Source organism: Pacificimonas flava (assembly GCF_000342165.1).
Lineage (GTDB): Bacteria > Pseudomonadota > Alphaproteobacteria > Sphingomonadales > Sphingomonadaceae > Pacificimonas > Pacificimonas flava.
In genome coordinates this window covers 515,854-598,343 of the sequence record NZ_AMRV01000001.1, presented here as the reverse complement: position 1 = coordinate 598,343, position 82,490 = coordinate 515,854, and the positions used below count along the sequence as shown (strand labels likewise).

Annotated in this window: 72 protein-coding genes, 2 tRNA genes and 2 pseudogenes (1 of these 76 running past the window's edge); 46 read left to right on the top strand and 30 right to left on the bottom strand. The window is 63.2% G+C overall.

What is annotated here, in order from left to right:
* Window positions 1-346, top strand: a 346-nt coding sequence (locus C725_RS02765) for a transposase (protein WP_078056106.1), incomplete at its 5' end; no start/stop codon positions are given.
* A gap of 90 nt (window positions 347-436) precedes the next feature.
* On the opposite strand, the gene C725_RS02760 is transcribed toward C725_RS02765, so the two are convergent.
* The 4 genes from C725_RS02760 to gorA all read right to left on the bottom strand — a co-directional run bounded on the left by C725_RS02760 (window position 437) and on the right by gorA (window position 5,395).
* A complete protein-coding gene (locus tag C725_RS02760) occupies window positions 437-2,365 on the bottom strand; it encodes a DUF6538 domain-containing protein (RefSeq protein WP_008600009.1) in 1,929 nt (642 codons plus the stop codon).
* Window positions 2,366-2,451: 86 nt separating this feature from the next.
* Window positions 2,452-2,527, bottom strand: a tRNA-Glu gene (locus tag C725_RS02755).
* 83 nt (window positions 2,528-2,610) lie between these two features.
* On the bottom strand, window positions 2,611-3,990 hold the full coding sequence (locus tag C725_RS02750) for a class II 3-deoxy-7-phosphoheptulonate synthase (protein WP_008600008.1): 1,380 nt from the start codon (window positions 3,988-3,990) through the stop codon (window positions 2,611-2,613).
* Between the two features lie 61 nt (window positions 3,991-4,051).
* Window positions 4,052-5,395 (bottom strand): glutathione-disulfide reductase, encoded by a 1,344-nt coding sequence (gene gorA / locus C725_RS02745; protein ID WP_008600007.1) that lies wholly within the window; start codon window positions 5,393-5,395, stop codon window positions 4,052-4,054.
* Window positions 5,396-5,553: 158 nt separating this feature from the next.
* Here gorA and C725_RS02740 point away from each other — a divergent pair, with 158 nt between their 5' ends.
* Both C725_RS02740 and C725_RS02735 read left to right on the top strand, forming a co-directional pair.
* Window positions 5,554-5,913: a response regulator gene (locus tag C725_RS02740; protein WP_038281080.1), complete on the top strand. Its 360-nt coding sequence runs from the start codon at window positions 5,554-5,556 to the stop codon at window positions 5,911-5,913.
* 25 nt (window positions 5,914-5,938) lie between these two features.
* Complete coding sequence (locus C725_RS02735) at window positions 5,939-6,589, top strand: FMN-binding negative transcriptional regulator (RefSeq protein WP_008600005.1); 651 nt, start codon at window positions 5,939-5,941, stop codon at window positions 6,587-6,589.
* Between the two features lie 20 nt (window positions 6,590-6,609).
* Here the strand turns inward: C725_RS02735 and C725_RS02730 are convergent, their stop codons facing one another.
* Both C725_RS02730 and C725_RS02725 read right to left on the bottom strand, forming a co-directional pair.
* Window positions 6,610-7,374 carry an AraC family transcriptional regulator gene (locus tag C725_RS02730; protein WP_008600004.1) on the bottom strand — a complete coding sequence of 255 codons (765 nt, stop codon included), beginning with the start codon at window positions 7,372-7,374 and terminating at the stop codon, window positions 6,610-6,612.
* Between the two features lie 111 nt (window positions 7,375-7,485).
* Window positions 7,486-8,457 (bottom strand): alpha/beta hydrolase, encoded by a 972-nt coding sequence (locus tag C725_RS02725; protein ID WP_008600003.1) that lies wholly within the window; start codon window positions 8,455-8,457, stop codon window positions 7,486-7,488.
* Between the two features lie 137 nt (window positions 8,458-8,594).
* Between C725_RS02725 and C725_RS02720 the strand changes: the two genes are divergently transcribed.
* Entirely contained in the window at window positions 8,595-9,608 is a 1,014-nt protein-coding gene (locus C725_RS02720; RefSeq protein ID WP_008600001.1) for a histone deacetylase family protein, read from the top strand.
* Between the two features lie 35 nt (window positions 9,609-9,643).
* Here C725_RS02720 and C725_RS02715 read toward each other — a convergent pair whose 3' ends face one another.
* Complete coding sequence (locus C725_RS02715) at window positions 9,644-11,842, bottom strand: TonB-dependent receptor (RefSeq protein WP_008600000.1); 2,199 nt, start codon at window positions 11,840-11,842, stop codon at window positions 9,644-9,646.
* 298 nt (window positions 11,843-12,140) lie between these two features.
* Here C725_RS02715 and C725_RS02710 point away from each other — a divergent pair, with 298 nt between their 5' ends.
* A complete protein-coding gene (locus C725_RS02710) occupies window positions 12,141-14,180 on the top strand; it encodes a prolyl oligopeptidase family serine peptidase (protein WP_008599999.1) in 2,040 nt (679 codons plus the stop codon).
* Window positions 14,181-14,628: 448 nt separating this feature from the next.
* Window positions 14,629-15,480, top strand: a complete 852-nt coding sequence (locus C725_RS02705; RefSeq protein ID WP_008599998.1) for a ferredoxin--NADP reductase — start codon at window positions 14,629-14,631, stop codon at window positions 15,478-15,480.
* Between the two features lie 12 nt (window positions 15,481-15,492).
* Here C725_RS02705 and C725_RS15160 read toward each other — a convergent pair whose 3' ends face one another.
* The 3 genes and pseudogenes from C725_RS15160 to bufA2 all read right to left on the bottom strand — a co-directional run bounded on the left by C725_RS15160 (window position 15,493) and on the right by bufA2 (window position 17,523).
* Window positions 15,493-16,287, bottom strand: a complete 795-nt coding sequence (locus tag C725_RS15160) for an HvfC/BufC N-terminal domain-containing protein (RefSeq protein WP_008599997.1) — start codon at window positions 16,285-16,287, stop codon at window positions 15,493-15,495.
* A pseudogene (gene bufB, locus C725_RS02695) lies at window positions 16,284-17,110 on the bottom strand (MNIO family bufferin maturase). Before bufB ends, C725_RS15160 begins: the two are co-directional and overlap by 4 nt.
* A gap of 119 nt (window positions 17,111-17,229) precedes the next feature.
* A complete protein-coding gene (bufA2, locus tag C725_RS02690) occupies window positions 17,230-17,523 on the bottom strand; it encodes a BufA2 family periplasmic bufferin-type metallophore (RefSeq protein WP_008599994.1) in 294 nt (97 codons plus the stop codon).
* 189 nt (window positions 17,524-17,712) lie between these two features.
* Between bufA2 and C725_RS02685 the strand changes: the two genes are divergently transcribed.
* The 8 genes and pseudogenes from C725_RS02685 to C725_RS02650 all read left to right on the top strand — a co-directional run bounded on the left by C725_RS02685 (window position 17,713) and on the right by C725_RS02650 (window position 24,073).
* Entirely contained in the window at window positions 17,713-17,997 is a 285-nt protein-coding gene (locus tag C725_RS02685; protein WP_008599993.1) for a BufA1 family periplasmic bufferin-type metallophore, read from the top strand.
* Between the two features lie 12 nt (window positions 17,998-18,009).
* Entirely contained in the window at window positions 18,010-18,492 is a 483-nt protein-coding gene (locus tag C725_RS02680) for a DoxX family protein (protein ID WP_008599992.1), read from the top strand.
* A 39-nt stretch (window positions 18,493-18,531) separates the two neighbouring features.
* Window positions 18,532-19,062: pseudogene (locus C725_RS16920) on the top strand (sigma-70 family RNA polymerase sigma factor).
* Complete coding sequence (locus C725_RS02670) at window positions 19,063-19,704, top strand: DUF1109 domain-containing protein (protein WP_008599989.1); 642 nt, start codon at window positions 19,063-19,065, stop codon at window positions 19,702-19,704. It abuts the pseudogene before it with no gap.
* Between the two features lie 43 nt (window positions 19,705-19,747).
* Complete coding sequence (locus tag C725_RS02665; RefSeq protein ID WP_008599988.1) at window positions 19,748-20,194, top strand: MarR family winged helix-turn-helix transcriptional regulator; 447 nt, start codon at window positions 19,748-19,750, stop codon at window positions 20,192-20,194.
* A gap of 77 nt (window positions 20,195-20,271) precedes the next feature.
* Complete coding sequence (locus tag C725_RS02660; protein WP_008599987.1) at window positions 20,272-20,784, top strand: (2Fe-2S)-binding protein; 513 nt, start codon at window positions 20,272-20,274, stop codon at window positions 20,782-20,784.
* A complete protein-coding gene (locus C725_RS02655) occupies window positions 20,781-21,767 on the top strand; it encodes an FAD binding domain-containing protein (protein WP_008599986.1) in 987 nt (328 codons plus the stop codon). Before C725_RS02660 ends, C725_RS02655 begins: the two co-directional genes overlap by 4 nt.
* Complete coding sequence (locus tag C725_RS02650) at window positions 21,764-24,073, top strand: xanthine dehydrogenase family protein molybdopterin-binding subunit (protein ID WP_008599985.1); 2,310 nt, start codon at window positions 21,764-21,766, stop codon at window positions 24,071-24,073. Before C725_RS02655 ends, C725_RS02650 begins: the two co-directional genes overlap by 4 nt.
* A gap of 41 nt (window positions 24,074-24,114) precedes the next feature.
* On the opposite strand, the gene C725_RS15155 is transcribed toward C725_RS02650, so the two are convergent.
* Window positions 24,115-25,464 carry a methyl-accepting chemotaxis protein gene (locus C725_RS15155; RefSeq protein ID WP_008599984.1) on the bottom strand — a complete coding sequence of 450 codons (1,350 nt, stop codon included), beginning with the start codon at window positions 25,462-25,464 and terminating at the stop codon, window positions 24,115-24,117.
* A 79-nt stretch (window positions 25,465-25,543) separates the two neighbouring features.
* Between C725_RS15155 and C725_RS02640 the strand changes: the two genes are divergently transcribed.
* The 5 genes from C725_RS02640 (at window position 25,544) to sdhA (ending at window position 29,654) form a co-directional block, all read left to right on the top strand.
* On the top strand, window positions 25,544-26,548 hold the full coding sequence (locus C725_RS02640; RefSeq protein ID WP_078056104.1) for a phosphotransferase: 1,005 nt from the start codon (window positions 25,544-25,546) through the stop codon (window positions 26,546-26,548).
* On the top strand, window positions 26,545-26,910 hold the full coding sequence (locus C725_RS02635; protein WP_008599982.1) for a DUF6285 domain-containing protein: 366 nt from the start codon (window positions 26,545-26,547) through the stop codon (window positions 26,908-26,910). The genes C725_RS02640 and C725_RS02635 overlap by 4 nt, the downstream gene beginning before the upstream one ends.
* A 152-nt stretch (window positions 26,911-27,062) precedes the next feature.
* Window positions 27,063-27,455 (top strand): succinate dehydrogenase, cytochrome b556 subunit, encoded by a 393-nt coding sequence (gene sdhC / locus C725_RS02630; protein ID WP_008599981.1) that lies wholly within the window; start codon window positions 27,063-27,065, stop codon window positions 27,453-27,455.
* Between the two features lie 14 nt (window positions 27,456-27,469).
* A complete protein-coding gene (gene sdhD / locus C725_RS02625; RefSeq protein WP_008599980.1) occupies window positions 27,470-27,853 on the top strand; it encodes a succinate dehydrogenase, hydrophobic membrane anchor protein in 384 nt (127 codons plus the stop codon).
* A 10-nt stretch (window positions 27,854-27,863) separates the two neighbouring features.
* Entirely contained in the window at window positions 27,864-29,654 is a 1,791-nt protein-coding gene (gene sdhA, locus C725_RS02620; protein ID WP_008599979.1) for a succinate dehydrogenase flavoprotein subunit, read from the top strand.
* A 463-nt stretch (window positions 29,655-30,117) separates the two neighbouring features.
* Here the strand turns inward: sdhA and gltA are convergent, their stop codons facing one another.
* The gene (gene gltA / locus C725_RS02615; RefSeq protein ID WP_008599978.1) at window positions 30,118-31,404 is read right to left on the bottom strand and encodes a citrate synthase; all 1,287 of its coding nucleotides are present in this window, start codon (window positions 31,402-31,404) and stop codon (window positions 30,118-30,120) included.
* 30 nt (window positions 31,405-31,434) lie between these two features.
* On the bottom strand, window positions 31,435-32,862 hold the full coding sequence (gltX, locus tag C725_RS02610; protein WP_420804913.1) for a glutamate--tRNA ligase: 1,428 nt from the start codon (window positions 32,860-32,862) through the stop codon (window positions 31,435-31,437).
* Between gltX and C725_RS02605 the strand changes: the two genes are divergently transcribed.
* Entirely contained in the window at window positions 32,825-35,056 is a 2,232-nt protein-coding gene (locus tag C725_RS02605) for a ComEC/Rec2 family competence protein (protein WP_078056103.1), read from the top strand. The genes gltX and C725_RS02605 overlap by 38 nt on opposite strands.
* 64 nt (window positions 35,057-35,120) lie before the next feature.
* Window positions 35,121-35,516 carry a cupin domain-containing protein gene (locus tag C725_RS02600; RefSeq protein ID WP_008599975.1) on the top strand — a complete coding sequence of 132 codons (396 nt, stop codon included), beginning with the start codon at window positions 35,121-35,123 and terminating at the stop codon, window positions 35,514-35,516.
* Between the two features lie 64 nt (window positions 35,517-35,580).
* Here C725_RS02600 and lexA read toward each other — a convergent pair whose 3' ends face one another.
* From lexA to C725_RS02560, 8 genes are all read right to left on the bottom strand, one after another.
* Window positions 35,581-36,237 carry a transcriptional repressor LexA gene (gene lexA, locus C725_RS02595; RefSeq protein WP_008599974.1) on the bottom strand — a complete coding sequence of 219 codons (657 nt, stop codon included), beginning with the start codon at window positions 36,235-36,237 and terminating at the stop codon, window positions 35,581-35,583.
* A gap of 50 nt (window positions 36,238-36,287) precedes the next feature.
* Window positions 36,288-37,472: a molybdopterin molybdotransferase MoeA gene (locus tag C725_RS02590; RefSeq protein ID WP_008599973.1), complete on the bottom strand. Its 1,185-nt coding sequence runs from the start codon at window positions 37,470-37,472 to the stop codon at window positions 36,288-36,290.
* Window positions 37,466-37,942, bottom strand: a complete 477-nt coding sequence (gene moaC, locus C725_RS02585) for a cyclic pyranopterin monophosphate synthase MoaC (protein ID WP_008599972.1) — start codon at window positions 37,940-37,942, stop codon at window positions 37,466-37,468. Before moaC ends, C725_RS02590 begins: the two co-directional genes overlap by 7 nt.
* A gap of 8 nt (window positions 37,943-37,950) precedes the next feature.
* A complete protein-coding gene (gene trpC, locus C725_RS02580) occupies window positions 37,951-38,733 on the bottom strand; it encodes an indole-3-glycerol phosphate synthase TrpC (RefSeq protein WP_008599971.1) in 783 nt (260 codons plus the stop codon).
* A complete protein-coding gene (trpD, locus tag C725_RS02575) occupies window positions 38,730-39,710 on the bottom strand; it encodes an anthranilate phosphoribosyltransferase (RefSeq protein ID WP_008599970.1) in 981 nt (326 codons plus the stop codon). Before trpD ends, trpC begins: the two co-directional genes overlap by 4 nt.
* Window positions 39,707-40,276: an anthranilate synthase component II gene (locus C725_RS02570; protein WP_008599969.1), complete on the bottom strand. Its 570-nt coding sequence runs from the start codon at window positions 40,274-40,276 to the stop codon at window positions 39,707-39,709. Before C725_RS02570 ends, trpD begins: the two co-directional genes overlap by 4 nt.
* Window positions 40,273-41,778 (bottom strand): anthranilate synthase component I, encoded by a 1,506-nt coding sequence (locus C725_RS02565; RefSeq protein WP_008599968.1) that lies wholly within the window; start codon window positions 41,776-41,778, stop codon window positions 40,273-40,275. Before C725_RS02565 ends, C725_RS02570 begins: the two co-directional genes overlap by 4 nt.
* 64 nt (window positions 41,779-41,842) lie before the next feature.
* A complete protein-coding gene (locus tag C725_RS02560; RefSeq protein WP_008599967.1) occupies window positions 41,843-43,774 on the bottom strand; it encodes a SurA N-terminal domain-containing protein in 1,932 nt (643 codons plus the stop codon).
* Between the two features lie 112 nt (window positions 43,775-43,886).
* Between C725_RS02560 and tpiA the strand changes: the two genes are divergently transcribed.
* The 3 genes from tpiA to C725_RS02545 all read left to right on the top strand — a co-directional run bounded on the left by tpiA (window position 43,887) and on the right by C725_RS02545 (window position 46,926).
* Window positions 43,887-44,675 (top strand): triose-phosphate isomerase, encoded by a 789-nt coding sequence (gene tpiA, locus C725_RS02555; RefSeq protein ID WP_008599966.1) that lies wholly within the window; start codon window positions 43,887-43,889, stop codon window positions 44,673-44,675.
* A gap of 86 nt (window positions 44,676-44,761) precedes the next feature.
* Window positions 44,762-45,208: a preprotein translocase subunit SecG gene (gene secG, locus C725_RS15625; RefSeq protein ID WP_149864500.1), complete on the top strand. Its 447-nt coding sequence runs from the start codon at window positions 44,762-44,764 to the stop codon at window positions 45,206-45,208.
* 83 nt (window positions 45,209-45,291) lie between these two features.
* Window positions 45,292-46,926 (top strand): CTP synthase, encoded by a 1,635-nt coding sequence (locus tag C725_RS02545; protein WP_008599964.1) that lies wholly within the window; start codon window positions 45,292-45,294, stop codon window positions 46,924-46,926.
* An 18-nt stretch (window positions 46,927-46,944) separates the two neighbouring features.
* Here the strand turns inward: C725_RS02545 and C725_RS02540 are convergent, their stop codons facing one another.
* Entirely contained in the window at window positions 46,945-47,991 is a 1,047-nt protein-coding gene (locus C725_RS02540; RefSeq protein WP_038281332.1) for a S66 peptidase family protein, read from the bottom strand.
* 145 nt (window positions 47,992-48,136) lie between these two features.
* Between C725_RS02540 and proS the strand changes: the two genes are divergently transcribed.
* The 3 genes from proS (at window position 48,137) to C725_RS02525 (ending at window position 51,432) form a co-directional block, all read left to right on the top strand.
* Window positions 48,137-49,426 (top strand): proline--tRNA ligase, encoded by a 1,290-nt coding sequence (proS, locus tag C725_RS02535; RefSeq protein ID WP_008599962.1) that lies wholly within the window; start codon window positions 48,137-48,139, stop codon window positions 49,424-49,426.
* 76 nt (window positions 49,427-49,502) lie between these two features.
* Window positions 49,503-50,750, top strand: coding sequence for a lipoprotein-releasing ABC transporter permease subunit (locus C725_RS02530; protein WP_008599961.1), 1,248 nt, complete (start codon window positions 49,503-49,505; stop codon window positions 50,748-50,750).
* The gene (locus C725_RS02525) at window positions 50,743-51,432 is read left to right on the top strand and encodes an ABC transporter ATP-binding protein (protein WP_008599960.1); all 690 of its coding nucleotides are present in this window, start codon (window positions 50,743-50,745) and stop codon (window positions 51,430-51,432) included. Before C725_RS02530 ends, C725_RS02525 begins: the two co-directional genes overlap by 8 nt.
* 136 nt (window positions 51,433-51,568) lie before the next feature.
* Here C725_RS02525 and C725_RS02520 read toward each other — a convergent pair whose 3' ends face one another.
* The gene (locus C725_RS02520; RefSeq protein ID WP_038281074.1) at window positions 51,569-51,859 is read right to left on the bottom strand and encodes a hypothetical protein; all 291 of its coding nucleotides are present in this window, start codon (window positions 51,857-51,859) and stop codon (window positions 51,569-51,571) included.
* Window positions 51,860-52,144: 285 nt separating this feature from the next.
* Between C725_RS02520 and dnaE the strand changes: the two genes are divergently transcribed.
* The 16 genes from dnaE to fabZ all read left to right on the top strand — a co-directional run bounded on the left by dnaE (window position 52,145) and on the right by fabZ (window position 70,687).
* Window positions 52,145-55,600: a DNA polymerase III subunit alpha gene (gene dnaE / locus C725_RS02510; protein WP_008599957.1), complete on the top strand. Its 3,456-nt coding sequence runs from the start codon at window positions 52,145-52,147 to the stop codon at window positions 55,598-55,600.
* Between the two features lie 161 nt (window positions 55,601-55,761).
* Window positions 55,762-56,049 (top strand): hypothetical protein, encoded by a 288-nt coding sequence (locus tag C725_RS02505; protein WP_038281070.1) that lies wholly within the window; start codon window positions 55,762-55,764, stop codon window positions 56,047-56,049.
* A gap of 206 nt (window positions 56,050-56,255) precedes the next feature.
* Window positions 56,256-56,936: an N-formylglutamate amidohydrolase gene (locus tag C725_RS02500; protein WP_008599955.1), complete on the top strand. Its 681-nt coding sequence runs from the start codon at window positions 56,256-56,258 to the stop codon at window positions 56,934-56,936.
* Window positions 56,933-58,285 carry an NAD(P)H-hydrate dehydratase gene (locus tag C725_RS02495; protein WP_008599954.1) on the top strand — a complete coding sequence of 451 codons (1,353 nt, stop codon included), beginning with the start codon at window positions 56,933-56,935 and terminating at the stop codon, window positions 58,283-58,285. Before C725_RS02500 ends, C725_RS02495 begins: the two co-directional genes overlap by 4 nt.
* A complete protein-coding gene (locus C725_RS02490) occupies window positions 58,282-59,496 on the top strand; it encodes a class I SAM-dependent RNA methyltransferase (RefSeq protein ID WP_008599953.1) in 1,215 nt (404 codons plus the stop codon). Before C725_RS02495 ends, C725_RS02490 begins: the two co-directional genes overlap by 4 nt.
* Before the next feature lie 138 nt (window positions 59,497-59,634).
* Window positions 59,635-60,417, top strand: a complete 783-nt coding sequence (gene rpsB, locus C725_RS02485) for a 30S ribosomal protein S2 (protein ID WP_008599952.1) — start codon at window positions 59,635-59,637, stop codon at window positions 60,415-60,417.
* Window positions 60,418-60,533: 116 nt separating this feature from the next.
* Complete coding sequence (gene tsf, locus C725_RS02480) at window positions 60,534-61,460, top strand: translation elongation factor Ts (RefSeq protein WP_038281064.1); 927 nt, start codon at window positions 60,534-60,536, stop codon at window positions 61,458-61,460.
* A 140-nt stretch (window positions 61,461-61,600) separates the two neighbouring features.
* Complete coding sequence (pyrH, locus tag C725_RS02475) at window positions 61,601-62,320, top strand: UMP kinase (protein WP_008599950.1); 720 nt, start codon at window positions 61,601-61,603, stop codon at window positions 62,318-62,320.
* A gap of 17 nt (window positions 62,321-62,337) precedes the next feature.
* Window positions 62,338-62,898, top strand: coding sequence for a ribosome recycling factor (frr, locus tag C725_RS02470; RefSeq protein ID WP_008599949.1), 561 nt, complete (start codon window positions 62,338-62,340; stop codon window positions 62,896-62,898).
* Window positions 62,895-63,644, top strand: coding sequence for an isoprenyl transferase (locus tag C725_RS02465; RefSeq protein ID WP_008599948.1), 750 nt, complete (start codon window positions 62,895-62,897; stop codon window positions 63,642-63,644). The genes frr and C725_RS02465 overlap by 4 nt, the downstream gene beginning before the upstream one ends.
* A complete protein-coding gene (locus C725_RS02460; RefSeq protein ID WP_038281061.1) occupies window positions 63,631-64,425 on the top strand; it encodes a phosphatidate cytidylyltransferase in 795 nt (264 codons plus the stop codon). The genes C725_RS02465 and C725_RS02460 overlap by 14 nt, the downstream gene beginning before the upstream one ends.
* Window positions 64,425-65,588 (top strand): 1-deoxy-D-xylulose-5-phosphate reductoisomerase, encoded by a 1,164-nt coding sequence (gene dxr / locus C725_RS02455; RefSeq protein WP_008599946.1) that lies wholly within the window; start codon window positions 64,425-64,427, stop codon window positions 65,586-65,588. The genes C725_RS02460 and dxr overlap by 1 nt, the downstream gene beginning before the upstream one ends.
* Window positions 65,585-66,730 carry an RIP metalloprotease RseP gene (rseP, locus tag C725_RS02450; protein WP_008599945.1) on the top strand — a complete coding sequence of 382 codons (1,146 nt, stop codon included), beginning with the start codon at window positions 65,585-65,587 and terminating at the stop codon, window positions 66,728-66,730. Before dxr ends, rseP begins: the two co-directional genes overlap by 4 nt.
* 43 nt (window positions 66,731-66,773) lie before the next feature.
* Window positions 66,774-69,587, top strand: coding sequence for an outer membrane protein assembly factor BamA (bamA, locus tag C725_RS02445; protein ID WP_008599944.1), 2,814 nt, complete (start codon window positions 66,774-66,776; stop codon window positions 69,585-69,587).
* A complete protein-coding gene (locus tag C725_RS02440; protein ID WP_008599942.1) occupies window positions 69,587-70,225 on the top strand; it encodes an OmpH family outer membrane protein in 639 nt (212 codons plus the stop codon). The genes bamA and C725_RS02440 overlap by 1 nt, the downstream gene beginning before the upstream one ends.
* A gap of 6 nt (window positions 70,226-70,231) precedes the next feature.
* On the top strand, window positions 70,232-70,687 hold the full coding sequence (fabZ, locus tag C725_RS02435) for a 3-hydroxyacyl-ACP dehydratase FabZ (protein ID WP_008599941.1): 456 nt from the start codon (window positions 70,232-70,234) through the stop codon (window positions 70,685-70,687).
* 97 nt (window positions 70,688-70,784) lie between these two features.
* On the opposite strand, the gene C725_RS02430 is transcribed toward fabZ, so the two are convergent.
* The 4 genes from C725_RS02430 to C725_RS02415 are packed head-to-tail and all read right to left on the bottom strand — an operon-like array spanning window position 70,785 to window position 76,389.
* Entirely contained in the window at window positions 70,785-71,957 is a 1,173-nt protein-coding gene (locus C725_RS02430; protein WP_008599940.1) for an isovaleryl-CoA dehydrogenase, read from the bottom strand.
* Between the two features lie 47 nt (window positions 71,958-72,004).
* Window positions 72,005-73,990 carry an acetyl/propionyl/methylcrotonyl-CoA carboxylase subunit alpha gene (locus C725_RS02425; RefSeq protein ID WP_008599939.1) on the bottom strand — a complete coding sequence of 662 codons (1,986 nt, stop codon included), beginning with the start codon at window positions 73,988-73,990 and terminating at the stop codon, window positions 72,005-72,007.
* Window positions 73,983-74,792: an enoyl-CoA hydratase-related protein gene (locus C725_RS02420; protein WP_008599938.1), complete on the bottom strand. Its 810-nt coding sequence runs from the start codon at window positions 74,790-74,792 to the stop codon at window positions 73,983-73,985. The genes C725_RS02425 and C725_RS02420 overlap by 8 nt, the downstream gene beginning before the upstream one ends.
* Before the next feature lie 4 nt (window positions 74,793-74,796).
* The gene (locus tag C725_RS02415) at window positions 74,797-76,389 is read right to left on the bottom strand and encodes a carboxyl transferase domain-containing protein (RefSeq protein WP_008599936.1); all 1,593 of its coding nucleotides are present in this window, start codon (window positions 76,387-76,389) and stop codon (window positions 74,797-74,799) included.
* 204 nt (window positions 76,390-76,593) lie between these two features.
* Between C725_RS02415 and rpmE the strand changes: the two genes are divergently transcribed.
* The gene (gene rpmE, locus C725_RS02410) at window positions 76,594-76,821 is read left to right on the top strand and encodes a 50S ribosomal protein L31 (RefSeq protein WP_008599934.1); all 228 of its coding nucleotides are present in this window, start codon (window positions 76,594-76,596) and stop codon (window positions 76,819-76,821) included.
* Between the two features lie 80 nt (window positions 76,822-76,901).
* Here rpmE and C725_RS02405 read toward each other — a convergent pair whose 3' ends face one another.
* The 3 genes from C725_RS02405 to C725_RS02395 all read right to left on the bottom strand — a co-directional run bounded on the left by C725_RS02405 (window position 76,902) and on the right by C725_RS02395 (window position 81,182).
* Entirely contained in the window at window positions 76,902-78,494 is a 1,593-nt protein-coding gene (locus C725_RS02405) for an AMP-binding protein (protein WP_008599933.1), read from the bottom strand.
* A 128-nt stretch (window positions 78,495-78,622) separates the two neighbouring features.
* Window positions 78,623-80,914 carry a CDC48 family AAA ATPase gene (locus C725_RS02400; protein WP_038281058.1) on the bottom strand — a complete coding sequence of 764 codons (2,292 nt, stop codon included), beginning with the start codon at window positions 80,912-80,914 and terminating at the stop codon, window positions 78,623-78,625.
* Window positions 80,915-81,092: 178 nt separating this feature from the next.
* Window positions 81,093-81,182: transfer RNA gene (locus tag C725_RS02395), tRNA-Ser, on the bottom strand.
* A 79-nt stretch (window positions 81,183-81,261) separates the two neighbouring features.
* Here C725_RS02395 and C725_RS02390 point away from each other — a divergent pair.
* Together C725_RS02390 and C725_RS02385 are read left to right on the top strand one after the other, a co-directional pair.
* Complete coding sequence (locus C725_RS02390) at window positions 81,262-82,323, top strand: lytic murein transglycosylase (RefSeq protein ID WP_008599930.1); 1,062 nt, start codon at window positions 81,262-81,264, stop codon at window positions 82,321-82,323.
* A gap of 113 nt (window positions 82,324-82,436) precedes the next feature.
* Window positions 82,437-82,490, top strand: partial view of a septal ring lytic transglycosylase RlpA family protein gene (locus C725_RS02385; RefSeq protein WP_008599929.1) — the 5' end (the start) only. The gene runs 702 nt beyond the window's last position; 54 of the gene's 756 nt are visible here — the first part of the coding sequence; it begins with the start codon at window positions 82,437-82,439; its stop codon lies off the right edge, out of view.

Here is an 82,490-nt window from a genome sequence, read left to right as displayed (position 1 = left end):
GCTCGACCAGGCGCACGACGTTCAAAGTTTTACACTGCTGTTCCGGATGATCGGTGATCGCATCGAAGCGTTCCTCGCCGACCGCGGCTATGATGCCGATGCCATCTGCGAGGAGATCACCGCTGCCGGCGTCGAAGCGGTCATCCCTGCCAAGGCGAACCGCCGAACGCCTGCTCCGCACGACCGCGCGAAATACCGCTGGCGCAACCTGATCGAACGGCTGTTCAACACGCTGAAGAACTGGCGCCGGGTCGCCACCCGCTACGACAAGACCAGAGAGTCCTACCTCGGATTCGTCGCGCTCGCCTCAGTCAAACTCTGGATACCCTTTGTCAACGAGGCCTAGTTCATGCGTCAAAATCAATCTCATTCTCTCGTCGGCTGCATTTTGACAGATGCTGTGAAAGTTAGATGATTATATCTTTTCGTATTGGTATCATGCCATACGCTTTCGAGCAGCTTTGATAACTGGGTCCCACTCAATCAATTCGTAATCGATCATATTAACTGCCTCTTTGAGGACTGTCAGTTCTGCACCCGCACCATATTTGCGTCCGACGCTGTCCGGCGCATGCCCGGCAAGCAGATCCGCGATCTCCTCCTTCATTCCGGTCCCCCGAGCCGCTCGTTTCATATCATGGCGAAAGGAATGAAAATCTTTCTCACTGTCCGTAATCCCAAGGGCGCGCAGACGACGGATAATACGCTGGGAGGCGGCCTTGGTCCGATCGCCATGCTTGTTGGCGGTAAGGTCGTCGAATAGCCATTCGGACCCAGCCGCACGCTTTCGTTCAACGTATTCCAGGAAGCCGGCCTCAATAAGTATCCAGTGCACCGGAATGTCGCGATAACCGGCCTTGGTTTTGGCTCGCTTAGCGACTTCGCCCTTCGCATGATTTTCACGTCGTTTCCTAAGTGTATCACGCTCAATGCTAATGTAGGTAATTCCGCGATCGATTTTGACGTTCCCAGGTCTTAGCTTGCCGGCTTCTTCAATCCGGATTCCCATAAGCGGAGCCATCATCACCAGCCAAAAGTCTGTCGTTCGAAGCCGATCGGTAGAATCGGTCATCATGGGGCTGGAGAAGATGACGCGCAGATCTTCCGGCGTATGGGCGAGGCGAGCATCTATAGCACTCTTCGAGCCCGTGACCTTGACGTCCTTGGCTACGTTGCGGTCCATGAGCCCCAAAGTTTCAACTGCATGGTCCAGCACCGAACGAAGCCCACTCATATGCTTTGCGATGGTGGGACCGGACAGGGTTGGTAGTTCGTCGCGGCGAGCGATCTCAATTTGATCGCGCAACGGTAGACAGCGCACCGCTGCCTTGGGACGTGAAGGGAGGCCCTTCATCGCCTCACGAAAGAGAGTGACATGGTCTTTCGATATCTGGGTCACTTCGAGGTCATCATGGAGCTCGACGAACCGGTTTATCGTGGTGTTCCATTCATCAACAAGCTTGGAGTCCTCTGGCTGTCGCGATGCTGCCCATGCGGAAAAAACCTGCAAAAGAGTTCGCGCCTCGGCGTGCTCGCCCATGACCACGCGTCGTAGATCTTTATCACCTCTATCCAGTGATGCGGCTTTGGCGCCCTGAGCGGCATGTGAGATTTCTGGGTCGGGCATATGCACGTTGCCCTTAGATGCAGTGCACGGCGCTGGTCTCAACTCAGTCGGTATTGGATGGGCTATAGCCGCCATGTCCAATTGTGGCAGTCTATAAGAGAGTAGACGGGACAAGAAGTGGTCGGCGGCAACATAAACCCTGGGGTCGGCTTCATCTAGTGGTAATCCCGCCGCCTCGAACGCGTCCTGTAGGAATGTAGAAGTGACCTGCCAGAAGCCTGCCGTATGGGCGCGCGATGCCGCTTCGGTCCCGGCAAGCGAAGCCGACATGACATCTCGATGAAGCACACGCTGCCGCGCGCTAATCACGCCACTCACCTGCGGGTCTGCATAGGTCGCATAAGCGCGGCAAAGGTTGATCGCTGCCTGACCAGGTTTAATCAATTCTGCAGCGTCAAGATGAGCGCACTCCGCCTGAGCGATAAGCTCAAGCTCGTAGGCGACTGCATGAAAGATCCCGTGCTCCGCGATCCGGGCATCCAAAAGCCTGTCGACGATCTGCACACCTTCGGCGGCGGCCGTCACGGCATTCTGTTCCCGCAGTTTTGCGAAGCGTTCATTCCACTCTAACTGCTTGGTCGAGCAGAGCAGACGCGCTTCGGACATCTTTGGCGTGTGGAGAGATTCTCGGATTTCGCGCTTACCAACCGCCTGCCGCAGGTCTGGCGGGACGATCATCCGGAACCATAGGTTCTCGGAATTAGGACGCTTCATGGGAGAAATGGGGCGACTGCTCATATGGACCACCTAAATGGACCACCCCACCTCGCGTAACTGGTTCGCCTGCCCGGGTTTCCAGCATTTTCGCGATGTATGCCACCGAATGGTGACCCCTACGGGACTCGAACCCGTGTTTTCGCCGTGAGAGGGCGACGTCCTAGACCGCTAGACGAAGGGGCCACGGGGCGGTGCGCCGCCCTGCGAGACGCGCGACCTATGGGCCGAGGCCAGGCTTGTCAAGCCGCGGCCCACAGGTTCGCACATTATGCGGCGGCCGCCTGATCCTGCTTGGCCATTTCGTCGCGCAGCTTCTCGGCAAGAAGGAAGGCCAGTTCGATGGACTGACTGGCGTTAAGGCGCGGGTCGCAATGCGTATGATAACGATCCGCAAGTGTCTCATCAGTGACAGCTGCTGCGCCGCCGGTGCATTCGGTGACGTTCTGGCCGGTCATCTCGCAGTGGATGCCGCCGGCATGCGTCCCCTCCGCGCGGTGGACGGCGAAGAAACTGGAAACCTCCGATAGGATTCGCTCGAAGGGACGGGTCTTGAAGCCGCTGGCGGACTTGATGGTGTTGCCGTGCATCGGATCGCAGGACCAGACGACATGGCGTCCCTCTGCCGCGACGCGGCGCACCAGTTTCGGCAGCCCGGCTTCGACCTTGTCGTGGCCGAAGCGGCTGATGATCGTCAGGCGGCCGGGATCATTGTCCGGATTCAGCGTGTCAATGAGCCGAATTAGCTCATCAGGCTCCAATGAGGGACCGGCCTTCATGGCAATGGGATTGCCGACGCCGCGCAGAAATTCCACATGCGCCGAGCCCGTGAAGCGCGTGCGGTCGCCGATCCACAGCATGTGGGCAGACGTATCGTACCAGCGCCCCGTAAGTGAATCCTGCCGCGTCATCGCCTGCTCATAGCCGAGCAGCAGGGCTTCGTGACTGGTGTAGAAGTCGGTGCCGTGCAGTTGCGGCACACTGTCCGGGTCGACACCGCAGGCCGCCATGAAGTCGAGAGCTTCGCCGATACGGCCGGCAACTTCTCGATATTTCTCTCCCGTGGGCGAGGCACCAACGAAGTCGAGATTCCACTGATGCACCTGATAAAGGTTTGCATAGCCGCCGGTCGCGAGCGCGCGAAGCAGGTTGAGCGTCGCGGCCGCCTGCATATAGGCGCGCAGCATGCGTTCGGGATTGGGCTGCCGTCCCGCCGCCTCGAACCCGATATCGTTGACGATGTCGCCGCGATAGGAGGGAAGGGAGGCGCCGTCCTGTTCCTCCATATCGGCCGAGCGGGGCTTGGCGAACTGACCGGCCATGCGGCCAACCTTCACGACCGGCATCTTCGATCCGAACGTCAGGACGACGGCCATCTGCAGAAGCACGCGAAACGTGTCGCGAATATTGTTCGGGTGAAATTCCGCGAAGCTTTCCGCGCAGTCGCCGCCCTGCAGCAGGAATCCCTTGCCATGGGCCACGTCGGCCAGATCGGCGCGAAGCTGCCGCGCTTCACCGGCGAAGACGAGTGGCGGATAGGTGCCAAGGAGCTGCTCGGTCTCGGCCAGCGCTGCGCTGTCCGGATAGGCGGGAAGCTGCCGCGCCTCGAAATTGCGCCAGCTCTGCGGGGTCCACTTGCTATTCGTCATGATAGGATCCTGTTCGCACAAGCAGGCGCGGGCAACAAACAGAATGTTTGCGCCGGCCCAGCTATCGCATCAACACCAATTCCTCAGCCATCGTCGGGTGAATGGCAATGGTCGCGTCGACCTGCTTTTTGGTCAGGCCCGCCTTCACCGCGATGGCGAGGGACTGCATGATTTCCGGTGCATCCGGCCCGATCATATGCGCACCCACCAGCTTCCCATTCGCGGAATCCACGATCAGCTTGTAGAGCGACCGCTCGTTCCGGTTCGCAAGAACATTCTTCATTGCGCGGAAATCGCTTGTAAAAACCTCAACGCCGCCAAGTTGATCCCGCGCTTCGCTTTCGGTCATGCCGACCGCGGCAATGGGAGGGTGGCTGAAGACCGCAGAGGGAATACAGTCATATTCGGGGCGCCACGCCTCGTCCCCGAACAGGGTGTCGGCAAGCGCGTGCCCCTCACGGATGGCGACAGGCGTCAATTGAACATTGTCGGTGACATCGCCGACGGCGTAGATATTGTCGACGCTGGTGCGGAAGTCCTCGTCGATGCAAACGGCGCCGCGGTCGTTCAGCTTCACGCCGACCGTTTCCAGGCCCATATTCTCCGTATTGGGCGGGCGGCCGATGGCGGCGAGGAGAATGTCTGCCTCCCGCACGTCGCCATTGCCGAGCGAGACCTTCACGCCGCCGCCCTCAGTCTTCTCGATCTTTTCGAACGGCGCGTTGTAGAGGATCTCGATCCCCTTCACGGTGCTGATGTGCATCAGTCGCTCGACCATGGAGTGATCATAGCCGCGCAGCAGCTTGTCGGACCGCTGGACCAGCGTCACCTTCGCGCCCAGTTCGTTGAAGATACCGGCAAATTCGTTGGCGATATACCCTCCGCCCGCGATGATGATGCTTTTCGGCAGCTTTTCGAGATGGAAGACCTCGTTTGAGGTGATCGCGAGTTCGCTGCCTTCGCAGGGGAAGGTGCCGGGGCGGGCGCCGGTGGCGATCAGGATCTTGTCGGCCGTGATGGTCTTCCCGCCGACGTCCAGAGTATGTGCGTCCTTCAGCACGGCGCGCGCCTTGAAGATTTTTACATCCTGGTTTTCCAGCGTGTTGTGATAGGCGCCCTCTATCCGTTCGACCTCCGCCAGAACGTTTTTCTGCAACGTCTTCCAGTCGAAGTTTTTGTCGCCCACGGTCCAACCGAAGCGTTCGGCGTCCACGAGATCTTCTGCAAAATGCGCGCCGATGACGAGCAGCTTCTTGGGGACGCAGCCGCGAATGACGCAGGTGCCGCCGACACGGTGCTCTTCCGCCAGGCCGACGCGGGCGCCATGGCCCGCTGCAATCCGGGCCGAGCGGACGCCGCCGGAGCCGCCGCCGATGACAAAATAGTCGAAATCATAATCAGCCATGAGCCATGCCTTCGTTCCGCAGAAAGTCTGCTGTGGGCCTTAGGGCGCGCAGACGGCGGCGGCAACGCACCGCGTTGAGCAACGAACCGCGTGCGCTCATCTTGCCATCCGGGCGTGGTCTGACCTAGGGCTGCCATCCAATATCAGGGAGGACCGTTTTGCCGGCGCGCCGAATTTTTGTCGCGGAAGACAACGCACTCGTGATGATGTCCCTCGAAGGACTGATCGAGGACATGGAGTGGGAACTCGTGGGGCCCGCCGAGACGCTGGCGGACGCGGAACGGATCGCGTCCGATTGCGAGGCCGACGTGGCGCTTCTGGACGTGAACCTGAACGGAGAGCGCAGCTTCTCGGCGGCGGAGCTTCTGATGCGCCGGGACATTCCGGTGATCTTCGCCACCGGGTACGATGCCAATTTGGCGCTGCCGGAAACCCTGTCCGACGCGCGACTGGTGACAAAGCCATTCCGCCTGGATGCGCTGGAGGCGGAACTGCGCAGCCTGGTCGGCGAGGCATGACCGAGACCGCGGCTCGGCGCCGATAGTGGGACGCCGCAGCGATAGCTCAGCGGGCAAGGCGGATCGGCTGATCGGATGCGACTGGGCGGACGCGCAGCGGCTGATCGAGGAGCGGCCATTGGCTTGGGTTTCAGCGCCCCTGCACGGTGAGGGCAGCCTGCTTCCCCTCGTCGCTCGCTATGATGCAATCGGCCGGCCGGCAGAATTGATCGGGCATTTCGCGCGCCGAAATCCGCTCGCTGCGATCGTTGAGGAGGACCCGCGCGTCGAAATTCTGTTCAAGGGGCCAGACGCTTACGTTTCGCCGCGCCATGTCGGGCGCCGCGACTGGGGGCCCACGTGGAATTACGCCCAACTTCACATCATCGGCGATCTTTTCATAGAGGAGGCGCTGACGGAGGAGGCACTGCGGCTGCTGATCGAAAAGGTCGAGGCCGGAGCGGAAGCGGCGTGGAGCGCGGAGGAACTGGGCGCGCGCTATGAGACATTGCTGGCCCACATCGTCGGCTTTCGTATCCAGGTCGGCTCAGTGTCCGGCCGTTTCAAACTCGGCCAGGACGAGGCGGCCGAGGATTTGTCGCGCATCATCGCGAATTCACCGGATCGTGAGCTTGCGCACTGGATGCGAACCGCGAACCGCGGACGGCTCGGCGAATTGGACGATATGGGCGACTAGCAGCCCCACCATCCAACCCGTCAGAACCGATATTGGCTTGGCGGCACGCCGAAGAAGCGATGGAACATCGAGGTGAACGCACTGGGGCTTTCATAGCCCACATCGAATGCGACCGTGGTGACGGACTGACCGCACGCGAGCCTTGAGACCGCTTCAAGAAGGCGCACCTGCTGGCACCATATTCCGAGGCTCATCCCGGTTTCCTGACGGAACTGCCGCGTGAAGGTTCGGCGACCCATCCCGGCGAGGCTTGCATAATCGTCAAGCGTGCGGCGTTCGGTCGGTTCGGCAAGAATGGCGTTGCAGACCCGCAGCAGGCGCGGATCGGACGGCATCGGGGCGTGAAAGGGCGCTGTCGGCATTGCGGACAGTTCCGAGATCAATAACGACACGATCTGCTGGTAGCGGACATCGTTTCCGCTTGCGCCGTCGCCGATGTGCGCCAGCTCGACGATGAGCGCCTTCAGGAAATCGCTGACCTCAATAACTCGGCAGGCGCGGGCGGCGCTGCCCGTCCGATCCTCATCGATATAGAGCGTGCGTAAAGAGACCGCGCTGCGGCACGACACTTCATGAAGCGTTCCCGACGGTATCCAAATGGCTCTGAGGGGCGGAATGACGAAGCTGGCCCCGCCCGCGACCACGGACATGACTCCAGAGGATGCATAGAGAAGCTGGGCGCGGCCGTGGCAGTGCTCCGCATCCACGAAGCCGGGCGTATATTCGTCCTGCAACCCGTAAACAGGCAGGTCTGACAGATCGCGCGCTTCATCGAAATGCTTCAACCCGACTCTCCACACCCCCAGACCGGCTGCGCATCGAAGCGTATGCTGCGGCGCAGCACCGTCAAGAGGGCGAGCGCCCGATCGCCGTGCCCCGGCTGCCGTCCGGTTCGATCAGGCGGCCTCTAACGTGTCCCGCATCCACCGGGCCGAGGCATCAAGCGCGGTCGCTGCGAGGGACGAGATACTGACGGCCTCCAGGAAGGAGTGGGTTGCCGCTGCATAGATCTGTAGGTCGATGGCGACACCGGCATCCTTCATCGCTGCGGCGAGTTCCAGATTTTCCTCCGCCAGAATGTCGCCGGCCGGAACGCAGAAGTGCGCGGGGGGCAGGCCGGACAGGTCCGCCGTCAGCGGCACTGCATAGGGAACCTCGTCAAGCGTCCGGTTTCCAATATAATTGCGCCAGAACTCCGCCATTTCATCATCGGCGAGCATGTATTCCGGCCCGTTCAGGCGTTGCCAGCTCTCACGCGGGCGGGGATCGAACGCCCCGTAATTGAGGAGCAACCCCGACAAGCCGCGCCGCCCGGCATCGCGTTCGCGCAGCGCGGTGCCGAGCGCCAGGTTGGCGCCCGCCGAATCGCCGCCGATCACCAATTTTCGGGTATCGAGACCATGCGCCGCGCCGTTCGCCCGGATCCAATCGAGAACATGGCCCATTTCTTCCAGCGCTTGCGGATAAGGCGCCTCCGGCGACAGGCTGTATTCGGGCCCGAGGACAGCGAAGCCGCTGCGCGCCGCATATTCGCGCATCAGCCGGTCATGCGTTTCGATGCTGAAGACGGTCCAACCGCCGCCATGGATGTAGAGGAGGAGGGGGCGGCCTTCACGGGGCGCGATATCGTACCCGCCGACCGGAATATGCAGGCGCATGGGCGGGCACCCGTCACCCGGGGACAAGTCGGTGCTTCTCGCCATTTCCGGACCACCCCGAACCCAGGGCGCGCGCACCTTCTCGGCAGCGGCACGGCGTGCGGCATAATCGTTCGCAGACACGGCATGCTCGGCATAGGCCGCGGCGATCCGGTCGCGAAAGCGGGCAATGTCCGGATCGACGATCGGCAGCTTGTCCTGTTCGTTCAACGCAATCCTCCGGCCTGATACATGCGCGGTCCCGCTTCATCCTTCTGGAGCGTGAGGGCTTTCTGAGGCGGGCAATTCTTCGGTGCGACCGGGCCTGCATCGTTGCGGCGAGAATGGCTTGGCGGCATCACGGCACCATGAAGACCTATTTCGATGAACGCCAGCGTCTCCACCATCCGCAGCGCGAGATGCACAATGGCGACTGGACTGCGCATGTCGAAACGCACGTCAGGGCCGACTCCATATGCGCGGCAATCGGACCGTTGGACAGGCCCGCCGATTACGGCATGGCGCCGCTCCTCGCCGTCCACGATGCCGCCTATCTGGAATTTTTGAAGACGGCGTTCGCCGAGTGGCGCGCCGCCGGCCGTCCCGGGGAGGCGATAGGTTATAGCTGGCCGGTCGTGCGCCGCCGTCCGCTCGACCTGGACAGGATCGAGGCGAAGCTGGGCCGATTCAGCTATGACGCCGGGACGCCGATCGGCGAGGAGACCTGGACGTCCGCCTATTGGGCGGCGCAGTGCGCGGTCGCGGCGGCAGAGGATCTGCATGCCGGCGCACGGCGGGCCTTCGCTCTCTGCCGTCCGCCAGGCCACCACGCCGGACGCGACTATCTTGGTGGATATTGCTATCTGAACAACGCTGCCATCGCCGCTGAACATCTGATCCGCAGCGGCAGCCGGCGCGTCGCCGTCCTGGACGTGGACTATCATCACGGCAACGGCACCCAGGATATTTTCTATGCGCGCGGTGACGTCGGATTCGTATCGCTGCATGGCGATCCGCGAACGGAGTACCCCTTCTTCTGGGGGCACGCGGACGAGCGCGGCGAAGGCGGCGGCACCGGCGCCAATCTCAATCTGCCGCTGCCGCGCGGAACGGACGCGCCGCGCTATCTTGGGGCGTTGGAGCAAGGCTGCGCCGAGATTTCCCGCTGGGAACCGGATCATCTCGTCGTGTCGTTCGGCGCCGACACCTTTGCCGAGGACCCCATCTCGAACTTCGCCATTCGAACGCCGGAGTTCGCCGCCATCGGTGCGCGTATTGCGGCGCTTGATCTGCCGACGGCCGTGGTCATGGAGGGCGGCTATGCCAGCGAGGCGCTCGGAAGGAACGTCGCGACGTTCCTGAACGGCCTCGGAGAAGGGTAGGGCGGGCGGCACGTCGCGCCGCCCGCCGCCGCGTCCTAGCGGAAATTCCAGGTCAGCGAACCGCCGATGGTGCGCGGCCGGGTGATGGTACCGGCGAAGGAGAAGGGTGCATTGACGATGCCGTAGGCGTCGAGCAGGTTCTTCGCGAAGACACCCAATTCCAGCCCCTGTGCTATCTGCGCCGATGCATTGAGGTCAAGGAGGTGGTAATCGCCCCGCTGCAGATCGGCGCCAAAGGCGACCGGGGCCTCTGATAAGAAGCGATGTGCGATGCCGAAGCGCGGCTGCATGGGCAGATCGTCAAATTCGAACGAAAGCTGATTGGCCAGCGTCCACTCGGATGAACCGGGCAGGCGTGTACCCTCCGGATAGCCGCCGCCCGGCGCTCCGGTGTCGGGCAGCAGCGAAGACAGCCGCGCATCCGTATAGGCGAGGCTGCTCGACAGCTGCATGAAGGGCGCGGGCCGCAGCGTCATCGTCATCTCGACACCGTCGATGTCCGCGCCGCCGCCATTGGTCGTATAGGCCTCGAACGTGACGGGCACGAACAGGCGGGCCTGAATATCGTTCCAATCGATGTGGTAGGCGGCGATGTCGAAGCTCAGCTGGTTCGGCACCAGATCGAAGCGGGCGCCGATCTCGTAGTTTTGCGTCGTATCGCTGTCGAACGTCAGCGGCGTTCCCGCTGCGACAGAATAGACATTGACGCCGCCGATGCGGAAACCCTCCGAATAGAGCGCGTAGAGTTTCAGGTCGTCCCTCGGATTGTAGGCGAGGGAGACCTTCGGGATGAAACCGCTCTCCTTCTGCCTTCCCGGCGCATAGTCGAAGGGCGGAATTAGCTCTGCATTCGGCAGGAATTGCAGGCGCGGCTCCGACTTGTATTCAAAGAGCCGCCCGCCAAGCGTGAGTGTCAGGACGTCGGCAAAGGTGTAGGCGGCCTCGCCGAATAGCGCGATTTCCCGGATGTCGTTGTTGCTGACCGTGCGCTGCACCAGATCGCCGGGCGCAATGTCGCTGGACGGACGCCCGCCGAATTCATCGGGATTGGCATCGATATACTCGCCGATCCCCTCGATGGACACGCGGTCCGTGCTTTCCGACCGGGCGTTCGTATAGTTTGCGCCGATCAGCCAGCTGAACGCCGTCTCGGCCGGCGATGTCAGGCGCAGCTCGGCATAGTCCGTTTTCGACGTGCCGGCCGAACCGGACAGCTGCGGCGTGTCGGTGCGCGGGTCGATGCCGACGAAAATGGAATCGTCAAACGCGAGATCGCTTTCCTTTTCCGTGTAGCTGCCGATAGCGGTCAGCCTCGCGAAACCGAGTTCCTGATCCAGCCGTAAGCTATGCAGCATGAAGGACGTATCCTGAAACTCCGCGACGTTGGTCACGCGCTCGAACGTCTCGGGATCGTCGTTGAAGATCACATAGGTCTGATCGTCGAGGTCATATTCCTGATACATGCTGAGGGCGGTCACGCGCGTGTCCGGAGTGGGTGTCCACACGATCGATCCGCGCAGTCCGCGGACGCGCAGGTCGTTGCTGCCGTCCTCGTCGATGCCCGGATTGTCGAGATAACCTGCGTCGTAGCGTTCCAGCGCGACGACGCGGACGGCGAGCTTGTCCTCTACGATCGGTACGTTCACCATCGCCTTGGCCGCATAATTGGCCTCTCCCGCGCGGCGCGTGGAGGCCGCGATGCCCTGCGCGGCGGCGTCGAAGCCCGAGGTCTGCGCCTCCTTCACCACATAGTTCACCGCGCCGCCGAGGGATGAGGATCCGAACAGGGTGCCCTGCGGGCCGCGCAGCACCTCGACACGTTCCAGATCGAAGGCATCCACGTCCGGTATGACGAGCGGAAAGCCCGGCTCGATCAGGGGGATCTCGTTCAAATAATAGCCTGTCGTCGCCTGGTTCGCCTCGTGATAGGTGGTGGAGGCGACGCCGCGCACGACAACTTCCGATACGCCGGGCTGATAATCGTTGAAGACGACGCCAGGAACGCGGTTGATATAGTCGCTGAGGCTCTGGGCGTTGAGTTCTGTCAGATCCTCGTCGGTGAGCGCGCTGACGGCACCGGCGATGTCGCGAATGTCCTCGCCCCGCTTCGATGCGGTGATGACGATGGCATCCTCCTCGCCGGTCCCCTCCTCCAGAGCCTGGCCCCAGACCGGTCCGGCCGCCGTGAGACACAGCGCCGCCGCCGTTCCCGTTAAAATCGATGTTTTCGCCATCCTGTTACCCCCCGTAAATTGCGCCAGACCTTTTCTTCCCGTTCAAATTATGTCGCGGACATGGGTTTGGACTTTGCGTTGCGGGCCAAAGGATATGCTGGAAGGGCCAAACCGGTATCTTCCCGAGCCTGCTCGGTATTCGGGGGTGCTGAGGTCGGCTAGTTCTCATGGCATGATAAATGTCGATCAATCGCTTCCGAACCGCCGCACTCTTCTGATCGGTGCCGGCAGTCTTGCCCTCGCGTCCTGCATGCCAAGGGTTCTCACATCATCCAGACCCGCCTCGTCGAACGACAAGATGCCTCGCGCGCAAAAAATACCGAAGCGGATCGAGCAGCTCGGCCGAACGCGCACCGATCCCTATGCCTGGTTGAAGGACGAGGGGCCGGGCTCTGAACGCACCCTCGAGACTCTGGCATCGCCGATTGCGGAGCAGCTGCGCGCCGAAATGGCTTACGCAAAGCGGATTCTGGCGCCGGGTGCGGACCTGGAAGAGACGCTTTTCAGCGAAATGCAAGCGCGCTCTGCCGGCGACATGGCGGCTCCCCCCATGCCGGCGGGCGACCTTCTGTCCGGAACGCCGCAAGGCCTTGGTCGACCGGTCTACAGACTGGAGTCGGGGACGGGGAGCGAGGTCGTACTCGACGAGAATGCGCGTGCGGAGGACCGCCCTTATTATCGCACCACCGGTCACCAGCGTGGCGGTTCACGCTGGTTCGTATGGGCGGAGGATATCGTTGGCGCAGACGAGTTCAGAATCGTGGCTCGCGATCTCGATAGCGGAGCGGTGCGAACGGTCGTGCCCGGCGGTGTTTTCGGCTATGGCGGCATAGCGGCGACGGGCGATGCGGTTTACTGGCTGCGCCGCAACGACCGGGCCCGTCCCGACGCGCTGATGCGCACGCCGCTTCTCGGCGGCGAAGCCAAGCTCTTATACGAGGAAGACGATCCCGCCTTCTTTCTCGGGCTGAAGAAGACCGCTGCCGGCGGCCTGATTGTGCTCAGCGCGTATAGTCCCGACCGCACGGAGATTTGGACCGTGGATGCGAAAACGCCGCAGGCCGAGCCGCAGCGGGTCGTTTCCCGTTCCGACGGCGAACGCGCGGAGTTGTTCGAGTGGCAGGATGCGCCGTTGCTTCTGACGGATCGGGGCGGCGCCTTTGACCAAAAGATCGTGCCACTGCGTGGCACGTTGGCGTCCGAACCACTCTTGCCGCATCGACCGGGTGTTCCCATCGAAATGGTGATGCCCTTCGCATCTGCGTTGGTCTGGCTGGAACGTCAGGATGCGCTGCCTGTGCTGCGTATCCTTCGTCCGTCCATGCGCGAAGCTATGACGATGCGGTTCGACGGGCCGGCCTACAATCTGTCGGTGCCGGAGGATCAGCCATTCGATGCCGAAACGATACGTGTCAGGTTCGAAACGCCCGCGACACCGCCGATCTGGTACGATGTCAACCTGAGGGACGGCAGCCGGACACTGGTGAAGAGAGCCACCCTGCCGGGTGTCGATCCCGGAGCATACCAGGTGGAACGGATCGACATTCCCTCAACAGATGGGGCCAGCGTTCCCGTTACGATTTTGCGGCGGCGAGGCGCGCGGAGCGGTCGTATGGAGGGCAGGGCGCCGCTGCTGCTGACGGGTTACGGGGCTTACGGCCTTTCCAGCGAGGCGGAGTTCTCCCTGCCCGCGCTCAGCCTGGTCGACAGGGGGTGGACCTATGCCATCGCCCATGTCCGCGGTGGCGGAGAACGGGGGCGCCGCTGGTTTGAGGACGGCCGCCGCTTTCGAAAGCATCATAGCTTCGACGATTTCAATGCCGCCGCACACGCTCTTGCAGCCTCGCACGGAGCCGATCCGCAGCGCATGGTTGCGTTCGGTCTGTCCGCCGGGGGACTGCTGCTTGGCGGCGCGCTCAATCAGGAACCCGGCCTCTTTGCCGGTGCGATTATGAAGGTGCCGTTTGTCGACATGCTCAACACGATGAGCGATGCGGACCATCCTCTCGTGCCGCTGTTCCGCCCGGACTGGGGCGATCCGCTCGCCGATCCAGAGGCCTATGACTATATGGCCTCGATCTCCCCCTACGAGAATGTGAAGCGTGCGCCATATCCACCGATCTTGACGACGGCCGGTTTGAAGGACGATCGGGTGGCGTATTGGGAACCAGCAAAGTTCATCGCAGCCGTTCGTGATCGAAGCACGAGCGGGAAGCCGGCCATTCTTTATCTTGATCCGGAGGCTGGGCATCAGCCGGATGCCGGTAGCGCTTCCGCTTTGCGGGAAGCGGCGCGGTTCTGGACGTTCGCCATTCGGGCGGCTGCACACCAGTTCTAGATCGGAAAAGCCCGATCCTGAATCGCCCCGGCGGCAACAGGGCGCTGCGGAAGAATGAGGTCCTACGCGCCCTGCACGTTTTGCGTCAGGCGGCGGGTAAGCCTTATCAGGCCAAAGAACGCTTAAAAACGATATCGACTCGCATTAGCGTGTATGGCATATGATCGGGATGGCAGACGCGAACAGAACAATATCCCGTTTCGTCCCGGAAAAGCTGTCCTGGCTCCGAAGGACGCAGCGGCGCCGGCGCAACCAGATCCGGATTTGCAGAACATCCCCCAGACAACCCGCATTCTCGTACCGAGAGCGTTCGGCAATCTCGTAACCCCGCCCTGGGCGCCTTCGATTGATGCGCGTCCAGATACGGACCGGCGCCGGAACTCACGTCCTGCGGCGCCGGTCCGTATGCCGCCCTCGATACCTTAGGAACACAGAGGAATTTTCGTTCATGAACATGCATTCTCGTCCCTCGGTCCGGATCCCGGCCCATACGAGTTTCGACACGGTTCAGGTCACCGGCGTGCGTCACTGGAACGAGCATCTATTCAGCTTCACGGCGGCACGGCCGCGGAGCTTTCGCTTCCGATCCGGTGAATTCGTCATGATCGGTTTGCCGGGCGAGGTCGTCCACGGGGCCGATGTGACTACCGATGGCTCCCCGCCGCGACCGGTGATGAGGGCCTATTCCATCGCCAGCCCGTCTTATTCGGACGATTTGTCCTTCCTGTCGATCAAGGTTCCTGACGGTCCACTGACGGCGCGCCTGCAGCGGGTTCGGCCCGGGGACGAAATCTATCTTGCCAAGAAGCCGACAGGTACGCTGGTCGCGGACGCATTGCTTCCGGGAAAACGCCTGTTCCTGCTATCAACCGGCACTGGCCTCGCACCGTTTCTCAGCGTGGCGCGCGATCCGGATATTTACGATATGTTCGACCAGATCGTCCTGGTGCACGGCGTGCGCCGGGTCAGCGATCTGGCGTATCGGGCTGAGCTGGAGGCGAAGCTCAGCGGCGATCCGCTGATCGGCGACGCCGCCCTCATGCAGTTTCATTATTTCCCGACCGTCACGCGCGAACCGTTCCGCAACAACGGACGTATTCAGGACGCTCTGAACTCTGGCCGTGTGTTCGCGCCCCTGATCGGGGGGCGTACGCTGGATCCGGATAGCGACCGGGTGATGATGTGCGGTAGCAGCGCCATGATCCGCGACCTGTCGGAGATGCTGGATTTTCTTGGGTTCGAAGAAGGTGCCAATTCCCGGCCCGGCAGCTACGTACTCGAGCGGGCGTTCGTCGGTTAGCAGCCGCGGACCCTATGGATCGAAAGGATTCGCTCCTGATGCCAAACGGTGCACCACTCCGGTTCTGATCCAGCCAAGGAGGATCCTACCGGCCTCTTGCGCGATCCGATCTTCCCGCACCTCACCAAGGAGGGAGGCGCAGGCCTCGCCGAATGATCCACCCCTCCGCATGAGGCGCAGCATCCGCCCCTCGGCCGACGATACGGATACGAAGACGGGTTGCTCAACCTCGCGCCAAACCAGGACATCGTGTTCGTCCACCACCTGCGGGGTGGACGCTTCGATCCGTTCCTGCTCCAGCGCTGTCCACAGCGCCTTCATATCGTGGCAAACCTTGCGAATCGCGAGGCGGGGCATGAAGGTGAGGCGGAGGTCATCCCAAGCTTCCGCACCGAACCTGTCGGTCGCCACAAGGAACCTGCCCGCATCCATGGGTTCGGCATCTGCGGCGGTAAAGGCGCGGTGCATCGCCCATTCCAGCCAGGCAAGGTCCGCTACGCGCGCATCCTTGGTGAAGAGGCCCGCACACGTCTCCGCGAACCCTTGGCCGACGAAGTCGATGCTCCAGCCTGTCGGCGGCTGAACAATGACGTGATGGATGGCCGCGCGTCGGAACGGTTCCGGGCCGACGAAGCGTTCCGTCCGCGCGAAGATGGATCGCAAGGCATCGATCAGCGCCGAACGGTAATTGCTCCGATAGACTGCGATGCCCGCGGTCTGGCGGCGCGTCCAGCGTTCCGGCATCGGCGTGTCGCCGTCCAAAAGGACGGACATGAACATCTGCTGCTGCTGAGCGAGGCTGGTCATCCCGCGGTGACTCCTCTGGCCGCAATCGCCCGCGCGCGATCCAGTTCGACAAGCAGATCTGCCAATGGGGGAATATCGTCATCGCGTTCGATCATCGTCGCGACAGGACCGATCTTCTCCGTCACCTGCGCATAGAGCGACCAAACGCCCTCGCATATTTCTCGGTCGTGCGTATCGATCAGCATTTCGCCCGGCGTATGGCCGGCCAGGTGGATTTGCCGAACGCGAGAGAGCGGCAATCCATACAGATAGTCCTGCGCATGAACCCGTGATTCTGTGCGCTGACGAAAATATTGTTGATGTCGAGAAGAAGATCGCAGCCCGTGCGGCGCGTCATTTCCGCCAGGAATTCCCATTCGGGCAGCTCGTCTTCGGGAAACGACATGTAGCTGGAGGGGTTTTCGAACAGCATTGTCCGTCCAAGCGCCTCCTGCGCGCGTTCGATGTTGCGACACACTGTATCGAGGGCTTCCCGCGTGAGCGGCAGCGGGAGCAGGTCGTGACTCGTGTGGGCCTGCGTTCGCGTCCAACACAGGTGATCGGAAATCCACAGCGGATCGATGCGGTGGGCCAGCTGCTTCAGTCGCGCCAGATAGGCGTTGTCCAGGCCGGTGGCCGAACCGACGGACATGGAAACACCGTGAAGGGCGACGGGATGGTCCCGGCGTACACGGCTAAGAATCTGAAGCGGCCGACCGCCCGCAACCATGTAGTTTTCCGAGATAACCTCCACGAAGTCGACCGGAACATGGCTTTGCAGGAAGTCGCTGTAATGCGCTCGCCGCAGGCCCAGACCGAACCCGGTGAACGCGGAGTTTGCGATGACGGAAATGACGCTGGCCTCCGATATGACAGGAATGCGGTCCGGCGGGGAAGGGAAATGGGGACGCCCTGCCGGACCGCGAATGCGCGGCCGAGCTTTTGACCAAGCCCGGAACGCGCTTAGCCGAGATCGCCGATCGTGCCCTCGCTATCGAGGCATTCGCCGGCCGCGAGGGCCTTGAATCCGTGGCCCGCACATTCGTTCTGGCCGCGGCATTCATGATTTGCGGTCGCGCAATCTGCCGTGCCCTTGCAACTGTTGATGCCATAGCAGTGGACAGTATCGGCTGCCGCAAGCGCGGCGCCGCGACTGCCGGCGGGGGGTTCGGCGGCGGAAGCGGCAAGAGCGCTTAACGCGAAACTGGCAGCCGCGGCTGCGGTTGTAACGCTCTTTCTGGTACGAATGCTCGTCATCTCATCAAATCCTTTGGCAATCGCATGCGAAGGTGCACACGGCCCTGCTGTTCGTTGCCGATGCGCGATCGGTTACAGGCAGCGAAAGGAATTCAGCGGTGTAACCTTCTCATGACTGGCGACGAATTGCGGAATGGTTCCGTCGGAAATGGCGGGCCGGTCAAAAGCCTTTCATGAGGAGATTTCGATATGAATACGTCCCTGATCGCCGGCGCTGCTGGCCTTGCCTTTGCCGCCATGACGGCCGGGGTGGTCGCAGACCCGGCATCCGCCCAGAAGCGTCCGGAAATGGAGAAATGCTACGGCGTCGCCAAGGCCGGTGAGAATGACTGTTCGGCCGGGCCAGGGACCAGCTGCGCTGGCACGTCGACCACGGACTATCAGGGCAATGCCTGGACGCTCGTGAAGAAGGGAAGCTGCGAGGAAATATCGACACCGAAGGGCAAGGGTTCGCTGACGCCGATCAAGCGGTAGGCGATCCTCGTCATGACACGAATGGTTCCCGTTCTCAGGAAAAAGGCGATCGATGCCAGCGACCGGCTCAAAGAGGTGCTGGCATCGCCTTTGCCCGAGGGATTGGCTCTTCTTCTCGTGCGCATTGCACTGGCGGGCATATTCTGGAGATCCGGCCGTACCAAAGTCGTCGAGGGCAGCGCTCTTTCGATAAGCGACAGCACATATTTCCTCTTCGAATATGAATATGCTGGCGTTCCGGTGCCGCCGGACCTGGCGGCGCGTCTCGCGACTTATGCGGAGCATGCGTTTCCGCTGCTCCTGGTCATTGGCCTGGCGACACGTCTGTCGGCCTTCGCGTTACTTTGCATGACGCTCGTCATACAGGTGTTCGTCTATCCGGAGGCTTGGTGGTCCACGCACATCCTGTGGGTTGCGCTCGCCGCGATCCTGATCAGTCGAGGATCGGGCGTCATTTCCGTCGACGCCGTACTGCGCCGGCGCGGCGGAAATTGACGTGCTGGAGCAATGGCGGAAGCGTGTGGGGAAACGGGCATGATCGCGGACGAAGCGACGCTGGCGCGACTGATGCTCGCGGCCCGAAAGGGCGACAAGGCGGCCTACCGCACCCTTCTGGTCGAAGTGCAGCATTGGCTGGAGCGCTATTTTCGCGGCCGCATCGCCCCCTCCCAGGTCGACGATCTGGTGCAGGATGTGCTTTTGGCCGTGCATGCGAAGCGTGCCAGCTGGGATACCGGCAGGCCGTTCCTCCCCTGGCTCGCGGCAATCGCCCGCTACCGCTGGGTCGATCTCTTGCGCAAAACCTACCGCGCCGGATAGGAGGAGCTGGGAGACCATGACGCGCCTGGCGATAGCTCGGAGGACGTCATTCTTGCGCGCATGAGTCTGGAACGTCTGTTCGTTCATCTGCCGGAAAAACAGGCGGAGGCCATCGAACTCGTCAGAATTTCCGGCCTGTCCGTTGCCGAGGCCTCACGCCGAACGGGACAAAGTCAAAGTCTCGTGAAAGTGAATATCCACCGTGGCCTCAGAAAATTGTCCGCGCTCGTAGAGAAGGCTGAATAGATGAAGCGAGAGGCGAACTCTCTGATCGATGACCTTGCCGAAAATCTGGTTCCCGTGCGTCCGGTGCAACCCGCGCGCGGCATGGCAATCGTCGCATCGGCGGCGGCTGCAACGATGGTGCTCGTGGCAATGTTCATGGGCTTTCGCAGCGACCTGTTCGCAGGGTCGATGTCGGCATTCTTTTTCATCACCAATGGTATGATCGGCCTGTTCGGCATAGCGGCAACGCTGACCGTGGTGCGGATGGCCAATCCGCGCGTCGGGGGCGGGAATATCGGTGTGGCCTGGGCCGCCGGGATGTTGTTCGTTCTTCCGGCAAGCCTTCTTGCGGTTTACGGGCCGACGGCCATGCTGGGCCGGGTCGGCAGCGACCCACACGGCATCGACTGTTTCCTGGTGTCCGCCTGCGCTGGATCGTTGACCTTCGCGGCCCTGGTGTTCTGGTTGCGGCGCGGCGCACCGGTGTCGCTGCGATCCGCAGGACAGTGGACCGGCGCTGCCGCGGGCGCGGTCGGCAGCTTTGCTTACGGATTGGCGTGCCCGTTCGACAGCATTGCTCACCTCGGCGTCTGGCACCTTGCTCCCCTTCTGCTGCTTGCCGTTATCGGCCGGTTCGCCGTACCGCCGCTCATTCGCTGGTGACGGCGGATGGGGCGGATGCTGGAGCTTTGACCGCAGACGTGCTTTGTTCGGCCGCATGGACGAACCAACACAGCAGCAGATTGAAGAGCTAACCAGCGCGTTCGAACGCTTCGCCCGCCGTTTCAAGGTCGCCGAGGCGGCGGCAGCAGCGGACAACGCCTTGAATGCGCTGGATGCGCAAACGCTGCTGTTCGTTCAGGCGAATGCCGGGTGTGGGCTGGGGGATGTCGCACGGTATCTGAACGTCGCGACCACCACCATGTCCTCGGCCGTCGACAGGCTGGTGCGCAAGGCGATGATCGAACGTCGGCGGCCCGAAGGCAATCGGCGTGCCGTTGCCCTCACCATCACCGAGAAGGGAAGGTATGTCGCGGAGGAGCAAAAGGCGGGATATCGCAACGCCTGCCTCGCCATGTTGCGGTTGCTGGAACCTTCGGAGCGAGCGGAAATGATCCGATTGACGGAGAAGATCGCAGATTCCGAATCTTGAACAATACGAAATTCGTATTAATATCGCTGTGACCGCCGGCGCTATGTCTCTGTGCCGGCCTGTCGGGAGAGACGGCGATGAGGATTACGGTCAATGGAACCGATTACCCGGTTCCCGACGATGTGCGAGTGTCGCTGCTCGATATGCTGCGAGAGAGAAGCGGCCTCACCGGCAGCAAGCTCGGCTGTAATCAGGGCGCTTGTGGGGCATGCACGGTTCTTCTCGACGGCGAACGGGTCCTCTCATGCCTGACCCTTGCGGTTCAGGCCGCCGGTCGGGAGGTGCGGACGATCGAGGGAGTGGCGGCAGCGGAGGGTGAGCTTCATCCGTTGCAGCAGGCTTTCATCGATCATGACGGTTTTCAATGCGGCTACTGCACCCCAGGACAGATTTGCTCCGCGCTCGGTATGCTCGAAGAGTTCCGGCGGGGCGATCCAAGCCATGTGACCGCGGACCTTGCCGGCGGACAGGCGCGATTTTCGCATGAGGAAATTCGGGAACGCATGAGCGGCAATCTGTGCCGCTGCGGAGCGCATAACGGCATCGTCGCCGCCATCTTGCAATTCGCGGATGCAGGAGCCGGGGAATGACGCCTTTTTCCTATCGCGTGGCAACAAGCACGACGGAGGCGCTGGCGGCCGCGCCGGACAGCTCCGAACGATTTCTCGGCGGCGGCACGAACCTCGTCGATCTGCTTCGCCAGAATGTCGAACAGGCGGACGCGCTGGTCGACGTGTCCAGGCTGCCGGCCAGTATCGATGAGACGGAGGATGGCGGCTTGTGGGTGGGAGCGGCCGTTCGCAATACCGCACTCGCAGCCGATCCGCGCATTGGCGCGCGCTATCCAATGCTTTCTCGCGCCCTTTTGTCCGGCGCCTCCGCACAGATCCGCAACATGGCGACGGTCGGCGGGAACCTGCTCCAGCGCACCCGCTGCGCCTACTTCTATGACGTGCCAGGCGCACGCTGTAACAAGCGGGTTTCGGGGGCCGGCTGCGATGCGATCGGTGGGTTTACCCGCTACCACGCCATTCTCGGCGCGTCCGAACAGTGCGCGGCCACACACCCTTCGGACATGTGCGTCGCGCTGATGGCTCTCGATACCGTCGTTCACTTGGATGACGGCAATGAAAAGCGCAGGCTTCCGCTCTCTGAATTTTACCGATTGCCGGGGAACACGCCGCATTTCGAAACGGAGCTGCGAACAGGCGAGCTGGTGACCGGCATCCAGATTCCGTCTTGTCGCGCCGCCGTGAACTCGACCTACCGAAAGGTGCGTGACCGTTCGAGCTATGCCTTTGCGCTGGTATCGGTCGCGGCCGCGATGCGCGTCGAAAACGGGGTGATTGCGGATATTCGCCTCGCGCTGGGCGGTGTGGCGCCGAGGCCCTGGCGCGCTGCCAAGGCAGAGGCGGCCTTGGCGGGACGTGCGCCCAGCCAGGAAGCATTCCGCAACGCGGCAGATGCGGAACTGGCGGACGCGCGGGCGCTCGGCGGCAACGCGTTCAAAATCCCCCTGGCGCGCAGCACTATAGCCGCCGTTCTCGGCGAACTTGCGGGCGATGCCGCATGAGCAAGTTGCAGAATGCGATCGTAGGCGGCGTGCGCCGCGTCCTGGGACAAGTGCCTGCCGGATGGCTGCCGGGTGGTACGCCTGATCCGCTCATCCAGCGCCGGGTCAGCCTTGGCACGCAGCAGCCGCGGATCGACGGACCGGACAAGGTGCGAGGCGGAGCCCGCTTTGCCGCAGAAGTGCCCATGGACGGCCTTCTTTATACGGCGCTGGTTCACGCGACGATTGCGAGGGGCCGCATTGCCGAACTTGACACAGGCGCTGCGGAGGCCGCGCCGGGCGTGGCGCTGGTGATGACGCATCGCAACGCCCCGAAACTTGCCGTGCCGCCGCCGATCGGGATGACCAGCATGAAGGCGGCGGGCAACAATATCCTGCCGATCATGCAGGACCCCGAAATTCGCTGGAACGGTCAGACCGTCGCGCTGATCCTGGCGGAATCGCAGGAGGAGGCGGATCATGCCGCTACGCTCGTGCAGGTGCGCTACGAAACCGAGCGGGCGCGGACCCGGTTCGAGGAGGCGAAGGCGGATGCGCGCACGCCGGACTCGATCCTGATCGAGAAGAACCGCCTTCTGAAGGGGAATGCGGAGGCCGCGCTCACAGCGGCGGCGCACCGCACGGATGCCGTCTATCGGACACCCTGGTACAACCACAATCCGATCGAACCCCATGCCGCGACGGTCCTGTGGAAGGACGGCCGGCTCATCGTCCATGACGCAACGCAGATGTTGAACGGGACGGCCGGATCGCTGGCGAAGGTCTTCGGCCTGAAGGACGATCAGGTTCACGTCAGTTCGCCGTTCGTCGGCGGCGGATTTGGCGGCAAGGCGCTGTGGGATCATCAGATCCTCGCCGCCGCAGCTGCGAAGCTGGCGAAGCGGCCTGTGCGGATCGTTCTGCGCCGGTCGAGCATGTATCGGCTGATCGGCGGCCGGGCAGAGACAGAGCAGCGCGTTGCATTGGCGGCCGATGCGAGGGGCAAGCTGACAGCGCTGCTGCATCACGGCTACTCGGTAAAACCCCTGCACAGCGTCTGCGACGAGCAATACGGTCTGACGGGACGCTCGCTATACGCCTGCGAAAGCTTTGATATCGTGCAGCATCATCTCGACCTGGATGTCGTGGCCAACACGTTTATGCGCGGTCCGGGTGAGGCGGTGGGGACGTTCGCAATCGAGAGCGCCATCGACGAGCTTGCCCATGATATCGGCATGGATCCGGTAGCGCTGCGCCTGCGAAACCTACCCGATCGCGATCCGGTCAGCGGCGCGCCGCATTCGCAGAGCGACCCGGCCAAGGCATGGCAGATGGGTGCCGACCAATTCGGCTGGAATCGCTGGGAACGACGCTCCACACGCCGCGAAGGCGAATGGCGCCTCGGGCTGGGCTGCGCCACCGGCACCTTTCCCTATGCCCGCATGCCCGGCATGTCGGTAAGGATCACGGTGGACGACGAAGGGCGGGCGACGGTCGCGAGTGCGGCCCACGAAATGGGCATGGGCACGGCAACGGTCCAGCGCCAGCACGCGGCGGATCGGCTGGGCCTGCCGCTGGAGCGGGTCGACGTTCGCATAGGCGACACGAGTCTGCCCTTTGCCACGATGGCGGGCGGGTCTTCGCAGACTGCCTCTTTGGGCGCGGCCATTACCGCGGCAAGCAGCAAGCTGGCGGGCGAACTCGTTCGCCTGGCGGGTAACGATACGCCGCTCGCGGGTCTTCGCGCGAATGATCTGGAATTCGCTGAAGGCGGCTTGCGCTGCGTTGGCGATCCGTCTCGTCAGGAAAGCTTCGCCTCGATCCTTCGCCGGGCGGGGCGCAGGCAAATCAGCGTCGAGGGCGAAAGCAGCGCGCCGCTCGAGATGCTCAAATTCGCCATGCATAGTACCTCTGCGATTTTCTGCGAGCTTCGGGTAAGCGAGGCGACCGGTGAAGTTCGCGTGACGCGGCTTGTCGGCGCCTTCGATTGCGGCCGAATTCTCAACCCCAAGACGGCGGCAAGTCAGTTTCGCGGCGGCATGATCATGGGCCTCGGCATGGCATTGACGGAGGAGACTTTGCTCGATCCCCGTAATGGCCGTATCATGAGCGCGTCGCTGACGGACTATCACGTGCCGGTCCACCTCGACCTTCCCGAAATCGACGTGCTTTGGACGGATATACCCGATCCCCGGGCCCCTATGGGAGCGCGGGGCATCGGGGAAATCGGCATTACCGGCGTCGCCGCTGCCGTCGCGAACGCGGTCTTCAACGCGACGGGAAAACGGGTACGCGATCTGCCGATCACACTCGACAAGTTGCTTTAGCCGAAGCGGTTACGAGCTCCTGCCAAACCCTTGACGCCGTTTCAGGCTGCAAAGGAACGGAGGAACGTGGCGGCACTTTGCTGCAGTCCGGCGATGCGTTCGTCGACTTCGCTGGATGAGGTCGCGGCGCCGCTGAGGTCCTTTGCCATGGTTTCGGTCGTCAGGCGGATGCTTGCGATCGCCTCCGACATGCTGTCGGCGCTGATCGCCGTTTCGTCGACGGAGCCCGTGATCATGGTGACCGTCGCGGATTGACGGTCCATCGCCTCACGGATGCGTTCAGCGGAGCCGCGAACGCCGTCCACGGTTTCCAGGATGGAGCGGTTCGCCGCCACCGCCTTTGCCGAAGAGTTCTGAATGTCCGCGATCTTGCGGGCGATGTCGTCTGTTGCACGCGCGGTCTGGCCGGCAAGGCTTTTGACTTCGGAGGCGACCACGGCGAACCCCCGGCCGCTTTCTCCGGCTCTTGCGGCCTCGATGGTCGCATTCAGCGCAAGAAGGTTCGTCTGCCCCGCAATGTTGCGGATCAGGCTGACAATCGATTCGACGGCACGGGTATGCTCCGCCAGGATCGAAGCGAGGTCGACTGCATCGTTCGCTTGTGCCGTCGCGCGATCGACCACGTCGGAGGCGTTGTCTACAGCCGAACGTGTTTCCTCGATGGCGCGAATGAGTCCGGTCGACGTTTCCGCAGCCTCGCGCATGGCCATCGCCGACTGTTCGGCGGCGGTCGCGACCTCGGCGGCGCGGGCGAGCAGATTCTGCGTAACAGTTTCGGCATTCGCAGACTGTTCCCGCGCGGCCCGGCTTTTGGCCGAGGCGAGCTCGACCGCCGCTGCGATATCGTCCTGAAAGCGTCGTCCCTGCGATTGCAATTGCGCGGTTGCGAGTTCCGCAATCCGGCGCTGGATCGACGTCATGAACAGTTCGACCTCCAGCGCGAAGATGCGGCGCAGATGGACGAACAGATGCTGCGTCTGCCGAGCGTCGGTGATCTCTTCTCTTAATATCTCGATGGCCTCGGCGTGCGACTGATTCAGTGCGCCGATGGCGGCAAAGGGGGAGCGGCCGCCGCGATGCACCCGCGCGCCAGCTTCCAGCACGGAGATCATCCATTCCCGATCGATGGGCGGTGTGAAGCGGCGCATCGAATAGTTGGTCGCGAAGTCGATCTGCCGGTCCCACTGCGCCTGCGTGATCTCGATACCGTCGATGTCTGCAAAGACGGACCAGTAGGTTTCGGCCAGACGCCGGGAGTGTCGCTGCAGGATCGGCGCGAAGATATCAATCGCCGCGACCGTGTCCTCGTCGATGGCAAAGGCCTTCAGGCGTTTTTCTACGGACAGTCCGTCAAAGTCGAGCGGGCGCTCATGCGCGGTGCCAATTTTCATTTGCTGTTACGACCTTCCCCAAGACTGCCTTTCCTGACGGGTGCCAGCTTGCACTCGCCGCGTTAAAAAACACTCAACTATGAGCGAACCCGATTCCGAGACTGTCCGCGCCCGATTGTCTGCGTTGTTGTCGGCGTCGTGTGGGGCCGATATCGGTGTGCACGCGATGACGCCGCTATCCGGGGGAGCGGCATCAATGAGCTACGCGCTGAAGGCGACACGCGGCGGTGAAGACTATCCGATGGTGTTGCAGCAGTCCTTTGCGGAAGAGGGCGCGCGTTCCATGAGCAGGGCTGTGCAGGCCGCCGTTCAGACACGGGCCGGACGGGGCGGGGTGCCGGTTCCCGATATCCTTCTGGTGCTGACCCCACAGGACGGCCTCGGCGACGGCTTCGTCATGGCGTTCGTCGAAGGCGAGACGCTTGCGCCCCGCTATTTACGGCAGCAGGAATATGCTGGCGCGCGGGCGGCAATGACCGACCAGACCGCGACCGCTCTTGCACGCTTGCACAGCATCGATACGCAGGAATTTGCGGGTCTCGGGCTTCAGACCCTGGACGGCCCGGCTCAGTTGCAGGCCCTCATGGACTCGTATGACGCGCTCCGGGGCGCAGTGCCCGTCTTCGAGTTGGCCTTTGCCCATCTGAAGAGGCGCCTTTCCACCTGTTCACGGCCCGCTTTGGTGCATGGCGATTTCCGTTCCGGCAATTTTATCATCGGCGGGGAGGGACTCCGTTCGGTTCTGGATTGGGAACTGGCGCATTTCGGTGATCCGTTGCTCGATATCGGATGGCTGTGCACGAACACCTGGCGCTTCGGGAATTGGCGAAAGCCGGTCGGTGGTTTCGGGGAGCGGGAGGCGTTCTACCGCGCCTATGAGCGCGCGGGCGGAGAGCCTGTGGATCCGGACGCAGCGGCGGCGTTCGAGATGCTGGGGTCGCTGCGCTGGGGCATCATGTGCATGCAGATGGCGGCAGGCTATCGCAGCGGAGAGACCGTCTCCGTCGAGCGTGCCGCGATCGGCCGAAGGGTGTCGGAGGCCGAGGCGGACATCGTCTACATGTTGCGGGAAGGACGCCTATGATGAACGGCGGGATCGGTATCGCCGACTTGGCGGAGGCCGTCGCCGGCTTCATCGAAGAGGTTTCCGGCGGGCTCGACGGGCGGCAGGCATTTCATGCGCGCGTGGCCTGCAACGCCCTGGCGATCATCGCGCGGGAGGCGCGTCAGGATCCGTTGCCGGACGAGACGGCCTTTTATGCGCGCGAGACCGGCGAGATCGCGGCGGAGGCGTGCCGCGCCTATTGCGCTGCGATCCGCCGCGGCGAGGTCGTCGCGGTGGATCCCGGCATGCTTGCGCAGATGAGCGACTTCGTTGCGGCGCGCCTCGCCGTCGACAATCCCAAATTCTCGACGCTTGCCCGCCTGCGGGCACTGCCGCGCTAGATTTGATCGAGGCGGGACCGGACAAGGCGCTGCGGCCCATGTGGGCTGGAGGACTCCCGTGCCGACGGGACCAACGACGGATTGATGGTTGCAGGCGGCGCGCTGAGGCGTAATTAGACGCCCAGATACATCAAGTAACCAAAGGGTAGTCTATGGCGACGCGTCCGCAGGTCCGTCCGCTCTCTCCGCATCTCAGCATCTGGCGCTGGCGCGTGCATGCGATCACCTCGATCACGCACCGCATTACCGGTAACGGGATGGCGATCGTCGGGGGAGCGCTTTTCACCTGGTGGCTGGTGGCAGCTGCGAGCGGTCCCGATGCCTATATGACGTTTCTGGCGGTCGCGCGCGGGCCCATCGGTGTGATCGTCGGGATCGGGCTGACCTGGGCGATCTTCCAGCATGCGGCCTCCGGCGTCCGTCACCTCGGCATGGATACCGGGGCTGGATTGAGCATAGAACGGTCCAAGCTGTCGGCGACGCTGACGTGGATCTTTTCCATTCCTGCGACGGCGGCCTTCTGGCTGTTCGTCCTCCTGCGTTAAGGGGAGCGCACGCTATGTTCGTCAAGCGAGGAACGCCGCTGGGTCAGGTCCGCGGGCTGGGTTCCGCCAAGGAAGGCGCGCATCACTGGTGGATGCAGCGACTGACGGCTGTCGGAAATCTGTTGCTGTTCACATGGTTCCTGGCGTCGATCCTGACACTGCCGGTGCTTGATCATTTCACCATGATCGAGTGGCTGCGTCAGCCCTTCGTCGCGGTGCCGATGGTGCTCTTGACGCTCAACGTCTTCTGGCACCTGCGCCTTGGCATGCAGGTCATGATCGAGGATTATGCAGCCGGCGGCACGCGCGTCACACTCCTCCTCCTGTCGACCGCTTTCGCGATCATCTGCGCGGCTCTTTCGGTCTTCTCAATTCTCACCATCGCCTTCGGGGCCTGAAAGCATATTCATGAGCGACGCTTACGAGATCATCGATCATACCTATGATGCCGTGGTTGTCGGCGCGGGCGGTTCCGGCCTGCGCGCAACCATGGGGATCGCGGAAACCGGGCTGAAGACGGCCTGCATTACGAAGGTGTTTCCAACGCGTTCGCACACGGTTGCCGCGCAGGGCGGGATCGCCGCCTCCCTCGGCAATATGGGACCGGACCATTGGACTTGGCACATGTTCGATACCGTGAAGGGATCGGACTGGCTGGGCGATCAGGATGCCATCGAATATCTGTGCCGCGAGGCGCCGGCCGCGGTCTACGAGCTGGAACATTTCGGCGTGCCGTTCAGCCGCACGCCCGAGGGCAAGATCTACCAGCGCGCCTTTGGCGGCATGACCCAGAACATGGGTGAGGGGCCGGCTGCACAGCGCACCTGCGCCGCCGCCGACCGGACGGGTCACGCGATGCTGCATGCGCTTTATCAGCAGTCGCTGCGGTTCGACGCCGACTTCTTCATCGAATTCTTTGCCCTCGACCTGATCATGGATGAAGATGGTGCGTGCCGCGGTGTCATCGCCATGGAGATGGAAACGGGCAAGATTCACCGCTTTCGCGCGCACAACACCGTACTGGCGACCGGCGGCTATGGCCGCGCATATTTCTCCGCCACGTCGGCGCACACCTGCACGGGCGATGGCGGCGGCATGGTGCTGCGTGCCGGCCTGCCGATGCAGGATATGGAATTCGTGCAGTTCCACCCCACGGGTATCTATGGTGCAGGTGTCCTGATCACCGAGGGTGCGCGCGGCGAGGGCGGGTATCTGACGAATTCCGAGGGCGAGCGTTTCATGGAGCGCTACGCCCCGAGCGCAAAGGATCTTGCGAGCCGCGATGTGGTCTCGCGCTCGATGGCGATGGAAATGCGCGAAGGGCGCGGCGTCGGCAAGGAGGGGGATCATATCTTCCTTCACCTCGATCATATCGAACCGGACATCCTGCACGAGCGGCTGCCCGGTATTTCCGAAACGGCGAAGATCTTCGCCGGCGTCGACGTGACGAAGGCGCCGATCCCGGTGACCCCCACCGTCCACTACAACATGGGCGGCATTCCGACGAACTATCATGGCGAGGTCGTGACCAAGCGCGATGGAGATCCGGACGCGATCGTTCCCGGCCTCTTCGCCGTGGGAGAGGCAGGCTGCGTCAGCGTGCACGGTGCCAACCGGCTCGGGTCGAACAGCCTGATCGATCTTGTCGTGTTCGGGCGCGGTGCGGCGCACCGGATCCAGGAGATCACGAAGCCCGGCACGAAGCATGGCGATATCGACAAGAGCGCGGACGAGAAGGCGCTGACCCGGCTGGACCGGTTCCGGAACGCCAGCGGCGGCTCGCCGACGGCAGAGGTTCGCACCGCGATGCAGAAGACGATGCAGAACAATTGCGCCGTATTCCGGACCAGCGAAATTCTCGACGAGGGCAAGCAGAAGATCGACGCCGTCTATCAACGCATGGCGGATCTCAACGTAACGGATCGCGGCCTGATCTGGAACACCGACCTGATCGAGACGCTGGAACTCGACAATATGATCGGGCAGGCGGTGATGACCATGGCAATGGCCTCGAACCGCACCGAGAGCCGCGGCGCCCATATGCATGAGGATTATCCAGATCGGAACGACGACGACTGGATGGTGCATTCGCTCGGCTGGTTCCGTGACGGGCAGGTCGAACTCGATACCCGTCCCGTGCACAGCTATACGCTGTCCGACGCGATCGACTACATCAAGCCGAAGAAGCGGGTTTACTGAGCCGAAACGCCCGCCGCAGGCTCTGGGAATTTAGGGCAGCGTACCCATCGGGCGCGCTGCCCTTTTCATAGGTGGCGGGTTCGCGCGCTGAGTGGAGCGGCAAGGCTTTGAGGGAGCGATTTCCGCGTAATCCTTGGGGTGCGCCAACGACTTTAACCTCGCTGCCCGGGGGCAGGTGCGCCTGGCACACTCTCCATGGATGGCATGGCGGCAGGGCTTTCGGGCTCGTTCCGAATGAAAGCGGCGGGACCCGTCGCGCAACTCCCAGCGAAACTTCTTGGCGTTGTCTGAGCCGGTCATATGCCCGCTCAAAGCGCTGCAGCCCTGTTCGCGGTGAGTGGCTGCGGGACGTTTGACATCTAGAGAGAGGCGTTCCACTTGGAGCGCGCCCCAATCCGGATCCTTTCGATGCCTCGCAGCGCGTTGCCGCCCCGCCGCATATCGGCGGAGCGGCACGCTCACATTAGCGCTTGTCCAGCGGGACGTACTGGCGCTCTGTCGGTCCGGTGTAGAGTTGGCGCGGGCGGCCGATGCGCTGGGCCGGATCCTCGATCATCTCGTTCCACTGGCTGACCCAGCCCACCGTGCGGGCGAGGGCGAACAGCGCGGTAAACATGCTGGTCGGGAAGCCGATGGCGCTGAGAATGATGCCGGAATAGAAATCGACATTCGGGAACAGCTTCTTCTCGATGAAATAGTCATCGTTCAGCGCCATTTCCTCAAGCTGCAGCGCCACATCGAAGACCGGGTCGTCGACGCCCAGCGAGTCGAGAACCTCACGCACGGTCTTGCGCATGACGGTCGCGCGCGGATCGTAGTTCTTGTAGACGCGGTGCCCGAAGCCCATCAGGCGGAACGGGTCGTCCTTGTCCTTGGCGCGCTTGATGTATTCCGGAATGCGGCTGGGATGGCCGATTTCCTTCAGCATGTTCAGCGCGGCTTCGTTCGCGCCGCCATGCGCCGGCCCCCACAGGCACGCGATGCCCGCTGCGATACAGGCGAACGGATTGGCCCCCGAGGATCCCGCCAGGCGTACGGTCGAGGTCGATGCGTTCTGCTCATGATCGGCGTGCAGGATGAAAATCCGGTCCAGCGCACGCTCGACGACGGGGTTCACCTCATATTCTTCCGCCGGCACGCCGAAGGTCATGCGCAGGAAGTTGCCGGTGTAGCTGAGGGAATTGTCCGGATAGAGGAACGGCTGTCCGATCGCATATTTATAGGCCATCGCGGCGATCGTGGGCATCTTCGCAATCAGCCGGTGGGAGGCGATCTTTCGCTGCTCGGGATCGTTGATGTCGGTCGAGTCGTGATAAAAGGCGCTGAGCGCGCCGACGACGCCGCACATGATCGCCATGGGATGCGCATCGCGGCGGAAGCCGTTGTACAGCGTTTTAAGCTGCTCGTGCACCATCGTATGAAGTGTGATCGTGCGCGTGAAATCGTCGAACTCGTCCGGTGTCGGCAGTTCGCCGCGAAGCATCAGATAGGCGACTTCCATGAAATTCGAGTCTTCGGAGAGTTGCTCGATATTGTAGCCGCGGTGGAGGAGAATGCCTTTCTCGCCATCGATAAAGGTCAGCTTGGATTCGCAGGAGGCGGTGGACGTGAAGCCCGGATCATAGGTGAAGCGACCGGAGTCCGCATAGAACTTGCGGATATCGACGACCTCGGGACCGACCGAACCCTCCAATACCGGATATTCCAGATTCTCGCCGCCTACCGAAAGTTTCGCCGCATTGTCGGTCATTCGATTTTCCTCTCGCTCTGGCCGCTCCGTTCAGGCGGGCAGCCTGTCGTTGATCCTTGCGAGGCTTTCCTCGCGGCCGAGCAGTTCGAGCATTTCGAACACGCCCGGCGATACTGTGCGTCCCGTGAGCGCGGCCCGCAGAGGCTGCGCCACCTTTCCGAGCCCAACGCCCTCGCGTTCGGCAAGCTCCTTTAGCCGGGCGCCGAGCGCCGTGGCCTCCCACTCCGACGCCTCCGTCAAGACCGCATGAGCCTTGCCGATCAGGTCGCCGCCATCCTTCTCTAGCAGTGCCGAGGCCTTTTCGTCCATGGCGAGCGGGCGTGTGCGAAACAGGAACATCGCGCCGTCGGCCAACTCGTTGATCGTCTTGGCTCTTGGCTTCAATTCCGGGATTGTGCGCAGCAGCAATTCCCGCTCCCCGGCCGTCAGGCTGCGCCCCAGCTCGGTCTCCACCATCGGCACCGCGACCCCGGCGAGCCGGCTGTCGTCCGCGGCGCGAATATAGTGGCCGTTCAGGTTCTCCAGCTTCTTCATGTCGAAACGGGCGGGATTGCGGCCGATTCCTTTGAGGCTGAACAGATCCGTTGCGCGCGTCCGGTCCAGAATATCCTCATCGCCATGACCCCAGCCGAGCCGCAGCAGATAATTCTCCAGCGCCTCTGGCAGGAAACCCATGTCCCGGTAGGCCTCGACGCCAAGGGCACCGTGCCGCTTCGATAGTTTCGCGCCGTCCTGACCGTGGATGAGCGGAATGTGCGCCCATGTCGGCAGCGCCCAGTCCATCGCCTCGATGATGACCTTCTGCCGAAACGCGTTGTTCAAATGATCGTCGCCGCGAATGACATGCGTAACCCCCATATCGTGATCGTCGACGACGACCGCCAGCATGTATGTCGGGGTGCCGTCGGAACGCAGCAGGATGAAATCGTCGAGTTCCTGGTTCGGCACCGTCACTCGGCCCTGAACGGCATCGTCGATGGTCGTCTCGCCCGACCGGGGCGCCTTGATCCGCACTGTGAAGGGCGCACCTGCGGGAGCTTCCGAAGGGTCGCGGTCGCGCCAACGGCCATCGTAGCGGATGGGCCGCTTTTCGGCGCGAGCCTGCTCCCGCATCTCCGCCAGTTCCTCTGCACTTGCATAGCAGCGATATGCGGCGCCGCTTTCCAGAAGGGCCTGCGCAACCTCGGCATGCCGCTGGGCGCGGGCGGACTGATAAACCTCGTCCCCGTCCCAATCGAGGCCGAGCCAGCGCATACCGGATAGAATGGCGTCGATCGCCTCCTCGGTGGAGCGCTTTTGGTCCGTGTCCTCGATGCGCAGCGTGAATGCGCCGCCGTTCGCCTTGGCGAAAAGATAATTGAACAGGGCCGTGCGCGCGCCGCCGATATGCAGGAAGCCAGTGGGCGAGGGCGCAAAACGCGTGACGACGGCGGGGCTGGCGGCGCTTGCAACCATGATGATTCCTCAGCAAGAATTCGCGCGGGGAGAACGGCGCCGCACGAGGGGGAACAGGGAAATTTCGGGTCTCAGTAGCAGCAGGGCGCGGGGCGTCCAACCCATCTCCCTGTTCCGGGCGTGCGCCGACGCCCTTGCCGCTGGTGCCGACGCGCTGGAGGAGCGGCTGGAGCGAGAACGGCATCAGCTTCCGCTGTTTATTCCGGTTTTCCTCGGCATCGGCATCGCGATGTGGTTTTCGCTGCCCGACCTGACCAGTTGGATCGCTGCCATGCTGACGGGCCTGGCCGCTGCGATGGGCGGGGTTGCGATTGGCGGCCGCACGGGTCGATGTCTGACCGTCGGCGGCCTGTTGGTGGCGGCGGGCGTGCTTCTGGCCTGGGTCCATGCTCAGGGTGCCGCCACCCCCGTTCTGAAGGAAGAGCGATTCGGTATCCCGCTTCGCGCCGAAATCGTCACCGTCGAGGATCTGCAGGCACGCGGACGGACGCGCGTGCTGCTGGCCCCGCGAAGCCAGCTTCCGGCGGACATGCGGGTGCGCATCAGCCTGCGCGGCGAGCTTCCGCCGGGCGCCGGTCCGGGTGCTCTTATTGCCATCAGGGCCACAGTCTCCCCGCCGCCGGGTCCGTCCGTTCCCGGCGGGTATCACTTTGCGCGCCGGGCGTGGTTCGAGGGCATAGGCGCCACCGGATATGCGCTTGGCGCGCCCGAGATATTGCGCCCCGCACAGGCACCGCGCGGGTTTCGGGCTCGGCTCGACGCTCTTCGTACTGCGATCACCCGCTATTTACAGCAGAGTGTGAGCGGCCGCGCGGGCGGTGTTGCTGCGGCACTCGTGACCGGCGACCGCGGCGGTATCGCGCCCGAAGTGACGGAATCGATGCGCGACAGCGGCCTTGCGCACCTGATTGCGATCTCCGGCCTTCATATCGCCGTGGTGGTGGGCGGCATATTCTGGATCGTACGCCGCCTGCTGACGCTGTGGCCGTGGTTTGCGCTGCACTATGACGCGCGTCTGGCCGCTTCCTTGGCGGGTGCGGCGGCCGGCGTCGCTTATACCTTGGTCGCGGGGGCAAGCGTCCCAACGGTGCGTGCCTGCATCGCGGTCCTCATCGTTTTGTTCGGACTGGCCGTCGGGCGGGAGGCCCTCTCCCTTCGGCTCGTGGCCGTGGGGGCGACGCTGATCCTGCTCTGGCGTCCCGACTTTCTGCTCAGTCCCAGTTTTCAGCTCAGCTTCGCGGCTGTGACGGGGATCGTCGCCCTTTACCAATCCCGCCCCGGGCGACGCTGGAGTGAGGCGAGACGGCAGGGCGGGCCGCTCGGCCGCGCGGGAAGAGGGGTTGCGGCACTCTTTCTGACCGGCATCGTCGCCGAGCTGACCCTCGGCGGCATCGCCCTTTACCATTTCAATCAGATGGGATTCTACGGTGCCGCCGCGAACCTGCTTGCGATTCCACTGACCAGCTTCGTCATCATTCCGCTCCTGATCCTGGCTTTGCTCTGTGCGCCGCTCGGTTTGGCTGGGCCGGCCCTTGCGGGACTGGGTCTTTCCATCGAAGCTCTTATCGTTATCGCCGAGCGAACGGCTGCACTTCCGGGGGCCGTGGCATTGATGCCTGGTATGCCGGATGCCGCGTTCGCCCTGATCGTTCTGGGCGGATTGTGGCTATGCCTGTGGCAAACCGGCTGGCGCTGGTTCGGCCTTGTCGGACCACTCATAGCTGCCGCGCTTATTCTAACCGCGCCCCGCCCGGATATTTTCGTGGCTCCGGACGGAAGCCATCTCGCCATTGTGACTGATGACCGCATCTACATGCTGCGCCCCCGCGCTGGAGATTATATCACCGAGATGTGGTCGAGCGCGGCAGGTGCGAGGATGGCCGACCCGCTCGATACCATGCCGGGCGCCGATTGCACGGCCGATGCCTGTACGGTGGCGCTTCGGGCTGAAGGACGGGTGTGGAGGATTCTTGCCACTCGCAGCCGAAATCTCATTGAGATGGATGTGATGCGCCCCCTCTGCAGCGCGAGTGACATCGTCGTCAGCGACAGGTATCTGCCCAATTGGTGCCGCGGTCGCTGGTTGACGCTCGATGCCAGAACGCTGTCCACGACCGGCGCTGTTGCTGTCGATCTGGATCATGCCCGTCTGCGCTCGCGAGCAGGAGCGGATGGCGAGCATCCGTGGGCCTTGTAAGCAGGCGCGCCCGCGCGCGATTCCTTCTCTTGTGATAAGCTCTGGCCCAATCGAGGAGGACAATATGGCTAAGAGGCTTGAGGAATATCCGGTCCATCTGGGGCGGGCAGGACGCGCCGAGGTGCAGCCTGCCTTTCTCGGCGGCATGGCGTGGTACGACGCCTATGAAGCAAGATATCGAGAGGAGTGGCACGACGCCCGGTTGGTCAGCATGTTCCGCTTTTCAGAACCGTGGGACAGTTGGGAGATGCATCCGGCCGGTGATGAACTGATCGTCTGCCTGTCGGGTCGGATGACCCTGCATCAGCAGCATGAAAACGGCGAAACCGCGTGTATTGCCCTGCAGGCGGGGGAATATGCCATAAATCCACCGGGCACCTGGCACACGGCGGATATTGACGATACCGTCACGGCCCTCTTCATAACGGGGGGCGCGGGAACCGAGCATCGCCCGCGCTAAATTTTTCAAACTGCCGGAAAGACGACGAAGACGGTTCGCCGTGCCACTAAGCTGTAGAGTTTCGTCAGTAGCGGCGCAGTAGGCCGACGAGACGTCCCTGAATCCGCACCCGGCGGGCGGCATAATTCTGCGGTTCGTAATTCTTATTGGCGGGATCGAGGCGGATCATGTCGCCATGCTTGCGCAGATATTTCAGGGTTGCGTCCTGTCCGTCCACCAGCGCCACAACGATGTCACCGGACTCTGCAGTATCGCAGCGAGCGATGAGTGCGTAATCGCCATCGAAAATACCCGCTTCGATCATCGAATCGCCGGAAACCTCCAGGGCGTAATGATCGCCGCGTCCCAGAAGCGAGGTCGGCAACGTGAGCGTCTCGGTGGTCTCCATCGCCTCAATCGGCTGACCTGCCGCGATCCGGCCATGCAGCGGAATATCCACGATATCCGGTTCGCTGTCATTGGCGGCGGGGCGGGGCGGGGTCTTCGGCACAAGACGGGTTATTTCGGGTTCCGGAGTCTTCAGAACTTCGAGTGCACGCGCCCGATTGGGCAGGCGGCGAACGAACCCTCGTTCTTCCAGCGCGCTGACCAATCGGTGGACCCCGCTCTTCGACTTCAGTTCCAGGGCGTCCTTCATTTCCTCGAATGAGGGAGATACGCCGCCGGCCTTCAGCCGCTCATCGATAAAAAGAAGAAGCTGCTTCTGCTTGGCCGTCAACATAACCGGTCCCTGCGCAAGTAAGAACGAATAGGGAACGAGTAGGGGGCATATCAGGCACTGTCAAGCGGAATGAAGTGGACCGTGTCTCCAGCTTCGGCCGCGTGCGCGTGCGGTTCCCGCACGATGAGCGCGTTCGCCTGGGTCAGCGCGCGCAGCTGCGAACTGTCCTGCATCGATAAGGGCGCGATCCGGTCGTCGCTTTGAACCGCGCGCATGTGATCCCGGCGCCCTCCGTTTGGCGGCAGCGGGACCGTCAGCCGCGCTGTTCGAAGGTGATCGCGGGGTTCGGCGCCGCTCAGCCGAAGAACCAAGGGAACCGCGAACAGGCGCGTGCATATGAATGCGGACACCGGGTTGCCGGGCAAGCCGATAAAATGGGCGCTTCCAAGCCGTCCATGAATGAGGGGTTTGCCGGGGCGGATTGCAATCCGCCAGAAATCGATCTCGGCGCCTGCCGCCGCCAGAGCGTCCTTTACGAGGTCATGGTCCCCGACGGAGGCACCGCCGATCGTGATCACCAAATCGTGGCCCGCAGCTTTGGAAATCGCGGTTGCAATGGCGGTCCTGTCGTCGGGAACGATGCCGAAATCGTCGACCGTCGCTCCGGCGCGGCGAAGCTGCTCGGCGATCATGACGCCGCTGGAACCGACGATTTGTCCCGGTCCCGCAGGCGTGCCGGGCGGGACGAGTTCGTCGCCAGTCGCGATGATGGCTATGCGGGGCGGTCTATGCGTCGCCAGGTGGGCAGCCCCAGCGGCTGCGGCCAGAGCAAGCGCGGGCGGCGTCAGGCGCGTACCCACTTCGAGAAGGGTAGCGCCCGCGTTGAAATCGTTCCCGCGCGGACGAATATGAGCGCCGATTGCGGGCGGCCCGTCCCCATGAAGTTCGACGGCACCGCCCGCGCCCGTTTCCATGTCCTCCTGAATGATGACCGTATCCGCCGCCTCAGGCACCGGCGCGCCGGTAAAGATACGCACGGTCTCGCCCGCTTTGAGAGTGCCTCGAAAAGGTTTGCCGGCCGCGCTTTCCCCGATCTGCCGCCACGGGCCGGGGAGATCGGACCAGCGAACGGCGTATCCGTCCATGGCGGACGCGCGGAAGGGGGGCTGATCGAAGGCCGCCAAGATCGGCTCCGCAAGCGTTCGCCCGCCGGCGTTGGCAAGAGATGTTCGCTCCGCCGGAAGCGGCTGGGCCGCGCCGAGAATGCGCGAGAGGGCGTCCTCGTAGCTTAACATTCGTCAGGCGCGCGCCAGGGGCCGGACTTGCCTCCCGTCTTTGAAAGCAGTCGCAAGCCGTCGATCCGCATCGCCTTGTCGACGGCCTTGGCCATGTCGTAGATCGTCAGCAGCGCGGTCGTGACGGCGGTCATCGCCTCCATCTCGACGCCCGTTCCGAATGTCGTTGCGGCAGAGGCTTCGACGCGGACACCGTCGTCCGTCATCGAAAAGTCCACGGTCACGCTCGTCAGCGGCAGCGGATGACAGAGCGGGATCAGTTCGGATGTTTTCTTCGCGGCCATGATCCCCGCGATCCGGGCGGCGGCCAACACGTCGCCCTTCGGCACCTCGCCAGCGGCAATGGCAGTGCGCGCGCCCGCACTCATGCGAATGAAGCCTTCGCAGACAGCCTGCCGCTTCGTCGCGGATTTGGCCGAAATGTCGACCATGCGCGCCTTGCCGCTATCATCGAGATGAGTAAGGGCCATGGCGGCGGCTATCCGATCAGGGCCTTGGTTGCCGCGCCGACATCCTCCTGGCGCATGATGGTCTCTCCGATCAGGAACGCGCTGGCACCGGCTGCCTTCAAACGGTCCAGATCGCTGCGCGACGAGAGTCCGCTCTCGGCGACGACCATGCGATCGCCAGGAACCTGCCTCGCCAGGCGTTCCGTCGTCTCCAGCTTCACCTCCAGCGTCTTCAGGTCACGGTTGTTAATACCGATCAGCGGCGTCTTCAGTTTCAGCGCCTCCTCAAGCTCCGCTTCGTCATGCACTTCCACCAGAACGTCCATGCCGTGATCGCGGGCCATCATCTCCAGATCGCGCGCTTCGTAGCTGTTCAGGGCTGCCATGATCAAAAGCACGGCGTCCGCACCAAGCGCGCGAGATTCCGTTATCTGATAGGCGTCTACCAGAAAATCCTTACGCAGAATAGGAAGATGCATGGATTGGCGCGCGATCTGCAGATTCTCGTCGGCACCTTGAAACCATTTGTCCTCGGTCAGCACCGACAGGCAGGCCGCTCCGCCATTGACATAGGCTCGGGCAATCTTCGGAACGTCGAAATCCTGGCGGATCAGGCCCTTGGAGGGAGACGCTTTCTTGATCTCTCCAATCAGGGCGTGGCGGCCATGAACAGCCATCAACGCCGCCCGAAACCCGCGCGGCGCCTGCTGGCCGGCAGCCTTCGCCTCCAATATGGGCAGCGGCATCTTGCGCTTCTTCGTTTCCAGCTGTGAGCGCTTGTAGGCGACGATTTCGGACAGGGTGTCGCTCAACGAAATTTCCTCCATTCGGTCAATTTGCGGCTCGCATCTCCGCTGTCGATCGTCTTCTCGGCTAGAGCCGCACCTTCGCGCAGATCCGCAGCCCGCCCGGCTATCATCAGAGCGGCGGCCGTATTCAGAACCACAATATCCCGGTAGCCGCCAGCTTCTCCGTCCAGAAGGCGTACAAGCGCTGCGGCATTTTCCTCTGGCGTGCCGCCTTGGATAGCGGCCAGTTCATGTCGTTTCAGCCCAGCCTTTTCCGGCGCGATGCGGTATTCGCCTTCATGAGGACCGCCCACTTCGCAGGCGACGGTTTCCTTCGTCACCGTCAACTCGTCGAGACCGTCCAGCCCGTGGACGACCATCGCCCGCTGCGTACCAAGGTCATGAAGCGCGGCCGCGAGTGGCGGCACCCAATCGGGAGCGAAGACTCCGACGAGCTGCCGCTTCACGCCGGCGGGATTGGAGAGAGGCCCAAGGACGTTGAAAATCGTCCGCCGCTTCAGCGCGCGGCGCACCGGGGCCACGCGCGCCATGACCGGGTGATGCCGCGCGGCGAAGAGAAATCCGATGCCGATTTCGCGGATCGACGCCTCGACCCGTGCCGGCGGCATGTCGAGGTCGAGGTCGAGACAGGACAGCACGTCCGCCGCACCAGAACGCGAGGAGGCGGCGCGGTTTCCGTGCTTCGCCACGGTGGCGCCCGCTGCGGCGGCCACGATCGCCACTGCGGTGGAAATGTTGCGTGTGTGCTGTCCGTCACCGCCCGTGCCGCAGACATCGATCGCGTCTGCGGGCGCGTCGACCGCAATCATTTGCGCGCGGAGAGCGGAGGCGGCGCCGACGATTTCCGCTACCGTTTCTCCGCGATCGGCGAGACCGGAAAGGAACTGCGCGATTTCGGAATCCTCCACGCGCCCAGACAGGATCCGCGCGAAGACCGCCTCGGGGTCGCCAAGGGGTTCAGAGGGATCGGGTAGCCTCATTTCCTGGCAAGGTTCAGGAAATTCTCGAGAAGCGCATGGCCGTGCTCCGTGGCAATACTTTCCGGATGGAACTGCACGCCGTGGAGCAATCCGTCCTGATGGCGCACGCCCTGCACGACACCGTCGGCGCTCCAGGCGTTCTCGACCAGCGGCGATGTCACCCCGACGCCGATCAGGGAATGATAGCGTGTTGCGGTAAACGGGGAGGGGAGGGCGGAGAACACGCCGGTCCCATCGTGCGTTACGGGCGACGTCTTGCCGTGCATCACCGTCGGTGCCCTGACGACGCGTCCGCCGAAATGCTGGATAATTGCCTGATGGCCCAGGCAAACACCGAGAACCGGAATACGCGCTTCCAGCGCCAGCGGGAGAATATCCAGCGTGATGCCTGCCTCGTTGGGAGAGCAGGGACCGGGGGAGATCAGAATGGCCTGGGGTCGCCGGCCGATCGCGTCTTCCGCCGAAAGCGCGTCGTTGCGGACAACTTCGGTCTCGGCCTGCAATTGCTGCAGATAATGCACCAGATTGTAGGTGAAGCTGTCGTAGTTATCGATGACGAGGATCATTGACCGAAATCCGCTTCGCCGGCGCGTCGCAGAGCCTCCCGCGCGGCTGCGACCAGTGCGCCCGCCTTGGCTTCGCATTCGCGCTGCTCGTAAGCCGCTTCACTGTCCGCGACGATACCAGCACCCGCCTGTACGTGCATCTGGCCATCCTTCACGACGGCTGTACGGAGCACGATGCAGCTATCCATGTCGCCCGCAGGCGAGAAGTAGCCGACCCCGCCGGCATAGGCGCCGCGCCGTTCGGGCTCCAGTTCGGAAATGATCTGCATGGCCCGAACCTTTGGCGCGCCCGAAACGGTGCCGGCCGGAAAGCCCGCCATCAGGGCATCAATGGCGTCATGGCCCGCCGCAAGTCGCCCGCGAACATTGGAGACGATGTGCATGACGTGACTATAGAATTCCACACACTCCCTGTCCGTGACCTCGACGCTGCCGGGTGCCGCCACGCGTCCCACATCGTTCCGGCCGAGATCGAGCAGCATCAGATGCTCCGATCGCTCCTTCGGATCCGCGAGCAAACCGTCCCGGTTGCGCGCATCCTCATCGGCATCGGCGCCGCGCGGGCGCGTACCGGCGATCGGGCGGATGGTGACCGCATCGCCGCGCACCCGCACGAGGATTTCCGGGCTGGAACCGATAAGCGCGAAATCCGGCAGATCGAGCATGTAGAGAAACGGCGAGGGATTGATCCGGCGTAAGGCCCGGTAGAGGGCGAGCGGCGGCAGCGGGAAATCCATGCTGAATCGCTGCGCCAGCACCACCTGAAAGATATCACCCGCCAGAATATAGTCCTTCGCCCGTGCGACCATGTCGGCATAGTCCTGCGGGGCGACGGCCGGACGCAGCGAACCATCGGGAAGCGTTCCGCGGAAGGGTTCGTCCAGGAGAGGGCCAGCCAGACGGGCCTCGGCTTCTTCAATCCGATCCTGCGCCGCGCGGTAGGCGAGGGCGGCATCGTCTCCATTGGGATAAACCGGGGCTGCCAGAAACAGACTGTCGCTGAGCCGGTCGAAGACGAGGATCAAGGCCGGTCTGACGAGGTAGAAATCCGGGAGCCCGAGACCCTCCCCTTCGGCCGCGCCGACCGGCTCCACCAGCCCCGCGCTTTCATAGCCGAGATATCCGACGAGGGTGCTGAACACCGGAGGCAATTCCGCGGGAACCTCCATTCGGCACGCGGCAACCAGTTCGCGAAGCACGTCCAGCGGCAATCCCTCAACCGGTTCGAACGCTCGCTTGTCGCTGCGGAAATTGCGATTGATCTCGCTGGCGCGGCCAGACGCGCGAAACGCCAGATCGGGGTCGAAGCCGAGCATGGTGTAGCGTCCGCGTACTTCGCCACCCTCTACCGATTCCAGAAGGAAAGCGCCGGATTTCTCGCGGCCGAGTTTGATCATGGCGGAAACCGGCGTGTCGGTGTCCGCCACGGCCCGCTTCCAGACCAGTTGCGGCCGCCCCGCCCTGTAGGTGCGGCCGAAGACCTCGGCGTCCGGTTGAATCACGCCGCGCCGACCAAGCCGATCCTGTCGAAGCCGGCCCGGCTGGGTGCCGTAAGTTCGGAATCGATCATTCTGCGTCCGGACCGGCCCCGCGATACTGCGCCTCTACGGCTGTCACCGCGTCCGGGTAGCGTTTCGTTCCGATGCTCTTCGAAACGGCGTTCGCAAAGGCCAATTGCAACTCCGTCGCCTGCGCGGCACGAAGCTGTGAGGACACCGTCTGCAGAAAACCCGGAACCTCGGACAGGTCGCCCGGCACGACACGCGTGGTTTCGACGATGACCTGAACACCCTGCTGCGGCAGCGGCACGTCTGCGATGTCGCCTTCCCCCTGAGCAAAACCGAGGGTGACATAGGGGGGCAGGCGCCCTTCCTGCTGGGCCAGTTCGGCCCGGCGGGCGGTGATGTCCTGAGGCGCCGGCACGCCCGCGGCCTCCATCTCTGCGCTCAGCGAACCACCGGCGCGGACGGCGGCGATGATTTCCTTCGCTTTTGCCTCGGCCTGCTTGCGCTGCTCTTCGAAGATGTAGATTTCGCTGACTTCTTCACGGATGTCGGCAAGCGGCTGCGGCGCAGCGGGAATAACCTCATCAAGGCCGACAAGAGCGTAACGGCCTTGGCCGATCTCCTCGACCAGCGGATCATCGCCCGGCATCAGGTCGAAGGCCGTACCAAGCAGCGGACGAAGGTCCGCGGGCAGCGAGAAATCCTCCTGTTCCGGCGTCTGACCAGTCTCCGTCAGGGCGGGCGGGGACATGACCCGCAGGCCCGCATCGCTCGCGGCCTCTTGCATGCTGGCTCCATCGTCGATGGCGTCCTGCACCTGATCTGTCAGTTCGGCCACGCGTGCTTCCGCGCGCTCCTCGATCAGTCGATTGCGAATCTCGCCCTGTACAGCGCTCATGGGCTTTGTCGGCGTCGTCTCGACGGCGTCGACAGAAATGACGTGGAATCCGAAATTCGATTCGGCGGGACCGACGACATTGCCTTCGCTTGCCGCGAACACCTCGGCCGCCACATCGTCATTGATGATGCCGGCCAGATCGCTCTCGTTCGTGGAACCCAGATCGAGGTCGCTTTCGCTATAGTCGAGTACATCCGCAGCCACGGCGGCGAAATCCTCGCCGGCGCGTACGCGCTTCGCGATCGTATCCGCCTGCGCGCGGTCCTGCGTTACTACCTGTCGCAGACTGCGGGTTTCCGTGGCCGCGTACAAATCGGAATTGTCCTCGTAATATTGGGCGATATCGGCGTCGGTCACGTCGATCTGTTGCGCAAGGTCGGCGCGGTCGATGATGGCATATTGGAACTTGCGCCGTTCCGGAATCGTGAAGCGAGCCTGGTTCTCTCTATAGAATGCGGCAAGCTGCTTCTGGTTCGGTGCGTCGACGTCGAAGCGGCTGTAGGGGATCGCACCGACCGACAGGGTGCGCTGCTCCAGCTGCAGCTCGGCGAACGGACGGGCCACACCCTCGGGCGTCGGCGTCAACCCGGCGAGTGGCGCGAGCAGGTGACGGCGCAGCACGTCGCCCTCGAGATCCTGACGAAAGGAGCGCTCGTCGATATTCTGCCGTTGCAGGATATCGCGGTAGACTTGCTCGCTGAACTGGCCGGTCGGGCCGGCAAACGCCTCCATTCCGGCGATGTCCGCATCCACGAGCCGCTTGGAGGTCGACAGCCCCATATCGCGCGCCAGCTCTTCGAGCGCGACCGAGATGACGAGCTGGTCGAGCGTGATGTCGAGTGCGCCGGTGTCGAGTGCAGCGCGCGCCGTCAGTTCCGGATTCTGCTGCCGCACCGCCTGAAGCCTGCGGTCGAACTGATCGGAAAGGCGCGCAGCGGAAATCTCCTGATCCCCCACCTCTGCCACTGTTCCACCCGCCGGAGCGCCGCCGCCGAGGGGGTTGCCGATGCCGACGATGACGAAAGCGACCACGACCAGCGCGAAAAGCACGAGAACGATGGGCGAGGACAGCCAGCGGCGGAAAAATGAGATCATGGACGCATGTTTCTTTCGCGTTGCGGATTATTCGGAATGGTTGTCGGTTCGAACGTGCGGCTTATAGAGCGCCGATACTCATGAGCAAGACGAGTAGCGAGGGACGACCGCCATGCCAGACGACAGGACCGTTACGACCGACGCCGCCCGATCCCCCTTTCTCGGCCGGTGTCTCATCGCCGGCAATTGGAAGATGCATGGAACGAGCCGCGACCTTGGCACGATTGGCCGGATCATGACGCTTGCGGACACCGCCGGGGACGATGTCGGGGTGGCGCTGGCCGTACCGCACACCTTGATCTTTCCTGCGGCGCAGATGGCTGACGATTCCCGGCTTTCGGTCGGCGGAGAGGACTGTCATTCCGCAGAGAAGGGGGCGCATACCGGCTGTGTGTCCGCGCCTATGCTTGTCGATGCGGGCGCGACATTCACGCTCGTCGGCCATTCCGAGCGGCGTACGGATCAGGGGGAGACGGACGCGGAGGTGCGGGGGAAGGCCGAAGCGGCGCGCGCTGCGGGCCTTTCCGTGATCATATGCGTCGGCGAGACGGAGGCCGAGCGCGATGGCGGTGAAGCCGAAGCCGTCGTTCGCCGACAGCTCGAGGGATCCCTTCCGCAGGGAGATTCGGCGGGCCTTGCCGTGGCGTACGAACCGGTCTGGGCCATCGGCACCGGCCGGACGCCCACCACGGCCGATATTGCCGCCATGCACGATTCCATTCGCTCGGCGCTCACCGAAAGATTCGGCGCGGCCGGCGAATCGATACTGATCCTGTATGGCGGCTCGGTGAAGCCGGAGAATGCGGCCGAACTGCTCTCTGCAAGCAATGTCGGCGGTGCGCTCGTCGGCGGAGCGAGCCTCGATGCGGACAGCTTCGGCGCGATCGTGCGCGCCGCCTAGCCAGGCGGGCACGGACGGGGCCGGAGCCGCCCGTCTGCCCCGCCGCTCTTGCCTCGGCCATGAGGCGGCCCTAGATGCGCGCGACTATGTCATCTGCCATTCACACCTTTCTTCTCGTCGTTCACACGCTGCTGGCCATCGGGCTGGTCGCGGTCATTCTCATGCAGCGGTCGGAAGGCGGCGCGCTGGGTGTGGGCGGGGGACCGGGCGGGCTAATGACGGCACGCGGTGCTGGCAATCTGCTCACGAAGGCGACCTGCTGGCTGGCCGCGCTGTTCATCGGAACCTCGCTGCTTATGGCAATTCTGGCGGCGCAGGGCCGGGACGTCTCCTCGATCGACACGTCCCTGGCGAACGACCCGACCTCCGCCGCGCCCGAAGTGGCCGACGAGGTGGGCGGCGACGATCCCTCCGACCCCGCTCTCACGACGCCGACCCAGTCCCTTGACGAGGTGCCTTTCGGCATTCCCGGGACGCGCGATGAAGGCGCAGCGGAGACGACATCCGGCGACGACGTGCCGGTGGCCGAGTAGCCGAGCGAAACGGCGGGAAAAGCGGCATCGCCGCGATTTAGGGCTGGCGAATCCCGCAGCCCCGCGGCTATAGCAATCCTCCCATGGCGCGGTTCATTTTCATCACCGGCGGCGTGGTCTCATCGCTTGGAAAAGGCCTCATGGCTGCCTCTCTGGCAGCCCTTCTCCAGGCGCGTGGCTACAAGGTCCGCATTCGTAAGTTCGATCCTTACCTCAATGTCGATCCGGGCACGATGAGCCCGTATCAGCATGGCGAGGTGTACGTCACGGATGACGGTGCCGAAACCGATCTCGACCTCGGCCACTACGAGCGCTTCACCGGCGTTCCGGGGCGCCAGTCGGACAATGTCACCTCCGGACGCATCTATTCCGATATTCTTGCGAAGGAGCGGCGCGGCGATTTTCTGGGCGCGACGGTGCAGGTCATTCCGCACGTGACCGACGCCATCAAGAATTTCGCGATGAGCGACGTCGATGATCTCGATTTCGTTCTGTGCGAGATCGGCGGCACAGTGGGTGATATCGAGAGCTTGCCGTTCATCGAGGCCATTCGCCAGCTGCGCAACGAGGTGGGAGAGGAGAACGTCTCCTTCGTTCATGTGACGCTGGTGCCCTATATCGCCGCGGCAGGCGAGCTGAAGACAAAACCCACGCAGCATTCCGTGCGGGAACTGACCTCGCTCGGCATTCAGCCCGACATCCTCGTCTGTCGGTGCGAACAGCCGCTGCCGCAGGATGAGCGGAACAAGATTGCCCTGTTCTGCAACGTCCGCAAGGAAGCGGTCATTCCGGCTCTCGACGCGAAGTCGATTTACGAGGTGCCGCTGAATTATCACGATGAGGGGCTGGACCGGGAGGTTCTGCGCTCCTTCGGCATCGCCCCCCGGCATGCGCCCGACCTGTCCCGCTGGCTCGATATTGCCGAACGCATTGAGCATCCGGAGGGCGAGGTGACGATCGGCATCGTCGGCAAGTACACCGGCATGCAGGACGCCTATAAATCGTTGCACGAAGCGCTCGTTCATGGCGGCATCGCCAACCGAGTGAAGGTCAATATCCGCTGGCTGGACAGCGAGCTGTTCGAGGGTGAGCGACCGGACATCGATCAGCTCGAGCCGCTACACGCGGTTCTCGTCCCCGGCGGTTTCGGCAGCCGCGGGTCCGAGGGGAAGATCAACGCGATCCGGTTCGCGCGCGAACGCAAGGTCCCGTTCTTCGGCATTTGCCTCGGCATGCAAATGGCCTGCATCGAAGGGATGCGTCATCTCGCCGGCGTGAAGACTGCCTCCACCACCGAATTCGGAGAGACCGCTGAGCCCGTCGTCGGCCTGATCACCGAATGGATGACCGAAGCGGGCATCGAAAAGCGTGAGGCTGGCGGCAATCTTGGCGGCACCATGCGCCTTGGCGCTTATCCCGCGAGGCTTCTCAGCGGGAGCCGGGTCGCGGAGATCTATGGCGGGCAGTCCAGCATCTCCGAACGGCATCGCCACCGCTATGAGGTGAACGGCCACTACAAGGACGTGCTGGAGAAGGATGGGTTGATCTTTTCCGGCGAAAGCCCCGATGGATTGCTGCCGGAGATCGTCGAGCGGCCCGATCATCCCTGGTTCATTGGCGTGCAGTTCCATCCGGAACTGAAATCCAAGCCCTTCGATCCGCACCCGCTCTTCTCGAGCTTCATCGCTGCCGCCTTGAAGCAGTCCCGGCTGGTCTGAAGAGCAGATTACACGTTTCTACGGGGCAACAGCGGGTTCGAGGATCCGAATGGAACCCGCGTCCGCGTCGATTTCGGCGCGGACGCCCTCAGGCAGGCTGGCCTGATCGGCGATATGTCCGAAACGGGCGCCGCCAAAGGCCGGCACGCCGAGGGGCTGGAGGTGCTGCTGCAAAACCTGGTTCAGGGTGAACCCCCCAAAGGCCCTGTCGGCGGTGCAGTCGCTGCACGTCCCGAAGACGACGCCCGCCACCTGCGGCAGGATGCCCGCCAGGGAAAGCTGCGTCAGCATGCGGTCGATGCGGTAGGGGGCCTCTCCGACATCTTCCAGGAACAGGATCGCCCCGGCGAAATCCGGCAGATAGGGCGTGCCGACCAAGGCAGACAGCACGGTGAGATTGCCGCCAAGGAGAGGGCCCGTGGCCTTGCCGGACCGAAAGAGCTGTGTGCGGTATGCTGTCTGCACGAGCCGGTCCGCATGCGAATCCGGATTGACGATCAGCGGCGTTGCGCCCTCGAAGGCGAGTTCGCGGAACAGGGCCCAGCTCCTCTCGGGCCAGCTCGCATTGCCGGTCGGTCCGTGAATTGTCGGAAATCCCGCCAGCCGCTGGAACGCCATGTGCAGCGCGGTGATGTCACTGTAGCCGATCAACAGCTTCGGATTGGCGGCGATGACGTTCCAGTCGAGGAGCGGCAATATTCTCGCCGATCCCCAGCCGCCCCGGACAGCGAAGACCGCCCTGACCGTGTCGTCGGCATACATGCGGTTCAGGTCTTCGGCACGTTCCCGGTCGGTTCCCGCCAGATAGCCGTGCCGCTCCTCCAGGTGCTGCGATGCCTTGGGAACGAGGTCCATCGCGCGTATCGTCTCCTTGACGATATCCAGTTCGAAGCCGTCCGCGACGAAGCCGGCCGGCTGGACAAGCCCAACCGTATCACCGGGGCGCAGTCGGGGGGCGCGCCTGGTGGCGGTGGGCGGCGAGGGGTTGCGTAACTGGCCAGTCGCTGGAGCGAGGGGAAGGGCAGCGGCCGCAAGGCCCGCCAGCGCGGTACGTCGGTCGAACATGGGCGAAACTATAGCGGACGAACGCGCGCCGGAAAGAGCAAGCCGGAAGAAGCTGGCCTGCAAGGGATAAGCGGCCGCGAACAATCTGTCGTTTCGCGCGCGCCTTTTCTTGCGCCGCCGCGCGGCTCTGCTAACAGCGCTGCCCATGCGTATGACCCAGACCTTTGTTCCGGTTCTCAAGGAAAACCCGTCCGAAGCACAGATCGTTTCGCACCAGCTGATGCTGCGTGCCGGCCTGGTGCGTCAGACGGCGGCCGGCATTTATGCGTGGCTGCCGCTGGGCTTCCGGGTGCTGCAGAAGATCGAGAATATCGTCAGGGCTGAACAGGACCGGGCCGGCGCGGCCGAACTGCTGATGCCCACCGTTCAGGCCGCAGACCTGTGGCGCAAGAGCGGCCGCTACGACGCCTACGGCCCAGAGATGTTGCGGCTGCAGGATCGGCACGGACGGGACATGCTCTACGGCCCGACCAACGAGGAAATGCTGACGGATCTGTTCCTGTCCTCGGCGACGAGTTACCGCGACCTTCCGAAAATGTTCTATCACATTCAGTGGAAGTTCCGCGACGAACGTCGCCCTCGCTTTGGTGTGATGCGCGGGCGTGAATTCCTGATGAAGGATGCCTACAGCTTCGACCTGGACGAGGACGGCATGCGGGTGTCGTACAACAAGCAATTCCAGGCCTATTTGCGGACATTCGCCGCGCTGGGTCTGAAGGCGGTTCCCGTCCGCGCACCCTCCGGCCCCATCGGCGGTGACCTCAGCCACGAATTCCATGTTCTGGCGGATACGGGTGAAAGCGCCATCTTCTATGATGCGGCCTTGGAAGACATTTCGATCGACGACCCGGATGCCGTCGCAAAGCTGTCCGCCACCTATGCGATGGAGGAGGAAGAGCACGAGAAGGTCATGGATTGTCCTGTGCCCCAGGAGCGCCTTCTGAAGCGGCGGGGCATAGAGGTCGGACATATCTTCGCCTTCGGAACGAAATACACGCAGAGCATGGGCTTTACCGTTCAGGGCCGGGACGGCACGCAGGTGCACCCCCTGATGGGCAGCTATGGTGTTGGCGTTTCGCGTCTGATGGGGGCCGTCATCGAAGCCTGTCACGATGAGAGCGGCATCGTCTGGCCCGAGCAGATCGCGCCGTACCGCGTCGGGATCATCAATCTGCGGCAGGGTGATGCGGGCTGCGACAGCCTCTGCGATACCATCTACGAACGCCTGACGAATGCGGGCGTCGAGGTGCTCTATGACGACCGTGACGAGCGCGGGGGCGCGAAGTTTGCGGGCATGGACCTGATCGGTTTGCCCTGGCAACTGATCGTTGGACCAAAGGGCGTCAGTGCCGGAACGGTCGAGGTGAAGAACCGTAGAACGGGCGAACGCACTGACCTCTCGCTCGAGGATGCGCTTGAAAAGGTGGCGGGCTGACCCTCGTGCCGCGCTGCACCGATTTCGAATGTCCGGCTGACGGGGGATGCGCCGGTTGGGGCGGGTATATCCGGTCATGCTGACCGCTTATGAACGGATTATCGCCCGGCGCTATCTGATGCCCGGTCGCAGCGAGGGATTCATCTTTCTCGTCGCCACCATCTCCCTCATCGCGGTGGCGCTTGGTGTCGCGGCCCTGATCGCGGTCATGTCGGTCATGAACGGGTTTCGCGCCGAGCTTTTCGGTTCGATCAACAGCCTGAACGGCGATGCCGTCGTCCAGGGTTATGCCGGCCGCCTGCCGGACTGGCAGCCGCTGATCGAGGATATCGAGAGCCTGCCCGGCGTGACGTCGGCCGCGCCCATCATCGAACAGCCGCTTCTTGCCAGTCACCGGAACCGGGCAGAGGGCGTGCTGCTGCGCGGGATGCGATACCGGGATCTGATGGGGCAGGAACAGCTTGCCGGCAGCGCCATCGCCGGAAGTTTCGAGGCGGTTTTCGAAGGAGAGAACTCCGTCGCGATCGGGTCCCGCCTGGCGGAGACCATGGGCATCAATCTTGGCGACACCATTTCGCTGATTTCGCCGGAGGGGCGGGTCACGCCCTTCGGGACGACGCCGCGTATCGTACCGTACCGCGTGGATGCCATCATGGAAATCGGCATCTTCGAATATGACAAGACCTTCGTGTTGATGCCGTTGGCGAACGCGCAAACCTATCTCAGTATGGGGCACGATATCGGCCTGATCACCATCAAGACGGTGAATGCGGACCGGGTCGGTGAAATCCTTTCGCCCGTGCCGCCGATGATCCGGGGGCGGGGCGTATTGGTGGACTGGCGGCAGATGAACGGCGTGCTGTTTCAGGCGCTCAGCGTCGAACGAACCGTCATGTTCGTGGTCGTCGGCTTCATCATCCTCGTTGCCTGCTTCAACATCCTGACGAGTCTGATCATGCTGGTGCGCGCCAAGACGAAGGATATCGCGATTTTGCGCACGATGGGCGCGTCCCGCGCGGCGATGATGCGCATCTTCGTCAGCGTCGGCACCCTGATTGGCGCGGCAGGCATCGTTCTGGGCCTCATACTCGGCTTCACCTTCCTGTATTTCCGGCAGAATGTGGTGGAGGGCATCAGCGCGATGACCGGCGTCGAGCTTTGGGACCCCTCTATCCGCTACCTGACAAAGTTGCCGGCACAGACGAATCCGCTGGAAGTGACGATCATCGTTCTGGTCGCGCTCATTCTCAGCTTCCTCGCGACCCTGTACCCCGCCTGGAAGGCGGCAAGTACCGATCCGGTCGAGGTGCTACGCTATGAATGACGCGACGAACGTACTGGAAGTGACCGGCCTCTCGCGGAATTTTCGCCAGGGCGACGTGACCATCGAGGTGTTGCGGGGCGTCGATCTATCCGTGGCCGCAGGCGAAATCGTTGCGCTTCTGGGCCCCTCGGGATCGGGCAAGTCGACGATGTTGCAGGCCATCGGCCTGCTGGAGGGCGGATTCGAAGGCTCGATCCGCATTGCCGGACAGGCTGTCGAGAAGGCCGATGCCGCCATGCGGACGCAGGTTCGCCGTGACCAGTTGGGCTTCGTCTATCAATTTCACCATCTGCTGCCGGATTTCAACGCGATTGAGAATGTGGTCATGCCGCAACTCATCGCCAACCAGCCGCGTGAGAAGGCGGTGTCCCACGCCACAGAGCTGCTGACGGAGCTTGGGCTGGGGCAGCGGCTGGAGCACCGGCCCAGCCAGCTTTCCGGCGGTGAGCAGCAGCGTGTGGCGGTTGCCCGCGCCCTTGCGAACAGACCGGTCCTGGTCCTTGCCGACGAGCCGACCGGCAATCTCGATGAGGCCACCTCGGCACGTGTGCTGGGGGAGTTCCTGCGGGTCGTTCGCGGTCATGGATCGTCTGCGCTCATTGCGACGCACAACCGCGCCCTCGCCGGCCAGATGGACCGCGTGGTGGAACTGCACGAGGGCAGACTGGCTGAACTGTCCTGAGGGGCGGGGACTGTCAGTAGAACGGAGGTCGAAAAAAAAGGACTGCCGGGAGCGGGGGCAGGGGCCGGCAGTCCAGTTGGTGCTTTTGATTATAATCGGCGGACCTCACCTTGTTTAGCGAGGTCCGCCGTAAAGTTTAGAGCCGCGGATCGGGCTGTCCGTCGCCGTCCTTGTCCCAGGCGTCAGGCTGCCCGTCGCCGTTGGTGTCCCAGGCATCGGCAACACCGTCGCCGTCCGTATCAAGATTGGCTGCCGGAGTATCCGTCATGGTGTCCGGCGCCGGTGCCATGGACGGGTCCGTCATCGGTTCTGTCGGCTGCGAGGCCGGGTCGTTCATCGGATCTGCCGGCATGTCCTGCGCGATTGCGGCATGACCCGCGAACATGCTGCCTGCCATAATTGCGGCGGTGATCAGTTTGGTACGCATAACAGTTACTCCAATTACTCTTGTTTGCGTTCAGGACCACCAATGTGGCGACGACGAGATTTTGCGCCACCTGAATTGCGATGATCCGAATATTCAGAACAGACGAGCAGCGCTCAGCATTCTACTGGTCAGGCAATTGAAACGCTTTATCGAATACAGGGTGACATATGTGGTATATCCTTCATAAGCGATCCTGCCGCCCGAATGGCTTTTGCGGGCCGAGAGCGGCAGAAGCTGCGCATCGAATCGGCTGAAATGACGCGTCAGAACGGATAGCATCGCCGGATGCCAAATCTGCCGTACGTTCCGCTGCGCATCCAATCGTCCTATTCGATGCTGGAGGGGGCAGTTCACCCTGCCCAGATTGCGGCGATCTGTGAAAAGCAAGGAGTTCCGGCCGCCGCTCTGGTGGACCGGTCCGTGCTGTTCGCGGCCATGGAATATTCGGCGGTCCTGTCCGCAAAGGGCGTTCAACCGATTATCGGCGCGATGGTGGCGGTGGAACGGCCCGGCGGCCGCGCGGTCGGCGGGCGTCCTATTCTGGACTGGCTGGTTCTTCTGGCGCAGGACGAGACGGGCTACGCCAATCTGATCCACCTTGTTTCCGAGGCGCATCTCTCAAGCGACCCCACCGAAGTCGCGCATATTGATTTCGACCGGATGGAGGACCGGACAGACGGCCTTATCTGTCTGACGGCCGGCGCTGAGGGTGCGCTTGCGCAGTTGATCGCCGAACAGCAGGGCGCCGCCGCCGATGCCTATCTGGACGAGCTCGCCGCGTTGTTCCCTGAGCGGCTGTATCTGGAAATCTGCCGCACCGGCGATCCCGTAGAGGCGGCATCGGAAAAAGGGCTGCTCGATCGGGCGGAAGCGCGCGGTCTGCCCATCGTCGCCACAAACCCCGCTTGTTTCCCCGAGCGCGAATTCGCCTCCGCCCACGACGCCATGCTTTGCATTGCGGGATCCACCTACATCGACATCAAGGACCGGCGTCGCACCAATGCGGAATGCTGGCTGAAGCCGGAGGCGGAGATGCGCAGGGCCTTCGCCGACCTGCCCGAAGCGATCGACAACACCGCGATCGTCGCGCAGCGATGCGCTGTCATGGCGCCGCAGCGCAAGCCGATCCTGCCAAGCCTGGCGGGCGACCTCGAGGGAGAGGCGGCGGCGCTGCGCGAGCAGGCACGCGCGGGCCTGAAAAGACGTCTGGAGCGATTGCCGGATGCCGACCGGGAGGCATACTTCCAGCGGCTCGACTACGAACTCGGCATCATCGAGACGATGGGATTTCCGGGCTACTTCCTGATCGTTGCGGATTTCATCAAGTGGGCAAAGGAGAACGACATCCCCGTCGGACCGGGGCGCGGTTCGGGCGCCGGGTCGGTCGTGGCCTGGTCGTTGACGATCACCGACCTCGATCCCATTCAGCTCGGCCTGCTGTTCGAGCGGTTCCTGAACCCGGAACGCGTGTCGATGCCCGACTTCGACATCGACTTCTGCGAAACGCGGCGCGGAGAAGTCATTCGCTATGTGCAGCAGCGCTATGGCCGCGATCAGGTCGCGCAGATCATCACCTTCGGCAAGCTGAAGGCGCGTGCGGTGCTGAAGGACGTCGGCCGCGTGTTGCAGATGCCCTACGGTCAGATCGACCGGCTGGCGAAAATGATCGACAACAATCCCGCCAATCCACAGGATTTGTCGACCGCACTACAGGAAAACGTCGATCTGCGGCGGGAGCGGACGCGTGACAAGGATGTCGATCACCTGATCACGCTGGCGCTGAAACTGGAGGGGATGCCGCGGCACAGCTCCACCCACGCCGCCGGCGTCGTGATCGGCGACCGTCCGCTGTCGCAGCTTGTGCCGCTCTACCGCGATCCGCGTTCTGACATGCCGGTCACGCAGTTCGACATGAAGTGGGTGGAGCAGGCAGGTCTCGTAAAGTTCGACTTCCTCGGTCTGAAGACCCTCTCGGTCATTCAGCGCGCACTGGAACTGATTGAAGAGACCGAAGGCGCGGCGCCCGACATGTCGGCCATCCCCTGGGACGATCCGGACACCTATGCGCTGATGGCGCGGGGCGACACGGCGGGCGTCTTCCAGCTGGAATCGGAGGGGATGCGCCGCACCCTGTCGCTGGTGAAGCCCGACAAGTTCGGCGACATCATCGCACTGGTGTCGCTCTATCGGCCCGGCCCGATGGACAACATACCCTCTTACGCGCGCCGGAAGCACGGGCAGGAAAAACCGGACTATCTGCACCCGCGTCTCGAACAATATCTGACGGAGACCTACGGGGTCATCATCTATCAGGAACAGGTGATGCAGATCGCGCAGGAGCTTGCCGGTTACTCCTTGGGTGAAGCCGATCTGCTGCGCCGTGCCATGGGTAAGAAAAAGCCCGAGGAGATGGCCAAGCAGAAGGAGCGCTTCATGACGGGCGCTGCGGAGCAAGGCGTCGATCCCGGGCAGGCGGACCATATCTTCGAACTCGTGGCGAAATTCGCGGGCTATGGCTTCAACAAATCCCATGCTGCGGCCTATGCGCTCGTCGCCTATCAGACCGCCTGGCTGAAGGCGCATTACCCGACCGAATTCTATGCCGCATCCATGCAGTTCGACATGTCGCTGACCGACAAGCTCGGCATGTTCCTTGAGGATGCGAGAAAATCGGGCATCGCCTGCCTGCCGCCCGACATCAACGCCTCCACGGAGAAATTCACCGTCGAGCGGACGGAGGATGGGAAGGCCGTCCGTTATGCGCTCGCCGCGTTGAAGGGCGTGGGGACGAAGGCGATGCAGGGCGTCGCGGAAGAACGCGAGAAGGCTGGTCCCTACAAATCGCTTAGCGACTTTGCCAATCGCGTGGATCCCAAGCTTCTGAACAAGCGGCAGATCGAAACGCTGGCGAGCGCCGGCGCCTTTGACGCGCTGGAGGCGAACCGCGCCGCGGTGCATGCGATGGCCGGTTCGATCCTGGCGGCGGCCGCGGCCGCTGCGGAGGCGCGCATCACGCAGCAAGGTGCGCTGTTCGGCGGTGGCGGTGCGGGGGGCGGAGAGATTTCCCTGATGCGGGCCACCAATGTGGAACGCTGGAGCCTTGCCGACATCATGGCGGGAGAGCGCGATGCGTTCGGCTTCTATTTCGCCTCGCATCCGCTCAGCGCATGGCAGCATGTCCTGGATGCGCGCGGCGCAAGGAGTTTCGCCCGGTGCTGCGAGCTTGGCGGCCCGCCGGGTGGCGGACGCGAACAGGTCACGCTTGGTGCCCTTGTGGAAGGAATGCGCTGGCAGACCCCGCAGAAGGGCGGCGACAAATATCTGCTCGCCACCATGTCGGACGAGACCGGGCAATTCATGGTCAGCGCGTTCGACTCGGAAGTGCAGGAATCGATTCAGGAGGCCGCATCGGAGGGCGAACCCATGCTGCTGTCGGCTGAACTGCGCTGGTCGCCCGGAGAGGATACACCGCGAGTCTCGGCGCGCGGCGTTCTGAAATTGAAGGATCTCGCAGCCGGCGGACGGGCGCGGTTGGCGATCACCGCCGAAGAGAGCGCTCTCCAACCGCTGAAGACCCTCTTCGAGGCTGCGCCCGGCCAGGGCTGCGTAACGCTTCACATTCGTCTGTTGTCGGGCGGAGTCGCGGTTCTCGATCTCGGCGAGAACGTCGCCGTCGACTCCGAGCTTGCGCACCAGGCAGGCGGTGTGCACGGCGTTGCAAGCGTATCGCTTTCCGCATAAGCGAACACGATCTGCGCTGTAATAACTGGTTTTCCAGCAACCAGTTCGCAGATGCAAAAAATAGTTCTGATTCTGACTCGAAAAGCCTTGTCTTCTTTTGAGTTTCGCTTTAAAGTGAAACTCAGTTGATTGAGTGATACTCGAATGGAAAGGTGGATCTCGTGAAAAATGCCCTGATCGCTATCGCCGCTCTGCTCGCTACCGGCCTGAATGTCGGGGTTGCAGTCGGCCCCGCACATGCCGCCGAACCGTCTGTTTGTGAGACGATGCCGCAGGATATTCGCGCTGCGGCAGCAAATGCTGATGCCAACGATGCCAATCGTGCACTTCGTAAGGTCGATATCGGCGTGCGACTTTGTGATGCCGGTAACGAACGTGCCGCTTCCAAGCAGTTCGACCGCGCGCTGAAGGTTCTTGACCTGACGCCGACGGAATTGGCGCAGCGGTAAAGCCGCCGCCAAGACGGAAAAGGCCCGCTTTCGCGGGCGGGTTGAGAAGGGCCGCGATACCTCCCCAGGCGCGGCCCTTTTCTTTTGCGCGCCGAACAGCGAGAGGGGCGGGCATGAACGGATGCTCCACACCTCGCTTTGACAGATCTGTCGCAGAACGGTGCGCCTTCGAATATGTCGTGGGCCCGCGTGCGGATCGGTTGTTGGTGCTCGCCGATCACGCCACGGCTTATGTGCCGCCAGGTGTCGATCTCGGAATTTCCGAGGAGGATCGCACCCGTCATATCGGCATCGACATCGGTGCGGCGGCGGTTGCGCGCGGTGTTGCGGAGAGGGAGTGCGCGCCCGCGATCCTTGGCGGCTGTTCGCGCCTCGTTATCGATCTGAACCGGCCGGCCTCCGACGACGCGGCGGTGCCGGCGATTAGCGATGGAACGCGCATCCCGGGCAATGAGCGTCTCTCCGCTGAGCAACTCGAGGTCAGGCATGCCGTTCATGCTGCCTATCACCGCAGGGTCGAACGCGCCCTCGACGATGAGTCGCCCCGCCTGATCCTCTCCGTCCACAGTTTCACCTCTCGCATGCGGGGGGGCTCTTCGAAACGACCCTGGGATTGCGGCCTGCTCTACGACCGCGACGATCGTGCCGCGCGGGCGGCTATCGCCTATTTCGAGAGACAGGGGCTGATCGTTGGCGATAATGAGCCCTATTCGGGCGCCCGCTTCGGCTACACCATGCAGCGGCATGCGGAGCCGCGCGCAATACCGTATCTGTTTCTGGAAATCCGCAACGACCATCTATCGGATGCCGGGGGCCTTGCCCGCTGGATGGACCTGACGGTCGGTGCCGTGTCGGCCGCGCTTGGCGAAGGAGGTGCCGGCTCATGACCTCGCGAGACCCCGTGGCAACGGCGGAACAGATGCGGCGGCTCGAGGATCGCACAGCCAATGGCGGCGAAGGCTTGTGGCGGCTCATGAAGGCGGCTGGCGAAGGAGCGGCGCGGCATGCGGCGATTCGGGCGGCGGGGCGCGGCGTCCTCGTGCTTGCCGGCCCCGGAAACAACGGCGGCGACGGGTATGTGATGGCGAGTGCGCTGAAACGGTTCGGTGTCAATGTCGCCGTTGCGGCCCTGGCGAGCCCGGGCACCGACTTGTGCAAGCGCGCGGCTGAGCTGTGGGGCGGACCTGTCCAGCCGCTTGACCAAGCGAAATCGCGTCCGGTGCTCGTGGATGCGCTGTTCGGCACGGGGCTGTCCCGAACGCTGGGCGCCGACGTCCTAAAACCGCTGCTGACGCATGCGGAGGCGGCGGAACTGGTGCTGGCCCTCGATCTGCCGAGCGGGGTCGGCAGCGACGACGGAACTCTTTTGCCAGATGCGCCGCGCTGCGACGAAACCTACGCGTTCGGTTGGCTGAAGCCTGGCCATTTGTTGCAACCCGGGGCGGATCATGTCGGCCGCATCACGCGGGTGGACATCGGGCTGGCACCGCCTTCGCCAGAGCTTTTTCGGAACCAGGCTCCGGAAAAGGCGGCGGTGGCTCCAACGGCGCACAAATATGATCGCGGGCATGTCGTGGTGGCTGCAGGAGCCATGCCCGGTGCGGCGTTCCTGTCGGCCCGCGCGGCGCAGCGCGGCGGCGCAGGCTTTGTGACGATTGGAGCGGAGAACGGAGATCAGGGACCGCCAACGTCCATCGTTTATCGGGCCCTCCATGACCTCGACCTGGACCGCGTCGATGTCATCATTGCCGGCCCCGGGCTGGGCCGTGACGATCACGCGGCGGAGATTGCCGCGTTCGTGCTGGAGCAGCAACGTGCGATGGTGATCGACGGCGACATGTTCAGCCTGTTCGCGGGCGAGCCGAAACGCTTTCGTGACCTCGATGCGATCCTGACCCCTCATGAGGGGGAGTTCGGCCGCTTGTTCGGTGAGCTGAACGGCTCCAAGATCGACCGTGTGCGGCGGGCTGCGGACCTGTGCGGGAGCGTGGTGGTGCTGAAAGGGCGCGATACGGTCATTGCTGCGCCCGGTGGACGGGCCATCATCAACGATCATGCGCATCCCCGGCTTGCCGTCGCTGGAAGCGGCGACGTGCTGGCTGGAATCGTCGCCGCTGAGTTCGCTATGCGCGGTGATGCCTTCGTTGCGGCATGCGCGGGCGTTTGGCGCCAAGGCGATGCCGGCCTTCGTGCCACGGACTCGCTGATCGCGGAAGACTTGCTGGACCTGTTATGATTGCGGAAAGGGCCAGGCAGAGCGGTGAGACGGTTGTCGTCCGTCTGGCCGCGCGCGGTGACGGTGTCACGGCGGATGGGCGCTATCTTCCGGGCGCGGTTCCCGGCGACCGCATCGTCGGCGAGGACGTCATGCCGGGCCCGCACCGCGCGGCGCCGGTTTGCGAGCATTTCGGGCGCTGCGGCGGTTGCCAGCTTCAGCATGGGGACGAGGAGGTGCTCGCGAACTTCGTGAAGGGGCGTGTCGTCGGCGCCCTGCAGTCTGCGGGCGTGGAGGCCGAAATGGTCGCAGACCCGCATCTGTCTCCCCCACGCTCCCGCCGCCGGGCGGCCATGCGGGCGGAAATGCGAGACGGCACCCTTGCGCTCGGGTTCAACGAGGAAAGCAGCCGCGCCGTCGTCGATCTGCAGGAGTGTCATGTGCTGACGCCCGACCTCTTCACGCTGGCGCAGGAGTTGCGGCCCATCCTGTCCGCGCTGATGCCGAAGCGCTGGATCTGCGGGGTCACTCTGACGGAGGCGACCGGGGGTGCCGACATTCTAATCAGCAATCTGTCGCCTTCGCGTGAGGTCGTGCATGCCTTCGCCGAATGGGAGCCGACCATCCCTGTCGCCCGCGTCAGCGTGGAGGATGGCGGACGGACGGACATCGTTTTGCAGCGGGGGAAGCCGGTTCAGACGTTCGGCGGTGTGGATGTGGCGATGCCGCCCGCGACCTTCCTTCAAGCCACGGCGGATGGAGAGGCGGCCCTGGTCGCGGCTGCGCTTGATTTCACAAGCGGCGCCGGACGCGTCGCTGACCTCTTCTGCGGCCTGGGGACGTTCGCGCTGCCCCTGTCCGCGGAAGCCGAGGTGCTCGCGGCGGACGCCGCCGGACCCGCGGTGGCAGCGCTGGAGGCAGCGGCGCGGCGAGCGAAGCGGCGGGTGCGCACCCTTCACCGCGACCTGTTCAGGCGCCCCATGACCGCGAAGGAACTCGCGGGCTACGGCGCAGTCGTGCTGGACCCGCCACGCGCCGGCGCGAAGGCGCAGGTCGAGGCGCTTGCCGCATCCAAGGTGCCGGTTGTCGCCTATGTCTCCTGCAACCCGAGCACCTTCGCACGCGACGCCGCAACGCTTGTTCGTGGTGGCTATGCGCTGACGGAGGTGCGGCCGATTGGGCAGTTCCGCTGGTCGACCCATGTGGAGCTTGCCGCCCGCTTCGTCCGCTGAAGCGATATCTTCGCACTTGCCAAGAGGGGGGCGCTCCCTTATCTCGCGCGCCATCCCACAGATGCGGGCACATATCCGGTGAGCGGCACGGGGCCGCTTTCCTTCCGCATCGAGGTATCAACCGGAAGGAGACTATCCATGGCTGCACCCAATGTGCAGATGTCGGCGCTGCTTGAAGCCGGCACCCACTTCGGCCACCAGACGCATCGCTGGAACCCGAAGATGAAGCCGTATATTTTCGGCGATCGCAACAATGTGCACATCATCGACCTGTCGCAGACCGTGCCGCTGTTCCAGCGCGCGCTCGATTTTGTTCGCGCGACGACGAATGCGGGCGGCAAGATCCTGTTCGTCGGCACGAAGCGCCAGGCCCAGGAGCCGATCAAGGAGGCCGCGCAGCGCGCCGGTCAGCATTACGTCAATCACCGCTGGCTCGGCGGCATGCTGACCAATTGGAAGACGATTTCCAATTCCATCAAGAAGTACAAGGAGCTGGAAGAAACGCTTTCCGGTGACACGTCGGGCTTCACGAAGAAGGAAGTCCTGCAGATGACGCGCCAGCGCGACAAGTTCGAGGCGTCGCTGGGCGGCATTCGCGATATGGGCGGCCTGCCGGACCTGATGTTCGTCATCGACACGAACAAGGAAGATCTGGCCGTTAAGGAAGCGAACGTACTGGGCATCCCGGTTATCGCGATCCTCGACTCGAACTCCGATCCGACGGGCATCGCCTTCCCGGTTCCGGGGAATGACGACGCGGCGCGGGCCATTCGCCTTTACTGCGACCTGATCGCCGACGCGTGCACCGGTACGGGTGAGGCCGTCAGCCAGGCCGAGTTCACGGGCGAAGCTGCCCCGGACGCTGCCGCAGAGGCGCCGGCTGCCGAGGCGAGCGAGGAGCCTGCGGAGGCCACGGCGTAAGCGGATGCCTTTCGGCGTCCCCAAACCGTAACGGTCCGGTGGCAGGCGCGGCATCCTCGGGTGAGGGGCCGCTGCCGCCCCGGACCTTTACCGATCTCTATTCGAAAGGATTTCCCATGGCCGAAATCACGGCATCGATGGTCAAGAGCCTGCGCGAACAGTCCGGCGCGGGCATGATGGACTGCAAGAAAGCACTGAACGAAACGAACGGCGACATGGATGCGGCTGTCGATTGGCTGCGCACGAAGGGCCTTGCCGCGGCGCAGAAGAAATCGAGCCGTACGGCCGCCGAGGGTCTCGTTGGCGTTGCGACGGCCGGTACGGTCGGTGCGGCCGTTGAGGTGAACTCCGAAACGGACTTCGTTGCGAAGAACGACCGTTTCCAGGGCTTCGTGTCCGAGGTTACCGGCATCGCGCTTCAGAAGCGTATCGCTGACGTCGATGCCCTGAAGGGCGAGGCAATGCCCGGCGGCGCAACCGTCGAAGATACGCTGACGGACAACATCGCCAAAATCGGCGAGAACCAGTCGCTGCGCCGCGCGGCCGTCGTATCCGTCGATGAGGGTACGGTGTCCGCCTATGTGCACAATCAGATGGCGCCCGGCCTGGGCAAGATCGGCGTGCTCGTTGCGCTGGAGAGCAAGGCCGACAAGGAGGCGCTCGAGGATTTCGGACGCCAGCTCGCCATGCACATCGCGGCGGCCTTCCCGCTGGCCCTGGATGAGAGCGGCGTCGATCCGGAAGCGGTCGAGCGCGAGCGCCAGATTGCAACCGAGAAGGCGCGCGAAAGCGGCAAGCCGGACAACATCGTCGAGAAAATGGTCGAGGGTTCGGTAAAGAAGTTCGTCAGCGAGAATACGCTGCTGGGACAGGTCTACGTCATCGATGGCAAGGCCAAGGTTGCCGACGTGGTCGCGGCGAAGGGCAAGGAGCTCGGCGCCGAAATCAAGATCAAGGACTATGTCCGCTTTCAGCTGGGCGAAGGCATCGAGCGCGAAGAGAGCGACTTCGCGGCCGAGGTGGCGGCAGCCGCCGGACAGTAGCATGACGGCGACCGGCAGGGGGCATGAGGCCGCCTGCCGGTTCACGTCTTCCGGGGTGCGGCCTGCTTGCCGCGCCTCTTTTGCGTCTCTATGGTCCGCGAACCTCGCTGACATCCCACATCACAGGAGCATGACGGCCGATGCCGCGCCCAGAATTCAAGCGCATACTCCTGAAACTGTCCGGAGAGGCCCTGATGGGCGACCAGCAGTTCGGGATTGAAACCGAGACGGCGCAGCGCGTTGCCGAGGAGATCAAACTGGCGCAGGCAGCCGGCTATGAGCTGTGCGTCGTCGTCGGCGGCGGCAATATCTTTCGCGGCCTGGCCGCGGCGGACCAGGGGTTCGACCGCGCCAGCGCCGACTATATGGGCATGCTGGCGACGGTGATGAACGCCCTCGCGGTCCAGAACGCTCTGGAGAAGCTGGGCGTCGATACGCGCGTCCAGTCCGCCATCCCCATGTCCAGCATCTGCGAGCCCTATATTCGACGGCGCGCCATGCGGCACATGGAAAAGGGGCGCATCGTTATTTTCGCGGCCGGGACGGGCAATCCGTTCTTCACGACCGACACCGCCGCGGCGCTGCGGGCGGCGGAAATGCAGTGCGACGCGCTGTTCAAGGGCACCAGCGTCGACGGCGTCTATACGGCCGATCCCAAGAAGGATGCGGCGGCTGAGCGTTACGATACGCTGTCGTTCGATCGCGTTCTGTCGGACAATCTGAAGGTCATGGATGCGTCCGCCGTTGCCGTCTGCCGCGACAATGATATTCCCATCGTCGTCTTCAATATTCGCGAGCAGGGAAACCTTGCGCGCGTTCTGAACGGCGAGGGCACCTCGACCATCGTAGAAAATTCTTAAGGGAAAGATGACGGGCCATGGCTGACGGATATGACAAGAGTGACCTGGAACGCCGCATGGCCGGCGCGGTTGAGGCGCTGAAGGGCGATCTGTCGGGTCTGCGCACGGGCCGGGCCAGCACGGTGCTGCTCGACCCGGTACAGGTCGAGGTGTACGGCGCGAAAATGCCGCTGAATCAGGTGGCCACCGTAACGGCGCCTGAGCCGCGGCTGCTGTCCGTCAACGTGTGGGACAAGTCGAACGTGAACGCCGTCGACAAGGCCATCCGTTCCGCCGGGCTCGGCCTCAATCCCATCGTCGATGGACAGACGCTGCGCCTTCCCATTCCGGATATGACCGAGGAGCGCCGCCGCGAACTTGCCAAGCTTGCCTCTCAATATAGCGAGAAGGCGAAGGTCGCCGTTCGCAATGTCCGCCGCGATGGCATGGAATCGCTGAAGACCGCGGAGAAGAAGGGCGAGATCGGCCAGGACGATCAGAAGCGCGGTGAGGCCGAGGTGCAGAAGATGACGGACGCGCGCATCTCCGAGATCGACGACGTCATGGCGGCCAAGGAAAAGGAAATCATGGCGCAGTGACGGCGCGGCCCGCCTCGAGCGGGGCGGCGGGCCCCGACAGCGCCGGTTCCGGAGCGCCGCGCCATGTTGCCCTCATCATGGATGGCAACGGACGCTGGGCGAAGGCGCGCCGCCTGCCGCGAGTGGCCGGGCACAAGGCGGGTGCCGATTCCGTCCGCAGCGTGGTCGAGGGGGCGCCGGAACTTGGCATCGACGTTCTGACCCTCTACGCTTTTTCGTCGGAAAACTGGAAGCGGCCGCAGGATGAAGTCGGCTATTTGTTCGGCCTGCTGAAACAGTATCTTCTCAGCGAGATTGCCGAACTCGATGCAAATGAAGTCGAGCTGCGTTTCATCGGGGATTGGGAGCAGCTTCCCGGCGAACTGGTGACGCTCCTTCGCGGTGCGCTCGACCGCACGGCGGGCAATAAGGGATTGAAGCTCGTAATCGCGCTCAATTACGGCAGTCAGGACGAGATCCTGCGTGCTGCGCGCAGAATTGCCGTCGACGCGGCCGCCGGCAAGATCGATCCGGACGCCATCGACGAGGCTTTTTTCGAAGCGCACCTCGATACCGCCGGTTTACCACCGCCCGACCTGATCGTGCGGACGTCCGGCGAGATGCGGCTTTCGAACTTTCTGATGTGGCAAGCCGCCTATGCCGAATTCGTGTTCACGCCGACGCTTTGGCCTGATTTCGACAAACATGCCCTTGCGGAAGCGTGCGCTGCGTTCAGAGCGCGCGACAGACGATATGGCGGACTCTGAACCTCGCCCTTCGCTGAGGGTGCGGTACAAGGATCTCGCCCCGCGCGCGATTGTCGGTATCGCGCTGATCGCCATCGCCCTTCTGGGTGGGTGGCAGGGCGGCCTGTTCTTCAACTTCCTGATCGGCCTCGCGGCGCTGCTCATGTTTCGCGAATGGGGGCGCATGCACGGGACGCGCCGTTCTGCCCGGCTGTCGGGTTATGTCGGCATCGCCGCCGCGATGGTCCTGGCGAATGAGGGCCTGATTCTTCTAGGCGCTGCCGCCCTGGCCGTCACGGCGGCGATCTACGCCTTTCGCGACCGCTCGGCGTCCATCGGGATCGTCTATGCCGGCGCGCCGGCGCTGGCGCTGATTTGGCTGCGAAGCCAGGAGCAGGGCATGAGCATCCTGATCTGGACGCTGGCGATCGTGTGGGCGACGGACATCTGTGCCTATTTTGCAGGACGTACCATTGGCGGTCCCAAGCTGGCTCCGCGGATCAGTCCGTCGAAGACCTGGGCGGGGCTGATCGGCGGGATGGCGGGCTCCGCGGCGGTTTCGGCGGGGTTGACCGCTCTTCTGACGCTTCCCTTCTCTTTGGTGCTGGCCATAATCCTCGGTGCGGTTCTGGCCGTTGCAGCGCAAATCGGTGATTTTTATGAAAGCCATCTCAAACGCAGGGCAGGGGTCAAGGATTCAGGCAATCTTCTGCCCGGTCATGGCGGTGTCATGGACCGTCTCGATGGCCTCGTTCCCGTCTCTTTGATCGTCGCCGGTGCAGTCTGGCTGCTGCAGTTCTGATGCGTAGCGTGACGATTTTTGGTGCCACCGGATCGGTCGGCGAAGCGGCGCTTGCCCTGATTGCGCACGATCCTGCGCGGTGGCAGGTCGATACGCTGACCGCGAACACCAATGCCAAGCGTCTGGCGGAGCTTGCAGGGCAATGCGGCGCGCGTCACGTCGTCATTTGCGACGAAAGCAAGCGGGATGAACTGGTCCAGGCCCTCGCGGGAACCGGAGTGGAGGTATCCGCCGGGCGGGCGGCGCTGGTGGAGGCCGCGTCGCGGCCCGTCGAAGTGACGTTGGCGGCCATCGTTGGCGCGGCGGGGCTTCTTCCCACGCTCCGCGCGGCAGAGCGCGGGGGTATCATCGCGATCGCCAATAAGGAGGCGCTTGTTTGCGCCGGACCGTTGATCCTGGCGGCTGCAGCGCGTTCGGGCGCCCGTTTGCTGCCCGTGGACAGCGAACACAACGCGATCTTTCAGGTGTTCGATTTCGAGCGTCCCGAACGCGTCGCCCGCATCATTCTGACGGCCAGCGGCGGACCGTTCCGGCAGATGTCGACCGAGGATATGCGTAGCGTCACGCCCGAACAGGCCGTTGCTCACCCCGTCTGGTCGATGGGCGCGAAAATCTCCGTCGACAGCGCGACGCTGATGAACAAGGGCCTCGAGATGATCGAGGCGGAACGGCTTTTTCCGATCGCAGAGCCGCAGATCGACATCGTCGTGCATCCGCAGTCGATCGTTCATTCGTTCGTCGAATATGTCGACGGTTCGCTCCTCGCGCAGCTCGGCACGCCCGACATGAAGACGCCCATCGCCTATGCCATGGCCTATCCGGACCGAATTGAGACGCCGGCGGAAAAGCTGGACATGATCGCGGCAGCCAAGCTGACGTTCGAGGCCGCAGACGAGCGCCGCTTTCCAGCTCTTCGGCTGGCCCGGGCCGCGCTGAGGGCAGGCGGTTCATCTCCTGTTGTGCTGAATGCCTCTAACGAGGTGGCCGTGGAACGTTTTTTGGATCGCCGCATCGGCTTTCTCGATATTCCGGCGCTGTGCGAAGAAACGCTGGCCGCGGTCGGGAACTGCCCCGCCGGCCACCTTGACGAGGTCGTCGATTGCGACGCGCGGGCGCGTTCGGTAGCGGCGCGCATCGCGGACGAATGGGAGAAACGCGCATGACCGGTGCCATCGAACAGCCCGGTTTTCTGTTCACCGTCCTCATGTTCGTGCTCATGATCGGGCCGCTCGTCGCGGTGCATGAATTCGGGCATTATCTGATGGGCCGGGCCTTCGGAACGCGGATCGACAGCTTCTCCCTCGGTTTCGGCAAGCGGATCGCAAGCTGGACCGACAAGCGCGGGACCGTGTGGCAGGTCGCGGCGCTGCCGCTGGGCGGCTATGTCAAGTTTGCCGGGGACGCGAACGCCGCCGGCGCCGGATCGCAAGGGCTGGACGATATTCCCGAGGAGCAGCGGGACCAGTATTTTGCCTTCAAACCCTTGTGGCAGCGCGCGCTGATCGTGGTGGCGGGGCCGCTGATCAACTTCCTGTTCGCCATCCTGATCTTCGCGGCGTTTCTGCTGATCTATGGGCATTCCTTTCGGCCGCCGGTCGTGGCCGAAGTGATGCCGGACAGCGCGGCTGCCGAGGCGGGCCTGCAGTCCGGCGACCGGATCATTGCCTTCGGCGGTCGGGAGATCGAGAGCTTCCAGGAGCTTGTGGGGGAAGTCACGCTGAATCCGGGGAACAGCACCGAAATATCCTATGTGCGAGGCGATGCCCGCTTCACGGCGGTGCTGACGCCGAAGGTCGTGACGGTGACGGACGCCTTCGGCAATGAGGGGCGGGTCGGCCAGCTCGGCGTCGTTTCGACGCAGGAGGTCGAGGAGCGGTCCGTCGGTCCCGGCGAGGCCTTGGTCCTGGGCACGGAGCAGACATTTCGCGTCGTACGCTCCATGGTCGATCTTCTCGGCTATCTGATTGCTGGGGACCGGAGCGTGAAGGAGCTGGGCGGCCCCCTGAAAATCGCGAAGATTTCGGGCGAGGTCGCCACAGCGGGACCTCCGGCCTTCATCAGTTTGATGGCGCTCATTTCAATAAACCTGGGCTTCATCAACTTGCTGCCCATTCCAATGCTCGACGGCGGGCATCTAGCCCTTTATGCAGCCGAGGGCATTCGCGGGCGTCCACTGCCCGAACAGGCTCAACAATGGGCATTCATGGCAGGCTTCGCGCTCGTGATCTCTTTCATGCTCGTCGTGACGGTGAACGATCTGGCCTCCTTTGGCGTGTGGCAGAGCGCGCTGAAATTGTTCGGGTGACGTCACGCTGGTCAGGCGTATGGGTGAAAAAGGGTATACTGGTTTGATCAACGGTTTTGCCGAAACGCGGTCACGGGCCGTGTCGATCCTTCTGATGGGCGCAGCGCCGTTCGCGCTCTCGGTACCGGCCTATGCACAGGATGCGGGTACGGCGGGCACCGCGTTCGAGGAGTCCGCTCCCGATCCCAATCCGGCGCAGCCTCAACCCCCCGTATCTCCGGATGCCGGGGCGAGCGGCGACCTGGTGGTTCCGGGTACAGTCGGCTCCACAGCGTCCGCTCCGATTTCAGAACCTGCGCCCGTATCTGCGCCGATAAATTCGCCGGCTCCGGCGACGAACGCCGCCGACATCGCGACGCCTGCTGCGAATGCACAGGAAACGCGCACCGTGCGGTCCATCACCATCCGGGGCAGCGAACGCATCGAGCCGGAGACGGTTGCATCCTATACGGGGCTTTCCGCAGGCGACACGTATGACCGTAACCGTCTTGACCAGGCGCTAAAGGCGCTTTTCGATACCTCCCTCTTCGCCGACGCCACCATCACCGACCGGAACGGCGATCTGGTGATCAACGTGCGCGAAAACCCGGTCGTCAACCGCATCATTCTCGAGGACAACCGGCGGCTGAAGGACGATAAGATCGCGCCGGAGATCCGCCTGGCGCCGCGGCAGATCTTCACGCGCGCGAAGGCGCGTAGCGATGTCGCCCGGATCACCGAACTCTACCGGCGCCAAGGGCGCTTCTCGGCTTCCGTCGAACCGCTGATCGTGCCGCTCGACCAGAACCGGGTCGATGTGGTCTTCAAGATCACCGAGGGTCCGAAGTCCAAGGTTCGCAGCATCAACATCATCGGTAACGAGAAGTTTTCCGACGGCGAGCTTCGCGGCGAAATGGCGACGAAGGAAGCCAAGTGGTATCGCATCTTCACTTCGAACGATACGTACGACCCCGATCGATCCGCCTATGACCAGCAGGTTCTCCGCCAGTTCTACCTGACCGAGGGCTATGCCGACTTTCGTGTTGTTTCCTCGGTTGCCGAGCTCACTCCGAACAACGAAGATTTCGTCATCACCTATGTGGTCGATGAGGGCGAGCGCTACGATTTCGGCGAGGTCGGGCTGGAATCCGAGATTCGCGACATCGACGAGAAGGCGTTCCAGTCGCTCCTCGGTATTCGGTCCGGCGATCCGTACAATGCGAAGCTGATCGAGGACGCGATCGACCGCATGCAGGAAACGGCGGGCCTGTTGGGCTATGCCTTTGCCGACGTGCAGCCGCAGTTCACGCGCAACCGCGAAGACCTGACGATGGATGTCGTCTTCGTAATTCGAGAGGCGCCGCGCGTCTATGTCGAGCGGATCGACATCAATGGCAACGTCATCACCAAGGACCGCGTGGTTCGCCGCGAGTTTCGTCTGGTCGAGGGCGATGCATTCAACAGCTTCCTCGTCAAGCGTTCGGAAGCGCGCATCCGCTCGCTGGGCTTCTTCCAGGAAGATCTGGCGATCGAACAGAAGCAGGGTAGCGGTCCGGACAAGGTCATTCTGGAGGTCAACGCCCAGGAGCAGGCCACTGGCGAGCTTCAGCTTTCCGCCGGCTTCTCCAGTCTGGAACGGTTTCTGGTCAGCGGATCCATTCGCCAGAAGAACTTTCGCGGTCTCGGCCAGGAGCTGCGCGCCTCGGTCAACTATTCGAGTTACTCGAAGTCCGTGCAGCTCGGCTTTACCGAGCCCTATCTCTTCGACCGCAACCTTGCGCTTGGCGTCGATCTTTTCCGCCGAGACCTGAACAGCTTCAACTTCCGCAACAGCGATCGCCAATCGACCTATGAGCAGTCGACGACGGGCGGCCAGGTCCGCACCGGCTTCCCGATCACGGAATTCTGGTCGGCGTCGCTGCGTTACAATCTTCAGGTCGACGACATCACGCTCGATCGCGGAGTTTATTTCAGCGATTTCGATGGTTCCGGATCGCTCGATGACGACGAGTGCGATCCGCTTCGCGCCGGCCGCTTCCTCTGCGATGCACTGGGCAACCGTCTGACATCGTCCATCGGGTTCAGCGTTGCTTTCGACAACACCGACAACCGAATCCGCCCGACGCGGGGACAGCGCGTTGTCCTTAGCCAGGATGTGGCGGGTCTTGGCGGCATCAAATATCTCCGCACGACCGTCGACGCGGACAAATATTGGCGGGTGGGCCGCTCCAACTTCATCTTCAATCTCGGCATCGAGGGCGGTTTCATCGCAGGTTATGGCGGCGACGATATTCGTATCAACGACCGCTTCTTCCTGGGCGAACCGCGCATGCGCGGCTTCGACATTCGCGGTCTCGGTCCACGCGTCATCCGGCGCTACTATCAGGAGGCGACAGAGGATACGCCCGGTGCGATTCCCGTCCCGAACCTGAACGGCGAACCCGGCTTTGTCGTGCTGCAGGACGACAGCCGCCGCCGGCAGGACGATGCGCTTGGCGGCGAGGCCTACTATCTCGGCCGCGCGGAATTGCAGGTGCCGATCAGCCAGGGTCTGTCTGAGATGGGCATCCGCCCGTCGCTGTTCGTCGATGTCGGTGCACTGTGGGACGTCGACTTCGATCCCAGCACCCAGCTTATCAATCAGCCGGTTATCGAGCGGACATTCATCGACGAGGACGGAAACGAGGTCGTCGTCGGCTCCCCCGGCGTCGAGGAGCGCTTCTTCGGCGATTCGCCCAGCCCCCGCGTGTCCGTCGGCATCGGCACAAGCTGGAACTCGCCCTTCGGCCCGTTCCGCTTCGATCTCGCCAAGGCTATCGTCAAGCAGGAGGGTGACGATACCCAACTCTTCCAATTCAATGTAGGAACCACGTTCTAATGAAGACTTTGAAGATTCTTGCCGGTGCCGCCGCGCTGGCTTCCGCTTCGCTTTCCGTCGCCGCTCCGGTCGCGGCGCAGGTGCAGTCCGTCGCCATCGTCGATGTGGAGGGTGCGATCGTCCAGAGCCAGGCCTATCAGAACGCCGTGCAGGCAATCCGTCAGCAATATGCCTCGCAGATCCAGCAGATCGACACGCGCCGTCAGGCCCTGCAAACGCAGCTTCAGGGCCTGCAGCAGACCTATCAGCAGACCGCTTCGCAGGAAAATGCCGACCAGAACGCGCTGCGGCAGCAGGCGCAGCAGATTCAGCAGGTGCAGCAGGCGGCCCAGCAAGAGCTTGGCACACTGGAGCAGCCGATCAGTCTCGCCCAGGCCTATGCTGCGGAGCAGGTGCAGGTGCAGTTGACCGCTGCCGTGCGCGCGGCGATGCAGCAGGCCGGCGTCGGCATCGTGCTGCGTCCGGAAGCCGCCGTGCTCGCCGCCGATCCCGCTGCAGCCAACCTGACCGACGAGACGGTGGCGCAGCTGAATTCGCTCGTCCAGAGCGTGCAGACGGCGCCGCCGCAGGGCTGGCAGCCTGGCCAGACCCTGCAGGCGGCACGCCAATCCCAGCAGCCGGCACAGCCGCAGCAGTAAGTTTCCGTGGGTCAGGAAGAACTGGGTGCGCTGACGATTCAGGAGATCGTCGGCGCACTGCCGCATCGCTATCCCATGTTGCTTGTCGATCGGGTCGAGACCCTGACGAAGGGGGAGACCATTCGCGCCGTGAAGGGCGTGACGATGAACGAGCCCTTCTTTCAGGGGCATTTCCCCGGCCGTCCGATCATGCCGGGCGTCCTGCAGGTAGAGGCGCTAGCTCAGGCCGCCGGCATCCTTGCGATGAAGACGTTGGGTTCGGAGGCGGAGGGCAAGCTCGTCTACTTCATGGCCATCGAGGCGGCGAAATTCCGAGCGCCCGTCGAGCCGGGCTGCCTTCTCCATCTCGATGTCGCGTTCGTGCAACAGCGGGCGAAAGTGTGCAAGTTCGCCGGCAAGGCTTCGGTCGATGGCAGGACCACAGCTGAGGCGAGTTTCACGGCAATGATTGCCGACGCCTGAGCCGCTCGCGCGCGTTCAGTTCAGCTCAGGAACGGGCGTCGTCCTCATTGCGAAGGCGGGCGCCCTTTCTGTTTTCTGCCCCCATTGCGCCCAATGATCAGGCGGTTTCCTCGAACAGCTCCCGCCCGATCAGGTAGCGCCGGATTTCGCTCGTACCCGCGCCGATCTCATACAGTTTTGCGTCGCGCAGCAATCGGCCGGTTGGATATTCGTTGATGTAACCATTGCCGCCGAGGGCCTGGATCGCCTCCAATGCGCAGCGGGTTGCCTGTTCGGCGGAATAGAGAATGGCACCCGCGGCATCCTTGCGCGCGGTTTCTCCCCGATCGCACGCTTCCGCGACGGCATAGACATAGGCCCGGGCCGTGTTCAGCGCGACATACATGTCCGCGATCTTTCCCTGCATGAGCTGGAACTCGCCAATGGGTTTTCCGAACTGCTTGCGCTCGTGGGCATAGGGAATGACCACATCAAGGCAGGCTTGCATGATCCCGAGCGGTCCACCGGACAGAACGACCCGTTCGTAATCGAGGCCGGACATCAAGACCTGGGCGCCGCGCCCTTCTTCACCCAGGACGTTGTCATACGGCACCTCGCAATTTTCGAACACCAGTTCGCAAGTGTCGGATCCGCGCATCCCGAGCTTGTCCAGCTTTTGCGCGGTCGAGAAGCCGGGCATATCGCGTTCGATCAGGAATGCGGTGATACCCTTCGGGCCGGCGGCCGGGTCGGTCTTCGCATAAACGACCAGCGTGCTCGCCTCGGGACCGTTGGTAATCCACATCTTGTTGCCGGTGAGAACGTAACGGTCGTTACGCTTTTCGGCCCGCAGTTTCATCGACACCACGTCCGAACCGGCGCCGGGTTCGGACATGGCGAGGGACCCGACATGCTCGCCGGAAATCAGGGGCGGAAGATATTTCCGCTTCTGCGCGTCGGTGCCCCAGCGCGCGATCTGGTTGATGCAAAGGTTGGAGTGCGCACCGTAGCTGAGCCCGACCGAGGCGGATGCACGGCTGATCTCCTCCATCGCGATGGTATGCGCCAAATAGCCAAGCCCGGCTCCGCCAAACGCCTCGGGCACCGTGATTCCGTGCAGTCCAAGGTCTCCGAGTGCCGGCCAGAGATCGCGCGGGAAGCGGTTCGTGGCATCGATTTCGGCCGCGCGCGGCGCCAGATTGTCCTTTGCCCAGCCACGTACGCTGTCGCGCAGCATGTCGATGGTCTCGCCGTGATTGAATTGCAGGGTCTTCACGTCGTTGGTCCTCATCTTCAAAGCATGTTCAAGCGGCTACAACGCCGTAGTGGGGGCAGGGGTCAGTCAGCCGGTTCTATCGTCAGCAGGACAGCACCTTCGCTAACCTGGTTGCCCTCGGTGATGCTGAGGTCGACAACGCGGCCGCCGATGGGCGCCGTCAGGCGGTTCTCCATCTTCATCGCCTCCAGCACCAGAAGCCGTTCGCCCGCTTCGACCATTTTGCCGTTCTCGACGAACAGATTCAGGACACGGCCGGGCATGGGCGCCACGACGCTTCCGTCGCCTCCCGCGGGTCCCTCCACCGCTGCAGCCGATGTCCCATAGCGCCGGGCCTCTCCGCCGATACGGACCTCGAGCGAGTCTTCATCGAAGACCACAATAGCAAGCATCGGCGTTCCGTCCACGACGGCCTCGATATGAGTATCGTCGCGCCAGCGACCGCTAAGCATTTCGGAACTGTCGCAACCACTGACGCGGTAGCCGCCATCCGCGCGCTCCAGCATCAGATGCATGGGTTCGCCGTCCTCGGGGAAGAGATCGACGTAGCGGCGGGCCGGCAGATTCATCCTCCAGCCGGGGAAGTCCGAAAAGAGCGTCGGCGCGTCCGCTTTGCCGCGCGGAAGTGTCAGGGCAAGCGCGGCGACTGCAGCCGCCGGCCCGGAAGCGTCAGGCAGTTCGGTCAGCGCTTCCAGCCTCTGTTCAATGAGGCCGGTATGAACTGCGCCGCTGCGAAATTCCCCGTCGTCGATCAGCCGGGCGAGGAACGCCCGATTCGTCTTCACACCTTCGACGATCGTTGCGTCGAGCGCCGACACGAGCCGATCGATCGCAGCGTCGCGGCTGGGACCGCAGGCGATGACCTTGGCGATCATCGGGTCGTAATGCACTGTCACGGCACCGCCCTCCTCGACGCCGCTGTCGATGCGCACGCCTCCGGACTCGCGAGGGAAATCGAGCCGGTCCAGGGGGCCTGTGGAGGGCAGGAAGCCGGTGGCCGGGTCCTCCGCATAGAGCCGGGCCTCGACCGCATGGCCAGAGACCGAAAGCTCTTCCTGACACTTGGGGAGAGATTCCCCGCGCGCGACCCGAATCTGCCATTCGACAAGGTCTGTGCCGGTGATGAGCTCCGTGACTGGATGCTCCACCTGAAGACGCGTGTTCATCTCCATGAAGTAGAACGGATTATCTCCATTCTCATCGGTCGTTTCCGTATCGAGAATGAACTCGATCGTGCCCGCGCCCAGATAGTCGATCGCCTTTGCGGCCCGAACCGCTGCTTCACCAAGCGCCTGACGGGTACGCGGCGACAGGCCCGGAGCGGGCGCTTCCTCGACGACCTTCTGATGCCGGCGCTGCAGAGAACAGTCGCGTTCGAACAGATGGACGACATTCCCCTTTGCGTCGCCGAACACCTGAACCTCGACATGGCGGGGGCGCTGGATCAGCCTCTCGATAAGGACATTGTCGTTGCCGAAGCTGGCTTCGCCCTCCCGCTTTGCAGCGATGAGCGCATCGGCGAACTCCGCCTCGCTATCGACGCGGCGCATGCCCTTGCCACCGCCGCCGGCCACCGCCTTGATCAGGAGGGGATAGCCGACCGACTGCGCCGCCTTTTCGAGACGCTGCAAGGATTGGTCCTCGCCCTGATAACCCGGCGTGACGGGAACCCCGGCCTTCTTCATCAGGGCTTTTGCAGCATCCTTCAGTCCCATGCGTTCGATGGACGTGGCCTTCGGCCCCACAAAGAGAATCCCCGCTTCGGACAGAGCACGCGCAAAGGCGGCGTTTTCCGACAGAAATCCATAGCCCGGATGAACTGCATCCGCACCCGTTCGCCTCGCGGCGTCGACGATCCGATCGATCCGCAAGTAGGACTCCGCCGCGGGGGCAGGACCGATGTGCACGGCCTCGTCGGCGTCACGCACGTGCGGCGCGTCGCGGTCGGCATCGGAATAGACCGCAACCGTCTCGATGCCCATGCGCCGCGCGGTGCGAATGACGCGCCTTGCAATCTCCCCGCGATTGGCGATCAAAAGCTTACGCATCGGGATTCCAGTTCGGTTTGCGCTTTTCAAGAAAGGCGGAGAGACCCTCCCGGCCTTGGGCCGACGCGCGGCGCTTGGCGATCCGCTTCGCGCTGTCCGCGCGAAGTTCGTCGGTAATCTCACGCCCGGCATAATCGTCGACCAGCTCGCGCGCGGCAGTCACTGCGCCTGGGGCGGCTTCGAGGATCAGGTCCACCCACGTCGCGACCTGGGCATCCGCTGCCTTTTCGTCCGCGACGGCGCGGTGCACCAGTCCCCACGCCTCCGCTTCAGAAGCGCCGAACGGTTCCGCGCTCATGAAAAGCTGCCGGCTGCGACGCGGCCCCAATGCCGAGATTACAAACGGCGAGATAGTGGCCGGCGTAAGTCCCAGCCGAACTTCCGACAGTCGAAAGGTCGCGCCGTCGATCGCAACAACCATGTGCGAGCAAGCGATCAGGCCGACGCCTCCGCCATAAACGCCGCCTTTCGCAACGGCGATGACCGGCGCCGGACAAGTGGAAATACTTTGCAGCATGTCGGAAAGCCTTCGGCCATCCTGTTGATTTTCCTCGTCCGTCCAGCCTCCCGCCGACTTCATATACTCAAGGTCTGCACCGGCGGAGAAACTTTTCCCCTCCCCGCGCAGTACGACGGCCCGAACCGCAGGCATGTTCGCGACGGCCGTGAATGCCTGATGCAAGGCCGCGATCAGTTCCGCGTTGAACGCATTGTGGCGCTCCGGCCGGTTCATCGTCAGCCGCGCGACATTATTCTCGTCGAGCGTCGCATCAAGGATCGGGGACGAAGGAAGCTTGCCCATCAGGTCACATCCGAAACACGCCAAAGCGCGTTTCTCCGACGGGCTTCTGCAGTGCGGCTTCCAGCCCGAGCGTCACGACGGTCCGCGTATCGGCGGGGTCGATGATGCCGTCATCCCACAGGCGCGCCGAGGAATAATAGGGGTGGCCCTGCGCCTCGTACTGCTCGCGAATGGGCGCCTTGAAGGCTTCGCGCTCGCGTTCGTTCTCGAACCCGCCCCGCTTCACTTCGGCAAGGACGGAGGCGGCCTGTTCGCCGCCCATCACGCTGATGCGCGCATTCGGCCACATCCACAGAAAATTGGGATCGTAGGCTCGCCCGCACATGCCGTAATTGCCGGCGCCGAAGCTGCCACCGATGACGACCGTCAGTTTCGGGACCGAGGCGCAGGCAACCGCGGTGACCAGCTTTGCCCCGTGCCGGGCGATCCCCTCATTCTCGTAACGCTTGCCGACCATGAAACCGCTGATGTTTTGAAGGAACAGGAGCGGAATCTTTCGCTGGCAGCACAGCTCTATGAAATGTGCCCCCTTTTGGGCGCTTTCAGAAAACAGGATGCCGTTATTGGCGATGATGCCAACCGGCAGCCCATTGATATGCGCGAACCCCGTGATGAGAGTCTCGCCGTAGAGCGGCTTGAATTCATCGAGAGAGCTGTCGTCGACAATGCGGGCAATGATCTCCCGCGCGTCCATTTGCTGGCGCGTGTCAGTCGGAACGAGCCCGTAAATCTCCTGCGGGTCGAAGCGCGGATTCCTCGCCTCCCGCCGGTTCACGTTCGCTGGCTGACGCGGGGGGAGGGTGGCCGCAATCTGCCGGGCCAGGCGAAGGGCATCCTGATCGTCGGCCGCCAAATGGTCGGCAACGCCGGAGAGACGGGCATGGACATCGCCGCCACCCAATTCCTCGGCTGTCACTTCTTCTCCGGTCGCCGCCTTTACCAGTGGCGGCCCGCCCAGAAAGATCGTGCCCTGTTCCTTCACAATGATCGTCTGATCGGACATGGCCGGAACATAGGCGCCGCCCGCCGTGCAGGACCCCATGACGACGGCGATCTGCGCTATGCCCTCCGAAGACATGGTCGCCTGATTGTAGAAGATGCGTCCAAAATGCTCGCGGTCCGGAAACACCTCGTCCTGATTGGGGAGGTTCGCGCCTCCGCTGTCCACCAGATAGATGCAGGGAAGGCCATTCTGGCGGGCGATCGCCTGCGCCCGCAGATGCTTCTTCACCGTCAGGGGGTAATAGGTCCCGCCCTTCACCGTGGCATCATTGCACACGACGACGCACAGCCGGCCGGAAACTTGGCCCAGGCCGGTGATGAGGCCAGCAGCCGGAACATCGTCCTCGTAGACACCGTGCGCGGCCAGGAGCGAGAACTCCAGAAATGCCGTTCCGGGGTCGAGCAGGCGTTCGACCCGCTCGCGCGGAAGCAATTTTCCGCGATCGACATGCTTTTCGCGGGCGCGGGCCGGGCCGCCCTCCGCCAAGGTGGAAGAGAGGGAGCGAAGGTCCTCCAGCAGCGCACGCATGGCGACATCATTGGCTTTGACAGCCGGATCGCCGGACGGGAGGGAGGTGCCGATTTGGCGTGACATGACAGGGCTATAGGCGCCGTATCCCGCATTCTCAAGCGTCGTCCCCGTTCACCCGACGCTGCCATGCGTCAGTTCGCCGCCCGCGGTTGCGTCGGCATCCGTTTTTCCTTATTGAGCGCGCTTCCCGCGAATTTCGCGATCCATCCTCGTGCCGGCGGTCGGAAACCGGCGGCGCCGTAGAGGCAGTTTAGGAACGACAGAGAGATGAAGAACGAGATCCACCCCGATTATCACACCATCACGGTCGAGATGACGGACGGTACGACGTACGAAACGCGCTCCACCTGGGGCAAGGAAGGCGACACGCTGAAGCTGGAGATCGACTCCACCTCGCATCCCGCCTGGACCGGCGGCAACGCCAAGCTGATGGATGCCGGCGGTCGCCTCGCCAAGTTCAACAAGCGCTTCGGCAATATTTCCTTCAAGAAGTAAGCGTCTTCAAGGAGAGCGAGAATCAGGGGCGGGCCGATCATTCGAGCGGTCCGTCCCTTTTGCATGCGCTGATGAACCGGTCAGGCTGCGAACAGAATCTTTGCCGCAGCATAGTCAGCCTTGCCGTTCGGTGCGCGCGGCACTCGCTCCACGATCTTAATGCCTTTCGGCGCCTTATAGGCTGCCAGACCGCTGCGCACGTGAGAGATCAGCTCCTCGGGTGCAACGGAGCTGACGGTATGCACCACCGCGCTGACGGCGCTGCCCCATCTGTCGTCGGGCGTTCCGAACACCAGTGCATCGTCGACGGCCGGGTGTGACTTCAGCGCTTCCTCCACCTCTTCGGGATAGACCTTTTCTCCGCCGGTGTTGATGCACTGATTGCCGCGACCCATCAGGATGATCGTTCCGTCCGCATCGATCCGCGCATGATCGCCCGCAAGGGAGTATCGCTTCCCGTCTATGGTCAGAAACGTGGAGGCCGTCTTGTCCGCATCGCGATAATAGCCGCGCGGGATCAGGCCGCCGCGTGCGATCCGTCCTGTGCGCGGATCGCCGGGCTCGATCGGTTTTAGATCCTCGTCGACCAGGATCGTGTCCGGGTCGTGCTGAAACCGGGTGGGGGTGCCGACATTGTCGCTTGCCGTGATCGACATCCCCATGCCGAGGCTTTCGGACGATCCAAGCGCGTCAAGGAGCATCATGTTCGGATTGTGGTGCAGCAGGCCGGCCTTGGTTTCCGGCGACCACATTGTGCCGGATGAAATCATGATCTGCAGCGCAGAAATGTCGCCTGCGCGCGTTTCGAGCGAGCGGAGCAGCGGACGTGCAAACGCGTCGCCGACAATCACTGCCCAGTTGGGACGGTGCATTTCGATCAGCGACAGGGCCTCGTCCGGGTCATAGCCTTGCCCCTCGCACAGTACGACGGAACCGCCCGTCGCGAGCGTATAGATCGCGACCAGAAAGCCGGAGCCATGCATGAGCGGGGGAAGGATCAGCGAACGGCGAAGGGTTGAGGGCCGCCGCTGTCCCGCTGCGATCTGGCGCAGCAGTCCAGCAAGGTTCCGGCATGGCGGGTCGCCGGGCATCGCCGCGCCGCCCCCCAGCAGCGCCCAGAGATCGCCCTGATTCCACATGACGCCCTTCGGATGGCCCGTCGTGCCGCCGGTATAGATGAAAAGCATGTCATCGGATCGGTGGCTGACCGCGGGCGCAGCGCGCCTGGCGGCGGTCAGTTCCGCAAACGAGCATGCAAAGTCCGCGGGGTCTCCGCCGACCTGTACGAACAGGCGCACGTTCGTCAGGCGCGGTTGCAATTCTGCTATCAGATCCGCAAACGCCGCGTCGTAGACAATTACGGCTGCATCCGAATTGTCGAGAATGTAGAACAGTTCCTCGCCGGTGTAGCGGTAGTTCACATTCACATGAACCAGTCGCGCTTTAAACCCAGCCCATGTGGTTTCGAGATAGGCTGGAGAGTTGCGCATCAGATGCGCGACCTTGTCCCCGGGCGTTGCGCCGGCGGCAAGGAATGCGGCTGCCAGTGCATCGGTGCGATCGTCAAAGGCACCCCATCCGATGGTGCGTCCGCCATGAAAAATTGCCGGCGCGGCTCGATCGATCGTGCGGGACAGGGACGACGCCACTTCCCCAAAACTCAGTTGCTGCATGGGCCGATCCTCCTGCGTGGATCATGCAGCGAGTGCAGCGAGACCGCCGCTCACAAAAAGAGAAGGGGCGCATCGTGCGATACGCCCCTCTGATTCATAGTAGGTTCCGCGTTGACGATCGGTGTTCGTCAGTCCTCCCTCATGCGCGGTGCAATGAAGCCGATGGACTGGGCCGCAGCGGCATCCTGTTTCAGATGTTTCTGCATGCGCTCATATTCCGCTTCCATCTCTTCCGTGACGGAGGGGCGGCTTTCGGCGAGCGCCTTTTCGAAATCCGCTTTTTCGACGTGGGTGTCGCCCGGCTCGCGAAGGTCGCGACGTAGCGCCTCCAGTCCCGCGCGGCGAACGAGATCCTCCAGATCCGCGCCCGTGTAGCGGTCGGTGCGACTGGCAATCTCCTCAAGATCGACATCATCCGAAAGCGGCATTTTGGCGCTTTGAATGCCAAGAATTTTTTCCCGCCCGAGCCGGTCGGGCACCGGAATGTAGACGAGCTCGTCGAAACGTCCGGGCCTTAGCAGAGCCGGGTCGAGCAGCGTGGGCCGGTTCGTTGCGCCGATCACGACGACCGACTGCAGCTCTTCCAGCCCGTCCATTTCCGCAAGGATGGTATTGACGATCCTCTCCGTCACTTGCGGCTCGCCAAGTCCGCCGCCGCGCGCCGGGGCCAGACTGTCGATCTCGTCGATGAAGATGATCGCAGGCGCCACCTGCCGCGCGCGGGCGAAAAGGCGGCTGACTTGCTGTTCGGACTCGCCGTACCATTTCGACAGAAGGTCTGAGGACTTGGTCGAGATGAAGTTCGCTTCCGCCTCGCGTGCGACCGCCTTGGCAAGGAGTGTCTTGCCGGTGCCGGGGGGGCCATAGAACAGGAAACCGGAGGCAGGACGGATCCCCAGACGCCGGAATGCCTCTGGGTTTTTCAGAGGTAACTCGATACCCTCTCGCAGCTTGCTCCGAACCTCATCGAGGCCGCCAATATCGCTCCAGGATAGGTCCGGCGCCTGAATCATGATCTCGCGCAGGGCCGACGGCTGCACGCGCTTCAGGGCCGCGACGAAATCGGACCTCTGAACGTCTAGCTTCTCCAGAACCTCGTTCGGGATCGTATTCTCTTCCAGGTCGATCTCCGGCAGCATTCGCCGCAGGGCTTCAATCGCAGCTTCGCGGGAAAGAGCCGCGATGTCGGCGCCGACGAAGCCATAGGCACTGCGCGCAAGTTCATCGAGGTCCACATCATCGCCAAGCGGCATGCCGCGCGTGTGGATGCCAAGTATCTCTCGCCGTCCTGCCTGATCGGGAACGCCGACGACGATCTCCCGGTCAAAGCGGCCCGGTCGGCGCAGGGCCTCGTCGACGGCGTCCGGCCGGTTTGTCGCGGCGATGACCACCGTGTTCTGCCGCGGCTTGATGCCGTCCATCAAGGTCAGCAGCGTCGCAACGAGGCGCCGTTCCATCTCGCCGCGCACCTCATCTCGCTTCGGGGCGATCGAGTCGATTTCGTCGATGAAGATGATGGAGGGGGCATTCTGGTCCGCCTCCTCGAAAATTTCGCGCAGCCGCTTTTCGGATTCGCCATATTGGCTGCCGATGATTTCCGGCCCGGCGATCTGCAGGAAGTGCGCTTCCGACTCGTTTGCAACCGCGCGGGCCAGGCGTGTCTTGCCGGTGCCGGGAGGGCCATAGAGCAGCACGCCCTTGGGCGGGTCGACGCCAAGGCGCTGGAACAGTTCCGGATGCCGCAATGGCAGTTCCACCATTTCGCGCACCTGATCGATCGTGCTGCCGAGGCCGCCAAGATCGTCATAGGTGACGTCGATCCGGCGTCCTTCTTTCGGCGCCTCATATTCCGGGCGAAGCTCGACCTCCGTATTCTCGTCAATGGCGACGATGCCTTGCGGCGCGGCCGATACGACCACCAGGCGGATTTCCTGCAAACCGTAAGACCGGCGCGCCAATTGCTGTTGCATGGCCGGCGGCATGCGTGGGTCGATCTGGGCCTGTTGCCGTCCGACGGTGGCCACCACATCGCCGGGCGTGAGGGGACGGCCGGCGAAGAAACGCTTGAGCCCGTCCGTCGGGGCGGCAAGGCGCATATCCTGCTGCGCAGGCGCAAAGACGATACGCGTGGCCGGCTTCACCTCGGCCGCGCGGATATGGACGAACTCGCCAGAAGAGGCGCCGGCATTCGCGCGCAGCAGGCCGTCGAGCCTGATGACGTCGAGGCCCTCGTCCTCACTATACGGACCCATGGCGACCGCCGTCGTCAGCCGCTCGCCTTCTATCGCTATCGGCGTGCCTTCGCCTATGCCAAGTTCGGCCAAGGTTTTCAGCGGTATGCGCGCAATGCCGCGACCGGCGTCCCCCGATCGTGCGTTGGCCACCTGAAGTTTGATCGTGTTGTCTCCGCGGTCAGCCATCGAACGCAAATCTCCTCTTTTCCTGTGTCCAACGGGAGGAGCAGAGGCCCGTTCCGCTGTCCGTTCGTCAAATGGGTCTGGCAGATGGGGCCGCTCGGGCAAACCGGCAAGGTGATAACGCAGGTTATCGGGGCGCTGCGGCGGAGAATCCGTTTTCGTTCATCGCAGTGTTAGGGGATGGCGGGCAGGGTGGGATTCGAACCCACGATGGGCTTGCACCCATGCCGGTTTTCAAGACCGGTGCATTCAACCGCTCTGCCACCTGCCCGGGGGCGCTTGCGCCGATTGGCGCATCCCTTAGCGGGCGAGTGCGTTCGGGGTCAAAGCGAAAGGCAAAGGGGAAAGACATGCGGAAAATTCTGACGGTCGCGGGTGCGGCGCTTCTGATGCTCAGCGGCTCCGCCATGGCCCAAACCGTCGACCCGAACCGCGCCGCGCAGGCCGATCCTGAAGGCGCGTTCCAGTCCTGGCTGCAGACGTTTCGGACCCGCGCGCTGCAGGAGGGCATTAGCCCCGCGACACTGGACCGCGAGCTTTCCAATCTGGAGCTGAGCGAGCGGACCATCGAACTGGATCGCAGGCAGCCGGACGTGGGTCCGGGACGTTCGCTTTACAGCGACTATATCGCCCGCCGCCTGACGCAGCCTCGTATCGACGGGGGCGTGCGCCTTTATCCGCAGGTGGCGCCTACCCTGGAGAAGGCCGAGGCTGAATATGGGGTGCCGGGCGAGATCGTCCTTGCGATCTGGGGCATGGAAACGAGCTATGGTGCCGTGACCGGAAATTTCGATGTCGTCCGCTCGCTTGCTTCCCTGGCCTTTGACGGGCGACGGGAAGCCTTGTTCACCAAGGAACTTGTGGCGGCCCTGAAGATCATCGACGCCAATGACGCCAGCCGAAGCCGAATGACGGGAAGCTGGGCCGGGGCCATGGGCAATTCCCAGTTCCTGCCGACCTCCTACCTGACCTATGCCGTCGACTTCGATGGCGATGGACATCCGAACATCTGGGGCAGCGAGTCCGATACCATCGCATCGATCGCCAATTATCTGAAGCAGAATGGCTGGCAGCGTGGCGGCGAGTGGGCGATTCCGGTGAACGTCCCGCAAAGTCTGAATCGCGAAGCGGTCCGCAACCCGACGCCGCCCACGAAGTGTGTGGCGGTGATGGAGAAGCACAGCCGCTGGATGCCGATCTCGGAATGGAAAAAGCTTGGTGTGGCTGCGGAAGAGGGACGAACCCTGCCGTCCGACGATACGCTGGCCACGCTTTTGGAAGTCGACGGAGAAGGCACCGGCGCGCATCTGACATTCCAGAACTATCGCGCGCTTCTCGATTATAATTGCTCGAACTTCTACGCCTTGTCCGTGGGTCAGCTGGCTGACGAGATCGCCGCGCGAACCCAGTAGGCTTCGCGAATTTGCGGGGGTGCCGCCTGGAGCCGGGGCGCCGGGGTTGCCCCGCCCCGGCCCCGGCGGCAGAACGCGCCGGTCGATGACGAGCGCCGGGGAAGACTTTGCAGATGCGGGCACCGTTAATCATGCTTGTCCTGCCGCTGGCGCTGATTGCGCTTTCG

Bases quoted from the DNA above. Each gene is read 5' to 3' on its own strand.
- C725_RS02525 (WP_008599960.1), top strand. From the start codon at position 50,743: ATGAATGACGCGACGAACGTACTGGAAGTGACCGGCCTCTCGCGGAAT.
- C725_RS02390 (WP_008599930.1), top strand. From the start codon at position 81,262: ATGCGGAAAATTCTGACGGTCGCGGGTGCGGCGCTTCTGATGCTCAGC.
- tsf (WP_038281064.1), top strand. From the start codon at position 60,534: ATGGCCGAAATCACGGCATCGATGGTCAAGAGCCTGCGCGAACAGTCC.
- C725_RS02495 (WP_008599954.1), top strand. From the start codon at position 56,933: ATGACCTCGCGAGACCCCGTGGCAACGGCGGAACAGATGCGGCGGCTC.
- gorA (WP_008600007.1), bottom strand. From the start codon at position 5,395: ATGGCTGATTATGATTTCGACTATTTTGTCATCGGCGGCGGCTCCGGC.
- C725_RS02400 (WP_038281058.1), bottom strand. From the start codon at position 80,914: ATGGCTGACCGCGGAGACAACACGATCAAACTTCAGGTGGCCAACGCA.
- C725_RS02590 (WP_008599973.1), bottom strand. From the start codon at position 37,472: ATGTTAAGCTACGAGGACGCCCTCTCGCGCATTCTCGGCGCGGCCCAG.
- pyrH (WP_008599950.1), top strand. From the start codon at position 61,601: ATGCCGCGCCCAGAATTCAAGCGCATACTCCTGAAACTGTCCGGAGAG.
- C725_RS02750 (WP_008600008.1), bottom strand. From the start codon at position 3,990: ATGACGAATAGCAAGTGGACCCCGCAGAGCTGGCGCAATTTCGAGGCG.
- C725_RS02420 (WP_008599938.1), bottom strand. From the start codon at position 74,792: ATGGGCAAGCTTCCTTCGTCCCCGATCCTTGATGCGACGCTCGACGAG.
- C725_RS15160 (WP_008599997.1), bottom strand. From the start codon at position 16,287: ATGACCAGCCTCGCTCAGCAGCAGCAGATGTTCATGTCCGTCCTTTTG.
- sdhC (WP_008599981.1), top strand. From the start codon at position 27,063: ATGGCGACGCGTCCGCAGGTCCGTCCGCTCTCTCCGCATCTCAGCATC.
- dnaE (WP_008599957.1), top strand. From the start codon at position 52,145: ATGCCAAATCTGCCGTACGTTCCGCTGCGCATCCAATCGTCCTATTCG.
- C725_RS02540 (WP_038281332.1), bottom strand. From the start codon at position 47,991: ATGTTCGACCGACGTACCGCGCTGGCGGGCCTTGCGGCCGCTGCCCTT.
- C725_RS02530 (WP_008599961.1), top strand. From the start codon at position 49,503: ATGCTGACCGCTTATGAACGGATTATCGCCCGGCGCTATCTGATGCCC.
- trpD (WP_008599970.1), bottom strand. From the start codon at position 39,710: ATGAGGCTACCCGATCCCTCTGAACCCCTTGGCGACCCCGAGGCGGTC.
- C725_RS02660 (WP_008599987.1), top strand. From the start codon at position 20,272: ATGAGGATTACGGTCAATGGAACCGATTACCCGGTTCCCGACGATGTG.
- C725_RS02640 (WP_078056104.1), top strand. From the start codon at position 25,544: ATGAGCGAACCCGATTCCGAGACTGTCCGCGCCCGATTGTCTGCGTTG.
- C725_RS02520 (WP_038281074.1), bottom strand. From the start codon at position 51,859: ATGCGTACCAAACTGATCACCGCCGCAATTATGGCAGGCAGCATGTTC.
- sdhD (WP_008599980.1), top strand. From the start codon at position 27,470: ATGTTCGTCAAGCGAGGAACGCCGCTGGGTCAGGTCCGCGGGCTGGGT.
- C725_RS02430 (WP_008599940.1), bottom strand. From the start codon at position 71,957: ATGAGGACCAACGACGTGAAGACCCTGCAATTCAATCACGGCGAGACC.
- sdhA (WP_008599979.1), top strand. From the start codon at position 27,864: ATGAGCGACGCTTACGAGATCATCGATCATACCTATGATGCCGTGGTT.
- rseP (WP_008599945.1), top strand. From the start codon at position 65,585: ATGACCGGTGCCATCGAACAGCCCGGTTTTCTGTTCACCGTCCTCATG.
- secG (WP_149864500.1), top strand. From the start codon at position 44,762: ATGTCATCTGCCATTCACACCTTTCTTCTCGTCGTTCACACGCTGCTG.
- rpmE (WP_008599934.1), top strand. From the start codon at position 76,594: ATGAAGAACGAGATCCACCCCGATTATCACACCATCACGGTCGAGATG.
- C725_RS15155 (WP_008599984.1), bottom strand. From the start codon at position 25,464: ATGAAAATTGGCACCGCGCATGAGCGCCCGCTCGACTTTGACGGACTG.
- C725_RS02545 (WP_008599964.1), top strand. From the start codon at position 45,292: ATGGCGCGGTTCATTTTCATCACCGGCGGCGTGGTCTCATCGCTTGGA.
- rpsB (WP_008599952.1), top strand. From the start codon at position 59,635: ATGGCTGCACCCAATGTGCAGATGTCGGCGCTGCTTGAAGCCGGCACC.
- C725_RS02670 (WP_008599989.1), top strand. From the start codon at position 19,063: ATGAAGCGAGAGGCGAACTCTCTGATCGATGACCTTGCCGAAAATCTG.
- C725_RS02680 (WP_008599992.1), top strand. From the start codon at position 18,010: ATGACACGAATGGTTCCCGTTCTCAGGAAAAAGGCGATCGATGCCAGC.
- C725_RS02650 (WP_008599985.1), top strand. From the start codon at position 21,764: ATGAGCAAGTTGCAGAATGCGATCGTAGGCGGCGTGCGCCGCGTCCTG.
- lexA (WP_008599974.1), bottom strand. From the start codon at position 36,237: ATGTTGACGGCCAAGCAGAAGCAGCTTCTTCTTTTTATCGATGAGCGG.
- C725_RS02635 (WP_008599982.1), top strand. From the start codon at position 26,545: ATGATGAACGGCGGGATCGGTATCGCCGACTTGGCGGAGGCCGTCGCC.
- C725_RS02760 (WP_008600009.1), bottom strand. From the start codon at position 2,365: ATGAGCAGTCGCCCCATTTCTCCCATGAAGCGTCCTAATTCCGAGAAC.
- C725_RS02560 (WP_008599967.1), bottom strand. From the start codon at position 43,774: ATGATCTCATTTTTCCGCCGCTGGCTGTCCTCGCCCATCGTTCTCGTG.
- C725_RS02600 (WP_008599975.1), top strand. From the start codon at position 35,121: ATGGCTAAGAGGCTTGAGGAATATCCGGTCCATCTGGGGCGGGCAGGA.
- bufA2 (WP_008599994.1), bottom strand. From the start codon at position 17,523: ATGACGAGCATTCGTACCAGAAAGAGCGTTACAACCGCAGCCGCGGCT.
- C725_RS02405 (WP_008599933.1), bottom strand. From the start codon at position 78,494: ATGCAGCAACTGAGTTTTGGGGAAGTGGCGTCGTCCCTGTCCCGCACG.
- moaC (WP_008599972.1), bottom strand. From the start codon at position 37,942: ATGGCCCTTACTCATCTCGATGATAGCGGCAAGGCGCGCATGGTCGAC.
- C725_RS02685 (WP_008599993.1), top strand. From the start codon at position 17,713: ATGAATACGTCCCTGATCGCCGGCGCTGCTGGCCTTGCCTTTGCCGCC.
- C725_RS02655 (WP_008599986.1), top strand. From the start codon at position 20,781: ATGACGCCTTTTTCCTATCGCGTGGCAACAAGCACGACGGAGGCGCTG.
- C725_RS02570 (WP_008599969.1), bottom strand. From the start codon at position 40,276: ATGATCCTCGTCATCGATAACTACGACAGCTTCACCTACAATCTGGTG.
- gltA (WP_008599978.1), bottom strand. From the start codon at position 31,404: ATGACCGACAATGCGGCGAAACTTTCGGTAGGCGGCGAGAATCTGGAA.
- frr (WP_008599949.1), top strand. From the start codon at position 62,338: ATGGCTGACGGATATGACAAGAGTGACCTGGAACGCCGCATGGCCGGC.
- C725_RS02425 (WP_008599939.1), bottom strand. From the start codon at position 73,990: ATGCGTAAGCTTTTGATCGCCAATCGCGGGGAGATTGCAAGGCGCGTC.
- C725_RS02440 (WP_008599942.1), top strand. From the start codon at position 69,587: ATGAAGACTTTGAAGATTCTTGCCGGTGCCGCCGCGCTGGCTTCCGCT.
- tpiA (WP_008599966.1), top strand. From the start codon at position 43,887: ATGCCAGACGACAGGACCGTTACGACCGACGCCGCCCGATCCCCCTTT.
- C725_RS02720 (WP_008600001.1), top strand. From the start codon at position 8,595: ATGAAGACCTATTTCGATGAACGCCAGCGTCTCCACCATCCGCAGCGC.
- C725_RS02715 (WP_008600000.1), bottom strand. From the start codon at position 11,842: ATGGCGAAAACATCGATTTTAACGGGAACGGCGGCGGCGCTGTGTCTC.
- proS (WP_008599962.1), top strand. From the start codon at position 48,137: ATGCGTATGACCCAGACCTTTGTTCCGGTTCTCAAGGAAAACCCGTCC.
- C725_RS02415 (WP_008599936.1), bottom strand. From the start codon at position 76,389: ATGTCACGCCAAATCGGCACCTCCCTCCCGTCCGGCGATCCGGCTGTC.
- C725_RS02460 (WP_038281061.1), top strand. From the start codon at position 63,631: ATGGCGGACTCTGAACCTCGCCCTTCGCTGAGGGTGCGGTACAAGGAT.
- dxr (WP_008599946.1), top strand. From the start codon at position 64,425: ATGCGTAGCGTGACGATTTTTGGTGCCACCGGATCGGTCGGCGAAGCG.
- C725_RS02705 (WP_008599998.1), top strand. From the start codon at position 14,629: ATGAACATGCATTCTCGTCCCTCGGTCCGGATCCCGGCCCATACGAGT.
- C725_RS02490 (WP_008599953.1), top strand. From the start codon at position 58,282: ATGATTGCGGAAAGGGCCAGGCAGAGCGGTGAGACGGTTGTCGTCCGT.
- C725_RS02710 (WP_008599999.1), top strand. From the start codon at position 12,141: ATGCCTCGCGCGCAAAAAATACCGAAGCGGATCGAGCAGCTCGGCCGA.